This window comes from Asanoa hainanensis (assembly GCF_900188485.1).
Lineage (GTDB): Bacteria > Actinomycetota > Actinomycetes > Mycobacteriales > Micromonosporaceae > Asanoa > Asanoa hainanensis.
The window spans coordinates 169,500-284,842 of record NZ_FZPH01000008.1 but is presented as its reverse complement, the minus strand read 5'-3'; the positions used below and the strand labels follow the sequence as shown (position 1 = coordinate 284,842).

General features: G+C 72.6%; 104 protein-coding genes and 2 pseudogenes (2 of these 106 cut by a window edge). 35 read left to right on the top strand and 71 right to left on the bottom strand.

The annotated features are described in order from the left end of the window. Both CHC05_RS21400 and CHC05_RS21395 read left to right on the top strand, forming a co-directional pair. Positions 1-534: the 3' portion of a TetR/AcrR family transcriptional regulator gene (locus tag CHC05_RS21400; RefSeq protein WP_089251558.1), read on the top strand. The gene continues 99 nt to the left of window position 1, outside the view; the window shows 534 of its 633 coding nt (coding positions 100-633); its start codon lies beyond the left edge, outside the window; its stop codon occupies positions 532-534. Between the two features lie 10 nt (positions 535-544). Beyond that, positions 545-1,291 (top strand): class I SAM-dependent methyltransferase, encoded by a 747-nt coding sequence (locus CHC05_RS21395; RefSeq protein ID WP_089251556.1) that lies wholly within the window; start codon positions 545-547, stop codon positions 1,289-1,291. On the opposite strand, the gene CHC05_RS21390 is transcribed toward CHC05_RS21395, so the two are convergent. Beyond that, a complete protein-coding gene (locus CHC05_RS21390) occupies positions 1,288-3,102 on the bottom strand; it encodes an ABC transporter ATP-binding protein (RefSeq protein ID WP_089251554.1) in 1,815 nt (604 codons plus the stop codon). The genes CHC05_RS21395 and CHC05_RS21390 overlap by 4 nt on opposite strands. Continuing rightward, positions 3,099-4,967, bottom strand: coding sequence for an ABC transporter ATP-binding protein (locus CHC05_RS21385; protein WP_245871107.1), 1,869 nt, complete (start codon positions 4,965-4,967; stop codon positions 3,099-3,101). Before CHC05_RS21385 ends, CHC05_RS21390 begins: the two co-directional genes overlap by 4 nt. A gap of 164 nt (positions 4,968-5,131) precedes the next feature. Here CHC05_RS21385 and CHC05_RS21380 point away from each other — a divergent pair, with 164 nt between their 5' ends. The 3 genes from CHC05_RS21380 (at position 5,132) to CHC05_RS21370 (ending at position 8,742) form a co-directional block, all read left to right on the top strand. Continuing rightward, the gene (locus tag CHC05_RS21380; RefSeq protein ID WP_089251552.1) at positions 5,132-5,761 is read left to right on the top strand and encodes a TIGR03085 family metal-binding protein; all 630 of its coding nucleotides are present in this window, start codon (positions 5,132-5,134) and stop codon (positions 5,759-5,761) included. A 71-nt stretch (positions 5,762-5,832) separates the two neighbouring features. Beyond that, positions 5,833-6,780 (top strand): terpene synthase family protein, encoded by a 948-nt coding sequence (locus CHC05_RS21375; protein ID WP_089251550.1) that lies wholly within the window; start codon positions 5,833-5,835, stop codon positions 6,778-6,780. 141 nt (positions 6,781-6,921) lie between these two features. Then, complete coding sequence (locus CHC05_RS21370) at positions 6,922-8,742, top strand: AMP-dependent synthetase/ligase (RefSeq protein ID WP_089251548.1); 1,821 nt, start codon at positions 6,922-6,924, stop codon at positions 8,740-8,742. Positions 8,743-9,670: 928 nt separating this feature from the next. Here the strand turns inward: CHC05_RS21370 and yczR are convergent. Further along, a complete protein-coding gene (gene yczR / locus CHC05_RS21360; RefSeq protein ID WP_089251546.1) occupies positions 9,671-11,125 on the bottom strand; it encodes a MocR-like transcription factor YczR in 1,455 nt (484 codons plus the stop codon). 60 nt (positions 11,126-11,185) lie between these two features. On the opposite strand from yczR, the gene yczE reads away from it, so the two are divergent. Both yczE and CHC05_RS21350 read left to right on the top strand, forming a co-directional pair. Beyond that, positions 11,186-11,851 (top strand): membrane protein YczE, encoded by a 666-nt coding sequence (gene yczE, locus CHC05_RS21355; protein ID WP_245871105.1) that lies wholly within the window; start codon positions 11,186-11,188, stop codon positions 11,849-11,851. Between the two features lie 82 nt (positions 11,852-11,933). After that, entirely contained in the window at positions 11,934-12,356 is a 423-nt protein-coding gene (locus tag CHC05_RS21350) for a hypothetical protein (protein ID WP_089251544.1), read from the top strand. Here CHC05_RS21350 and CHC05_RS21345 read toward each other — a convergent pair. From CHC05_RS21345 to hisD, 11 genes are all read right to left on the bottom strand, one after another. Further along, positions 12,346-13,461, bottom strand: coding sequence for a hypothetical protein (locus CHC05_RS21345; protein WP_089251542.1), 1,116 nt, complete (start codon positions 13,459-13,461; stop codon positions 12,346-12,348). The genes CHC05_RS21350 and CHC05_RS21345 overlap by 11 nt on opposite strands. Beyond that, positions 13,458-14,000 carry a SigE family RNA polymerase sigma factor gene (locus CHC05_RS21340; protein WP_218824615.1) on the bottom strand — a complete coding sequence of 181 codons (543 nt, stop codon included), beginning with the start codon at positions 13,998-14,000 and terminating at the stop codon, positions 13,458-13,460. The genes CHC05_RS21345 and CHC05_RS21340 overlap by 4 nt, the downstream gene beginning before the upstream one ends. 75 nt (positions 14,001-14,075) lie before the next feature. Beyond that, complete coding sequence (locus CHC05_RS21335) at positions 14,076-15,317, bottom strand: MFS transporter (RefSeq protein WP_179266303.1); 1,242 nt, start codon at positions 15,315-15,317, stop codon at positions 14,076-14,078. A 49-nt stretch (positions 15,318-15,366) separates the two neighbouring features. Beyond that, the gene (gene hisF / locus CHC05_RS21330) at positions 15,367-16,122 is read right to left on the bottom strand and encodes an imidazole glycerol phosphate synthase subunit HisF (RefSeq protein WP_089251538.1); all 756 of its coding nucleotides are present in this window, start codon (positions 16,120-16,122) and stop codon (positions 15,367-15,369) included. Next, positions 16,119-16,841, bottom strand: coding sequence for a bifunctional 1-(5-phosphoribosyl)-5-((5-phosphoribosylamino)methylideneamino)imidazole-4-carboxamide isomerase/phosphoribosylanthranilate isomerase PriA (gene priA, locus CHC05_RS21325; protein ID WP_089251536.1), 723 nt, complete (start codon positions 16,839-16,841; stop codon positions 16,119-16,121). The genes hisF and priA overlap by 4 nt, the downstream gene beginning before the upstream one ends. Before the next feature lie 38 nt (positions 16,842-16,879). Then, complete coding sequence (locus tag CHC05_RS21320; RefSeq protein ID WP_089251534.1) at positions 16,880-17,203, bottom strand: hypothetical protein; 324 nt, start codon at positions 17,201-17,203, stop codon at positions 16,880-16,882. Beyond that, a complete protein-coding gene (hisH, locus tag CHC05_RS21315; RefSeq protein WP_089251532.1) occupies positions 17,196-17,804 on the bottom strand; it encodes an imidazole glycerol phosphate synthase subunit HisH in 609 nt (202 codons plus the stop codon). The genes CHC05_RS21320 and hisH overlap by 8 nt, the downstream gene beginning before the upstream one ends. Further along, positions 17,801-17,965 carry a hypothetical protein gene (locus CHC05_RS41590; RefSeq protein ID WP_179266302.1) on the bottom strand — a complete coding sequence of 55 codons (165 nt, stop codon included), beginning with the start codon at positions 17,963-17,965 and terminating at the stop codon, positions 17,801-17,803. The genes hisH and CHC05_RS41590 overlap by 4 nt, the downstream gene beginning before the upstream one ends. After that, complete coding sequence (gene hisB, locus CHC05_RS21310) at positions 17,962-18,576, bottom strand: imidazoleglycerol-phosphate dehydratase HisB (protein ID WP_089251530.1); 615 nt, start codon at positions 18,574-18,576, stop codon at positions 17,962-17,964. The genes CHC05_RS41590 and hisB overlap by 4 nt, the downstream gene beginning before the upstream one ends. Then, positions 18,573-19,643 carry a histidinol-phosphate transaminase gene (locus tag CHC05_RS21305; protein WP_089251528.1) on the bottom strand — a complete coding sequence of 357 codons (1,071 nt, stop codon included), beginning with the start codon at positions 19,641-19,643 and terminating at the stop codon, positions 18,573-18,575. The genes hisB and CHC05_RS21305 overlap by 4 nt, the downstream gene beginning before the upstream one ends. Then, positions 19,640-20,959 carry a histidinol dehydrogenase gene (hisD, locus tag CHC05_RS21300; protein WP_089251526.1) on the bottom strand — a complete coding sequence of 440 codons (1,320 nt, stop codon included), beginning with the start codon at positions 20,957-20,959 and terminating at the stop codon, positions 19,640-19,642. Before hisD ends, CHC05_RS21305 begins: the two co-directional genes overlap by 4 nt. A gap of 91 nt (positions 20,960-21,050) precedes the next feature. On the opposite strand from hisD, the gene CHC05_RS21295 reads away from it, so the two are divergent. Beyond that, positions 21,051-21,821, top strand: coding sequence for an LON peptidase substrate-binding domain-containing protein (locus CHC05_RS21295; protein ID WP_089251524.1), 771 nt, complete (start codon positions 21,051-21,053; stop codon positions 21,819-21,821). Here the strand turns inward: CHC05_RS21295 and CHC05_RS21290 are convergent. Together CHC05_RS21290 and CHC05_RS21285 are read right to left on the bottom strand one after the other, a co-directional pair. Next, positions 21,818-22,702: a phosphotransferase family protein gene (locus CHC05_RS21290; protein ID WP_089251522.1), complete on the bottom strand. Its 885-nt coding sequence runs from the start codon at positions 22,700-22,702 to the stop codon at positions 21,818-21,820. The genes CHC05_RS21295 and CHC05_RS21290 overlap by 4 nt on opposite strands. Positions 22,703-22,713: 11 nt before the next feature. Further along, positions 22,714-23,772, bottom strand: a complete 1,059-nt coding sequence (locus CHC05_RS21285; protein ID WP_089251520.1) for a DUF2567 domain-containing protein — start codon at positions 23,770-23,772, stop codon at positions 22,714-22,716. Between the two features lie 145 nt (positions 23,773-23,917). Here CHC05_RS21285 and CHC05_RS21280 point away from each other — a divergent pair, with 145 nt between their 5' ends. Then, on the top strand, positions 23,918-24,439 hold the full coding sequence (locus CHC05_RS21280; RefSeq protein WP_089251518.1) for a hypothetical protein: 522 nt from the start codon (positions 23,918-23,920) through the stop codon (positions 24,437-24,439). A gap of 153 nt (positions 24,440-24,592) precedes the next feature. Here CHC05_RS21280 and dnaE read toward each other — a convergent pair whose 3' ends face one another. The 8 genes from dnaE to CHC05_RS21240 form a co-directional block, all read right to left on the bottom strand. Beyond that, the gene (gene dnaE / locus CHC05_RS21275) at positions 24,593-28,132 is read right to left on the bottom strand and encodes a DNA polymerase III subunit alpha (protein ID WP_089251516.1); all 3,540 of its coding nucleotides are present in this window, start codon (positions 28,130-28,132) and stop codon (positions 24,593-24,595) included. Between the two features lie 300 nt (positions 28,133-28,432). Beyond that, complete coding sequence (locus tag CHC05_RS21270; RefSeq protein ID WP_089251514.1) at positions 28,433-29,794, bottom strand: Clp protease N-terminal domain-containing protein; 1,362 nt, start codon at positions 29,792-29,794, stop codon at positions 28,433-28,435. Between the two features lie 281 nt (positions 29,795-30,075). Next, positions 30,076-31,251: a Clp protease N-terminal domain-containing protein gene (locus CHC05_RS21265; protein WP_089251512.1), complete on the bottom strand. Its 1,176-nt coding sequence runs from the start codon at positions 31,249-31,251 to the stop codon at positions 30,076-30,078. Positions 31,252-31,294: 43 nt separating this feature from the next. Then, on the bottom strand, positions 31,295-32,740 hold the full coding sequence (locus CHC05_RS21260; protein ID WP_089251510.1) for a MinD/ParA family ATP-binding protein: 1,446 nt from the start codon (positions 32,738-32,740) through the stop codon (positions 31,295-31,297). 157 nt (positions 32,741-32,897) lie between these two features. Beyond that, positions 32,898-33,833 carry a hypothetical protein gene (locus CHC05_RS21255; protein WP_089251508.1) on the bottom strand — a complete coding sequence of 312 codons (936 nt, stop codon included), beginning with the start codon at positions 33,831-33,833 and terminating at the stop codon, positions 32,898-32,900. Positions 33,834-33,857: 24 nt separating this feature from the next. Next, on the bottom strand, positions 33,858-34,739 hold the full coding sequence (locus CHC05_RS21250; RefSeq protein WP_089251673.1) for an RluA family pseudouridine synthase: 882 nt from the start codon (positions 34,737-34,739) through the stop codon (positions 33,858-33,860). 38 nt (positions 34,740-34,777) lie between these two features. Then, positions 34,778-35,404, bottom strand: a complete 627-nt coding sequence (gene lspA, locus CHC05_RS21245) for a signal peptidase II (protein ID WP_425426819.1) — start codon at positions 35,402-35,404, stop codon at positions 34,778-34,780. Between the two features lie 121 nt (positions 35,405-35,525). Next, on the bottom strand, positions 35,526-35,945 hold the full coding sequence (locus CHC05_RS21240) for a TraR/DksA family transcriptional regulator (protein WP_089251504.1): 420 nt from the start codon (positions 35,943-35,945) through the stop codon (positions 35,526-35,528). Positions 35,946-36,075: 130 nt separating this feature from the next. On the opposite strand from CHC05_RS21240, the gene CHC05_RS41585 reads away from it, so the two are divergent. After that, positions 36,076-36,693: a hypothetical protein gene (locus CHC05_RS41585; RefSeq protein ID WP_218824614.1), complete on the top strand. Its 618-nt coding sequence runs from the start codon at positions 36,076-36,078 to the stop codon at positions 36,691-36,693. Between the two features lie 408 nt (positions 36,694-37,101). Here the strand turns inward: CHC05_RS41585 and CHC05_RS21230 are convergent, their stop codons facing one another. From CHC05_RS21230 to CHC05_RS42570, 20 genes and pseudogenes are all read right to left on the bottom strand, one after another. Further along, complete coding sequence (locus CHC05_RS21230; RefSeq protein WP_089251502.1) at positions 37,102-38,601, bottom strand: potassium/proton antiporter; 1,500 nt, start codon at positions 38,599-38,601, stop codon at positions 37,102-37,104. Continuing rightward, the gene (locus tag CHC05_RS21225; protein ID WP_089251500.1) at positions 38,598-38,912 is read right to left on the bottom strand and encodes a DUF167 domain-containing protein; all 315 of its coding nucleotides are present in this window, start codon (positions 38,910-38,912) and stop codon (positions 38,598-38,600) included. The genes CHC05_RS21230 and CHC05_RS21225 overlap by 4 nt, the downstream gene beginning before the upstream one ends. A gap of 669 nt (positions 38,913-39,581) precedes the next feature. Further along, positions 39,582-39,803: pseudogene (locus tag CHC05_RS43470) on the bottom strand (hypothetical protein); the annotation flags it as partial. A 149-nt stretch (positions 39,804-39,952) separates the two neighbouring features. After that, positions 39,953-40,765: a DivIVA domain-containing protein gene (locus tag CHC05_RS21215; RefSeq protein WP_089251496.1), complete on the bottom strand. Its 813-nt coding sequence runs from the start codon at positions 40,763-40,765 to the stop codon at positions 39,953-39,955. A gap of 51 nt (positions 40,766-40,816) precedes the next feature. Then, positions 40,817-41,110 (bottom strand): YggT family protein, encoded by a 294-nt coding sequence (locus CHC05_RS21210; protein WP_089251494.1) that lies wholly within the window; start codon positions 41,108-41,110, stop codon positions 40,817-40,819. Positions 41,111-41,155: 45 nt separating this feature from the next. After that, positions 41,156-41,902 (bottom strand): cell division protein SepF, encoded by a 747-nt coding sequence (locus tag CHC05_RS21205; protein ID WP_089251492.1) that lies wholly within the window; start codon positions 41,900-41,902, stop codon positions 41,156-41,158. A gap of 196 nt (positions 41,903-42,098) precedes the next feature. Then, positions 42,099-42,815 carry a YggS family pyridoxal phosphate-dependent enzyme gene (locus CHC05_RS21200; RefSeq protein ID WP_089251490.1) on the bottom strand — a complete coding sequence of 239 codons (717 nt, stop codon included), beginning with the start codon at positions 42,813-42,815 and terminating at the stop codon, positions 42,099-42,101. Positions 42,816-42,878: 63 nt separating this feature from the next. Beyond that, positions 42,879-43,994, bottom strand: a complete 1,116-nt coding sequence (gene ftsZ, locus CHC05_RS21195) for a cell division protein FtsZ (RefSeq protein WP_089251488.1) — start codon at positions 43,992-43,994, stop codon at positions 42,879-42,881. Positions 43,995-44,184: 190 nt separating this feature from the next. Then, complete coding sequence (locus tag CHC05_RS21190; protein ID WP_089251486.1) at positions 44,185-44,970, bottom strand: cell division protein FtsQ/DivIB; 786 nt, start codon at positions 44,968-44,970, stop codon at positions 44,185-44,187. Then, positions 44,970-46,448, bottom strand: a complete 1,479-nt coding sequence (gene murC, locus CHC05_RS21185) for a UDP-N-acetylmuramate--L-alanine ligase (RefSeq protein ID WP_089251483.1) — start codon at positions 46,446-46,448, stop codon at positions 44,970-44,972. Before murC ends, CHC05_RS21190 begins: the two co-directional genes overlap by 1 nt. Positions 46,449-46,471: 23 nt before the next feature. Beyond that, positions 46,472-47,584 (bottom strand): undecaprenyldiphospho-muramoylpentapeptide beta-N-acetylglucosaminyltransferase, encoded by a 1,113-nt coding sequence (gene murG / locus CHC05_RS21180; RefSeq protein WP_089251481.1) that lies wholly within the window; start codon positions 47,582-47,584, stop codon positions 46,472-46,474. After that, positions 47,584-48,963 (bottom strand): FtsW/RodA/SpoVE family cell cycle protein, encoded by a 1,380-nt coding sequence (locus CHC05_RS21175; protein ID WP_089251479.1) that lies wholly within the window; start codon positions 48,961-48,963, stop codon positions 47,584-47,586. The genes murG and CHC05_RS21175 overlap by 1 nt, the downstream gene beginning before the upstream one ends. Before the next feature lie 65 nt (positions 48,964-49,028). Further along, positions 49,029-50,165 carry a phospho-N-acetylmuramoyl-pentapeptide-transferase gene (gene mraY, locus CHC05_RS21170; RefSeq protein ID WP_089251477.1) on the bottom strand — a complete coding sequence of 379 codons (1,137 nt, stop codon included), beginning with the start codon at positions 50,163-50,165 and terminating at the stop codon, positions 49,029-49,031. Next, a complete protein-coding gene (locus CHC05_RS21165) occupies positions 50,162-51,550 on the bottom strand; it encodes a UDP-N-acetylmuramoyl-tripeptide--D-alanyl-D-alanine ligase (RefSeq protein ID WP_089251475.1) in 1,389 nt (462 codons plus the stop codon). Before CHC05_RS21165 ends, mraY begins: the two co-directional genes overlap by 4 nt. Further along, a complete protein-coding gene (locus tag CHC05_RS21160; protein ID WP_089251473.1) occupies positions 51,547-53,106 on the bottom strand; it encodes a UDP-N-acetylmuramoyl-L-alanyl-D-glutamate--2,6-diaminopimelate ligase in 1,560 nt (519 codons plus the stop codon). Before CHC05_RS21160 ends, CHC05_RS21165 begins: the two co-directional genes overlap by 4 nt. 12 nt (positions 53,107-53,118) lie before the next feature. Beyond that, positions 53,119-55,422: a peptidoglycan D,D-transpeptidase FtsI family protein gene (locus CHC05_RS21155; protein ID WP_425426816.1), complete on the bottom strand. Its 2,304-nt coding sequence runs from the start codon at positions 55,420-55,422 to the stop codon at positions 53,119-53,121. Next, positions 55,419-55,955: a cell division protein FtsL gene (gene ftsL / locus CHC05_RS21150; protein ID WP_089251469.1), complete on the bottom strand. Its 537-nt coding sequence runs from the start codon at positions 55,953-55,955 to the stop codon at positions 55,419-55,421. The genes CHC05_RS21155 and ftsL overlap by 4 nt, the downstream gene beginning before the upstream one ends. Continuing rightward, positions 55,952-57,061: a 16S rRNA (cytosine(1402)-N(4))-methyltransferase RsmH gene (rsmH, locus tag CHC05_RS21145; RefSeq protein ID WP_089251467.1), complete on the bottom strand. Its 1,110-nt coding sequence runs from the start codon at positions 57,059-57,061 to the stop codon at positions 55,952-55,954. Before rsmH ends, ftsL begins: the two co-directional genes overlap by 4 nt. A gap of 196 nt (positions 57,062-57,257) precedes the next feature. Continuing rightward, positions 57,258-57,689 (bottom strand): division/cell wall cluster transcriptional repressor MraZ, encoded by a 432-nt coding sequence (mraZ, locus tag CHC05_RS21140; RefSeq protein ID WP_089251465.1) that lies wholly within the window; start codon positions 57,687-57,689, stop codon positions 57,258-57,260. A 390-nt stretch (positions 57,690-58,079) separates the two neighbouring features. After that, complete coding sequence (locus CHC05_RS42570) at positions 58,080-58,880, bottom strand: C40 family peptidase (protein ID WP_245871103.1); 801 nt, start codon at positions 58,878-58,880, stop codon at positions 58,080-58,082. Between the two features lie 524 nt (positions 58,881-59,404). Between CHC05_RS42570 and CHC05_RS21130 the strand changes: the two genes are divergently transcribed. Genes CHC05_RS21130 through CHC05_RS21120 form a run of 3 tightly spaced genes read left to right on the top strand, consistent with a single transcriptional unit; the run spans position 59,405 to position 62,011 of the window. Then, positions 59,405-60,625 carry a MurT ligase domain-containing protein gene (locus CHC05_RS21130; protein ID WP_089251463.1) on the top strand — a complete coding sequence of 407 codons (1,221 nt, stop codon included), beginning with the start codon at positions 59,405-59,407 and terminating at the stop codon, positions 60,623-60,625. After that, entirely contained in the window at positions 60,615-61,325 is a 711-nt protein-coding gene (locus CHC05_RS21125) for a type 1 glutamine amidotransferase (protein WP_089251461.1), read from the top strand. Before CHC05_RS21130 ends, CHC05_RS21125 begins: the two co-directional genes overlap by 11 nt. Continuing rightward, positions 61,235-62,011, top strand: a complete 777-nt coding sequence (locus CHC05_RS21120; protein WP_089251667.1) for a TVP38/TMEM64 family protein — start codon at positions 61,235-61,237, stop codon at positions 62,009-62,011. The genes CHC05_RS21125 and CHC05_RS21120 overlap by 91 nt, the downstream gene beginning before the upstream one ends. On the opposite strand, the gene CHC05_RS21115 is transcribed toward CHC05_RS21120, so the two are convergent. Both CHC05_RS21115 and CHC05_RS21110 read right to left on the bottom strand, forming a co-directional pair. After that, the gene (locus CHC05_RS21115) at positions 61,944-62,378 is read right to left on the bottom strand and encodes a GNAT family N-acetyltransferase (protein WP_089251459.1); all 435 of its coding nucleotides are present in this window, start codon (positions 62,376-62,378) and stop codon (positions 61,944-61,946) included. The two genes, CHC05_RS21120 and CHC05_RS21115, sit on opposite strands and share 68 nt — an antisense overlap. Positions 62,379-62,383: 5 nt before the next feature. After that, positions 62,384-63,145: an SDR family NAD(P)-dependent oxidoreductase gene (locus CHC05_RS21110; protein WP_089251457.1), complete on the bottom strand. Its 762-nt coding sequence runs from the start codon at positions 63,143-63,145 to the stop codon at positions 62,384-62,386. Positions 63,146-63,253: 108 nt separating this feature from the next. Here CHC05_RS21110 and CHC05_RS21105 point away from each other — a divergent pair, with 108 nt between their 5' ends. Then, positions 63,254-63,916, top strand: coding sequence for a VOC family protein (locus CHC05_RS21105; RefSeq protein WP_089251455.1), 663 nt, complete (start codon positions 63,254-63,256; stop codon positions 63,914-63,916). A gap of 317 nt (positions 63,917-64,233) precedes the next feature. On the opposite strand, the gene leuS is transcribed toward CHC05_RS21105, so the two are convergent. The 4 genes from leuS to CHC05_RS21085 all read right to left on the bottom strand — a co-directional run bounded on the left by leuS (position 64,234) and on the right by CHC05_RS21085 (position 70,439). Beyond that, positions 64,234-67,095, bottom strand: coding sequence for a leucine--tRNA ligase (gene leuS / locus CHC05_RS21100; RefSeq protein WP_089251665.1), 2,862 nt, complete (start codon positions 67,093-67,095; stop codon positions 64,234-64,236). Positions 67,096-67,279: 184 nt separating this feature from the next. Next, entirely contained in the window at positions 67,280-67,906 is a 627-nt protein-coding gene (locus CHC05_RS21095; RefSeq protein ID WP_179266301.1) for a GOLPH3/VPS74 family protein, read from the bottom strand. A 28-nt stretch (positions 67,907-67,934) separates the two neighbouring features. Continuing rightward, positions 67,935-68,939: an acetamidase/formamidase family protein gene (locus CHC05_RS21090; protein WP_089251451.1), complete on the bottom strand. Its 1,005-nt coding sequence runs from the start codon at positions 68,937-68,939 to the stop codon at positions 67,935-67,937. A 36-nt stretch (positions 68,940-68,975) separates the two neighbouring features. Beyond that, positions 68,976-70,439 (bottom strand): APC family permease, encoded by a 1,464-nt coding sequence (locus CHC05_RS21085; RefSeq protein ID WP_089251449.1) that lies wholly within the window; start codon positions 70,437-70,439, stop codon positions 68,976-68,978. A 298-nt stretch (positions 70,440-70,737) separates the two neighbouring features. On the opposite strand from CHC05_RS21085, the gene CHC05_RS21080 reads away from it, so the two are divergent. Genes CHC05_RS21080 through CHC05_RS21070 form a run of 3 tightly spaced genes read left to right on the top strand, consistent with a single transcriptional unit; the run spans position 70,738 to position 75,522 of the window. Beyond that, positions 70,738-71,784, top strand: coding sequence for an AAA family ATPase (locus tag CHC05_RS21080; protein ID WP_089251447.1), 1,047 nt, complete (start codon positions 70,738-70,740; stop codon positions 71,782-71,784). 1 nt (position 71,785) lies between these two features. Next, the gene (locus tag CHC05_RS21075) at positions 71,786-73,093 is read left to right on the top strand and encodes a DUF58 domain-containing protein (protein ID WP_089251445.1); all 1,308 of its coding nucleotides are present in this window, start codon (positions 71,786-71,788) and stop codon (positions 73,091-73,093) included. Continuing rightward, the gene (locus tag CHC05_RS21070; RefSeq protein WP_089251443.1) at positions 73,090-75,522 is read left to right on the top strand and encodes a transglutaminase TgpA family protein; all 2,433 of its coding nucleotides are present in this window, start codon (positions 73,090-73,092) and stop codon (positions 75,520-75,522) included. Before CHC05_RS21075 ends, CHC05_RS21070 begins: the two co-directional genes overlap by 4 nt. On the opposite strand, the gene CHC05_RS43465 is transcribed toward CHC05_RS21070, so the two are convergent. The 5 genes from CHC05_RS43465 to CHC05_RS21040 all read right to left on the bottom strand — a co-directional run bounded on the left by CHC05_RS43465 (position 75,463) and on the right by CHC05_RS21040 (position 80,985). Next, entirely contained in the window at positions 75,463-76,410 is a 948-nt protein-coding gene (locus CHC05_RS43465; RefSeq protein WP_179266300.1) for a GNAT family N-acetyltransferase, read from the bottom strand. The two genes, CHC05_RS21070 and CHC05_RS43465, sit on opposite strands and share 60 nt — an antisense overlap. 790 nt (positions 76,411-77,200) lie before the next feature. Beyond that, a complete protein-coding gene (locus CHC05_RS21055) occupies positions 77,201-77,584 on the bottom strand; it encodes a DUF3040 domain-containing protein (protein ID WP_089251441.1) in 384 nt (127 codons plus the stop codon). Positions 77,585-77,662: 78 nt separating this feature from the next. After that, positions 77,663-78,949 carry a DNA polymerase IV gene (gene dinB, locus CHC05_RS21050; protein ID WP_089251439.1) on the bottom strand — a complete coding sequence of 429 codons (1,287 nt, stop codon included), beginning with the start codon at positions 78,947-78,949 and terminating at the stop codon, positions 77,663-77,665. Positions 78,950-79,099: 150 nt separating this feature from the next. Continuing rightward, on the bottom strand, positions 79,100-80,245 hold the full coding sequence (locus CHC05_RS21045) for an alkaline phosphatase family protein (RefSeq protein WP_089251437.1): 1,146 nt from the start codon (positions 80,243-80,245) through the stop codon (positions 79,100-79,102). Continuing rightward, positions 80,242-80,985, bottom strand: a complete 744-nt coding sequence (locus CHC05_RS21040) for a methyltransferase domain-containing protein (protein WP_089251435.1) — start codon at positions 80,983-80,985, stop codon at positions 80,242-80,244. The genes CHC05_RS21045 and CHC05_RS21040 overlap by 4 nt, the downstream gene beginning before the upstream one ends. A 170-nt stretch (positions 80,986-81,155) precedes the next feature. Between CHC05_RS21040 and CHC05_RS21035 the strand changes: the two genes are divergently transcribed. From CHC05_RS21035 to CHC05_RS41580, 3 genes are all read left to right on the top strand, one after another. Next, entirely contained in the window at positions 81,156-81,809 is a 654-nt protein-coding gene (locus CHC05_RS21035; protein ID WP_089251433.1) for a TetR/AcrR family transcriptional regulator, read from the top strand. 349 nt (positions 81,810-82,158) lie between these two features. Further along, positions 82,159-82,575 carry an alpha/beta fold hydrolase gene (locus CHC05_RS21030; protein ID WP_179266299.1) on the top strand — a complete coding sequence of 139 codons (417 nt, stop codon included), beginning with the start codon at positions 82,159-82,161 and terminating at the stop codon, positions 82,573-82,575. Beyond that, positions 82,464-82,919: an alpha/beta fold hydrolase gene (locus CHC05_RS41580; RefSeq protein WP_179266298.1), complete on the top strand. Its 456-nt coding sequence runs from the start codon at positions 82,464-82,466 to the stop codon at positions 82,917-82,919. The genes CHC05_RS21030 and CHC05_RS41580 overlap by 112 nt, the downstream gene beginning before the upstream one ends. On the opposite strand, the gene CHC05_RS21020 is transcribed toward CHC05_RS41580, so the two are convergent. From CHC05_RS21020 to CHC05_RS21005, 4 genes and pseudogenes are all read right to left on the bottom strand, one after another. Continuing rightward, positions 82,891-86,247 (bottom strand): error-prone DNA polymerase, encoded by a 3,357-nt coding sequence (locus CHC05_RS21020; protein ID WP_089251426.1) that lies wholly within the window; start codon positions 86,245-86,247, stop codon positions 82,891-82,893. The genes CHC05_RS41580 and CHC05_RS21020 overlap by 29 nt on opposite strands. Positions 86,248-86,396: 149 nt before the next feature. Beyond that, positions 86,397-88,112: a DNA polymerase Y family protein gene (locus CHC05_RS21015; protein WP_089251424.1), complete on the bottom strand. Its 1,716-nt coding sequence runs from the start codon at positions 88,110-88,112 to the stop codon at positions 86,397-86,399. A gap of 620 nt (positions 88,113-88,732) precedes the next feature. Then, a pseudogene (locus CHC05_RS21010) lies at positions 88,733-89,410 on the bottom strand (hypothetical protein); the annotation flags it as partial. A 63-nt stretch (positions 89,411-89,473) separates the two neighbouring features. Continuing rightward, positions 89,474-89,923, bottom strand: coding sequence for an SAV_6107 family HEPN domain-containing protein (locus tag CHC05_RS21005; RefSeq protein WP_089251422.1), 450 nt, complete (start codon positions 89,921-89,923; stop codon positions 89,474-89,476). A 472-nt stretch (positions 89,924-90,395) separates the two neighbouring features. On the opposite strand from CHC05_RS21005, the gene CHC05_RS21000 reads away from it, so the two are divergent. From CHC05_RS21000 to CHC05_RS20970, 7 genes are read left to right on the top strand one after another with little or no spacing between them, the layout of a single operon-like run. Continuing rightward, entirely contained in the window at positions 90,396-90,887 is a 492-nt protein-coding gene (locus CHC05_RS21000; RefSeq protein ID WP_089251420.1) for a YbaK/EbsC family protein, read from the top strand. Positions 90,888-90,921: 34 nt separating this feature from the next. Next, positions 90,922-91,617 carry a monooxygenase gene (locus CHC05_RS20995; protein WP_089251418.1) on the top strand — a complete coding sequence of 232 codons (696 nt, stop codon included), beginning with the start codon at positions 90,922-90,924 and terminating at the stop codon, positions 91,615-91,617. Further along, positions 91,614-92,168 (top strand): GNAT family N-acetyltransferase, encoded by a 555-nt coding sequence (locus CHC05_RS20990; RefSeq protein WP_089251416.1) that lies wholly within the window; start codon positions 91,614-91,616, stop codon positions 92,166-92,168. The genes CHC05_RS20995 and CHC05_RS20990 overlap by 4 nt, the downstream gene beginning before the upstream one ends. Then, positions 92,165-92,923, top strand: coding sequence for a carotenoid biosynthesis protein (locus CHC05_RS20985; RefSeq protein WP_089251414.1), 759 nt, complete (start codon positions 92,165-92,167; stop codon positions 92,921-92,923). Before CHC05_RS20990 ends, CHC05_RS20985 begins: the two co-directional genes overlap by 4 nt. After that, positions 92,920-94,041: a glycosyltransferase family 2 protein gene (locus tag CHC05_RS20980; RefSeq protein WP_089251412.1), complete on the top strand. Its 1,122-nt coding sequence runs from the start codon at positions 92,920-92,922 to the stop codon at positions 94,039-94,041. The genes CHC05_RS20985 and CHC05_RS20980 overlap by 4 nt, the downstream gene beginning before the upstream one ends. 15 nt (positions 94,042-94,056) lie before the next feature. Beyond that, positions 94,057-95,505 (top strand): phytoene desaturase family protein, encoded by a 1,449-nt coding sequence (locus CHC05_RS20975; RefSeq protein ID WP_089251410.1) that lies wholly within the window; start codon positions 94,057-94,059, stop codon positions 95,503-95,505. Between the two features lie 10 nt (positions 95,506-95,515). Beyond that, a complete protein-coding gene (locus tag CHC05_RS20970; protein WP_144022702.1) occupies positions 95,516-96,103 on the top strand; it encodes a GrpB family protein in 588 nt (195 codons plus the stop codon). A 91-nt stretch (positions 96,104-96,194) separates the two neighbouring features. Here the strand turns inward: CHC05_RS20970 and CHC05_RS20965 are convergent, their stop codons facing one another. Together CHC05_RS20965 and metF are read right to left on the bottom strand one after the other, a co-directional pair. After that, complete coding sequence (locus tag CHC05_RS20965; RefSeq protein ID WP_089251406.1) at positions 96,195-96,872, bottom strand: CDP-alcohol phosphatidyltransferase family protein; 678 nt, start codon at positions 96,870-96,872, stop codon at positions 96,195-96,197. A 30-nt stretch (positions 96,873-96,902) separates the two neighbouring features. Then, entirely contained in the window at positions 96,903-97,820 is a 918-nt protein-coding gene (gene metF, locus CHC05_RS20960) for a methylenetetrahydrofolate reductase [NAD(P)H] (RefSeq protein ID WP_089251404.1), read from the bottom strand. 238 nt (positions 97,821-98,058) lie between these two features. On the opposite strand from metF, the gene CHC05_RS20955 reads away from it, so the two are divergent. From CHC05_RS20955 to mptB, 3 genes are all read left to right on the top strand, one after another. Beyond that, positions 98,059-99,444 carry a helix-turn-helix domain-containing protein gene (locus CHC05_RS20955; protein ID WP_245871101.1) on the top strand — a complete coding sequence of 462 codons (1,386 nt, stop codon included), beginning with the start codon at positions 98,059-98,061 and terminating at the stop codon, positions 99,442-99,444. A 401-nt stretch (positions 99,445-99,845) separates the two neighbouring features. Beyond that, positions 99,846-100,829 carry a polyprenyl synthetase family protein gene (locus CHC05_RS20950; protein WP_245871131.1) on the top strand — a complete coding sequence of 328 codons (984 nt, stop codon included), beginning with the start codon at positions 99,846-99,848 and terminating at the stop codon, positions 100,827-100,829. Positions 100,830-101,178: 349 nt separating this feature from the next. Continuing rightward, a complete protein-coding gene (gene mptB / locus CHC05_RS20945) occupies positions 101,179-103,626 on the top strand; it encodes a polyprenol phosphomannose-dependent alpha 1,6 mannosyltransferase MptB (protein ID WP_144022701.1) in 2,448 nt (815 codons plus the stop codon). Here the strand turns inward: mptB and CHC05_RS20940 are convergent. The 3 genes from CHC05_RS20940 to CHC05_RS20930 are packed head-to-tail and all read right to left on the bottom strand — an operon-like array spanning position 103,560 to position 104,590. Continuing rightward, the gene (locus tag CHC05_RS20940; protein ID WP_089251400.1) at positions 103,560-103,919 is read right to left on the bottom strand and encodes a lycopene cyclase domain-containing protein; all 360 of its coding nucleotides are present in this window, start codon (positions 103,917-103,919) and stop codon (positions 103,560-103,562) included. The two genes, mptB and CHC05_RS20940, sit on opposite strands and share 67 nt — an antisense overlap. After that, positions 103,916-104,245, bottom strand: a complete 330-nt coding sequence (locus tag CHC05_RS20935) for a lycopene cyclase domain-containing protein (protein ID WP_089251398.1) — start codon at positions 104,243-104,245, stop codon at positions 103,916-103,918. Before CHC05_RS20935 ends, CHC05_RS20940 begins: the two co-directional genes overlap by 4 nt. Before the next feature lie 3 nt (positions 104,246-104,248). Continuing rightward, positions 104,249-104,590, bottom strand: a complete 342-nt coding sequence (locus CHC05_RS20930) for an Rv2175c family DNA-binding protein (RefSeq protein ID WP_245871100.1) — start codon at positions 104,588-104,590, stop codon at positions 104,249-104,251. Positions 104,591-104,684: 94 nt separating this feature from the next. On the opposite strand from CHC05_RS20930, the gene CHC05_RS20925 reads away from it, so the two are divergent. The 3 genes from CHC05_RS20925 to CHC05_RS20915 all read left to right on the top strand — a co-directional run bounded on the left by CHC05_RS20925 (position 104,685) and on the right by CHC05_RS20915 (position 108,263). Next, complete coding sequence (locus CHC05_RS20925; protein WP_089251396.1) at positions 104,685-105,371, top strand: hypothetical protein; 687 nt, start codon at positions 104,685-104,687, stop codon at positions 105,369-105,371. A 73-nt stretch (positions 105,372-105,444) separates the two neighbouring features. Then, positions 105,445-107,430: a Stk1 family PASTA domain-containing Ser/Thr kinase gene (pknB, locus tag CHC05_RS20920; protein WP_089251394.1), complete on the top strand. Its 1,986-nt coding sequence runs from the start codon at positions 105,445-105,447 to the stop codon at positions 107,428-107,430. After that, positions 107,430-108,263 carry a deoxyribonuclease IV gene (locus tag CHC05_RS20915; RefSeq protein ID WP_089251655.1) on the top strand — a complete coding sequence of 278 codons (834 nt, stop codon included), beginning with the start codon at positions 107,430-107,432 and terminating at the stop codon, positions 108,261-108,263. Before pknB ends, CHC05_RS20915 begins: the two co-directional genes overlap by 1 nt. Here CHC05_RS20915 and CHC05_RS20910 read toward each other — a convergent pair. Continuing rightward, entirely contained in the window at positions 108,252-109,433 is a 1,182-nt protein-coding gene (locus tag CHC05_RS20910; RefSeq protein ID WP_245871096.1) for an MFS transporter, read from the bottom strand. The two genes, CHC05_RS20915 and CHC05_RS20910, sit on opposite strands and share 12 nt — an antisense overlap. A 59-nt stretch (positions 109,434-109,492) precedes the next feature. Between CHC05_RS20910 and CHC05_RS20905 the strand changes: the two genes are divergently transcribed. After that, positions 109,493-110,467, top strand: coding sequence for an ArsR/SmtB family transcription factor (locus tag CHC05_RS20905; RefSeq protein WP_089251390.1), 975 nt, complete (start codon positions 109,493-109,495; stop codon positions 110,465-110,467). Here CHC05_RS20905 and CHC05_RS20900 read toward each other — a convergent pair. From CHC05_RS20900 to CHC05_RS20880, 6 genes are all read right to left on the bottom strand, one after another. Further along, the gene (locus tag CHC05_RS20900; protein ID WP_179266296.1) at positions 110,444-111,007 is read right to left on the bottom strand and encodes a GGDEF domain-containing protein; all 564 of its coding nucleotides are present in this window, start codon (positions 111,005-111,007) and stop codon (positions 110,444-110,446) included. The two genes, CHC05_RS20905 and CHC05_RS20900, sit on opposite strands and share 24 nt — an antisense overlap. Continuing rightward, positions 110,941-111,153, bottom strand: coding sequence for a hypothetical protein (locus tag CHC05_RS41575; RefSeq protein WP_179266295.1), 213 nt, complete (start codon positions 111,151-111,153; stop codon positions 110,941-110,943). Before CHC05_RS41575 ends, CHC05_RS20900 begins: the two co-directional genes overlap by 67 nt. Before the next feature lie 23 nt (positions 111,154-111,176). Then, positions 111,177-111,971 (bottom strand): hypothetical protein, encoded by a 795-nt coding sequence (locus CHC05_RS20895; protein ID WP_089251386.1) that lies wholly within the window; start codon positions 111,969-111,971, stop codon positions 111,177-111,179. Between the two features lie 69 nt (positions 111,972-112,040). Next, positions 112,041-113,069 carry a threonine aldolase family protein gene (locus tag CHC05_RS20890; RefSeq protein ID WP_089251384.1) on the bottom strand — a complete coding sequence of 343 codons (1,029 nt, stop codon included), beginning with the start codon at positions 113,067-113,069 and terminating at the stop codon, positions 112,041-112,043. Continuing rightward, positions 113,062-114,468: a class II 3-deoxy-7-phosphoheptulonate synthase gene (locus CHC05_RS20885; protein ID WP_089251382.1), complete on the bottom strand. Its 1,407-nt coding sequence runs from the start codon at positions 114,466-114,468 to the stop codon at positions 113,062-113,064. Before CHC05_RS20885 ends, CHC05_RS20890 begins: the two co-directional genes overlap by 8 nt. 24 nt (positions 114,469-114,492) lie before the next feature. Beyond that, positions 114,493-114,984: a hypothetical protein gene (locus CHC05_RS20880; protein ID WP_144022700.1), complete on the bottom strand. Its 492-nt coding sequence runs from the start codon at positions 114,982-114,984 to the stop codon at positions 114,493-114,495. Positions 114,985-115,069: 85 nt separating this feature from the next. Between CHC05_RS20880 and CHC05_RS20875 the strand changes: the two genes are divergently transcribed. Next, positions 115,070-115,343: the beginning of a DUF4389 domain-containing protein gene (locus tag CHC05_RS20875; protein WP_089251378.1), read on the top strand. The gene runs 374 nt beyond the window's last position; the window shows 274 of its 648 coding nt (coding positions 1-274); it begins with the start codon at positions 115,070-115,072; its stop codon lies beyond the right edge, outside the window.

Sequence of the window (115,343 nt, the reverse complement as noted above, 5' to 3'; positions counted from 1 at the left end):
GCCTCGATCCGCCACATCGCGACCGGCGCCGGCGTCGACCCGGCCCTGGTCCACCACTACTTCGGCACCAAGGACAAGCTGTTCCTGGCCGCGATGAACGCGCCGCTCGACCCCGGTGAGCTCATCCCGGAGGTCCTCGCCGGCGACCAGGACGCCATCGGCGAACGGCTGGTCCGGTTCTTCCTCTCGATCTGGGACTCGCCCGCGGGCAAGGCCGGCGTGGCCATGCTGCGCTCGGCGGTGAGCAGCGAGTGGACGGCCAAGCTGTTCCGTGAGTTCGTCGTCAGCCAGGTGCTGCGCCGGGTGCGCCAGCTCGTGCCCATGCCGCCCGCGGAAGCGCCGATGCGGGTCAGCCTGGTGGCCAGCCAGCTCGCCGGGCTGGCGATGGCCCGCTACGTGATCAAGATAGAGCCGCTGGCGTCGGCGTCGCCGGATGTGCTGGTAGCGGCCATCGGCCCGACCATCCAGCGCTACGTCTTCGGCGACCTGTCCGGCATCTGGCCCAGCCCGCCACCGCCCGACGCGGCGGGCTAGCCTGGCCCGCATGGCCGAGTCCCTGCCGTTCGACCGTGTCGCCGACTCCTACGACGAGACCCGGGGTGGCGAGCAGCGTGGTCGGCAGTTCGCCGCCGCGCTCGCACCGCACCTGCTGCCGGGCCGGGTGCTGGAGATCGGCGTCGGCACCGGTCTGGTCGCCGCCGCGCTCGCCCAGGTGCACGGCGTACCCGCCGTGGGTGTCGACCTCTCCCCCGCCATGCTCACGCACGCGCACACCCGGCTCGGCGCCCGGGTCGCGGTCGGCGACGCCCGTGGGCTGCCGGTGCGGGACGCGGCGGTGGACAACGCCTTCTTCGCCGGCGCACTGCACGTGATCGTCGACGTGGACGCGGCGTTCGCGGAGGCGGCGCGGGTGGTCCGCCCGGGCGGCCGGGTGCTGGCCCTGTCGGCGAGCAGCGACCGGGACCGCCACGATGTCTTCGCGCCGTTGCTGGAAGGGCTGCCCGGCCGCGACCGGGTCGACCTGCCTGACGCGGTGCTGGCCGCCGCCACCGAGGCCGGGCTGCGTACCCGCGAGAGCCGGGAGGTCACGGTCGGCGCCGCGGCCACGTCGCCCAACCAGATCGCCGAGACCATCGAGACCCGCGCCTGGTCGTACCTGTGGAACGTCGACGGCGCCGTCTGGGTCTCCACCGTCATGCCGATCGTGCAGGGCCTCCGCGACCTGCCCGACCCGGACGAGCCGCGCGACCGCCGCCTGACCTTCCAGCTCTCGGTGTTCGAGAAGCCTTAGCGGGTCTGTTCGAGCCAGCTCGCGTAGAGCTTGCCGTAGACCGAGCCCGAGTCCTGGACCAGCTTGTCGTGCGGGCCGCGCTGCACGACGCGGCCCTTGTCGACCACGATCACCTCGTCGGCGGCCTGCGCGGTCGAGAGCCGGTGCGCGATGGCGACCGTCGTGCGGCCGCGGGTGACCGCGTCGAGGGTGCGCTGCAGGCGGACCTCGGTGGCCGGGTCGACCGCGCTGGTCGCCTCGTCGAGCACCAGCAGGTCGGGATCCGCCACGTACGCGCGGGCCAGCGCGACCAACTGCCGCTCGCCGACGCTGAGCGCCTCGCCGCGCTCGCCCACCCGGGTCGCGAGCCCGTTCGGCAGGCTCTCCACCCAGTCGGTCAGGCCGAGCTCGGTGAACGCCAGCGCGAGGTCCGCGTCAGTCAGGTCCGGGCGGGCGAACCGCACGTTCTCGGCCACCGTCGCGTCGAACAGGAAGCCGTCCTGCGGCACCATCACCACGCGGGAGCGCAGCGAGTCGAAGCGGAGCTGGTCCAGGGGCACGCCGGAGAGCCGTACCGTGCCGGTCGTCGGGTCCATGAGACGGGTGAGCAGCTTGGCGAACGTCGTCTTGCCGCTGCCCGTCTCGCCGACCACGGCCACCCGGGTCTTCGCCGGGATGTCCAGGTCGACGTCGTCGAGCACGATCGGGCCGCCGTACGTGAAGGACACGTCCTCGAATCGCACGTCGATCGGCCCCTCGGGCAGCGAGACGCCCTGCTCGCCGGGGTCGGCCACGTCGGGCGCGACGTCGAGCACGTCGAGGACGCGGCGCCAGCCGGCCACCGCGTTCTGCGCCTCGTTGAGCACCTCGGCGGCGATCTGCACGGGCTGGATGAACAGCGTGACCAGGAAGAGGTACGCGGTGAGCTGGCCGATCGTCAGCGTGCCGCCGATGCCGAGCTGGACGCCGACCACGACCACGGCAGCGGTGGCCAGGCCGGCCGCGATCTCGCCGCTGGAGAAGCCGATCACGCTGGTGCGCAGGGCCCGCATCTGCGACGTCTTGTGCCCGTCGATCGCGGTGTTGAGCCGGGTCCGGGTGCGCTCGGAGACGCCGTACGCCCGGATCACCGGCGCGCCGACGACGCTCTCGGACACCGCCGCGAGCAGGGCGCCCATCCGCTGGCGGACCAGCCCGTACGCGCCGGCCAGGCGCTTCTGGAACGCCCGGATCACGAACACGGCGGGCGCGAACGCGACCAGCACCACGAGCGTGAGCTGCCACGAGTAGAAGGCCATCACGCCGGCGGTGACCAGGAGCTGGCCGGCGCTGATGATCAGGATCACGCCGCCCCACTGGAGGAACTGGGTGATCTGGTCGATGTCGCTGGTCACCCGCGAGACGAGCGAGCCGCGCCGCTCGGACTGCTGGTGCAGCATCGAGAGGTCGTGGATGTGCCGGAAGGTGCGCACCCGCACGTTGGCCAGCGCGGTCTCGCTGACCGTGAACAGCCGCCGCATCATCAGGTAGCCGCACAGCGTGGTCACCGCGAGCACGCCCGCGGTGATCGCGGCGACGGTGCCGACGAAGCCGACGTCGAGCCCGCCGGGACCGGCGATGCCCTTGTCGATCGCCTGCTGGATGGCGACCGGCACGGCGGCCCGGCCCACCATCGAGATGATCGCGAAGAACAGGGTGCCGGCCAGGCCGGTACGCAGCTCGGGCGAGAGCGACAGCCCGCGACGGATGGTGGCCCAGGTCGACTCGGGCCGCTCCTCCGCTGTTTCGTTGACGACTTTCGCTTTCGCCGGCGCGGTGGCGGTGGTCGTCACGCGGTCACCGCCCCTTCGTCCTCGTACGCGTGCTCGCGCTCCCGCTCGGCCTCGGCCCGCTCGTAGGCGGTGACCAGGTCGGCGTACCCCGGTGTGCTGGCCAGCAGCTCGCTGTGGGTGCCGGCGGCGACCACCCGCCCGTGCTCGATGTAGACGACCTCGTCGGCGAGCGCGATCGTGGCCCGCCGGTAGGCGACCACCATGATCGACGTGGGCTGCTCACCGCCGCGCAGGGCGGCCAGGATCGCCGCCTCGACCCGGGGGTCGACCGCGCTGGTGGCGTCGTCGAGCACCAGCAGCCTGGGCCGGCCGGCCAGGGCGCGGGCCAGCGTGAGGCGCTGCCGCTGGCCGCCGGAGAGCGAGGTGCCGCGCTCGCCGACCATCGTGTCGAGGCCCTCGGGCAGGCGCGCGATGAACTCGTCGGCCTGGGCGAGCCGCAGCGCGGCCCAGATCGCGTCGTCGTCGATGCCGGGCCGGTCGAGGGCGACGTTGGCGCGCACCGAGTCGTCGAAGATGAACGGGATCTGCGCGACGAGCGCGGCGTTGTCGGCCAGCGCGGCGGCGGTCAGGTCCGGCAGGTCGTGGCCGTCGATGCTGATCGTGCCGGTGGCCGGGTCGACCAGCCGCACCGCGAGCGAGGCGATCGTCGACTTGCCGGAACCGGTCGGGCCGACCAGGGCGACCGTGCGGCCCTCGGGGACGACGAGGCTGATGTCGTGCAGGACGGTCGGGCCGTGCTCGTCCTGCGTCGCGGCGGCGGCCATGTCGTCGGTGTCGGCGCCGGTGGGATAGGCGTAGTCGACGCCGTCGAAGGCGAGTCGGGCCGGGCTGTCCGACTTTTCCGGACTTATCGTGCCGTAACGCATCTCGCCGGTGGCCGTGAGCACGTGCTGGAGGCGGTCCCAACCCGCCACGCTGCGCGGCAGCTCGGCCAGCACCCAGCCGATCGCGCGCACCGGGAAGGCCAGCACGGTGAACAGGAACGCGATGCTGACCAGGTCGGTCACCGAGATGTCGCCGGCCCGCAGCCGGAACGTGCCGACGATCAGCACGGCCAGCGTGCCGAGGCTCGGCAGCGTCTCCATCAGCGGGTCGAACAGGCCCCGCAGCCGGCCGACCGAGATCAGCGCGTCGCGGAGCTCGCGGGCCTGGCCGGCGAAGCGGTCGGTCTCCTGACCCTCGCGGCCCATCGTCTTGACCACCAGCGCGCCGTCGAAGCTCTCGTGCGCGATCGCGCTGACCTCGCCCCGCATGAGCTGGGCGCGGGCCTGGCGCGGCGCCATCCGGCGCGAGTAGAAGACGTTGATCAGGAACAGCCCGGCGAAGGTGGCCAGGCCGACCAGGGCGAGCACCCAGTCGGTCAGGAACAGCGACCCGACGGCGCCGAGCAGCATCACCAGCGTGCCGACCGCGAACGGCAGGGGCGCGATCGGGAACCAGGCGGCCTCGACGTCGGAGTTGGCGTTGGAGAGCAGGGTGCCGGTCGCGTGCCGGTGGTGCCAGGAGAGCGGGAGGTCGAGGTAGCGGCCGGTGACCAGGCGCCGGTAGCGGGCCTGGAGGCGGAACTGCATGTAGCCGGCACCGAGCCGGCGGCCGAAGATGCCGACCACCCGGAGCACGCTGATCGCCAGCACCGCGAGCGCGCCGAGCCAGAGCAGCGCGTTGTCGACCGCACCGTCCTCGATGGCCGGCACGATGATCTTCCCGACGATGTGCCCGATCACGTACGCGCTGCCCACGACCAGGCCACCGAAGAGCACGCTGCCGCCGACCGCGAACGCGAAGATGCGGGGTTCGTCCTTGATGGCCCGGCCGAGCACGCGGAAGCCCCGGGCGAGCACGTCCCGACTGGTCACGCTCGCCACTATGTTTTGCCCCTCTGTCTGACCGCTCGGCTGCACCCAGGGGGTAAGCCGCGAAATTCCACCGTAATCCTTACCGGACCCAAGCCCTCCGGGCGAGCGGGTATTCCATGTGTCCACCGTCACAGCGGGGTGTGTCGTGGCACACCCTGGCTACGATTCTCGCCATGTCGCGGTTCGTACGGTCCGAACGTCGGAAACTTGCCGACCTTTTCAGCACTGTCGGCCCGGACGCGCCGACGATGTGCACCGGTTGGGTCGCCCGCGACCTGGCCGCGCACCTGGTCATCCGCGAGCGGCGGCCGGACGCCAGCCTCGGCATGTTCATCCCGCCGCTGCGGTCGCACGCGCGCAACATGCTGCGGTCGTTCGCCTCCCGCCCGTACCCGGATCTCGTCGAACTGGTCCGAAACCCGCCGTTGTGGAGCCCGGTCAGCAACCCGCTGGTCGAGGGCATGACGAACGGGCTCGAGTTCTTCGTGCACCACGAGGACGTGCGGCGGGCCCAGGCCGGCTGGCAGCCGCGCGACCTGCCCAAGGAGGACCAGGCGGCGCTCTGGAAGAGCGCGTCGCTGATCGCCCGGCTCCGGCTGCGCAAGTTCCCGGCCGCGCTGCTGGTGCAGGCGCCCGGGTTCGGCGAGGTCACCACGGGCGCCGGCGGCGAGCCGCTCCGGCTGGTCGGTGCGCCCGGCGAGCTCGCCTATTTCCTGTCCGGGCGGCAACGGGCCACCCGGGTTCAGATCGACGGTCCGCCCGAGCTGGCCGATCGGCTGCGGACGTCCCCGCTGAAGATCTGAGGCATCGACCGAACCACCCGTTCCCTCGCCGGCCGGTCGCCAGACATCATCGGGTACGGGCTGGGGGTGGGATGCGGACGTTCGCGGCGACGGCGTTGACCCCGCCGCCGTACGAGTCGCTGGTCCACCCAGCGGTCGCCGAGGTCGCCGCGCACTCCGCCGACTGGGCGGACGCGTTCGGCCTGGTGCCGTCGCCGGCCGCCAGGGAGCGGCTGGCCCGGGCCGACGCCGCCTCGCTCGCGGCGCGGGCCTGTCCCGAGGTGTCCCTGTCGGCGGTCAAGCTGCTGGCCGACCTGATCACCTGGCTGTTCGCGTTCGACGACCGGTGCGACGAGGACGAGCTCGGTGCCAACCCGGCCCGGCTCGCGCCCGCGCTGGCGCCGCTGCTCGAGGTGGTCGACCGGTTCGGCACGACCGCGCACGCGGGCTACCAGCCGGCCGGACCGACCGCGGCCGCGCTGCACGACCTGTGCCGCCGGGTGCGGGCTTTGGGCCGGCCGGGCGGCTTGCTCAAGTTCGCCGCGGCCTTCCGCGAGTACCTGTTCGCCCTGCTCTGGGAGGCGACCAACCGGCAGCTGCACCGGGTGCCGCGGTTCGCCGAGTACGTGCAGATGCGCCGGCACACCGGTGCCGTGCTGCCCAGCTTCGCGCTGACCGACCTGGCCACGGACGGGCTGGCCGCCACCGTCGACCGGGTCGACCCGCGGGTGGTCCGGCTCGACCTGCTGGCCGCCGATCTCGTGTGCTGGTGCAACGACGTCTTCTCGTACGGGAAGGAACGCCTGCGCGACGGGCACAACCTGGCCACGGTCATCGCGTACGAGCTGACCTGGCCGGAGCGGGCGGCCCTGACCGAGGCGGCGGCGCGGTACAACGCGGGGCTGGCCGCCTACGGCGCGTTGGAGGCCGAGGTGCTGGCCGACGCCGACGGTCGGTTGTCGCGCATGCTGCAGTCCCGGCGCCGCTGGTTGCGGGGCACGTACGACTGGTCGCTGGGCGCGCTGCGCTACCACCCCTGAGTCCAGGATAAAGACCCTGGTCAGCCCATGATCGACACGTACGCTCGGGGACTGGCATCGACGTACCGGTTAGCCATACTCTTCGGTAGCAATCGTGAGAGTGACCGCAATCACATGGCCGACTAAAGGTGGTTTCCGGATATGTCGCTCGATGTCCCTTACCGGTCGATCCCCGACATGTTCCTCCAGCGTGTCGCCGCTTCGCCCGACGCGCGGGCGTTCGGCTACCCGGGTGCGTCTGGTCCGCAGTGGATGACCTGGCAGCAGGTGGGCGAGCGCGCCCGGTCCCTGGCTGCCGGACTGCACGGCCTCGGCGTCGGCGCCGAGGAGCGCGTCGCCATCATCGCCAACACCCGCCTCGAGTGGGTCATCGCCGACCTCGGCATCATGTGCGCGGGGGCGGCGACCACCACGGTCTACCCGACCACCGAGCCGGAGGACGCGACCTTCATCATCGCCGACTCGGGCTCCAAGGTCGTCGTCGCGGAGAACGCGATGCAGGCCGGCAAGCTGGCCGGTGCGAACCTGCCCGCGGTCACCCACGTCGTGCTGATCGACGGTGACGCCGACCCGGCCGCGAGCCCGCCCCAGCTCACGATGGCCGACCTGGAGAAGCAGGGCGCCGCCGCGCTGGCCGGCGACCCGGAGCTGATCGAGCGGCTGGTCGCCGAGATCGCCCCCGACAGCCTGGCCACCCTGATCTACACCTCCGGCACCACCGGGCGCCCCAAGGGCGTCGAGCTGCTGCACGCGGGTTGGTGCTGGGAGGCCGTCGCGCAGGCGGACCTGGGCATCCTGCGCGCCGACGACCTGCAATATCTCTGGTTGCCGCTGTCGCACTCGTTCGGCAAGACGCTGCTGTGCGGCATCATCCACGTCGGCCTGCCGACCTACGTCGACGGCCGGATCGACGTGCTGGTCGACAACCTCGGCGTCGTGAAGCCCACCCTGATGTGCGGCGCGCCCCGGATCTTCGAGAAGGTCTACAACAAGGCGATCACCAACGCCACGTCCGAGGGCGGCGCCAAGGCCAAGATCTTCGGGTGGGCGGTGGCCACGGGCAAGCGCAAGGTCCAGCTGGAGCAGGCGGACCAGCCGGTCCCGGCGGGCCTTCGCATGCAGTACGCCATCGCCACCAAGCTGGTCTTCAGCAAGCTGCAGGCCCGGCTGGGCGGCAACATCCGCACGCTGGTCTCGGGCGCGGCGCCGCTGAGCGTCGACATCTCGGAGTTCTTCGCGGCGGCGGGCCTGCCGATCTCCGAGGGCTACGGCCTGACCGAGACGAGCGCGGGCAACTTCGTCAACCGCCCGGGCGGGTTGCGCATCGGCACGGTCGGCCAGCCGCTGGGCGACCTGGAGTGCAAGATCGACTCGGACGGCGAGGTGCTGCTGCGCGGCACACCGGTCATGCGCGGCTACCACAACCTGCCCGAGGAGACCGCGGCCGCGTTCACCGAGGACGGCTTCTTCCGCACCGGTGACATCGGCGAGATCAGCGAAGACCGCTTCCTGAAGATCACCGACCGCAAGAAGGACCTGGTGAAGACCTCGGGCGGAAAATACATCGCCCCGTCGCACATCGAGGGCCTCTTCAAGGCCATCTGCCCGTACACCTCCCAAGCGATCGTGGTCGGCCAGGCCCGCAACTTCTGCACGATGCTGATCACCCTGGACCCGGACGCGATCGCGGCGTGGGCAGCGAGCGGCGACCTGGCCGGCAAGCCGTACGCGGAGATCGTCGCGTCACCCCAGGCCCACGAGATGGTCGAGGGCTACGTGACGGAGCTCAACGCGAAACTCAACCGCTGGGAAACGATCAAGAAGTTCACCATCCTCCCCCGCGACCTGACGATCGAGGACGGCGAGGTCACGCCGTCAATGAAGGTCAAGCGCCGCGGCGTGGAGGCCAACTTCGCAGACGAGATCAACAAGATGTACGAGGGCACCCTCGCCGAGATCTAAGCGCCACCAGAAGGCCCGCCGGATTGGCACTCAGCCACCGGCGGGCCGCTCTGTCTCTGCCCACTCACCCGACCCGCACCCGGCGACCGCGGACGCGGGCCGGCACGGCGCGGCGCGAGCCGGCACGGCGCGGCGCGAGCCGGCACGGCGCGGCACGGCACGGCGCGGCACGGCACGGCACGGCACGGCACGGCACGGCACGGCACGGCGCGGCACGGCACGGCACGGCACGGCACGGCACGGCACGGCACGGCACGGCACGGCGCGGCGCGGCACGGCACGGCGCGGCACGGCGCGGCACGGCGCGGCACGGCGCGGCACGGCACGGCGCGAGCCGGCACGGCACGGCGCGGCGCGGCGCGAGCCGGCACGGCGCGGCGCGAGCCGGCACGGCGCGGCGCGAGCCGGCACGGCGCGGCGCGAGCCGGCGCAGGCCTTGGCGACGCGTCGGCGATCGCCGGGCCTTCGGCCAAGGCGTCGATCTACCGGCGGCCACGTCGCCCGAAGCACAGACGCGCGGCGTCGACCCGCCTGCCGCCGGATCTAGGTAAGAAATTGCTGCTCTCGCAGCATCGAATTACCTAGATCCGGCACCAGACGCGTCCGCGGCGGCGAGTCCGGGACGGACACGCCAGGAGCGCGACCCGGCGGGATCAGCCACTGACGTTTGGTGCCCGTTCGGCGCGAACACGCCGCCGCTCACGCGTTTATCGGCAGATCTAGGTAAATGATTGCTGCTGGAGCAGCAATCATTTACCTAGATCTCGGCCGTGTGGCTGGGGGGCGACCCGCCGCGGACCTGGCAGCGCAGCGCAGCGGAGCGGTCCCCGGCGGGAGCGACGGTCGCGCCCCAGGCGGACCCGGGACACGATCCTGGTCTTGCCGAATCTGGGTCTTGTCTTGGCGAATCTGGTCTTGGCGAATCTGGTCAGGCGATGACGACCGGCTTGCGCCAGCCTGGGTGCGGGGCGTGGTCCAGGTCGTAGCGGACCGTAGCGATGCGCTTGACCGCGTCGATCAGGTCGCCAGCCGGCAGTGTGTACGGCAGCCGCAGGAAACGTTCCAACGTCCCGTCCAGGCCGAAGCGCGGACCCGGCGCCAACCGCACCCCGACCTCCTCCGCGGCCCGCGCCAGCGCGCTGGAGATCGGGCCGTCCAGCTCCGCCCACAGGGTCACTCCGCCGTGGGGGATCTGGACCCGCCACTCCGGCAGATGCTCGGCCAACGCTTCCAGCAGCGCGTCGCGTTGGGTTGCGAGCTGCAAACGCCGGGCCGGGACGATCGTGTCCGCGCGGTCCAGGAGTTGGGCCGCCACGAGTTGGTCCAGCACCGGGCTCGACATGTCGACGCCGACCCGCAGCGCCGCCAGCCGTTGGACCGTCGGCGCCGAGGCGCGGACCCAGCCGATGCGCAGGCCGCCCCAGTACGGCTTGCTCATGCCGCCGATGGTGATCACGCGGGAGTGGCGGTCGAACATCGCCACCGGCGGTGGCACCTCCACACCATCCAGCGGGAGGTCCACGAACGACTCGTCGACGACCAGGTCGGTGCCGGTGCTGTGGGCCGCGGCGACGAGGCGCTCGCGCAGGTCGGCCGGCATCAGGTGGCCGGTCGGGTTGTGGAACTCCGGGATGACGTACGCCAGCCGGGGTGTGCTCTGGCGCAGCGCACCGAGCAGCAGCTCGCCGTCCCAGCCGGCCGCCGGGTCCAGGCCGTGCGTGGTGATCCGGGCCCGGCGGGCCGACAGCGCCGCGAGCGCGTTGGGGTAGGTGGGCGACTCCATGAGTACGCCGTTGCCGGCCTGGACCGTAAGCCGCAGCACCAGGTCGAGGGCCTGCTGGGTGCCGCTGGTGACCATGATCTGGTCGGGGCTGGTCGGCAGGCCGCGGTCGGTGAAGCCGCGGGCGACCGCCTCGCGCAGCTCGACCAGGCCGGTCGGGTGGTAGCCGGCGTCGCCCAGGTAGCGCGGCAGCTCGTCGGCCGCGGCGCGGGCGGCGGGGATCAGCTCGGGTGGCGCGGCGAGCGCGGCGCAACCCAGGTCGATCATGCCGAGGTCGTTGAGCGGGGTCCACAGGCCGGTGCTGGCCACCCGGTGGCCGCCGGGCAGGGTGGTCCAACTGCCCGCGCCGCGGCGGCTGGTCAGGTGGCCGCTGTCGCGCAGCTCCCGGTACGCGGCCGTCACGGTGGTCCGGCTGACCTTGAGCGCCTCGGCCAACTCGCGTTCGGCGGGCAGCCGGATGCCCAACGGCAGCCGGCCGTCGGCGAGCAGGCCCCGCACGGCGCCGGCCAGGGCGGCGTAGTCGGGGTTCCGCCGGCGGCCCGGCAGGGCGTGCCAGTGGCCGAGCAGGCGGGCGAGTTGGCTACCCCGGACCAGGCTTGTCATATCCACTCCTCGCGAATTGGCTCTTCAGTACCGAACCAATTGGCCTTCAGAGTTGCATGCATGGCGTCCGAGAGCAACCACCCCATGGCCCTGCGAGACCGGCTTCCCCGCCGGCTGACCCAGCTCTACCTGGGTCTTCTGCTGTACGGGGCGAGCATGGCCCTCCAGATCGAGGCCACCTTGGGATTGGACCCCTGGGACGTGTTCCACCAGGGCCTCGCGGAGAAGACCGGGCTCTCGTTCGGCACCATCGTGATCATCGTGGGCGCGGCGGTGCTGCTGCTCTGGATCCCGCTGCGGCAGAAGCCGGGCATCGGCACCGTCAGCAACATCGTCATCATCGGCCTCGCCGTCGACGCGAGTCTCGCCCTGCTGCCGACGCCGGACTCGTTGGCCGTGCGGATCCCGTTCTTAATCCTCGGCATCGTGCTCAACGGGGTCGCCGGCGGCCTGTACATCGGTGCGCGGCTCGGGCCGGGGCCCCGGGACGGGCTGATGACCGGGTGGGTGGGCCGCAAGCCGGGCCGCTCGATCCGGCTCACCCGCACGGTGATCGAGGTGGCCGTGCTGGGCGCCGGTGTGCTGCTCGGAGGCACTGTCGGCATCGGCACGGTGGCGTACGCGCTCCTGATCGGACCGTTGAACCACGTCTTCATTCCACTGTTCACGGTGCGCCCGTCACCGCCCCGGATCGGCGGCCAACCGATCGCCGAACCGGCTGCATGATGCATCGAACCTGGTGAAGGTTTCAGGTAAACGAAAGATCACACCAATGTTCATGGGTCGTTGACGTTGGCATCATTGCTCCATGGGGCAAGACGGCTGGCGGCGATCCGACGCTTGGATCTTCGTCGCGGTGGTGATGGCGAACGGCGCCGGGCGGCACATGCGCTCGGCGACCACTCGACGACCCGAGGGCGTGCGGCTCGCCGACGTCCTCTCGATGGCCGACCACCTGCGGCAACTGCTACCAGGCCGGCGTGAGGTCGAGGAAGCGGTCCGGCGGCTGACCGGCGCCGGCCTGATCACGGTGGTCGACGGGTGGTTCCGGGTCACGGCGGCCGGCGGCACGCTCTGGCGCAACCGCCGGTCCGGCGTGGGCGCGGTCGACACCGTCTACACCCAGTTGCTCCGGCGTCCGATCCCGGACGACAGCGACTGGACCCTGGACGACGCCGACCACGCCGCCGCGATCCTCGAGTACGCCGGGCGCGCGGAGACTACCGACTGACCGGCCAGTCGGCCGGGTCGGCGGGATCCTCGGCCACACGCAGGTCCTCGTAGGCGTACCTCGGGTTGACGTCCCAGTCGGAGTACGTGGTGTCGACCCGGATGCCGGACACGTTCCAGACGATCAGCTGCATGTCGACGATCCGGGCGTCATGACCGTCCACCGTCGCGTTCGGCTCGGGGTCGTCCGGGAGACGGGCACCCGTGCCCACGGCTTTGCTGGCGCCGAGACAGAGCTGCCGGGTGTCCCCGACGCTGCGTTCCACGTCGCGGGGTGACGGGGCGAGGCAGAGGTCGGCGTTCCAGACCTCGCCACCCTCCTGCTGGTACGCGGGTGCGAAGATCGAGACCTGCGTGCGCGCGGCGGGCAGCTCAGCCGTCGAGCCGCCGATCGTGAACGGCAGCCGGACGGGTTCGCCCGCGGTGAACCGCACCGACTCGGCTACCCGGCGGGCCACGGCGGCCGCCGCCTCCGGGGTGGGACCGGCGCTGCCGCTGTACCCGACGCGCGCCCAGGCACCCGGCGCGTACTCCCACTGCAGGGCGGCGCACGAGCCGCGTACCTCCGGGTCGCTCAGGCACACGGCCGGCTTGCCGTTGACGTCGTCGGTCTCGCTTTCCACGGATTCCCGGGGCATTCCCAGGCCACCCATGAAGTCGGTGGGCGGTCGGCCCTTCGCCAGCAGCATCACCGACAGGCCGTAGTCTCTCCCACCGTCGGCAAATTCCTTGTCCCGGCCGCCGAAGCTCTGTTGGGTGACGCTGATCTCCGCCCCCTGACCCGTGAGGCCGGCCGGGATCCAACCGACGTGCAACGTCCGCGTCAGCGGGTCGAACCGCTCGGGTGCCTCCGCCACAGCCGTCGTCGACGCCGTGACCAGGGCCGGGTCCGGCGCCGATCCGACCAGCACCGGGGGCGGGGCCGGCGTGCCGCCCAACGCGTTGACGGCAACGACCCCGGCGACGACCACGGCCAGCCCGCCGCCCACCGCGGCCCGGCGGACCACTCGTCGGCGCCGCCCGCGCGCGATGATGGCACGGGTGTCGGGCTTGGCAGGCGGGTCCGGGTAGTCGAGCGCGGCCCGCAGGTCCTCGATGGTGTTCACGACCGGTTCCCCTCCTGGAGTTCGGGCGAGACGCGCAGCTTGACCAGGGCCCGGGCGCAGGTGCTCTTGACCGTGCCGGGCGCGATGTCGAGCGTGCGGGCGATCTCGGCCTCGCTGAGGTCCTCGTAGAACCGCAGGACGACCACCGCCCGCTCCCGCCGGGTGAGCACCGCGAGCGCCCGCTGCACGGCATCCCGGCCGACCACCTGCTCGGAGGGGTCCGGGGCCAACACGCTGACCGGCACGGCCGCGGTCGGCCGCTCCCTGCCGAGGCCACGGCGCAGCCAGTCGGTGCGTGCGTTCGCGAGCCCGGTGCGCACGTACCCCAGCGGGTTGTCCTGCCTGACCCTCGACCACCGCAGATAGGTGCGGGTCAGGACGGTCTGGAGCAGCTCCTCTGCCCGCCCGGCGTCACCGATCAGCAGGTCGGCGACGTGCAGCAGCCGACCGTAGTTGGCGCTGACGAACGCGGTGAACTCCGCCTCGACCGACGGTGGGTCCGTGCTGACCGGCGCCTCCTGACGGCTGATGATCGACAAAGCCACTCCCCGTGCGCCGACGACGTCCTCTCGCCTCCAAGACGCAGGATCGCCCGGTCCGGTTCTGCGCGCGCGTCAGGTCAGTGCCGGCTCCGGTTCGGCGGGTGCCGCCGCGCGGTGCCGGCCGGCCCACCGGACCAGCGGCACGGCGGACAGGCCCGCAGCCAGGAAGACGCCGCCGATGAGCAGCCAGCCCCAGCCTCCGGTGGTCACGGCCAGCGCGATCAGCGACGCCGGTGCCACCATCTCGATCGCCGAGTTGCCCATCCGGAAGGCGCCGAAGTACTCGCCGCGGCGGCCCGGTGGCGGCAGCTCCGCCGCGAGCGTCCACGAGCCGGCGGACTGCCACATCTCGGAGAGCGTGAAAAGCACCGCCGCTACGACGAAGACGACCATCGTGACGACGCCCGAGGTGGCTCCGGCCAGGTAGAAGACCGGGCAGCCCAGCGCCGCCGCGAGCCCACCGAGCCGCAGGGCGCGGGCGGCGCCGTCGAGGGTGTGCGCGCCGCGGGTCATCGCCACCTGGAGCGTCGTCGCCATCACGGTGTTGACCAGGGTCAGCACGCCGATCCACCACTTCGGAGCGTCGGTGTGCGTGAGCAGCCACAACGGTGCGACCTGCAACTCGACGGTGCCGTAGGCGAGCAGCACCGCGCACAGCACGGTCACCGCGAGGAAGTGCCGGTCGGCGAACACGTGGCGCTCCCCCGGCGTGCGTGTGCGGGCCCGGCCGGCGGGCCCGGCGGGCAACCGCGCGATCAGCACGAGGTTGGCCAGCAGCACGGCGGCGTTGGCCAGTGGCAGGGCCAGGTACGCCGCGCGGGTGTCGATGGCCAGCGCCAGGGCGGCCAGGCCGGCTCCGACCGACCACCCGATGTTGAGCCAGGACCGGGCGAACGCCTGCGTACGCACGCGGGTCTCCGGGTCGACGGCCTCGATCAGGTAGACGTTGCGGCCGGCCTGCGCGACGCCGTTGACGAGCTCGAAGAACACGATCATCGCGAGGAACGTGAAGAACCCGCGCGCGAGTGGCCACAGCAGAAAGCCCGCGGCGCTGCCCGCCACGCCGAACAGCCAGGCCCGGCGCGGGCCGAACCGGTCGGCGAGCGAGCTCAGCGGCAGCGAGCAGACCAGCACGGCGCCGGCCGCCGCCGACAGGCCGATGCCGATCTCGTGCGGCTGGAGCCCGACGACGCGCGTGAAGAACACCGTGCTGCCGGTGATGAACGTGCCGACCCCGATCCCGAAGATCAAGCTGACCAGGGCGTACGCCCGGGGCAGGCCGGCCGGGGGCACCAGGTTCTCCCGCAGACGCATGACAGGCATCCCACCAGGCGCGGGGTTGATCTTGCGACCCCGTTTCGGGTCAGCGCACCGGGTTGCCGGCCTCGCGCAGGGCGGTCTTCACGTCGGCGATCCGCAGCTCTCCGAAGTGGAACACGCTGGCCGCGAGCACCGCGTCCGCGCCTGCCTCGACGGCCGGCGGGAAGTGGGCGGTCGTCCCCGCTCCTCCGCTGGCGATCACCGGGATGTCGACGGCCGCCCGGACGGCCCGGATCAGCTCCAGGTCGAAGCCGGCCTTCGTGCCGTCGGCGTCCATCGAGTTGAGCAGGATCTCCCCCGCACCGAGGTCAGCGACCCGCCTGGCCCACTCGACGGCGTCGAGGCCGGTGCCCTTGCGCCCGCCGTGCGTGGTCACCTCGAACCCACGACCGGGCTCGCGGCGCACGTCGAGCGAGAGCACGAGAACCTGGTTGCCGAAGCGCTGCGCGATCTCGCTCACCAGCTCAGGGCGGGCGATCGCCGCGGTGTTGACCCCCACCTTGTCGGCGCCGGCCCGCAGCAGGATGTCCACGTCGGACACCGAGCGGACCCCGCCGCCGACGGTCAGGGGGATGAACACCGACTCGGCGGTACGCCGTACCACGTCGAGCATCGTCCCCCGGTCGTCGGACGACGCGGTCACGTCGAGGAACGTCAGCTCGTCGGCGCCGGCCGCGTCGTAGGCGGCGGCGAGCTCCACCGGGTCGCCGGCGTCGCGCAGGTCGACGAAGTTGACGCCCTTGACCACCCGCCCCGCGTCGACGTCGAGGCAGGGGATCACCCGGACCGCGACGCTCACGACGCCAGCACCGCCAGGGCCTCGCGCACGGTGAACGCGCCCGCGTAGAGCGCCTTGCCGGCGATCACACCCTCGACACCGACCTCTTCGAGGGTGGCCAGCGCGCGCAGGTCGTCGAGCTTCGAAACGCCGCCAGAGGCGATCACGGGCGCGGGGGTACGGGCGCAGACGTCGCGCAGGAGGTCCAGGTTCGGCCCGCGCATCGTGCCGTCCTTGGTGATGTCGGTGACGACGTACCGCGCGGCGCCGGCCTTGTCGAGCCGTTCCAGGACCTCGAACAGGTCACCGCCGTCGCGGGTCCAGCCACGCGCCGACAGGGTACGGCCGCGCACGTCGAGCCCGATCGCCACGCGGTCCCCGTACTCGCCGACGACCCGGTCGCACCACACCGGGTCCTCCAGGGCGGCCGTGCCGATGTTGACCCGGGCCGCCCCGGTGGCCAGCGCGGCGCGCAGCGAGGCGTCGTCGCGGATGCCGCCGGACAGCTCGACCTTGACGTCGAGGCGACCGACCACGTCCGCGAGCAACGCCGCGTTGGAGCCCCGGCCGAACGCGGCGTCGAGGTCGACCAGATGCACCCACTCGGCCCCGTCGTGCTGCCAGGCCAGCGCCGCCTCCAGCGGGTCGCCGTAGCCGGTCTCGGTGCCTGCGGCGCCCTGCACGAGGCGGACGGCCTGGCCGTCGGCGACGTCGACGGCGGGCAGCAGGGTGAGCGTCACGGTTGGTCTCCTCGAATGCTGTGTCAGGAGGTGCGGCGTCAGGAGGTGCGGCGGCCCAGGGCGACGACGACCAGGGCGGGCAGGCAGAGCAGGCCGAGCAGGGTCAGCACCAGGCGCAGGGCCACGTCGTCGACCAGGAACCAGACGAGGGCCAGCAGGACCAGCGTGACCACGACGATGCCGGCGCGCTGGCCACGGGTGCGGCGGGCGAGCAGGCGGCCGGTGCGGCGGCGCTTGGGCGTCAGCCGGGCCACGAGGGCACGGCGGCGCTGCCGGCGCGCGACGGCCCGGGCCCGTCTCTCGCGCAGCTTGGCGGCCTCGGCCTCGCGGGCCGCCCGGCGCAGGGCGCGTTCCTTAGCCAAGGGTGGCCAGCCAGTTGCCGAGCAGGGTGGCGCCCGCGTCACCGGACTTCTCCGGGTGGAACTGGGTCGCCGACAGCGCGCCCCGCTCGACCGCGGCGACGAACGGGGCCTCGTGCGTGCACGTCGTCGCACCGTCCATGACGTCGTGCGCCGCGTACGAGTGGACGAAGTAGAACCGGGTGTCGGCCGGCAGCCCGGCGAACAGCACCGAGTCGGCGGGCGGCGTGACCGTGTTCCAGCCCATGTGCGGCACCCGCCGGGCGCCGAGCCGGGTGACCGCGCCGGGCAGCAGGCCCAGCCCCTTGGTCACCACGCCGTGCTCCTCGCCCGCCTCGAACAGCACCTGCATGCCGACGCAGATGCCGAGCACCGGGCGGTCGGCGGCGACCCGCTCCGCGATCACCCGGCCGGCGTTGCCGGGCAGCGCGTCGATGCCGGCCATGCACGCGGCGTACGCGCCGACGCCCGGGACGACCAGCCCGTCCGCCTCGGCCGCGGCTTCGAGGTCGGGCGTGACGGTGACCCGCGCGCCCACCCGCTCGAGCGCGCGCTGCGCCGAGCGGAGGTTGCCGGACCCGTAGTCGAGGACGACGACGTTCATGACGGCACCAGCCAGAGGATGCCGCCGAGCAGCGCGAGCGCGGCGAGCAGCCCGACGAAGACGACCCCGCCGCGCGCGGCGCCCTGCTTGTGCATCGAGTAGGCGCCGCCCGACAGGATGCCCGCGAGCGCCAGCAACAGGATCGGCAGGATCGCGCTCACAAGGCGCCCTTGGTGGACGGCACGGCGCCGGCGTTGCGCGGGTCGATCGCGACGGCCTCCCGCAGTGCCCGGCTCAGCGCCTTGAACTGGGCCTCGACCACGTGGTGGGCGTCGGGGTGGCCGCCGGGGCGGGCGGCCCGGAGCACGTCGACGTGCAGCGTGACCTTCGCGGCCAGGCCGAACGACTCGAAGATGTGCCGGGTCATGCTGGTCGGATAGACCGGCCCGATGTACGGCGCCAGCGGCGGCTCGTCGTGCACCACGTAGGCCCGGCCGGACAGGTCGACCGCGGCCCGCACCAGCACCTCGTCCATCGGGACGGTGGCACTGCCGTACCGCGTGATGCCGGCCTTGTCGCCCAACGCCTCCGCGAACGCCGTGCCCAGCGCGATCGCCGTGTCCTCCATCGTGTGGTGCGCGTCGATCTCCAGGTCGCCGACCGTCTGCACGGTCAGGTCGAACCCGCCGTGGCGGGCGATCTGGTTGAGCATGTGGTCGTAGAAGCCGACGCCGGTGGAGATCTCGGCGCGGCCGGTGCCGTCGAGGTCGATCTCGACGCTGACCTTGGTCTCGTTGGTGGTGCGCTCCACGCGGGCGCGGCGGCTGCTCACAGGGACTCCATGGCGGTGAGGAAGGCATCGGTCTCGGCGGGGGTGCCGGCGGTGACCCGCAGCCAGCCGGGCAGGCCGACGTCGCGGACCAGCACGCCGTGGTCGAGCAGCGCCTGCCAGGCGGCCCGCTGGTCGCCACCGACTTCGAACAGCACGAAGTTGGCGTCGCTGTCGGCCACGGTCAGCCCGCGTTGCCGCAGCGTCGCGACGATCCGGTCGCGCTGTTCCTTGATCGCCTCGACGGTGGCGAGGAGGCCGTCGCGGTGGGCCACGGCGGCGCGGGCGGCGGCCTGGGTCAGGGCGCTGAGGTGGTAGGGCAGGCGGACCAGTTGGACGGCGTCGACCACGGCCGGGTCGGCGACCAGGTAGCCCAGCCGGCCGCCGGCGAAGCCGAACGCCTTGCTCATCGTGCGGGTGACCACCAGCCGCGGGTGGCCGGGCAGCACCGTGAGCGCGCTGGGGGTGCCGGGCCGGGCGAACTCGGCGTAGGCCTCGTCGACCACCACCATGCCGGGCGCCACGTCGAGCACCGCGGTCACCACGTCCGGCGGCAGCGCCGTGCCGGTCGGGTTGTTGGGCGAGCAGAGGAAGACCAGGTCCGGTCCCGTTTCTTCGACCTGCGCCACCACGTCGGCCGCGGTCAGGGTGAAGTCGGCGCCGCGGTGGCCGTCGACCCATTCGGTGCCGGTGCCGACCGCGAGCAGCGGGTGCATCGAGTACGCCGGGGTGAAGCCGAGCGCCGTGCGGCCCGGGCCGCCGAACGCCTGGAGCAGCTGCTGCTGGACCTCGTTGGACCCGTTGGCCGCCCACACGTTGGCGACGGTCAGCCCGTGGCCGAGGTAGGCGGCGAGGTCGGCCCGCAGCGCCACCGCGTCGCGGTCGGGGTAGCGGTTGAGGTCGCGCAGCTCGTCCTGGAGCGCCTTGCCGATCGCCTCGACCACGTCGTCGGGCACGGGGTACGAGTTCTCGTTGGTGTTCAACCGCACCGGCACGTCGAGCTGCGGCGCGCCGTAGGCGGTCAACCCCCGCAGGTCGTCCCGCAGCGGGAGGTCGTCAAGGTGCGTCATACCGGGAACCTCGCCGTGACCGCTTCGCCGTGCGCCGGCAGGTCTTCCACGTTGGCCAGGGTCACCACGTGCGGGGCCGCGTCGCGCAGGGCGGCCTCGTCGTACTCGATGACGTGGATACCCCGCAGGAACGACTGCACCGACAGGCCGCTGGAGTGTCGGGCGCAGCCGCCGGTGGGCAGCACGTGGTTGGAGCCGGCGCAGTAGTCGCCCAGCGAGACCGGCGCGTACGGGCCGACGAAGATCGCGCCGGCGTTGCGTACCCGCATCGCGATCGTTCGGGCGTCTCTGGTCTGGATCTCCAGGTGCTCGGCGGCGTACGCGTCGACCACCCGCAGCCCCTGGTCGAGGTCGTCGACGAGGACGGTGCCGGACTGCTCACCGGTCAGGGCGGTCGCGACACGCCCGGAGTGCTTCGTGGCCTCGACGCGCGTGCGGAGCTCGGCGTCGACCGCGTCAGCCAGCGCTGTGGACGGGGTGACCAGCACACTGGCCGCCAACGGGTCGTGCTCGGCCTGGCTGATCAGGTCGGCGGCGACGTGGCCCGGGTCGGCGGTGTCGTCGGCCAGGATCGCGATCTCGGTGGGGCCGGCCTCGGCGTCGATGCCGACGGTGCCGCCCGAGCGCATGATCCGCTTGGCGGCGGTCACCCAGACGTTGCCGGGCCCCGTGATGATGTCGACGGGCCGGCAGTAGCCGGTGCCCGCGGCGTTGGTGGTGCTGCCGTGGCCGAGCACCGCGATCGCCTGCGCCCCGCCGACCGCGTAGACCTCGTCGACGCCGAGCAGCGCGCAGGCGGCGAGCACCCGCTGGTCCGGCAGGCCGCCGTTGTCCTTCTGGGGCGGGCTCACCACGACCAGCGCGTCGACGCCGGCGACCTGGGCCGGCACCACGTTCATCACGACGGTCGAGGGGTACATGGCCAGGCCGCCGGGCACGTACAGGCCGACTCGCTCGACCGGGACCCAGCGCTCGGTGACCGTGCCACCGGGCACGACCTGGGTGGTGGTGTCCTGCCGGCGCTGGTCCTCGTGGACCCGGCGGGCGCGGCTGATCGCCTCGAGCAGGGCGGCCCGGACGTCGGGGTCGAGGCTCCGCTCGGCCGCCTTGATCGTCTCGACCGGGACGCGGAGCTCGTCGAGCTCGACGCCGTCGAACCGCGCGGTCGCCTCCCGGACCGCGCTGAACCCATGCTCCCGGACCGCCTCGACGAGCGGGCGGATGGTCTCGACGGCCTGCGACACGTCGAGCCGGGCACGGGGCAGCAAACCGCGCGGGTCGGTGTCGACGCCGCGCAAGTCGATCCGGTTCAACACCCCACAAAGTCTAGGCGTACCAGCAATCGGGATTCCGGCGCCGTTCGCGCTGTTCGGTCCCCGGTGCCCGGTCAGGCGCTAGGCTCGGGCGGTGACGTCGCGGCTGCCCGTTTTCCCCCTCGGGACGGTGCTTTTTCCCGGCCTGGTGCTGCCGTTGCACATCTTCGAGGAGCGCTACCGCGACCTCGTGAAGCATCTGCTGAGCCGGCCCGATGGTGATCCACGCGAGTTCGGCGTGGTGGCGATCAAGCAGGGGTGGGAGACGTTGCCCACCGCGCCCGCCCCCGACCCGCCCGAATCCCAGCCGCCGCGGCTCGGCCCGGTGCCGACGACGCCGCTGCCACCGCCGCCCGCGGCGCAGGCCGACCCCGGCGACGTGGCGCTGCACGAGGTCGGCTGCACGGCCGAGCTGCGCCAGGTGACGGAGCTGCCGGACGGCCGCTACGACATCGTCACCGTGGGCCGGCGCCGGTTCCGGGTGGTGTCCGTCGACAAGACCTCCGAGCCGTACCTGATGGCCGAGGTCGAGTGGCTGCCCGAGCCGGAGGGCCAGGAGGAGCTCGCCGACCTGCTGGCGCCGCGGGTGCTCGCGGTCTTCCGGCAGTACCTGACGCTGATCCGCGCCGACGAGCGCGAGCTGACCGAGCAGCTGCCGGAGGACCCGACGGTGCTCAGCCACCTGGTCGCGGCGACCGCCGCGCTCACGTTGGAGGACCGCCAGCGCCTGCTGGCCACCCCCGACACAGCCGGGCGGCTGCGGGCCGAGCTGCGGTTGCTGAGCCGCGAGGCGGCGTTGCTGCGGCAGGTGCGGGCGGTGCCGGTGCCGCTGCGGGACCTGGCCGTGCCCGGGAGCCCGAACTAGCCGATCGCGGCCGCGACGTACTCGGTCAGCCGCCTGGTCAACACGTCCGGCGTCAGGTCGGTGCGACCGAGATCACGCCACGGCCCGGCGACCTTCTCGGCGTCCGGGGCGAAGCCGAGGGCGTCCAGGAGCCGCCAGTAGCGGTGCTCGTCACCGAGCACCCCACCGGCCTCCTGGTAGTGGCCGGCGAACTTCATGCCCTGCTCGGGTCCGTGCAGCAGGGCGATCGCGGTGGCGCAGTGGGCGACGTCGAGGTCGGCGGGGCCCCAGGAGGTCTCCACCCAGTCGACGACGCCCGTGATCGTGTTCTTGTCGAAAAGCACGTTGCCGGGGTGGAAGTCGCGGTGCAGGAACCGACCCTCCCAGGGCGGCGGCTCCCGCCGGATCAGGTCGACGGCGTGGCGCCAGAGGGCGGTGTCCCGGTCGGGGACGCGTACCCGGTCCGGGTCGGTCCAAGCCTGGTAGGTGCGCGGCTTGTGAGCGATCTTGTGGATCTCGACCAGTTGGCGGGCGAGGGCCGCGGACCGGTCGACGGTGAGGTCGACGCGGCCCTTCAGTAGGGACATCAGCAGGGAGGGGTACGCGGCGGTCTCGCCCGCCGGGTCCACAGCGAGCGGGCGGGGCGCCGGGATGCTGGTGCCGGCGAGGAGCCGCAGGATTGCGGCCTCGCGGGCGAGCAGCCCCGGGGCATGCCGGACGTAGAAGGGCTTCAGGAAGGACCGCAACACCAGGGGGTACGACGTGTCCGGGCCTTCGACGTCGAGCCGCGACATCCTGGAGGTCCAGCCGCCCCGCAGCGCCGTGACGGCGGTGATCTCGTGTCCGGGCGGCAGGGCCGCCTGCACCCATTCCGTGGTACGCGGCTCGAGGCCAACGTTCATCGTCGCGGGCGCTAGCGTCCCGGCGCTGCCGGGTCACCGGGTGCGGAAGCGTCGCCCGGCCTCGGGGCCCCTTGGCTCGGGTCGCCTGATGTGGCCGGGTCGCCCGGCTCGGTAGCCGGCTGGCCTGGCCAATCCGGTGCCGCCGATTCGTCGGACGCGGCCGGTGCGCTCGGTCCGGAGAGCGAGTAGTACGGGTTCGTCGGCACCGCCGGCTGCGGCAGTGCGGGCTCGGGCCGCAGCGTCGGGGTGCGCGACCAGCCCGCGAGCAGCGTGTAGATGATCACCGCGCCGAAGGTCGCGATCAGCAGGTCCCCGTGCACGAACGGGACGACGTCCCAGAGCTTGGTGAACCCGCCCGCGCGCAGGTCGGGCGGCCGGACGAGCAGGTCGCCGGGCTGTGCGGCGAGGACCTTGTCGTGGTAGTCGCCGTTGCCGATCCGCCGGCCCACCTGCCAGGCCAGGATGCTGGCCCCGATGGTGCCGACGACAAGCGCGGCCAACGTCCACGGACCGCGGTAGCGCTTGAACCAGATCCAGGTCACCAGCGCGGCCAGCACGCCGAGCGAGAACAGCAGGATCGTGAACCAGCCGTCGGAGGCGATGAACTCCTCGGGACTCGGCGTCGCGAACACGGCGCCGTCCTCGGTCTTGATGATGGGTACCCCGGGCGCGACCAGCGCCCACACCAACCCGAGCGGCGCGCCGATCACGGCGACGACGACAGCGGTCAACCCGGCAGCCCCGAGCCGCTTCCGAAGCGGCATCCGCGGCGTGGGCGGCGCGTAGGCGAGGCTAGCGGCCCCATGCTCGGACGAGTCGGCGGGAGCCGGTGGCGGTTCCCAACCCGCCGGCGGTGTGGACCACGGACCCGCACCCGACGTGCGCCCGCCGTCCGGCGGGTCGAGCTGCGCGAACGAGCCGAACGCCACGGACGACCCACCGCCGGCGGGGTCGGGCGACGGGGAAGCGAGCGGGTCGGCGGGGAGGGAGCCCGCCGTCGTCCAGGTGCCGTCCCCGGAAGCGGGGGTGGCGCCGGACCCGTCGGTCGGTTCGGGGCTGGCGGCGGTCACCGACCGATCCTCTCAGGCGAATCGCCCATCGCCTACCGCACCCCGCCACAAACGATCAAGACTTGCCGAGGTACGCCACTCGGACCCCACTCGCCCCATCCCCGCGCCCGAGAACGTATCGAGACCGGTGGCTAGGCTGCCGTGCGTGAAGCCGCCCCGGGTGCCGCCGGCCGTCGGAACCATCGCCACGGGCGTGGCCTGCGTCGCGATCGCGGGACGCGAATGGGCGATCCACCGCCTCAGCGCCGCCGCACCGCAGGCGGCCACGGTCGCGGACCTCGACGGCCTGTTCACCGAGACCAGAACCCTGTCCGCGGTGCTGCTGACCCTCACCGCCGCGGCCCTGGTGACGGCACTGGTCGTCGCCTGGTCGACCAGCCGCGGCGGTCCCACCCCGACAAGCCAGCACGCCCTGGGCTGGTGGGTGATCACGAGCGCCGGCCTGGTCACCTACGCGGCCGTGGTCGGCTGGCGAGCCTGGTCACGCGAACAACCGGGCGGCTCCTACTGGATCTCCGCGGACGCCGTGCCACCCCCGCACCTGGTCGAAGGAGCCCTCAACCCGCCGGACCTGCCGTCAGTCGGCCTACTGGGCATCGCCCTGGCAGCAGCATCCGCGGCAACCTACGCCTGGTACGTCAATCGACAGACCGCACCGCCGCGCTGAGTCGTCCGCTGCCAACCAGCGGCAGGCAACGGACTGCTCCCGACCCGCCACCCCCGACACGGCCGAGGAAGGACCTGGTCCTGCATCCGGCCGACCGCGAGCGATGGCTGGCGACGGCGCCGCCCGGGCCACGCGCGCGGGGGTCGAGGTCGGTCAGCGGGCCATCTCGACCGCCGACGGGCCGAGCAACGCCTTGAGGTCGGCCATCAGCGCCGTCGTGGGTGCGACCCGCAGCGGGCTCAGGCGCAGGACCGTCGCCTTGGAGCCGTTGACCAGGCGGACGTGCACCTCCGACGGCCCAGGGTGCGTGTTGAGGATCTCGCGCAACCGCTCGACCAGCGGCGGTGTCACGCGGTTGGTGGCGATGTTCATCACGACCGGCTGGTTGCCGTCGGCGCCGGCCATCGAGATGTCGGGGATGGACATGTCCATCGCCATGATGCGGGCCTGGTCGTCGCGGCGGTCGACGCGGCCCTTGACCACGACGATCGCGTCCTCGGCGATGTATTGGCCGACCAGCTCGTAGGTGTTCGGGAAGAACAGCACCTCGACGCCGCTGGTCATGTCTTCGATCGACGCCGACGCCCACGGGCGGCCCTGTTTGGTGATGCGGCGCTGGACGCCGGTCAGGATGCCGGCCAGCGTGATCACGGCGCCGTCGGCGATGGCGCCTTCCTCGCCCAGCGCCGCGATCGAGGTGTCGGCGGCCGAGGACAGCGCGCGGTCGAGGCCGGACAGCGGGTGGTCCGACACGTACAGGCCGAGCATCTCGCGTTCGAAGGAGAGCTTGTCGGGCTTGTCCCACTCGCCGTCGGGGATGGGCGGCGACACGATCATCGACGTTTCCGAGGTCTCGCCGAAGGCCGCGCCGAACAAATCGTATTGCCCGACCGCCTCGTTCTTCTTGACGCCCATGAAGGCGTCGATCGCGTCGGCGTGGATGGCGAGCAGGCCCTTGCGGGTGTGGCCGAGCGAGTCGAACGCGCCCGCCTTGATCAGGGACTCAATGGTGCGCTTGTTGCAGGCCACCGCGTCGACCTTGCGGAGGAAGTCGTAGAAGTCGGTGTAGGCGCCGTGCTGCTTGCGGGCCCGCACGATCGCCTCGACGACGTTGACGCCGACGTTGCGGACGGCCGCCATGCCGAAGCGGATGTCGGTGCCGACGGCGCCGAACCGGGCCACCGACTCGTTGACGTCGGGCGGCAGCACCTTGATGCCCATGCGGCGGCACTCGGCGAGGTAGACGGCGGCCTTGTCCTTGTCGTCGCCGACCGAGGTGAGCAGCGCGGCCATGTATTCGGCCGGGTAGTTGGCCTTCAGATACGCGGTCCAGAAGGAGACCAGCCCGTAGCCCGCCGTGTGGGCCTTGTTGAACGCGTAGTCGGAGAACGGGACCAGGATGTCCCACAGGGTCTTGATCGCCGCGTCGGAGTAGCCGTTGTCGCGCATGCCCTGAGAGAAGGGCACGTACTCCTTGTCGAGGATCTCCTTCTTCTTCTTGCCCATCGCGCGGCGGAGCAGGTCGGCGGCGCCGAGCGTGTAGCCGGCGAGCTGCTGCGCGATCGCCATGACCTGCTCCTGGTAGACGATCAGCCCGTAGGTGTCGCCCAGGATGTCTTCGAGCGCGTCGGCCAGCTCGGGGTGGATCGGCACCACCGGCTTGCGGCCGTTCTTGCGGTCGGCGTATTCGTTGTGCGCGTTGGCGCCCATCGGGCCGGGCCGGTAGAGCGCGAGCACCGCGGAGATGTCTTCGAAGTTGTCGGGGATCATCGAGCGCAGCAGCGAGCGCATCGGGCCACCGTCGAGCTGGAAGACGCCGAGCGTGTCGCCGCGGGCCAGCAGCTCGTAGGTCGGCTTGTCGGCCAGCGGCAACTGCTCCAGGACGACCGTCTCACCGCGGTTGTCGGTGATGCCGTCGAGGCAGTCGTCCATGATCGTGAGGTTGCGCAACCCCAGGAAGTCCATCTTGAGCAGGCCGATGGACTCGCAGGCGCCCATGTCCCACTGCGTGATGATGGCGCCGTCGTTGTCGCGCCGCCAGATCGGCAGGACGTCCATCAGCGGCTCGCCGGACAGGATCACGCCGGCCGCGTGCACGCCGGGCTGGCGGATCAGGCCCTCGATGCCCTTGGCCGTGTCGACGACCTTCTTGGTGTCGGGGTCGGTCTCGTAGAGGGTGCGGAACTCGGCGGCCTCGGCGTAGCGGTTGTGCGACGGGTCGAAGATGCCCGCGAGCGGGATGTCCTTGCCCATCACCGGCGGCGGCATCGCCTTGGTGATCTTGTCACCGACCGCGAACGGGTAACCCAGTACCCGGGCCGCGTCCTTGATCGCCGCCTTGGCCTTGATCTTGCCGTAGGTGACGATCTGGGCGACCCGCTCCTCGCCCCAGCGCTCGGTCGCGTAGCGGATCATGTCGCCGCGCCGGCGCTCGTCGAAGTCCATGTCGATGTCGGGCATCGAGATGCGGTCGGGGTTGAGGAACCGCTCGAACAGCAGGCCGTGGTCCATCGGGTCGAGCTCGGTGATCTTCAGTGCGTAGGCGATCAGCGCGCCCGCCGCCGAGCCACGACCGGGGCCGACGCGGATCTTCTCCTTGCGGGCATATTCGCAGAGGTCGGCGGTGACCAGGAAGTAGCCCGGGAAGCCCATCTTGCAGATGACGTCGAGCTCGTAGTCGGCCTGCTTGAGCCGGTCCTCCGGCACACCGGACGGGAACCGCTCGCGCAGCCCGCGGTGCACCTCGGCCCGCAGCCACGACTCCTCGGTGTAGCCGTCGGGCACCGGGAACGACGGCATCAGCTTGCGGTGCGCGAACACCGACGAGTAGTCGCCGATCTTCTCGGCGATCTCCAGCGTGTTGGCGCAGGCCCCGGGCACCTCGGCGTCCCACAGCGCCTTCATCTCGGCGGCGGACTTGAGATAGAAGTCGCGCGCGTCGAACTTGAAGCGCTTGGGGTCGGCCATCGTGGACCCCGACTGCACGCAGAGCAGCACCTCGTGCGAGTCGGCGTCTTTCTCGTAGGTGTAGTGCAGGTCGTTGGTGGCCACCGGCTTGAGCCCGAGGCGCTTGCCCAGGCGGATCAGGTCCTGCCGGACGCGGGTCTCGATGTCGAGCCCGTGGTCCATCAGCTCGAGATAGAAGTTGTCCTTGCCGAAGATGTCCTGGAACTCGGCGGCGGACGCGCAGGCCTTCTCGAAGTCACCGATCCGCAGCCAGGTCTGCACCTCGCCCGAGGGACACCCGGTGGTCGCGATGATCCCCTTGCCGTGCTCGTGCAGCAGCTCCCGGTCGGCGCGCGGCTTGAAGTAGTAGCCCTCCAGCGACGACCGCGACTGCAGCCGGAAGAGGTTCTGCAACCCCTCGGCGTCGGCGGCGAGCATCGTCATGTGGGTGTAGGCGCCACCACCGGAGACGTCGTTCTCGCCGCCGTCGGCCCACCGCACCCGCACCCGGTCACGCCGGGCCGTGTTGGGCGTGAGGTAGGACTCGACCCCGATGATCGGCTTGATCCCGGCCCCGGTGGCCTGCTTGAAGAAGTCGTAGGCGCCGTACATGTTGCCGTGGTCGGTCATCGCCAACGCGGGCATGCCAAGGCGATTGGCCTCGGCGAACAGCTCCTTGAGCCGGGCGGCACCGTCGAGCATCGAATACTCGGTGTGCACATGCAGATGAACGAACGAGTCGGACACCTGGGACCCCCTTCACTCAAGCGCCGCGACCACCCTAGTCGGGAGGTGTGACAGTCGGCATCAAGCCGTCCCCGGTGAGTTGAAGATCAAATTCTGGTGAAGATTCAAATGCCGGATTTCCCGGGTCCGCGGTGGGCACGACCGCACTCCCGGGGATCACTCCCCTGCGCTTCTCGATCCAGATCGTTTCCCGGGTCCGCGGTGGGCACGACCGTTGCTCCCGCCGGAGATCACTCCGCTTCGCTCCGTTTGCCAGGTCCGCGGCACACACCCGTTAGGGCATCCTAGGATGGACGGCTCTTACTGCCAGGCGCGCGGCACCGCGCCGAGCTGTGCCTCCGTCCGCGCGGACAGGTCCGCCGCGTCGACGCCGCACCGTTCGAGCGCCGGGCCGACCGACCTCGCTTCGAGTAGGGCCAGTAAGTAGTGGGTGGTCCCTGTTGACTCGTGTTGGTGACGCAGCGAGAGCTCACCGGCCCGCTTCCTGGCCTGGTCCAGTTCGTCGGCCAGGAAGGGGTCCCCCCGGCGCAGGTTCTTCACCTGTTCGGCGACGAGCTCCGGGCTCGGATGCGGCGGAGCCGCGGCGTCGGCCAGCGCGGCCGCCAGCGCGTGCGGGTCGACGCCGGCGGCACGGAGCAGCGCGGCACCCTGGTTGGGGGCGATCATCGGCGGAGGCAGCCGCATCCCGGTCGCGGCGATGGCGGCGTCCATCCGCAGCATGGCGAGCAACGCGTGCACGGCTCCGGCGACGCCATGGTCCAGTCGCACCGCCTGCGCCTTGATGTCGTGGGTCGCCGCCGCGAGCGGCGGGTCGAACCGGACGAAGCGGGCCATCGCCCGGCCGAGCCGGGCCAGCAACCCGCGCCCGTCGGTCAGGCCGATCTCCTCCGGCTCGGGGTAGGGCTTCGCCGTCCGGTCGACGCGTGGGTCACCGGCGACCGCCGCGATCATGGCCGCCCGGCTGGCCGCGTCCGGGGCGAGGTAGCGGGCACCGGCGCAATCCGGCAGGCGCAGCATCGCGAGGAGGAGATGGCTCCGGCCCGCGAAAGCGACGCCGCGGTCTCGGGCCTCGGCCAGCGTGCCGGCGACCACCGCCCGGGCCGCCGGAGTCCACAGCGGCCGCCGCGACCACGGTTCGACCTGGCTCTCGCGCACCGGCACCGCCGGCAGGCCGGCGACCCGGCGGACCTGCCACTCGGCTTCACGGAGGGTCGCGTCGACCTCGGCGTCGGCGACCGCCCGGTCCAGCTCGCGGCGACCGCGACCTCGCCGCGGGGCACCGACGGTGCGGCCCACCCCGACCGTCCGGTCGAGCTCACCGCCACCGCGACGCCGCGCCGCACCGCGGCGGCTCCTCGCGACTGTCCGGTCGAACTCGCCGCTACCGCCGGGCGGCGCGGCGTCGTGGCGGCCCACCGCGACCGTCCGGTCGAACTCACCCCGGCTGCGCCGCAGTGTCGCGGCGTGGCGGCCCGGCGCGGCCTCCCGCAGCCCGGCCATCAGGCGCTCGGGAACGTAGGCCGGCGGTGCCGGCACCACGGCGTGCGCGAGCAGGTCGATCGTGTCGGCCGGCGAGCCACCGCGCAGGATCGCCGTCTCGTACGAGCTCCGCAGCACCGACGCCAACCCGGCGCCGACACCGACCCATCGATCACTGGTCATGCCGCCTCCGCCGCACACGGTAGACGGTGATCACCAGCCGCCGCGGTCAGCGGGCGAAGGCCTCCAGCGGCCTTGAGCCAAGCGTCGCGGGTCGCGTGCTGGAGCAAAATGCCGCGATTCCCGCGTCCGCGGTGGGCGCGACCGCACTCCCGGGGACTCCGCTGCGCTTCTCGATCGGGATCATCTCCCGGGTCCGCCGTGCCCCCGTCCGTCGCCCCCGGGGATCACTCCTCCCCCGCACCATTTGCCAGGTCCGCGGCACACCCCCGCTAAAGCATTGATCATGTCCGGGCGCCGGAGAGCCTGCCGAGTTCGGCCTTCGTTCGCGTCCGCAGGGCGGCACCGTCGACCCGGCACGCCGCCAACAGCGGGCCCGTCGACGGAGCTTCCAGGAGGGCCAGCAGGAAGTGCGTCGTGCCGGTGCCGGTGTGACCGTGCTCCCGCGAGATCTCCCCCGCTCGTTCCTCCGCACGCACCAGTTCGTCGGACAGGAAGGGGTCGCCTCGGCGCAGCCACCTGAGTTGGGCGGCGAGCGACCCCGGGTCAGGGTCGGGCAGTGGCGGCAAGGCCGACAGCTTGGCCGCGAGACGGTAGGGGTTCATGCCTGCCGCGCGCAGCAGGTCCGCTCCGCGGCCGCGGGCCCGCACCCGTGGCGGCAGCCGCACCCGCTTCGCCCCGAGGCACTCGTCCGCCCGGAGCAGGGCCAGCAGGGCGTGGCCGGCGCCGGCGACGCCGTGGTCCAGCCGCACCGCCTGGGCCTTGATGTCCGCCCTCGCCTCGCCCAGCGGCATGTCGATCGGGCTCTGCCCGATCATGAACCGGGCGAACCAGGCGACGGGTCCGCGACGTTTCGCCGCGGGCTCCAGGTCGACCATGAACGCGTCCGGATACGGCGCCGACTCCTCGTCGAGGGCGACGAGCCGGGTCAACCCCGTGGAGTGACGCACCCCGGTGCGGGCTAGCTGTCGGGCACCGTCGCAGTCCCGCAGCCGCTGCATCGCGAGGAGGAGATGGCTCAGGCCGGCGAAGGTGACGCCCCGGACCCAGGCCTCGGCCAGCGTGTTGCCCAGCAGCACCCGGGTCGCCGGTGTCCACCGTGGCCGCGCGGACCACGGTTCGACCTGCGCCACGCTGACGCGCCCCAACCGGCCGGCGGTCCGCCGGACCAGCCATTCGATCTCCCGGAGCAAGGGGTCGACCTCGCTGTCCGGCTCGGCGACCACGTCGACCTCACCGGGGCCGTACCAGGGCCGCAGGTGGTTGGAACCCATCGCGACCCGCTCGAGCTCCTGCCGCCGCTCCGCGGAGAAGCGGACCGGCATCGCGGGCAGTCGCACGGCCTGCGCCAGCACGTCGAGGGTGCCGGCCGGCGAGCCGCGCCCGACCGCCGTGGCGTAGGCGCGCCGCAGCACCTCCGCCACCTGGTACCCGACCCCGACCCAGCGCGAACCGGCCATGTCGACCCCCGGCGCCCACGGTAATGGGCGGTCGCCACCAGGGTCAGCGGGCGAAGGGCTCCAGCATCACGCTGGCCGCCTTGAGCCAGGCGTCGCGGGTCGCCGGCTGGAGGAGCTGGTATTCGATGGACGAGCCCGTCTCCAGCGCCGGGTCGTAGGGCACGACCGCTACCGCGCGCGTACGCGTGGCGAAGTGTGCGGCCAGGTCGTCGAGCATCGGTGACTTGCCCGGCGTCGGGCACGACAGCAGGGTCACCGCGTTGGTCGCGAGGTCGCCCATGCCGACGTCGTATAGCAGGTCGAGCATCCAGTCGGCGGTGAACGCGGCGTCTTCCCGGGGCACCGTGGTGATCACCAGCTGGTCGGCCGCCTGCAGGACCGTCTGCCAGTTGGCGCTCTCGACGTTGTTGCCGGTGTCGACGCAGATCACGTCGTGCGTACGCCGGAGCAGCTCGAGCACCCGCCGCACCGTGTATTGGTCGAGCCGTTGCGCGAACCGCGGGCTCTCCTCGCCGGCCAGCACGTCGTACGTGCCGTCGGAGGCGTGCCGCAGGAACTCGTCGAGGGCCTCGGTCAGCCCGTAGCCGTGCTGGGCCTCGACCTCGGCCAGGTTCGTGATGAGGTGGCGGATCGTGCGCGCGTGCCGGGCGCTGCCGGCCCGCAGCCCGAGCGTGCCGCGCAGCTCGTTGTCGTCCCAGGCCAGCACGCCCTGCCCGCGCACGCTGCCGACGGTGGCGGCGGCCAGAACAGTGGCGGTGGTCTTGTGCACGCCGCCCTTCGGGTTGGCGAACGCGATCACCCGGGAGCTGCCGAACTCGCGGCGCAGCACGCCGACCGCGCGGTCGACCTCGGTCTCGGTCGGCGCGGGAGCGCGCCACTCGAGCCCGCCCGGGTCGGGCTGGCTGACCGGGGGCGGCGGCTCGACCAGGCGTGGTTCGGTGCGCGCGTAGCCGCCCTCGTATCCGCCACCCGTGTATTTCTCGGCGTAGTCGCCACCGTCGAACTGGTCGCCGGTGTAGCGGTCGGCGGTGTATCCGGTGGCGCCGGCGCCGTAGGAGTAGTCGGTGCCGGACCCGCCGTAGTAGCCGCCCGCCTGGTACGCGGTCGGCTCGTAGCTGTCCTGCGCCGGCGGACGCGGCACCGGCGCGGGCGCGTAGCTCTCCGGAACAGGCTCGTAGGTCTCCTGCGGCGGCACATAGCTCTCGCGGTAACCCGGCTGGTAGCCCGGCTGCTGGTAGCTCTCCCGCTCCGCCGGATAACGCCGCTCGGGCGGGTACGAGACCGGCGCGACGGCCCGGCCCTGGAAGCCGTTGACCGGCACGACCGGCGGCTCCTGGCGGTCGACGGGGGCCCGGGGCGCGGCCACCCTGGCCTCCCGGACCTCGCTGTTCTCCCCGGTGCGTCCGCCGAGCAACGCACGGTCGAGGAGTGCCCGCCACCGTGGGGCCGGCTCAGCCGGTCGACCCCACCCGGTTTCGGTGCCCTCCACGCCTCGCCCTCCCGACGCGTACGCCCGCTCGACAGATCCGGCTACGACGCAACCCTATGCGGCCCACACCAGCACGCATATCCCCACTGTGCACATGGCGCACCGTCAGACTGGTCCAACGTGCCGGACCGGTCACCGGATGTGGGCCACTCCACGATTACCCCGGCTCCGGTGAACCGCTGGCCACCGCCTCGGTCGGCGCGGTGCTCGGCGGCTCCGGTGTGGGGCCGGGTGGTTCGGCCGACGGCGTCGGCGCTGGTAGCGCGGTTGGTTCCGGTGGTGCGGCGGTCGGCCCGACGGGTGTCGGGCGCGGCGCCGGGTTCGGTTCCGGCAGGGGCGGCAGGAACACCGCCCGGTCCAGAGTACGCACCTCGGGGGCCGGGTCGACAGCCCGCACGCCGGGTCGATCGGCGAGCCGTTTCAGGTCGGGCGGCGCCGCGCGCAGGACAGCGGCGTACACACACGAACAATGCGTGCGGTACGCGGTCGCCTCGGCGATCGCCACCCGGGCCGCCGTCTCGTACTCGGCACGCAGTCGGCCCTCGTCGGGCGTGCCCGTGACCTCGGCGGCGCGGTCCTGGTAGTCGTGCGCCTCGCGCTCCTTGCGCTCCGCGAACAGCAGCATGCCGGCGACCACGTCGTCGGGCACCCGGTGCACGGGCATCCGCGCGATCTGGGTCTGCATGCCGGGCAGCGGCACCCTGGTGAACACTTCGGACACCGGGGCGCCGTCGAGGACGGTGGGCAACCGGTCGGGCGCGAGATAGGCGGAGAACATCACCAGGGCGTACGGGTCGCCCTTGCCGGACGCCTTCGCGGAGAGCTCGTCGAGCTCGCGCCGGGACTCCGCCAGGTAGCTCGGCACGGAGACACCGTCGGGGACGCCGACCCGGACCACCTCGCCGGTCGGCGCCTCCTCGCGCGGCCGCTCCGCGACCCACACGGCGGTCGCCAGGACCGCGGTGACCGAGACCAGTGAGACGACGGTCAGCAGGCCGGTGTGGCCGGTGGGCCGGCGCAACCGGTCGAGGAGCCGGCCGAGCGGCGGGACGACCGCGTCGTCGATCCGGCGGAGCAGGTCGTCGACGCGCACGATCCCCTCCCCCAGGCTCGGCTCTCAGTCGCGCAGGATGTCCAGCGCGCGCTGCAGGTCGTCAGGGTAGCTGCTCTCGAAGAACACTTCGTCGCCCGTGCCCGGGTGGACGAAGGAGAGCGCCCGGGCGTGCAGCCACTGCCGGCTCAGCCCGAGCCGGGCGGACAGCGTCGGGTCGGCGCCGTAGGTCAGGTCGCCGACGCACGGGTGCCGCAACGCCGAGAAGTGCACCCGGATCTGGTGCGTGCGCCCCGTCTCCAGGCGCACGTCGATCAGGCTGGCGGCCGGGAACGCTTCCAGCGTGTCGTAGTGGGTGATGCTCGGCTTGCCGCCGGAGACCACCGCCCACCGGTAGTCGTGGTGCGGGTGCCGGTCGATCGGCGCGTCGATGGTCCCGCGCAACGGATCGAGGTGGCCCTGGACGACGGCGCTGTACCGCTTCTCGACCTCGCGGACCTTGAACGCCCGCTTGAGTCCGGTGTACGCGCGCTCGCTCTTCGCCACCACCATCAGGCCGCTCGTGCCGACGTCGAGTCGGTGCACGACGCCCTGCCGTTCGGCGGCGCCGCTCGTGGAGATCCGGTGGCCGATCGCGGCCAGGCCGCCGACCACGGTGGGCCCGGTCCAGCCGGGGCTCGGGTGGGCGGCGACGCCGACCGGCTTGTCGACCACCACGATGTCGTCGTCGGCGTAGACCACCTTCAGGCCCGGCACCGCCTGCGGGACGACCTCGGTCAGCGCGGACTCCGGCTCCGGCAGTCGCACCTCGAGCCAGGCGCCCGCGGCGACCTTGTCGGACTTGGGTCGCGGCGTGCCGTCGACGACCGCGTCACCGGCCTCCACGATCGCCGCGGCGGCGGTGCGGGACAGGCCGAAGAGCCGGGAGATCGCCTGGTCGAGCCGCATGCCGTCGAGCCCGTCCGGCACCGGCAACGCACGGGAGGTCACTTGTCGCCCGACCCCGTGTCGTCGCCGGCCTTGGCCTTCACCTGCTTGCGGAAGGGTATCCGCGAGCCGTCCCGCTGCCGGCCACTGAACTCCAGGATGATCGCCAGGACGACACCACAGGTCAGGGCGCTGTCGGCGATGTTGAAGACCGCGAACTTCTCGCCGTACGGCGCGAACAGGCTGATCATGTCGATCACGTGACCCAGGAACGGGCCGGGCGCCCGGAACAGCCGGTCGGTGACGTTGCCGAGCGCGCCGCCGGCGACCAGGCCGAGGGCTATCGCCCAGGGCAGCGAGCGGAGCTTGAGCGCCATCCAGGTGATCCAGCTCAGCACCGCCAGCGAGACGAGCGGGAAGACCCAGGTGTAGTCGCTGCCCATGCTGAACGCGGCGCCGCTGTTGCGGATGAGGCTGAGGTAGACCAGCCCACCGAGGATCCGGACCGGGCCGCGGCCGGTGAGCTCTTCGAGGGCGAAGTGCTTGGTGAGCTGGTCGATCAGGATGATGAGGGCGGCGACGCCCACCAGCGTCCAGACGGCTGCGGCCCGGGCGCGCTTCGGCGGCGCCGGGGTCTCGTCCGCGGGCGTGGTCGCGGTCATCTGTCCCTCTTCGGCGGCGTTCAGCTCGGCCTGCTTCCTCGTCGGCTGGGTTCGCCGGGCTCCTGGTGCAAACGTGGTTGCCCGGTCGGGCCGCGGGTGACACGGCCCGGCCGGGCAACTCTACGCGAAGGAGCGGACGCCGGCCCTACCGGCGCTCCTCCAGCTGCTTGCAGGTGACGCAGAGGGTCGCGGAGGGGAACGCGGCCAGCCGCTCGACCGGGATCGGGTTGCCACAGCGCTCGCACCAGCCGTACCCGCCCTCGTCGAGCCGCTCCAGCGCGCGCTCCACCTGGCTGATCCGGTCGAGGATGCTGTTGGCGAGGGTGATCTCCTGCTCGCGCTCGAAGGTCTTGGTGCCGGTGTCGGCCTGGTCGTCGCCCGCCGAGTCCGTGAACCGGTCGCGCTGCAAGACGGTGATCTCGGTCAGCGTCTGGCTGTGCTCGATGGTCAGCTCATCCCGCCGGGCCGAGAGCGCCACACGGATCTTCTCCGTCTCCGCGGCGGTCCGAGTGCCCTTGGGCGCCTTGCGGCTGGCGGCGGTCTTCGTGTCGGCTGGCTTCACCATGGCTTCTCCCTCAGCCGCGGCCCCCGCGGCGGTTTGTGCTGTCGTCGCGGCGGAGGAACGCTTCCGCCGCGACGCGACCTGGTCGGCAGACCCGGTCTGAATCGAGGTGTCGGCTCCGGTTGGCGCGCTCGTGGCGCCCACCTCCGACCTGGTGGCGCGGGTCCGGGACCCTGCCTTCGAGCGCGCGGCTGGCCCCGCACCAGCACCGCGACCCGACGCCGACGCGGCCGGTCCGGAATCGGACCCGGCGCGCCTGGTGCTCTTCCGCGTGCCGGCGGCGGCCGAGTCGGCGCGCGCAGTCGCCGTCCCGTCCACGGGACCGCCAGCTCGAGCCGTCTGCTTCGCCGGCGCGGCCTTTCCGGCCTTCGTGGCCGCCTTCTTCGCCGGCGCGGCCTTCTTGGCGGCCTTCGCCGGAGCGGCCTTCTTGGCAGCCGCCTTCTTCGCGGCGGCCTTCGCGGGCGCCGCCTTGGCCGTGGTCTTCGCAGCGGCCTTGGCCGTGCTCTTCGCCGTGGCTCCGGCCGCCTTCTTACCGGCGGGGGCCTTCTTCACCGTGGCCTTCGCGGCAGCCGCCTCGTCGGCCGGGGGCGCCGCCTTGGCCGCGGCCTTCTTGGCGACCGCTTTCCGACCGTTGGCCCGCTCGGCCGGCGCGGCTTTCGCCGCGGCCTTCTTCGCGGGCGTCGCCCTGGCCGGACTCGCCTTCTTGGTGGTCGGGCCGGCCTTGGCCGCCTTGCGCCCGGACCCGGCCTGAGCGGCGACCACCGTCTTACGCCCGGAGCTGGTCCGGTCGCCGGACGCGGAAACCGGCTCGATCCGGGCGGTCGCGACAACTCGGTTCGACGTGGCCGCGGTCTTTCGCACGGGACTCGCGCCGGAGGCGGCGGCGCCGGTTTCGGTGCGCCGGGGTCGGCGGTCGGGGTGACGTCCGGCGGCGCGCGTGTCCGGCGCGCCGGCCGAGGCCGGTGCTTTCCGGACGATGCTCGCGCGGTCGGCCATCACGTTCCCCCACGTGCAAAACGGGCGCGCGACGGGCCGCCGCGCACTCCGGAGGTTGGCAAGAATACGGAACGTGAAGACGTCCGACAACATGCCGCACCGTTTCAACCAGTTCCGCCCCTGATTAGCCGGCAATCAGGACAAAAGGAACCTTAACCGATGGTTAGCCCCTTTCCTCCCCGTACTCGGCAAACCACCTGGCCAAACGTCCGCGGCGACTCACGGCGCGGAGGCGGCGTTCCGCGGCGTCGCGCACGGCGGCGGTCGCCACGATCAACAAGCTGTCGCCCACCTTGAGGCGGGTGTCGGGGCCCGGCACGAAGCCCTGGCCGTCCCGGAGCACCAGGGTCACCGCCGCACCGACCGGCAGCCGCAGCTCGTCGAGGTGCACCCCCGCCAGCATCGAACCGGGCGGCACCTCCATCTGGAGGAGATCGGCTCCCATCCGTTCCAGCGGCGCCGTCTCGACCCGGAGCTCCGCCGCCTCGGCGGGGGCGGTGACACCCAGCGCCCGCGCCACCGGCCCGATCGTCGTCGCCTGGAGCACCGTGAAGATCAGGACGAGCACGAACACCACGTCGAAGAGCCGGGCGGCACCCGGCGAACCGGCCGAGAGCGGGATGGTCGCCAGCACCACCGGCACCGCACCGCGCAGTCCGGCCCAGGCCAGGAACGCCTGGGCCCGCAGCGGCACCCCGAACGGGAGGGCCGACACCAGCACCGACAGCGGCCTGGCCAGGAACACCAGCGCGACGCCGACCACCAGGGCCGGCACCAGCACGTCGTCCAGCCGGCTGGGCGAGGCGAGCAGGCCGAGCAGCACGAACAGGCCGATCTGGGCGACCCAGGCCAACCCGTCGGCGAAGCCGAGGATCGTCTGCCGGTGCGGCAGCCGCGCGTTGCCGAGCACCACGCCTGCCGTGTAGACGGCCAGGAACCCGGACGCGTGGGCGACGGCGCCGGCCGCGTACGCCAGCGCGGTCAGCCCGACCACCGCGATCGGGTAGAGGCCCGACGACGGCAGTGCCGCGCGGCGGAGCACCCAGACCCCGCCGGCGCCGACCACGAGGCCGATCGCGCCGCCGATCACCAGCTCGTAGAAGATCACCAGGACCTCCCACCACCACGGGTGGGCGAACGGGCCGACGGTCGCCAGCAGCACGACCACCAGCACGACCGGCGCGTCGTTGATGCCGGACTCGGCCTCGACGGTGGCCACGAGCCGCGCCGGCAGCCGCATCTTGCGCAGGGTCGCGAACACCGCGGCCGCGTCCGTCGACGCGACCACCGCGCCGTACAGCAGCGCGAGCCGCCAGTCCAGGTCGAGCAGCAGGTGTACGGCCACCCCGACCACCGCGATGCTGACCGCGACGCCGACCGTGGCCAGGGTCAGCGAGACGCCGAGGACCGGGCGCAGCGTCGACCACCGGGCGGTCAGCCCGCCCTCGGCGATGATCACGATCAGGGCGGCGAACCCGAGGGTCCGGGTCAGCGAGGCGTTCTCGAACTGGATGCCCAGCCCGGACTCGCCGATGAGCAGGCCGAGCGCCAGGTAGACCAGGAGGCTGGGCAGGCCGAGCCGGGTGGACAGGCGCACGGCCGCGACCGCTACGAGCAGCACCCCCGCCCCGAGGAGCAGGGCGAGGTTGAGCTGCTCGCTCACCGACCCGGGCCGGCGCGCAGCACGGAGAACCGGTCGAGCGCGGCGTCGCCGGCCGCACCGCCCGGCAACTCCACGGTGAAGAGCTTGTCGCGGCTGGTCGCGCCCGTCTTGAGGGAGACCGCGCTCGCCCGCAGCCCGAACGCGTCGGCCACCGCGCGGCGGGCGGCCTCGGTGGCCTGGCCGTCGACGGCCCGGGCCGTGACGGCGACGACCAGCGCCGGACCGTGCGGACCGTCGTGCCGGCCCCCGGTCCGGGCACGCGAAGCACCCGGTTTCACCCGGACGGCTACCACGACGGACCTGCTGACCATGCCTCATTGTGCCAAGAAGGGCACCCATGGAACGGGTGCCCTTCTTGTAAACACTTAGACCCGGAGCTAGACCCGGCGTGCTCCCGCGAGTAGGGCGCTGTCCGGTTCGCAGAGGCTGCAGGGTGTGAACCCGAGCTCCGCGGCCTCGCTCACCGGCAACGGCTCGCTCTCGCGACCGAGCAGGTGCACGCAGCCCATGATGTGATAGCGCGGGCGTCCGTCGCAGACCAGGACCGGCGCGGACATCCGCGCCACCCGGGCCGCGTCGGCGGCCGAGACGAACTGGGCCGCCGGCTCGTCCGGCGGATCGTCGTCATCATCGTCATCGTCGTCGGCCGGGTCGGGCGCGGCGTAGGTCTGCCGCGGCGGGGCCTGTTGCTGGCCCGGCCAGCCCTGACCCGGCGGGGGACCATCGGCGCGCAGGTCCGCGAAGCCCTCGTCGTACTGACCCGTCCGGTCGTCGACAAGGCCCCCCGGCTCGTCGACGGTCGCGGCCGCCGCCCTGCGGCGGCCGTACTCCGTGCCCTCGCCCGACCGGTAGGCGCCCTGGTTGGGCACGCTCGGTGGAGCGACGGGATCAGCGACCGCGACAGACGTCTCGTCTGCCCCCCATGCGGTCGCCCGCCGGCGGCCGGGCTCGTTGCCCCGGACCGTCGAGCGGTGGTGGAACACTCTCGAGTCATCCTCGTCGCCGGCACGCCGGAAACGCTCGTCGGTGTAGCTGGCCTGAGCCCGCGCCGCGGCCGCCTGACGGGCGCCGACGACGAGCGCGACAGCGGCGAAAAGGCTCGCCGCGATCGACAGGACCAGCAACACGCTCGAACTGCTTGCGAGTCCGAGCACGAGCAGCGTGACAGCACCGAGGATGAGCACCAAACTTGCAACGATCACGGCTCACCCCCGCCGCTTTCTGGATAGATGTCGTGGGTCCGGCGCGCCCCCGGGGGGACCCGGGTACGCCGGAGACACACGGCACCGTCCGGGGGACGCATGCCCGCCCCCGGTTGGGCTTACGGAACCGTCGTCGGTTCGAGGAGCTCTTAGCGGCCGGCTTCGAGGGAGCCGGAGCGTCCCGCGCCGCCGTAGGAGCCCGCGAGACCGGCGGTGGCCAGACCCGGTGCACCGGATGTCACGGACCGATTGCCGTCGGTCCGGGTCATCTCGGCCTCGAGCCCCTGCCCGCGACCGTCGAGGTCACGAAGCTGGCTCTCCAGGTAAGCCTTGAGCCGGGTGCGGTACTCCCGTTCGAACTGCTTGAGCTCTTCGATGTGCTTCTGCAGTGCCGTGCGCTTGGCGTCGAGACCGCCCATGGCCTCCTGGTGCCGCTGCCGCGCGTCACGCTCGAGCGCGTCGGCCTTGGCCCGCGCCTCGCGGGTGACCTCTTCGGCCTTGGTGCGGGCGTCGGAGAGCAGCTTGTCGGCTTCGCGGCGGGCGTCGGACACGTGGTCGTCGGCCGTGCGCTGGGCCATCATCAGGACCCGGAGGGCCTGCTGCTCGCCGTCGCCGCCCACGACCGGGGCGCCCTGGGCGCGCATCTGCTCAAGCTCGCCCTGCATGGCGCGGGCGGCCTGCTCAGCGGCGGCCTTGTCACGCTGGATCCGGTCGAGCTGGGCCTTGAGGTCGTTGAGCTCAGCGGCCAGTCGAGGGTCGGCACCCGGGCCGGCTGGCGCGCCGCCTCGGGGTCCGCCACGCTCGACCTGAGCGCGCAGCTCGTTGTTCTCCTCGATCAGCCGGGCGAGTTCGCGCTCGACCTCATCGAGGAAAGCGTCGACCTCCTCCTCGTCGTACCCCCGTTTGCCGATCGGGGGTTTCTTGAAGGCGACGTTGTGCACGTCGGCCGGGGTAAGCGGCATCGAAACTCCTCGGGTCAGTTGCAGCCGCGTTGCTCCTGGTCAGACCGTGTGTCAGATCCAGGGCTGCACCACGAATCTCATCAGCACGAACAGGATAACCAAGAGCACAAGCGAAGCGAGGTCGATGCTGAGGTTACCGATCCGCAGTGGTGGGATCACACGCCTCAACGCCTTGAGGGGCGGATCGGTGACGCTCCACACCACTTCGAGTCCGGCGGCCGCACCGCGCCTCGGTTGCCAACGACGGCCGTATTGAAGCACGGCGCTCAATACGAATCGTGCGAGCAGAGTGATCAGGAAGAAGTAGATCAGCAGGTAGAGGACCTGGAACAGAATCGAAAGCACGACTCGCGCAACCCTCCGTCAGGCCGGCTCTTGCCCTGCTCAGGGCTACGGCAGTGTGAAGAAACCGCCTTCAGCGATCTTCGCCTTGTCCTCTGCCGTGACTTGGACGTTGGCCGGTGAAAGCAGGAACACCCGGTTGGTGACGCGCTCGATCGTACCCCGCAAACCAAACGCCAAGCCCGCCGCAAAATCCACCAGACGGCGGGCGTCGGACTCATCCATTTCGGTGAGGTTGATGATCACCGGAACACCGTCCCGGAAATGCTCACCGATGGTGCGGGCTTCGCGATAGGTGGTCGGATGCAGCGTCGTGATCTGGTAGCGCTGTTCGTCGTCGGCGACCACCGCACGCTCGCGCAACTGCACCTGCGGAGCCAGTGCGAGGTTGTCCCGGGTGGCGTAGCTCACCTGCGACGGGCTCTCCGGAGCGGGCGAACGAGTGATCGAACGCACGCTGGACCGCTCCAGGGCGCGTTCCGCGCGCGACTCACGGGCCTCACGCGCCTCAGCGAGCTCGGCCTCGGCGGCCTCCAGCCGGCTGGGGCGGTCGGTGTGCCGGTCGGTGTGGCGGGTCGACCGGGCGCGCGGCACCGCCGGCGCGTCCTCGGCCTCGTCGTCGTCCTCGGCGAACTCGTCGCTGTAGCGGCTGGACCGGTAACGCGATTCGCGGTAGCCCGCATCACCGGACCGGCTGCCGCCGGACCGGCCGTCATAGCCGTCGTCGTAGCCCCGGTCGTCGTCTTCCTCTTCGACCAACCCGAGCCAGACGCCCGCCTTTCGCAAAGCTCCCATGTGTCGCGCCCCTCCGTCCGCCGTGTGGCACGAGCCCCCCTGCCCGAGCCACTGTCACGCGCGTGGACTCCGTCTATGCATCGGCACCAAGCCGACCTTCCGGTGCCGTCACCCTCCCGGTTGACGGCGCGCCCCCCGGCGCTGCGAAGGTCTGCATGGAAAACAACACCGATGTAGTTTGGTGTCCGCCGTCAGGCTACCCCAGGTAGTGACGCTTACCGAGCAACGCGCTACCGATCCGCACATGTGTCGCGCCGTGTGAAACGGCGTTTTCCAGGTCATCGGACATTCCCGCCGACAGGACCGTGGCTGTCGGATGATCGACATGGAACGCGGCGGCGATCTCGGCCAGCCGGGCGAACGCCCGATCCGGCTCCACACCCAGCGGCGCGACCGCCATCAGGCCGGCCAACCGCAGCGCCGAAGCGCCCACGACCGCCTCCGCCGCGGGTGCCAGACCGCGGTCCGGGTCGGCCGAGCCGGGCAGCGCGCCGCCCCTGGCCGGGTCGCCGTCGAGGCTCACCTGGAGCAGCACCTCGATGACGCGGCCGTGCCCGTCGGCGGCCCGGTCCAGCGCCGCCGCCAGCCGGACGCTGTCGACCGACTGCACGACATCCGCGTACGCGGCCACAGATTTGGCTTTGTTGCGCTGGAGCTGGCCGACGAAGTGCCAACGCACCCGACGACCGATCTCGGCGGCCTTGGGCGCCGCCTCCTGGTCCTTGTTCTCACCGACGTCGCTGACGCCCAGGTCCGCCAGGAGCCCGACGTCGCTGGCCGGGTAGGTCTTGGTGACCGCGACCAGGGTGACCTCGTCGGTGCGCCCAGCGGCCGAGCGGGCGGCGTCGATCCGGGCCCGGACCCGGACCAGGTTGGCCGCCAGCTCGGCGCGCCGGACTTCGTCAGCACTCACCAGGGTGAGGCTATTACGACCCGTGCTCTGCTTCCCGGAGGCGCCTCCGGCGCAGATCAAGACCTAAGAGCCGTTTTTAAGGAAGTCGGGCACGTCCACGTCGTCGAACAGGACGCGGCGGGCCGGCTGGGCCGGAGCGACCGGCGGCGGCACCGTCTCGATCGGCGCGCTGGTCACGACCGGCTGGGGCTGCGTCGCCTTTCGCACCGGCTCCGAGGGCTTGTAGGCGGGCGTGCCGCCGTCGAAGCCCGCCGCGATGACGGTGACCCGCACCTCGTCGCCGAGGGCGTCGTCGATGACCGCGCCGAAGATGATGTTGGCGTCCGGGTGGGCCGCGTCGGTGACGAGCTGGGCCGCGTCGTTGATCTCGAAGAGGCCGAGGTCGGAGCCGCCGGCGATGGAGAGCAGCACGCCGCGCGCGCCGTCCATGCTCTGCTCCAGCAGCGGGCTGGAGATGGCGGCCTCGGCGGCCTCCACGGCGCGGTTGTCGCCGCGGGCGCTGCCGATGCCCATCAGGGCGCTGCCGGCGCCGCTCATGACGCTCTTGACGTCGGCGAAGTCGAGGTTGATCAGACCCGGCGTGGTGATCAGGTCGGTGATCCCCTGGACACCGGAGAGCAGCACCTGGTCGGCCTGGCGGAACGCGTCCATCATGCTGATGCCGCGGTCGCCGAGCGCCAGCAGCCGGTCGTTCGGGATCACGATCAGCGTGTCGCACTGGTTGCGGAGCTCGTCTATCCCCGCCTCGGCCTGCACCTGGCGGCGCTTGCCCTCGAACGAGAACGGCCGGGTGACCACGCCGATGGTGAGCGCGCCGAGCTTGCGGGCGATGTTCGCGACCACCGGCGCGCCGCCGGTGCCCGTGCCGCCGCCCTCGCCGCACGTCACGAAGACCATGTCGGCGCCCTTGAGCACCTCTTCGATCTCGTCGCGGTGGTCCTCGGCCGCGCTCTTGCCGACGTCGGGGTTGGCGCCGGCGCCGAGGCCCCGGGTCAGCTCGCGGCCGACGTCGAGCTTCACGTCGGCGTCGCTCATCAGCAGCGCCTGTGCGTCGGTGTTGATGGCGATGAACTCGACGCCCTTGAGGCCGACTTCGATCATTCGGTTGACGGCGTTGACGCCACCGCCACCGATGCCGACGACCTTGATGACCGCCAGGTAGTTGTGCGGAGGTGTCATCGGGGGTGCCTTCCCTTCCCGTGTGCGGCCGGACGCGGCATGCCGCCGCTACGCGAAGGGCAAGGGAGGAAACCCTCACCCTCTACTAGAGGCTTAGAGTTATGTCAACTGCTCGGCCTCTGGGGCAACGTAAGCGGGACACGACCGTGATCCAAGGACCAGGTACGGCGTGTCGCCACGCGGTATTTCTTCAGCGGATCGTGACGACCCCGGGATCGCTGACGTCGAACGTCGTTCCGTCCCTCTGCAACAGCCCCGCGGTCACCGTGGCCTTCTCGGTGTTGCGGCTCGCGTCGCCCCAGACAACCGTGCGGCCGCCGGACAGCTTGAGGGTGATCTGGGCCGGCCCGGCAACGGTCACGTCGACCAGCTGGCGGCGCAGGGACTGCGACAGCGCGGCGATCACGTCGACGGCGCCACGGGTGCCGTCGACGTTGCCGCGCGGGTCGGCGATCCGCACGAGCGGCAGGTGGGCCGGGCGGCGGTTGAGGTCCTGGAACACCACGCCGAACCGGTCGACCACCAGGAACCGCTTGCCCTGCGGCACCACCGCCTCGGGCGTGCGCTCCACGACGACGACCGTCAGCCCGTCGGGCCACTGCCGGGTGACGGTGGCCTTCTCCACGGCGGGCAGCGTGCCCACCCGGGCCGCGACCGCCTCGAGGTCGAGGCGGGCCAGCGGGGCACCGGCCGGCACCGCCGCGGCGGCCCGCACCTCGTCCGGGCTGAGCAGCGCCACACCGTCCACGGCGACCGTCCGCACCCCGAGCAGGCTGGAGCCCAGCACGATCCACGCCAGCAGGCCGAGCACCGCCAGCGAGCCGACGCCGACCGCCCAGGGCAGCGCCGCCCGCAGCCGCCGGCGGCGCGCCCGCCGCATGAACCGGCGCACCGACGACGGCATCGCGTCACTGCCCGCGCGCACCAGGGTCCAGCGGCGCCGCTCGGGCGCGCCGCCGCCGGGCCGGACGGTCATCAGCCGGCGACCGGCGACACCGAACCCGCCGCCGCGCCGCCCACGGCCGGGTCGGCCGCCGAAAGGGCGGCGAGCAGCTCGTCGCCGAGCAGCGAGCTCGGCGGGGCGCCCATCGTGACCACCAGGTCGCCGGGACGGGCCCGGCGGACCACCTCGGCCGCCACCGCGTCCCAGTCAGGCACGAACACCTTGTGGGCCGCGGGCAGGTCGATCGCCGCGGTCAGCGCGACACCGCCCTCGCCCGGGCCACGGGTCTCACCGGGGCCGAAGACCTCCAGCACGATCGCCTCGTCGGCGATCGCCAGCGCGGCGGCCAACTCGGCCTCCATGTCGCGGGTGCGGTAGACCCGGTACGGCTGGAAGACCACCACCAGGCGGCCACCGGCCGCGACCTCGCGCAGCGTCTCCAGCGCGGCCGTCACCGACACGGGGTGGTACGCGTACTCGTCGTAGACCACGACGCCGTTGGCGACACCCCGGCGCTCGAACCGGCGGCGCACGCCCGGGAACGCCGCCAGGGCCTCCACGGTGACCGGCAGCGAGACGCCCAGCTCGACGGCCGCGAGCACGGCGGCCGCGCTGTTGAGCCCGAAGTGCCCGCCCGGCACCGGCAGCCGGATCTCGCCGGCCTCCTCGCCGAGCAGCGTGGCCTGGTAGCGGACGCCGAGCACCGAGGAGGAGATGTCACTCAGCCGCAGGTCGGCGTCCTCGGCCACCCCGTAGGTCAGCACGCGCCGCCCCTGGGCCCGCAGCGTCTCGGCCAGCCGCCGGGTGCCCTCGTTGTCGGCACAGGTCACCACGAAGCCGGCCGGGTCGGTCAGCAGCGCGTACTCCAGGAACGCCGCCTCGAGCCCGGCCAGGTCGCCGTAGGTGTTGAGGTGGTCGGCGTCGATGTTCGTGATGATCGACACGTACGGCCGGTAGAGCAGGAACGACCGGTCGCTCTCGTCGGCCTCGGCGACGAACAGGTCGCCGCTGCCGTGGTGGGCGTTGGAGCCGACCTCGGAGATCTCGCCGCCGATCACGAACGACGGGTCGAGCCCGGCGTGCTGGAGGATCAGCGTGATCATCGAGGTGGTGGTGGTCTTGCCGTGCGTGCCGGCCACGGCGACGGTGCGCCGGCCGGTCATCGCGGCGGCGAGGGCCTCGGACCGGTGCATGATCCGCAGCCCGCGCCGGCGGGCCTCCTCGAGCTCGAGGTGGTCCTGCGGGATGGCCGTCGAGTAGACCACCGTGTCGACGCCGTCCAGGTTCTCCGGGACGTGCCGCATGTGGATCGTGCCGCCGAGCGCGCGCAGCCCGGCCAGCGCCGGCCACTCCCGCAGCTCACTGCCGGACGTCGGGATGCCCCGGGTCAGCAGCAGGCGGGCCAGCCCGCTCATGCCGACACCGCCCACACCGATCAGGTGCACCGTGCCCAGCTCCTCAGCCGCCACCGTGCCGGCGGGGGTGAAGTCCGCGATGTCGAGCCCTGCCACCGTGCCTCGCTCTCGTCAGTGTCCTATCGGGCCTGCGTGGCCGCTTCGTAAACGAAGTCGAGCAGCGCTTCGTCACCGTCGCGCCGGCCGTAGCCCGCGGCCGCGTAGCTCATCGCCGCCAGCCGGTGCGGGTCGCGCAGCAGCGGGATCACGGTGCGCTCGACCCACGCCGGCGTCATCTCGCCGTCGTCGACCAGCAGGCCGCCGCCGGCGTCGACCACGGGCTGGGCGTTGCGGCTCTGCTCCTGGTTGCTGTACGGGTACGGCACGTAGATCGTCGGCAGGCCGATCGCGGCCACCTCGGCGACCGTCATCGCGCCACCCCGGCTCAGCATCAGGTCGGCGGCCGCGTACCCGAGCTCCATCTGGCTCAGGTAGGGGATCGTCACGTAGGGCACCGGCAGGTCGTTGGGGATCGAGACCGGCTCGTTGCGGGCGCCGATCACGTGCAGCACCTGCACCCCGGCCCGGGACAGCTCCTTGGCGGCACCGGCGACGGCCAGGTTGATCGAGCGGGCGCCCTGCGAGCCGCCCGAGACGAACAGCACCGGCAGGTCGGGGCGCAGCCCGAAGCGCGCGCGGGCGGCCGCGGAGGCCGCACGGCGGTCGAGGTGGGCGATCGAGGAGCGCAGCGGCACGCCGACCACCCGGGCGTCGCGCAGCGACTCGGCCTGCTGCGGCTGGTGCGGGAAGCCGACCGCCACGTACTTGGTGAACCGCATGCCCATCCGGTTGGCCACGCCCGGCGGCACGTTGACCTCGTGGACCACGATCGGCACCTCGCGGCGCCAGGCCGCCAGGTAGCCGGGCACCGAGACGTAGCCGCCGAAGCCGACCACCACGTCGGCGTTGACCTCGTCGAGGATCTTGCCGGCCGCGCGGGTCGACGTCACCATCCGGTCGGGAGTACGCAGGAGCGCCATGTTGACCGACCGGGGCAGCTGGAACGCCGGGATCTGCCGCAGGTCGTACCCGTGGGGCGGGATCAGCTCGTTCTCCAGGCCCTTGGGCGTGCCGAGGCAGGTGATCCGGACCGATGGATCATGACGGCGGAGACAGTCGGCGAAGGCGAGCAACGGATAGATGTGCCCACCCGTCCCTCCACCAGCCAGCACGACCGACCGCAGCGGACCCATCACCGTCTCCTCTCGCCACCCACGCCGGCACGCTCGCGCGCGGCGCGCCCACCGGCGGACGCCGGCGGACGGCTGGCCTTCGGTGCCGAGGGCAACGGAGGCAGCGGGGCCCAGAGTAGTCGGACCCATCGGGCCGGCGGGCGGGCATGCAGGGCTCGGGCGGCATCGGGTTCGGCGCGGGCGAAGGATGCCAGCATGCCGATGGCGGCCATGGTCACCACGAGGGCGCTGCCGCCGTCGGAGATGAACGGCAGCGGCAGGCCCGTGATCGGGATGAGCCCGACCACGCCACCGATGTTGATCAGGGCCTGGGCGACCAGCCAGGTGGTCAGCGCGGCGGCGACCAGGCGGCGGAACGGGTCGTCGATGCGCCGGGCGATCCGCAGGCCGGTGTAGGCCAGCACCCCGAACAGCGCGAGCACCACGATGCAGCCGATCACGCCGAGCTCCTCGGCGATCACGGCGAAGATGAAGTCGTTGTCCGCGGCCGGCAGCCAGCCCCACTTGAGCTGGCCCTGACCCAGCCCGACGCCGAACCAGCCGCCGTTGTCGATCGCGTACCGGCCCTGGATGCCCTGGTAGCAGCCCTCCTGAGCGCAGTCCGTCGGCGGGTTGAAGAAGGTCAGGAGCCGGGCGAAGCGGTAGTACGCGGCCGCGATCAGCACGCCGATGCCGGCCAGCCCGGCCACGAACAGGCTCGCGAACACCTGCATCCGCACGCCGGCCGCCCAGAGCACGCCGACCACGATGGCCATCAGGATCAGCATCGTGCCGAGGTCCTTGTAGCCGACCAGGATGAAGAGCAGCGCGACCACCGGGAACAGCGGCATGGCCAGCTCGCGCCAGTAGGTCAGCGCGGGGCCCTTGCGGCTGACCACGTCGGCCGCCCAGAGGATCAGGCCGATCTTGACGAACTCCGAGGGCTGCAGCTGGAACGACCCGATGTGCAGCCAGAGCTCGTCGCTCTGGATCGGGCCGAGGTGCACCACCTCCTCCTCGCGGACCGCCGCCAGCGCGTTGAGCCCGTTGAGGAACAGCAGCAGCGCGATCGCGACGCCCAGGACCGGACGGGCCAGCGCCCGGAACGTGCGGGCCGGCAGCCGCTGGCACACCCAGAACGCGGCCAACCCGACGACGGCGAACAGCGCCTGCTTGGCCAACGCGGCGAACGCGTTGCCGTCGTCGGCGATGTCCCGCGGGCCGGTCGCCGAGAAGACCATGGTCAGGCCGATGACCAGCAGCAGGCCCGCGCTGGAGATCAGCAGGTAGTAGGACGCCAGCGGACGGCCGAGCAGCCCGCGCAGCGCCGAGATCCCGCCGTCGAACAGCGAGCGGCGGGCCTGTGCGGCGACCGAACCCTGTTTCGCTTCCTCCCCCACCGGCCCATCATGGGCGCTCGGCACGCCGGGACAGCGGAGAAATCTTCGGCGTGTCGGCCTGAGCCCTAACTGACGGACGCGAGGAAGTCGCTGTAGAAGAGGCCCAGGGCCATCGCGACGCCGATGCCGGCGATGATCCAGAAGCGGACCACGATGTTGACCTCGCTCCAGCCCGCCAACTCGAAGTGGTGTTGGAGCGGCGACATGCGGAACACCCGTTTGCCCGTGGTCCGGAACGAGATGATCTGGATGACCACCGACATCGTGATGATCACGTAGAGGCCGCCGATGATCGGCAGCAGCATGATCGTGCGGGTCGACATCGCCATGCCGGCGATCAGGCCGCCCAGGCCGAGCGCGCCGGTGTCACCCATGAAGATCCGGGCCGGCGAGGTGTTCCACCAGAGGAACCCGACGCAGGCCCCGGCACCGGCCCCGGCGATCAGGGCTATCTCCAGGGGATCGCGTACGGCGTAGCAGTAGGTGTCGGCGCCGGCCTTCACGTAGCTCGGGTCGGCGCACCAGTGCCGGTACTGCCAGAACGCGATCAACGCGTACGCGCCGAGGACCATCGTCGTCGCGCCGGTGGCCAGGCCGTCCAGCCCGTCGGTCAGGTTGACGCCGTTGGTCGCGGCGAGCACGACGAAGACGAACAGGATGACCGAGCCGACCTTGCCGATGTCGAGCCAGCTGACCTCGCGGATGAACGAGATGGCCGTGCTGCCGACGGTCTCGCTGTTGGTCCGGCTGCCGGTGGTGTCCAGCATCGTGCTCGGGAAGTAGAGCGCGATGATGCCGAACGTGGCGCCGACCAGGAGCTGGCCGGCCAGCTTGCCCCGCTTGTTGAGGCCGCCGCTGTGCCGCCGGCGGACCTTCAGGAAGTCGTCGATGAAGCCGACCGCGCCGCAGAACACCAGCAGGCCCAGCAGCACCAGCGCGGTGATCGTCGGGCCGACCTGGAAGATCTGCTGCGACGGCAGGGTGGTCAGCGCGATGTGCCCGGCCACGTAGGCGATCACCGTGGCCACGATGAAGACCACGCCGCCCATCGTCGGCGTGCCCTTCTTGCCCATGTGCATCTGGGGACCGTCGGCCCGGATCGGCTGGCCGGCCTTCAACCGGGTGAACACCTTGATCGCGAGCGGCGTGCCGAACAGCGAGACGAGGAACGCCACCGCCATCGCGACGATGACCGCCCTCACGCCGTGCTGCCGTTCTCCCGGAGGGAGTCCACCACGTCCCAGGTCCGGTACCGGGAGCCCTTCACCAGGACCACGTCGCCCGGCCGCAGATCGGCCCGCAGCGCCTCGATCGCCGCCGCCTGGTCGTCCACCACCTCGGACCTGCCTTCCCAGCCCGGGTGGGCCGTCGCGCCGTCGTGGATCGGCCCGGCCGCGTCGGACACGACCACCAACCGGTCGACGCCCAGCTCCGCGGCGAGCCGCCCGACCTCTTCGTGACCGGAGCGTTCGTACTCGCCCAGCTCGGCCATGTAGCCGAGGACCGCGACGGTACGCCGCCCGGCTCCGATGGTCGCCAGCGCCCGCAGGGCGGCGGCCATCGACGCCGGGTTCGCGTTGTACGAGTCGTCGATGACGGTCGACCCGTCGGTGCGCTCGAAGACGTCCATCCGGCGCGCGGAGCGCAGCGTCAGCTCACCCAGGGCCTCGCCCAGCTCGCGCAGCGGCATGCCCAGCTCGCGGGCGACCGCGGCGGCGGCGAGGCTGTTGCCAACCTGGTGCCGGCCGGGCACCCGCAGCCGCACGGGCACACTGCCCCGGGCCACCCGCAGCGTGTACGACGCGTGCCCGTTGGAGTCCATGGTCACCTCGTCGGCGCGCACGTCCGCGTCCGGCGACTCGCCGACCAGGACCACCCGGCCCCGCGTGCGCACCGCCATCTTGCGGACCCGCTCGTCGTCGGCGTTGAGGATCGCCACCCCGTCCACGGGTACGGCCTCCGCCAGCTCGCCCTTGGCCGCGGCGATGTTGTCGACCGAGCCGAACTCGCCGATGTGCGAGGTGCCGACGTTGAGCACCACACCGACCCGCGGCGTGGCGATGCCGGCGAGGTAGCTGATGTGGCCGGCTCCCCGGGCGCCCATCTCCAGCACCAGGTAGCGGGTCTGCTCGTCGGCCTTGAGCACGGTGTGCGGGAAGCCGAGCTCGTTGTTGAGCGAGCCGGCCGGCGCCACCGTCGGGCCGAGCTTCGCGGCGAGCTGGGCGACCAGGTCCTTGGTGGTGGTCTTGCCGGACGAGCCGGTCAGGCCGATCACGCACAGGTCGGGCAGCCGGGACAGCGACGCGCGGGCCAGCCCGGCCAGCGCGGCGAGCGGGTCGTCGACCAGCACCATCGGCACGCCCTCGACCGGCCGGGTGCCGAGCACCGCGACCGCGCCGTCGGCGACCGCCGCCGCCGCGAAGTCGTGGCCGTCGACCTTCGCACCGGGAAAGGCGACGAACAGGCCGCCGGCGGTGGGCTTGCGCGAGTCGTACTCGACGGGGCCGGACACCACGGCCGCCGGGTCAGCGCCGACCAGCCGGCCGCCGGCCGCCGCGGCCACCTCGTCGAGGCGCATCGTGATCATCGCTGACCCACCAGGTGGCCGAACCGCGCGCGCAGTGCCGCCGCGAGCTCGACCCGGTCGTCGAACGGGTGCGTCACGCCGGCCACCTCCTGCCCTCGTTCGTGCCCCTTGCCGAGCACCGCGATCACGTCGTCCTCGCCGGCCCGGCGGACCGCCTCGTCGATGGCCGCGCGCCGCCCGCCGGTGATCTCCTCGACCATCGCCGGACCCGTCGCGCCGGTGAGCACCTCGGCGCGGATCGCGGCCGGCTCCTCCGTGCGCGGGTTGTCGTCGGTGACCAGCACCAGGTCGGCGCCCTCGGCCGCGGCCGCGCCCATCAGCGGGCGCTTGCCCCGGTCGCGGTCGCCGCCCGCGCCGATCACGCAGATCAGCCGGCCGCCGCGGCTGGTGGCCCGGGCGCGCAGGGCGCGCAGGGCGGCGACGATCGCGTCGGGCTTGTGCGCGTAGTCGACGACGCCGAGCACCGGGCCGGGCGCGTCGACGACCTCGAGTCGCCCGGGCACGCCCGGGCACGCGGCGACGCCTTCCGCCGCGGTCGCGGGGTCGACCCCGACGGCGACCAGCGCGGAGATGGCCAGGAGCGCGTTGGCGACGTTGTGCAGGCCGGGGAGCGCCACACCGGCGTCGACGGCCCCGTCCGGGCCGTGAGCGGTGAACGCCTGGCCGTAGCCGGCGTCCACGACCCCGTCCGCCCACCACGTGGCCGCCTGGTCGCCGGCGGCCGAGTAGGTCACCGTGGCCGGCTTGCGCAGCGGCGCCAGGGCCGGCTCGTCCAGGTTGAGGATCTCGACCCGGCAGCGCCCGTCGAACAGCTTGGCCTTGGCGGCGAAGTAGTCGTCGCGGTCGGCGTGGAAGTCCAGGTGGTCCTGGCCGAAGTTGGTGTAGCCGCCGACCGCGAAGCGCACCCCGCCGACGCGGCCCATCGCCAGCGCGTGGCTGGACACCTCCATCACCACCGCGGTCACCCCGCGCTCGCGGGCCACGGCCAGCAGCGCGTGCAGGTCGGTGGCCTCGGGCGTGGTCCGCACGCTGTCGACGACGAGGTCGCCGAGGCGAGTCTCCACGGTGCCGATCAGGCCGGTCACGTGGCCGGCCGCGCGCAGGCCGGACTCGACCAGGTAGGCGGTCGAGGTCTTGCCCGCGGTGCCGGTCAGGCCGATGACCACCAGGTCGGCCGTGGGGTCGCCGTAGACGGCGGCCGCGACCGCGCCGAGCGCCTCGCGCGGGTCGTCGACCACGATCGCCGGCAGGCCCGCCGCGGCGGCGGCCGGTGCCCCGGCCGCGTCGGTCAGCACCGCGACCACACCGGCGGCGGCGACGGCCGGCACGAACTCGGCACCGTGCCGGCGGGCGCCGGGCAGGGCCGCGTAGAGGTCGCCCGGGCGCACCTCGCCGCTGGCATGGGTGATCCCGGTCACGTCGACGTCGGTCGCGTTCTCGAGGTCCGCTCCCACCAGGGCCGCCAGATCGGCGAGCCGGACGGGAGCGACGGCGCGGGGGCGCGGATTGCCGGGCACGGCGTCAGACCCTACCCGGTCCCGGCCCGGCATCCGCATACCCACGCTGATCTACGGAAACGCGGTGTACTTGGGGGCGGACTTCGTGCTCGGCGGGACGCGGTAGTGCTGCAGGGTGTACTGCATCATCTCGCGGAACGCCGGACCGGCGACGTCGCCGCCACCACCGCCCGGGGTGTACGCGAAGACCGCGACCACGTACCGGGGTGCCTCGGCCGGCGCCATGCCGATGAACGACGCCACGTCACCCGGTGCGTACTCACCGTCGACCACGCGCTTGCCCGTGCCCGTCTTGCCCGCCACCCGGTAGCCCTTGATCCGGCCCGAGACGCCGGTCGCGTCCGGGATCGTGGTCACCGCCTCCATCAGGTTGCGCAGCTCGGCCGCGTGCTGCGGGCTGATCACCTGCCGCGTCTCCGGCGCGGGCGGCGCGACGTGCCGGCCGTCGCCCGTGACCGTGTCCTTGATCAGGTGCGGCTGGATCCACTTGCCGTCGTTGGCGATCGCCGCGTAGACCGCGGCCATCTGCAGCGGCGTCACGTCGACGCTGTGCCCGATCGGGATCGAGCCCGGCGAGGACCCGTTCCACTCGTCCGGCGGCAGCACGTGCCCGGCCGCCTCGCCCGGCATGCCCTCGCCGGTCGGCTTGCCGAGGCCGAACTTGAGCTGGTAGTCGTACACCTTCTGCGGTCCGAGCTTGTCCGCGATCTTGATCGTCGTGACGTTCGAGGAGTACGCGAGCGCGCCGGCCATCGACATCTTCTTGCCGCCGGCTGGGTGGGTGTCCTCGTACGTCACGTCCGCCTTGGTGATCGTCGACGGGATCTTCCAGACCGTCTTCGGGGTGATCACCCCTTCCTCGAGGCCGGCGCCGAAGATGATCGCCTTGTGCACCGAGCCCGGGTCGACGACGAACGAGGTCGCCGCGTCCTCCCGGTCGGCGGCGTCGTACTTCTGCCAGTCGGCCGCGTTGTAGGTCGGCTGGCTGGCCTGGGCGAGCACCTCGCCGGTCTTGATGTCCATCGCGATGGCCGCGCCGATCGTGCCCTTGCGGGCCAGCACGTTCTCACTGAGCGAGCGCTGGAACTCGTACTGCAGGTCGCGGTCGATGGTCAGCGTCAACGAGCCGCCCGGCTTGGCCTGCACCACCTCGTCGAAGCCACCGGAGATCGGGATGTCCAGGTCCCCGGCGCCCGCCTCGAAGCGGTGCTTGCCGTTGGTGCCGCGCAGCAACTCGTCGTAGCGCATCTCCAGGCCCTCGAGCCCGTTCATGTCCTCGCCGGTGAAGCCGATCAGGTTGGCCGCCAGGTCCGTGCCCGGGATCTCCCGGCGCTCGTCGCGGCCGATGCCGATGCCGGCGATGTTGAGCGCCATCACCTGCTGGGCCTTCTCGATCGGCACGCCGCGCGCCAGCCAGGCGAAGGTCGACGGGGTCCCGCCCGGCAGCTTGCGCTTGGCCATCCGCTTCTCGAGCTCGGAGCGGGAGATCCCCAGCAGCGGCGACAGCTTGGCCGCCGCGTCCGGGGCGTTCTCGACCATCTCCGGGTCGGCGTAGACGTGCCGCGCCTCGACGCTGTGGGTCAACGGCACGCCGGAGCGGTCGTAGATGCCGCCGCGGGACGCGAACAGGGTGACCGAGCGGAGCCGGTCCTGGATGCCGCCGTTGGCGTACGCGGGCGTCGGCAGGACCTGGAGCGTCACCAGCCGGATGCCGATGCAGGCGAACATGGCCAGCGCGAGGAAGGCGCCGAGCCGGAGCCGCCGGTTCGGGTCGGCCAGCTTCGGCCGCGTGCGCGGCTTGCGGCGCAGCGGCGGCCGCGGCGGGGTGCCGCCGCCGGCGGTGGTGCGGGTCCTCGGGCGCGGCGTCGCGGCGCCGTCACCGCGGGATGCCTTCGCCTGGGTGGTGCGGACAGAGCCCGCCCCGCGGGCGCCGGACCGGCTTCCAGCGCCCGTGCCTGACCGCGTGCCGGCGGTGCTGCCCGAGCGGGTCCCGGCGGCCGCGCCGGACCGTGTCCCGGATCGCGCGGCCGTGCCGGTGCGCGCTGTCGGGGCGGCCGCCTTGCGCGGGGCGCGCGGCTCGTCGGCCCGGCCGCCGTCGACCACCCGCAGCGTCGGCTGCCCGGTCTTCTCCTGCTTTTCCGGCTTCTCGGGGGTGGCCCGGGGCGTACGCGTCCGGGCCTGCTCCCGCACCGTGCGCCCGCGCGGCGTGTAGGCCTGTGCCTCGAAGATCCCGCCCCGGCCACTGCGGGCCGGGGCGGGTCCGTCGTCGTCGGCCGGCCGGCCCGCGCGGGGCGGGTTCCGGCGCGCCCCGGACGGATCGCGCCGCGGGTCCGGCGTCCGCGGCGGCACGCTCACCGCCCCTGGTCGCTGGTCACCGACGGCGCGCCCGCGCCCGGCTTCGGAATACCGATGATCTTGCCGTCCTGGAGCCGGATGTACGCCGGGTCACCGCCGCCGACCATGCCCAGCTTGCGGGCCTGGGCGGTCAGGTTGCCCGGCGCCTGCGCCTGCGCGATCTCCCGCCGCAGCTCCTGCTCCTGCAGATCGAGTGCGCTACCGGTCTCCTTGAGCTTCTCCACCCGGAACGCGTTCTCGGCGATCTTCGTGTTGACCACGAGGATGCCGAGCACGCCACCGACCACCAGCAGCAGGATCAGCGCGACGAACGGCACGCGCGGACCCGTCACGGGCGGCGGCGGTGCGACCTTCAGCCGCGGCACCCCCGCCGCGGGAGCGGTCGTCCGCTCCTTCGGACGCAGGGCGGCAGTGCCCTCCGTCGGGAACTGCCGCGCGGCGCGCGGGTCCGTCCGGTGGGCGCGGATGCCCCGCCCGACCTGGCGCTCCGTGGTCCGGCCCCCCGACCGCGGTGCGCGCTTCTGATCTGTCATGTTCCCTCCCCCTGGTTCTCGTCGTCCTCGTGGGACTCCGCGGCCGCAGCACGGCGGTCGCCGCCTCCGGTCCGACCCGCCGTTCGCGCGGCGGGCTGGTGCAATGCCTTGACCCGGCGTGGCCGGTCTGGTGTGACCGCGTCGGGATCGATCCGTTCCGCCGCCCGCAGCCGCACCGACGCGGCCCGCGGGTTGGTCGTCACCTCGTGGTCGTCGGGCAGCTCGACGCCCCGGGTGAGCAGGCGCAGCGTCGGCCCGGTGCCGGGCAGCTCGACCGGCAGGTCGATCGGCCCGGTGGACCGGGCCCGGGCGGCCATCGCCCGCTTGGTGATCCGGTCCTCGAGCGAGTGGTAGGACAGCACGACGATCCGGCCGCCCAGGTCGAGCGCGTCCAGTGCCGCCGGCACCGCCCGTTCCAGCGTGTCGAGCTCGCCGTTGACCTCGATCCGCAACGCCTGGAAGCTGCGCTTGGCCGGGTGCCCGCCGGTCCGCTTGCCGGCCTGCGGTATCGCGTCGCGGACGAGCTCGGCCAGCCGCGCCGACGACGTGATCGGCTCCTTGGCCCGCTCGCGCACGATCGCGTCCACGATCCGGTTGGCGAACTTCTCCTCGCCGTACACCCGCAGCACCCGGATCAGGTCCCCCGGGCTGTAGGTGTTGACGACGGTCTCGGCCGTGATGCCCCGGGTCTGGTCCATCCGCATGTCCAACGGCGCGTCCTGGGCGTACGCGAAGCCCCGGTCGGGCACGTCGAGCTGGAGCGAGGAGACGCCGAGGTCCATCAGCACCCCGTCGACCGCCGCGATGCCGAGGTCGTCGAGCACCTCGGGCAGGTCGTCGTAGACGGCGTGCACCAGCCGGACGCGGTCGTCGAAGCGGGCCAGCCGCTGCCGGGACGCCGCCAGCGCCTCGGTGTCGCGGTCGAGCCCGATCAGCAGGACGTCGGGGTGCGCGGAAAGGATCGCCTCGGCGTGCCCGCCGAGACCGAGGGTGGCGTCGACGTGGACGCGCGGGCCCTGCCGGGTCGGACGGCCGAGCGCCGGAGCGAGTAGCTCGAGCGTCCGCTCGAGCAGCACCGGCACGTGCGTGCCGCGTGGCTCCTGCATCGGTTGTCCCCCCAGTGACCCGCCGTCTTCCGTCGTGCCAGACGGCTGCATCGCTCGCCGTACCGCCAGATCCCCATCCGCCCCCATGCCTGGCACCGGGGAAGGGACGCCAGGGACGGAGCGGGTGGAGATCTCGCGGTACGGCGGGCGAACGGCGGCGGTACCGGGTTTTCGCGGAACCCGGTGCGACGTCGCCCTACAGTCCGCCGGGCAGCACCCCCTCCTCGATGTCGGCGAAGTCGTCTTCGCTCTCCGCGAGGTAGGTGTCCCAGGCCTGCTTGTCCCAGATCTCGACCCTCGTGCTGGCGCCGATCACGACCAGCTCTCGGGACAGACCCGCGTATTCCCGCAGGTGTGCCGGGATGGTGACCCGACCTTGCTTGTCGGGCACCTCGTCATGCGCGCTGGCGAAGAAGACCCGGCTGTAGGCCCGTGCGGCCTTGTGGGTCATCGGCTGCTCGCGCAACTGACCCGCGATCCGCTGGAACTCGGGCGTCGGGAAGACGTAGAGACAGCGCTCCTGCCCTTTGGTGATCACGACACCTCCCGCCAACTCGTCCCGGAACTTCGCCGGCAGGATCAACCGGCCCTTTTCGTCCAGGCGTGGGGTATGCGTGCCGAGAAACATTCGGCCCACCCCCTCGCGCGGCGGGCGGATTCGCGGTCCACCCGAGGCCGGCGGACCCTCCCGGCCCCGCCATTGATCCCCACTCTACTCCACTTCCCTCCACCCGCAACCAGAATCCGCCTTCACATCCCGCCGCCCCGCGCGTAAAACCGCAGGTCGAAGGCGGTGGGGCGGAGTGGAGGGCCGAGCCGGGCCACCGCTTGTCCAAATGCCGACAAGCTCCATTGCGGGCGTAACGATTTGCGCAATCGCCTCGTTAGCCACACCCGTTACCGACTTTCGGGGGCTTCTCGGGGCTTGGTGGAGGGCTTTCTTCCACCGCGGTGGAGCGAAGTGGGGGCACGACGGCCTGGCCGTCGTGCCCCCACGGGAAATCGCTACGGAGATACGTCAGACGAGCCGGCGCACCACGTAGTTCCGCGACCAGATCTTGTGCTTGCCCACCCGGCTGCCGGCGTGCGGCGAGTCGTACATATAGCCGCCGCCCGCGTAGACGCCGGCGTGCGTACCGTACGAGCCGCTGCGGATGACGATCAGGTCACCGGGGCGGGCGGCCGACTTCGACACGGCCCGGCCGTACCGCTGCTGGCTGTTCGCCTTGTGCGGCAGCTTCTTGCCCGCCGCCTTGCGGTAGACGTACATCGTGTAGCCGGAGCAGTCGAAGGCCGACGGCCCGGAGGCCGCGTACCGGTACGGCTTGCCGACGTGGCGCTTGGCTTCCGCGAGCACCTTCGCGCCGCTCGGCGTGACGGTGACCCGCATGGTCGGCGACCAGTACCTGGCATACCCACCACCACCCTTGAACACGATGCGGTACGAGGTGGTGGCGAGCGGCTTGACGGAGAACCAGTTGTAGCCGTTGGCGTACAACGTCTTGGTTCCCCGGGCCCGCCAGCTCCCCGAGGAGGCGGACCACTGCTCGAGGGCGACCGCCGTCCCGGCGCCCGCGGGCTTGCCGGTCTTCGGGTCGGTCACGGTGATCCGCAAGGTGGCGGCACTGCCCCAGGGGAGTTTCGGCCGCGAGTTGCTCGCGGCGATCGCCGGCCGCGAAACGGCCTCGGCCGCTGCGGCCCGGGCCGGCGACGTGGCGATCAGTTGGCCGGCGCACAGGCACGCGGCGGCGGTGGTAGCGACGATCCTGCTGGCCCGGGCGGTCGACCGCCCCGGACGGCGTGAACGGAGCTCTAGCACGTACGAGTTCCCTCCGGCACGCGTACGGAAGGCGCCGCCGGGCGTGCAGGCGCGGCTGGTGCCGCACCGGTCGACCCCCGGCGTCCGCCCCGTCCGCTGGCGGCGGAGTGGCGACGCTGGTTCCCCCCATCCCCGCTCTGGTATGCCGTGGGCTAGACGTCAACGACTGCACCGCGGGGATGAGCGGGGTGAGGCGTGTCCCCATGCGGCACGGTGGTCACGCGGTTAACGTGACCGGCCCTCAGTTTGTAGCCGATCGGGCGTTATACGCTTTGGAGTCGACTAACTACACGGTGAAGTTGGCACGCTTTGACTTGCCCTTCTGGACGGGGAGTGCCCGATTCGTCACCGACAGTGGGTCACTGTCCGATCCGCTGTCCGTGATAACGATCAGTGACGATGAGCACACGACTCGTTCGGGTACCCGGGTTGAATTCGGACATTTTGCCCGACCCGACGTCTGCGCGCGACCAGCCGCGTGCTATGTCCTGTCCGGTAACCTCGCTCGCGTGACGGACGCGAAAATGCCCCTGCGGGCGAAGGTGGCCAGCTCGGTGTCGCGCACCGCGGCGGCGCTCTCCCGCGCCGCCGGGCGCGGCGACGGTTCCGTGATCGGCGGCTGGATCGGCCTCAAGATCGACCCTGAGCTGCTCAAGCACCTCGCCGCGGGTCGGTCGGTGGCGCTGATCTCCGGCACCAACGGCAAGACCACGACCACCAAGCTCACCGTGGCGGCCCTCGAGAGCGCCGGCCGGGTGGCCACCAACGCGTTCGGTGCCAACATGCCGACGGGCCACACCTCGGCGCTGGCCAAGGCCGGCGCCACGCCGTACGCGGTGCTCGAGGTCGACGAGCACTACCTGGCCCGGGTCCTCGACGAGACCAGGCCGCGGGCCGTCGCGCTGCTCAACCTCTCCCGCGACCAGCTCGACCGCGCGAAGGAGGTGGCGATGATGGCGCAGATGTGGCGCGAGGCGCTGGCCCACCACCCCGACGTGCACGTCGTCGCCAACGCCGACGACCCGATGGTGACCTGGGCGGCGTACCACTGCGCCTCGGTGACCTGGTTCAGCGCCGGCCAGCGCTGGCACGACGACTCCTGGGTCTGCCCCGAGTGCGGCGGCGCGATCGAGCGGGCCGGCGGCGACTGGCGGTGCACCACCTGCCCGCTGCGCCGGCCCCGGCCGCAGTGGGTGGTCGAGGAGGACGGCGTCGTCGACCCGACCGGCGCCTGGCACCAGGTCAAGCTCTCCCTGCCCGGCACGGTCAACATCGGCAACGCGGCCACCGCGCTCGCCGTCGCGGCCCAGTTCGGCGTCCGTCCCGCCGACGCGGTCCTGCGGCTGGGCTCGGTCACCTCGGTCGCCGGCCGCTACGCCCAGGTCGAGCGCGACGGCCGGCTCATCCGGCTGCTGCTCGCCAAGAACCCGGCGAGCTGGCTCGAGGCCTTCGACATGGCCGAGGCCGCGCCGACCCTGCTGTCCATCAACGCCCGGGACCCCGACGGCCTCGACACGTCGTGGCTGTTCGACGTGGACTTCGCCCCGTTGTACGGCCGGCGCGTGCTGATCACCGGCGACCGCGCGTACGACCTGGCGGTGCGCCTCCAGGTCAACGGCATCCCGTTCGAGCACGTCACCTCGTTCGCCGACGCGCTCGCGGCGGTGCCGCCAGGACGCCTCGAGGTCATCGCCAACTACACCGCCTTCCAGGACATCCGAGCGGAGCTGGACCGTGTCAACTGAAGACCTGCGGATCGTCTGGATCTACCCCGACCTGCTGTCCACCTACGGCGACCGCGGCAACATGCTGATCCTCGCCGCCCGCGCCCGGGCCCGCGGCATCCCGGTGGAGACCATCGAGATCCGCTCCGACCAGGCGCTCCCCGACTCCGCCGACCTCTACCTGCTCGGCGGCGGCGAGGACGGCCCGCAGGCGCTGGCCGCCCAGCGACTCAACGCCGACGGCGGCCTGCACCGGGCGGTGGCGCGGGGTTCGGTGGTGTTCGCGGTCTGCGCCGGCTACCAGCTGCTCGGCACGTCCTTCTTCGCCAAGGGCGCCGCCTACCCCGGCCTGTCGCTGCTGGACCTCCAGTCCGACCGCGGCCCCGCCCGGGCCGTCGGTGAGCTGCACGGGGTGATCGACCCGCGGTTGGGCCTGCCGCCGCTGTCGGGGTTCGAGAACCACGGCGGGCGTACGCACCTCGGCCCGGGCGTCTCGCCGCTGGCGCAGGTGACCACGGGGATCGGCAACGACGGCACCAGCGAGGGGGCGTGGCGGGGCAACCTGATCGGCACGTACTCCCACGGCCCTGCCCTGTCCCGCAACCCCGCGCTCGCGGACCTGCTGCTGCGCTGGGCGACCGGAGCGGGCTACCTGCCGCCGCTCGACGACACCTGGACCGACCGCCTGCGCCACGAGCGCCAGGTCGCCGTCGCACCGTGACCGAACCGCGGCGCTGGCATCGCCATCCGGCGCTCCGGTTCGCCGCTCTGATTACCCTGCTCGGCGTCTTCGGTCTGCTGTTGCTGGTGGCGCCGCCAGACCTGCGGGCTATTCCGGACGCGGTCGACCGGCTCGGGCCGTTCGCGCCGGTGGCCGCGGTCGGCGTGGGCGCCGCGCTGCTGATCGCGTTGGTGCCGCGCACGCTGATCACCGTGGCCTGGGGTGCGTTGTTCGGTCCGTTGGGCGGTGCCGGCTACACCCTGGCCGCCGCGTTCCTGGCCGCGCTGCTGGGTTTCGCGGTCGGGCGCTGGCTAGGGCGCGACTTCGTCCTTCTTCGGGTGCGCGGTCGGCTGGCCCGGCTCGACGGCTGGTTCACGCGGCAGTCGGTGTTCGGGGTGATCACCGTTCGGCTGTTGCCGATCGGCGGGTTCGGGCTGGTCAGCTACGGCTATGGGACGACCGGGGCACGGCTGCTTCCGTACCTGGTCGGCAGTGTGATCGCCTCGACTCCGTCGGCCTTCGGCTATGCGGCCATCGGGTCGGCGGTGGTGTCGCCGGGTTCCGTCAACTGGTTCGCGGTGGCGCCGGCGTCGTTCGGGCTGTTCGCCACGGCGGTCATCATCTGGCGGTGGCGGCGCTCCGCCGGATCATCCACACGTCGATCGGATCCTCCCGCTCGACCGTGAAGCCGTGGCGCTCGTAGAGCCGGCGGGCCCTGCTGCCCTGGAGCACGTTCAGGCGGATCGGGTCCTCGTCCAGCACGCTCCGCAGGACGGCTTCGCCCAGGCCTTGGCCCTGCCGGGCGGGCCCGATGTAGAAGTGCTCCAGCCATCGGCCGTCGTCCGCGGGGCGCAGGGCGATGCTGCCGGCGAAGGCGCCGTCGACCACGATGATCTTTGTGTGCCGCGGCTCGAAGCCGTCCCTGAACCGCTGGCGTACGCGGTGCTCGTCGAACCGGCCCAGGCGTTCCAGGTCCGGGCGCAGCACGATCGCCCGCAGCTCGGCGATCTTTTCGACGTCGGCCGCGGTCGCGGTTCTCAGTGACCAGTCCATCGTGGTCAGGCGGTGGTGCCGCCGTCGACGACCACGTCGTGGCCGACGACGAAGCTGGACTCGTCGGACGCCAGCCAGAGCACGGCCTGCGCGACCTCCCGGGGCTCGCTGACCCGGCCCGCGGGGACGGTGGCCCGGATGCGGGCATCGCGGTCCTCCCGGCTCTCGCCGGGGCGGAAGGACATCGGGGTGTCGCTGGCGCCCGGGCTGACCGCGTTGATCCTGACGCCGTCACCGATGTGGTCCCGGGCGGCGGTGCGGGTCAGCACGCTGACGGCGGCCTTGGTCGCCGCGTAGGCCGCGATGCCCGGCCGCCGGCCGTGCGCCCCGATGTTGGAGGCCATGTTGACGATCACGCCGCCACCGTTGGCCCGCATGTGCCTGATCTCGTGCTTCATCGCGAGGAACACCCCGGTCAGGTTGACGTCGACGTGCCGCTGCCAGTCCTGCTCGTCCACATCGGCCAACGGCGCGGGCGGAGTGAAGACGCCGGCGCTGTTGAACGCGACATGCAACCCACCGTGCCGCCTCGCAACCTCGGCGACCAAGGCAGCAACCTGCCCGCTGTCGGTGACGTCGGCCACGACCCAGTCGATCTCGCCGTCACCCTCCTCCAGCCGCGCGGCCGCCGCGGCAAGCTTCTTGCCGTCGCGCCCCGCCAGCACGACGGTCGCTCCCCGCTCGGCGAACGCCTGCGCCGTAGCCCCGGCGATCACACCAGCGCCACCGGTGATCAGCACAACCCGCCCGTCAAATCGCGCACTCATGGCGCTATTCCTACTGGCTCCGGTTTCGCCGCCCGTCGGTGATCACCGCCGCGGTGAGCCGCGTCTCCCCGCACGGAATTGTCAGAGGTCCATGCGACGATCCCGGGCATGGAAGAGACGTTGCGCCGCCAAGACGCGTCGGCTGCGGTGACCCACCTGGGCTGGCGGTTCCTGCTCGGCACGCTACGCACGGGTGTCGCGGTCGGTTCGCTGTCACAGGCGGCCGAGGTGGCGACGCTCGCGGTCACGACCTGCGGCGCCGAGGCCGACGACCACCTACGCGTCGACCTACGCCCGTCGCGGGTCACCCTCACACTGCAGTCGCCGAAGCAGGCAACGGTGACGTCCCACGACGTCGATCTAGCGAGACGTCTCACAGCCGCGCTGTCAGACGTGGGCCGACAAACCGACCCATGGTCGACCCAACTCCTGGAGATCGCGATCGACGCGCTGGACATCGCGGCGATCCGCCCGTTCTGGGCAGCGCTACTGGGCTACACCCCGGAAGCCGACACAGACGTCGTCCTGATCGACCCGCAGGGCCAGGGCCCGACGATCTGGTTCCAACAGATGGACCAACCACGCCCACAACGCAACCGCATCCACTTCGACCTCTGCGTCCCCCACGACGAAGCCGAACACCGCCTATCCACGGCCCTGTCAGCCGGCGGCCGCCTGGTCTCGGCCAAAGACGCCCCCGCGTTCTGGATCCTGGCCGACCCAGAGGGCAACGAAGCATGCATCACGACCTGGCAGGGCCGAGACGACTAACCACCAGCCGCCGCGTCGCACAACGGGGTCGGCCCAGCAGCACGCGACCGGGTCGCCGAGCGGCAGCAGCTGACCACAAACACCGAAGCGCGCGATGTGGCGAGCGACCACGCAGCCCAACCACAACGCGACAGCAAGGCACGCGACCGGTCGTGGGACGGGGGTCGAGCGACCAACCACGAACGCCCCCGTCAACGCGGATCGGAACCGGTCGCGGGACGGGTTTGCGCGACCAACGACGAAGGCCGGGTCCGGCGGGAGCGACGGTGGCGCCTCCGACGGACCCGGGACATCAATCTTCAGATCTTGACTTTGCCTTAGACGACGACGCTGACCATTCGGCCCTTGATGACGATGACCTTCTTCGGCGCCTTGCCGCTCAGTGCGTCGTCGACCGCGGCCAGAGCCGCAACCCTGACCTCGTCCTCGGCGGCGTCGGCGGCCACCGACACGCGCCCGCGGACCTTGCCGTTGACCTGGACCGGATAGGTGACCTCCTCGGCCACCAGCAGCGCCGGGTCGGCCACCGGGAAGTCGCTGTAGGCCAGCGACTCCGTGTGCCCCAGCCGCTGCCACAGCTCTTCGGCCACGTGCGGGGCGAAGGGCGCGGTCATCAGCACCAGCGGCTCGACGGCCTCGCGCGGGGCCGGGCCGCCCAGGGCGGTCAGGGCGTTGGTCAGCTCGATCAGCTTGGCCACGCCGGTGTTGAAGCGCAGGTCGTCCAGGTCGACGCGGACGCCGTCGATGATCCGGTGCAGCACGCGCCGGGTCGGCTCGTCGGCCGGCTCGTCGCTGATCCGGGTGACACCGCTCTCCTCGTCGACGACCAGGCGCCAGACCCGCTGCAGGAATCGTTGCGCACCGACCACGGCGCGGGTCTCCCAGGGGCGGGAGACGTCCAGCGGGCCCATCGCCATCTCGTAGACCCGGAACGTGTCGGCGCCGTAGGCCTCACACATCTCGTCCGGCGTGACCACGTTCTTCAGCGACTTGCCCATCTTGCCGTACTCGCGGCGCACCTCGACGCCCTCGTGGAACCAGTGGCCGTCGCGGTCCTCGACCTCTTCGGCCGGCACGACCATGCCGCGCTCGTCGCGGAACGCGTACGCCTGGATGTAGCCCTGGTTGAACAGGCGGCGGTACGGCTCGAACGACGAGACGTGACCCAGGTCGAACAGGATCTTGTGCCAGAACCGGGCGTACAGCAGGTGCAGGACGGCATGCTCGACACCGCCGACGTACAGGTCGACACCGCCGCAGTCGCCCTCGTGCCGCGGGCCCATCCAGTAGGCCTCGTTCTCGGGATCGACGGCCTGCTTGTCGTTGTGCGGGTCCAGATAGCGCAGCGAGTACCAGCACGAGCCGGCCCAGTTGGGCATCGTGTTGGTGTCGCGGACGTAGCGCTTGGGTCCGTCGCCCAGGTCCAGCTCGACGTCGACCCACTCGCGGGCCCGGGACAGCGGCGTCTCCGGGTTGCTGGCCGCGTCGTCCGGGTCGAAGGTGCGCGGCGCGAAGTCGTCGACCTCGGGCAGCGAGACCGGCAGCATCGAGTCGGGCAGGGCGACCGGCAGCCCGGTCTCGTCGTACACGATCGGGAACGGCTCGCCCCAGTAACGCTGGCGGCTGAACAGCCAGTCGCGCAGCCGGTACGTGGTCGCGCCGACGCCGGCGCCGTGCGACTCCAGCCAGGCGATCATCGTCGCCTTGGCCTCGGTGACGCCCAGGCCGTCCAGCACCAGGCCGCGGTCGGGTGCGGCCGAGTTGATGGCCGGGCCGTCGCCGGTGTACGCCTTGCCGTCGAAGCCGTCGGCCGGCCGCACCGTGCGGATGATCGGCAGCTCGAAGACCTCCGCGAACTCCCAGTCGCGCTCGTCCTGGCCGGGCACCGCCATGATCGCGCCGGTGCCGTAGCCCGCCAGCACGTAGTCGGCGATGAACACCGGGACCCGTGCGCCGTTGACCGGGTTGACCGCGTAGGTGCCCGTGAAGACGCCGGTCTTGTCGCGCGCCTCGGCGGCCCGCTCGACCTCGGTCTTGCGGGCGGCGGCCCGCCGGTACTCCGCGACGGCCTGCACCGGCGTCTCGTGCCCGCCGGTCCACGGCGCGTGGGTGCCCGAGGGCCAGTGCGCCGCGGTCAGCGTGTCGACGATCGGGTGCTCCGGCGCGACGACCATGTAGGTCGCCCCGAACAGGGTGTCCGGCCGCGTCGTGAAGACCGTGATCTCACCCGAGGCGCCGGCCGCGGTCTCGAACGGGAAGTCGACGTGGGCGCCGGTCGAGCGGCCGATCCAGTTGCGCTGCATCATCTTGACCGGCTCGGGCCAGTCCAGCGTCTCCAGGTCGTCGACCAGCCGGTCGGCGTACGCGGTGATCCGCATCATCCACTGCTTCAGCCGGCGCTTGAAGACGGGATAGTTGCCCCGCTCGCTGCGGCCGTCGGGGGTGACCTCCTCGTTGGCCAGCACGGTGCCCAGCCCCGGGCACCAGTTGACCGGCGCCTCCGAGACGTACGCCAGCCGGTGCTCGTCCAGCAGCGCGCGCCGCTCCACCCCCGACAGGTCGGCCCAGGCCTTGTCGCCGGGGACCGGCCGGGTGCCCGACGCGTACTCCGCGATCAGGTCGTCGATGGGCCGGGCCTTACCGGCCGCGGCGTCGTACCACGAGTTGAAGATCTGCAGGAAGATCCACTGGGTCCAGCGGAAGAACTCCGGCTCGCTGGTCGCGATCTTCCGGCGCTCGTCGTAGCCCATGCCCAGCCGGCGCAGCTGCGCCCAGAACCGGACCATGTTGCGCTCGGTGGTGATCCGCGGGTGGGTGCCGGTCTGCACCGCGTACTGCTCGGCGGGCAGCCCGAAGGCGTCGAAGCCCATCGGGTGCAGCACGTTGAAGCCGGTCATCCGCTTGTAGCGGGTGTAGACGTCCGTGCCGATGTAGCCCAGCGGGTGACCGACGTGCAGGCCGTCACCGGACGGGTACGGGAACATGTCGTGCACGTACATCTTGGGCGCGCCGGCCCGCGGGTGCTCGGGGTCGGCCAGCTCGCCGACCGGGTTCGGCGCCCGGAACGTGCCCCGCGCCTCCCAGTAGTCCTGCCACCGCTGCTCGATGTCGCCGGCCAGCGCCGCCGTGTACCGGAACGGCGGGACGTCCTGGTCGGGACGCTCGGCTGCCTCGCTCATGTTCGCCACCTCGGTATTTTCGTCGTCAGGGCCAGCACCGCGTCGCGCGGGGGTGAACGGGGCCAAATTCTGGGCATAAAAAAGCCCCTCACGCAGGAGGGGTAGCCGTGCCGGTCGCGTCAGCGCGTCAGCACGGCTCGATAAGGAGCAGGAAGGCCCTGGCCATGGGGGCATGATACCCCGGTCAGCGATAGATCGCGAACGCCGCGCTCGCCACCGTCCGGCCGACCGCATCGACGATCTCCCGCACCGGGTCCGACAGCTTGCCCCGGATCTCCCGCAGCCGCTGGTCGAGCCCGGCCAGCGGCATCGCGACGAAGACGTGGTCGTGCAGCAGCACGGCGTGCACCAGGCCGCACAGGGCGGCGGTCGGCTCGTCGGGCTGCGAGCGGCCGTGTGCCGCGTACCACATCCGCACCGTGATCGACCGGACCACCGTCTCGTCGACCGGGTAACGGGTCACCGGCACCAGGCCGAGCCGGCGCTGGGCGACCTTGGTGAGGACGCCCTCGGCGAGCAGGTCGGCCCGCACGGCGTCGCCCGCACCGGTGCGGAGCTGGCTGAGCGCGCCGGCCAGCGGCGGCGGCTTGGGCGCCCGGACGATCGCCGCCAGCAGAGCGTCGTTCTGCGCGTCGCCGGTCGGCACCGCCTCGATCACGCCGAGCCGACCGCCGGAGACGCCCACCCGGCCGGCGAGCACGAGCTCGACCAGCCGGGCACCGGCGACTCCGATGTCGAGGCTCTCGGGGTGGACGGCCGGCTTGCCTCCACTGTCGAAGCCGAGCACGAACAGCTCTTCGCGCAGCCGCACCGAATCCGTCCCTCCCCCTCGACGGCGTTCAGCGGTAGCTGTCGGCGAGGGCGCGCAGTCGGGCGTGGGCGCCCTGATACATGTCGACGGAGGGAAGATAGCGCTTGGCCACCTTGGCGACCATCGTGTAGTTGGCGTCACACACATTGCCCACGGGTGCCTCGCCCGCCTGGCTGATCAGTTGATACGAGTCGAGGACGTCCAGCTTGCCGGCGTCGGCGACCCAGGTCACCAGGTCGTGCTGGCTCATCCGGAACGCGTCCTCCAGCGGCCGCGCCGAACCCGCCGACATCAGGTGGTCGTCCGTCTCCAGCCGCGGGGTCGGCGTGGCCACGCCCTTGATCAGCTCGACCGCGACGACGGTGTTCATGGCCGCCTCGACCGCGACACCGCTGACCTCGCCCTGGCCCTGGCGGGCGTGCCCGTCACCGAGCGCGAACAGCGCGCCCGGCACATTGACGCCGAAGTAGACGGTGCTGCCGGCCCGGAGCTCCGGGGTGTCCATGTTGCCGCCGTGCACGTCCGGGACGATGGTCATCCGGGCCTCGAACGCGCCCGGCGCCAGCCCGACCGTGCCGTGCATCGGGTCCAACGGCAGGTCGACGGTGAAGTCGCTGTTGCGGGCCGTGTAGCGGACCAGCCCGTTGGTCTTGTCGATCTCGTAGACCCAGACGCGCTCCTCCAGCGGCTCGTGCAGCATCGCCGTGGTGTGCGTGGCCGTAAGCGCCCCGAAGTGCGGGAACGTCGACGAGACGGCCCAGTCCCGGGCCGGGGTGATCGAGACGAAGTGCAGCGCGAGCGTGTCGCCCGGCTCCGCACTCTCCACATAGAACGGTCCGGTGACCGGGTTGAGGTAGGGGAACTCGCAGACCTGCGAGGGCAGGTCGCCGACGCCCCGGACGACACCACCGAAACAGTCCTCGGTGTACGTGTCCAGGATGTCCCCGGACTTGATGCGGGCCACCGGCTCACGGCCGCCGAACGTGTAGCTCAGTTCGGCGGCCGTCGGCCGGTAGCGGAGAACGTCGGTCACGCTTCCGCCTTCCGTGTGCGTGCAGTGCTGGTGATCTTAGGGAGCGGGCGTCAGGTTGTCGTCGGGGTCCACCGTGGTCTCCTCCGACATGCCCGACAGCATCGGCGTGCGCTTGGTGGCGACAAGGAAGGCGACCACGGCGATGCCGAGCAGGACCCAGATCCCGCCGATCAGCTGGGCGAAGATCTTCTGGTTGACCACGACGTAGACGAGCATCGCCAGGCCGACCGCGGGCAGGACCGCGTGCCGCAGCCAGTCGCGGCTGCCGTTGCGGACCACGTACCACCAGAAGACCGTCAGGTGCAGCACGATGAACGCGATCAGGGCGCCGAAGTTGACCAGGCGACCGAGGTCGGCGATCGCATCAGCCTCGCGGGTGAACCAGAGCGTCAGGCCGAGTACCAGCGACAGGCCGGCGACCAGGAACACCGCGTTGGTCGGCACCGCGTGCTTCGGCGAGACCCGGGCCAGGAACGACGGGAGCTGCTTGTCCCGGGCCATCGCGAAGAGCAGCCGGGAGGTGGCGCCCTGCGCGACCATGGCGTTCGCGATGCCCCACGCCAGCGCGGTGGCCAGCGAGGTCAGCACGTACATCCAGTGCCCGCTGGCCGTCTCGGCGGCCGCGGCGAACTCGTCGCCCGCCACCGGTCCGCCGTTGAGCAGGCCGTCCGGGTTCGGCACCAGCATCGAGCCGAGCCAGGTCTGGAGGACGAACAGCACGCCGGCGACGATCAGCGCGCCGGCCATCGCGCGACCGATCTTGCTGGCCTCCTCGCGGTTCTCCTCCGCCAGCATCGAGATGCCGTCGAAGCCCAGGAAGGAGAGCATCGCGACGCCGACCGCGGCGAAGATCAGCGACCAGCCGAACAGGTCACCGTTGAACAGCGCCGTGCCGGCGGACAGGCCGTTGCCCTTGCCCTGGCCGAGCGCGATCAGGAAGACGACGACCACCAGGGCCAGCACGACGAGCTGGGCGATCAGGAACCAGCGGGTCACGGTCGCGGTGATTTTGATGCCGAGGTAGTTGACGACGGTGTTGACGACGACGAAGGCGACCAGCCAGACCGCGGTCGGAATCGCGGTGACGATCGCGTTCATCGAGAATGCCGCGACAACGTAGAGAAGGCTGGGTACGAGGATGTAGTCGAGCAGAATCGCCCAACCCGCGACGAATCCCACCGGTGGCGCGATTCCACGGCTCGCGTAGTTGTAGACGGATCCGGCCATCGGGAAGGCCTTCACCATCTGCGCGTACGAGTTCGCCGTGAAGAGCATCGCCACGAGCGCGACCAGGTAGGTGAGGGCGACCATGCCGCCCGAGACCTGGAAGACGGCACCGAAGATCGCGAAGGGTGCGATCGGCACCATGAACACGAGGCCATACGCCAGCATGTCGATGAACCGGAGCTCACGCCGAAGCTCCTGGCGGTAACCGAAGTTCTCGAGGGATGCGGATCCCTCTGCCGGTTGCGGACTCACGCCCGCCTGAGGGGAAGCCATGGCGAATCACGATAGTGGTCGATGATCGTTTGTGAAAGGTATCGATCCGCCATTTCATCGCGTGGTTTGTCGTTGTTTCCGATTATCCGACCAAGGCCCTCTCGCGCGGTCAAACCCCCCATCCTGGACAGCGGGGGCGGCCGGGTCGGCGCCGCCGAAAAATCCAGATAGCCTGATGGGACGGGTGGGGCCGGCGGTGTTGCGGCGGCCTGCCGATTTCTGCCCGCACCTGGTGAACCAAACCACGGGCCCGAACGCTCTTGTGTATGTAGCCGCGACACCCCCGAGGAGGAGGCCCGTGACACAGCAGACCTGGGACGATCTGGGCGCACCACTGCCCGGTCCCGAGTTCCGAGCTGCCAGCGATGCCATCGTGACCAACATCGAGCAGGTCATCGAAGGCAAGACGGCGACGGTGCGGCTAGCACTGGCCGTCCTCCTGGCCGAGGGCCACCTGCTGATCGAAGACGTCCCCGGCGTCGGCAAGACCAAGCTGGCCAAGGCGCTGGCCCGGTCGATCGACTGTTCCGTGCGACGCATCCAGTTCACCCCGGACCTGCTGCCCAGCGACGTCACGGGGGTCAGCGTCTACAACCAGGAGAACCACGACTTCGAGTTCAAGCCGGGCGCGGTCTTCGCCAACCTGGTGGTCGGCGACGAGATCAACCGGGCCTCGCCGAAGACCCAGTCGGCACTGCTCGAGTGCATGGAAGAGCACCAGGTCACCGTCGACGGCACCACGTACGAGCTGCAGACGCCGTTCATGGTGATCGCGACGCAGAACCCGATCGAGATGGAAGGGACCTACCCGCTGCCCGAGGCGCAGCGCGACCGGTTCACCGCCCGGATCGCGATGGGTTACCCCGACCCGGCCGCCGAGCTCGCGATGCTCGACGCACACGGCGCGCACGACCCGCTGCAGGCGCTGCGGCCCGTCGCCGACGCTGCCACCGTGCGCCGCCTGATCGCCACGGTGCGCGACGTGCACGTGGCCGACGCGGTCAAGCAGTACGCGGTCGACCTGGTCACTGCCACCCGCGAGGCGCCGGACCTGCGGCTCGGCTCGTCGCCCCGCGCGGCCCTGCACCTGATCCGCACCGCCCGGGCCGTCGCCGCCCTCGAGAGCCGCGACTACGTCCTCCCCGACGACCTGCAGGCGCTGGCCGTGCCGGTGCTCGCGCACCGGATCATCCCGACCGCCGACGCCCAGCTCGCCCGCCGCACGACCGACGCGATCGTCGCCGACATCGTGCACCGGCTGCCGCTCCCCCACCACCGCAGCCAGTCCCCATACGACACGCGCCCACAGTCCACCGACGGACGCGGCGACTACCGGAGGATGTGACGTGCGCGAAGCGCTGCGCGGGCTGACCACGCGCGGTCGCTCGTTCCTCGCCGCCGGCGGCGCGGCCGCCCTCTCGGCGCTGATCCTCGGTGAGAAGGACCTGCTCCGGGTGGCCGTCCTGCTGGCGATCCTGCCGCTGCTCGCGGCGGCCTACGTCGGCCGCAGCCGCTACAAGCTGGCCTGCAGCCGGTCGCTGGAGCCGCACCGCGTGCAGGTCGGCGCCAGCTCCCGGGTGATCCTGCGGCTGCAGAACCTGTCCCGGCTGCCCACCGGCACGCTGCTGCTGGAGGACCGGCTGCCGTACGCGTTGGGCAGCCGGCCCCGGGTCGTGCTGGAACGGCTCGGCGCGCACCAGGCCAGCTCCGTGGCCTACACGGTGCGGGCCGACGTCCGCGGCCGATACGAGGTCGGGCCGCTGGTGGTCCGGCTGACCGACCCGTTCGGGCTGTGTGAGCTGTCCCGGTCGTTCCCGTCGGTCGACCGGCTCACCGTGATCCCGCAGGTGGTGCCCCTGCCGCCGGTCCGCCTCGTCGGCGAGTTCGCCGGCACGGGCGACAGTCGGGCCCGCTCGGTCGCGGTGCACGGCGAGGACGACGCCGCGACCCGCGAGTACCGGCGGGGCGACGACCTGCGCCGGGTCCACTGGAAGTCGACCGCCCGGGTCGGCGAGCTGATGGTGCGTCGCGAGGAACAGCCCTGGGAGAGCCGGGCCACCGTGGTGCTCGACACCCGGCAGCACGGGCACCGCGGCGAAGGACCGACGTCCAGCTTCGAGTGGGCGGTCTCGGCCGCCGCCTCGATCGCCGTCCACCTGCGCGCGGCGGGCTACAAGCTGCGGCTCGTCACCGACGGCAACGTCGACGTCGACGCGTCCGAGGTCGGCGGCGAGGGAGCGCTCCTCGACCACCTGGCCGAGGTCAAGCTGTCGCCGCGCGGTGACGTCTCGCTGCTGGTCGAGCGGGTCCGGCGCCGCTCCGACGGCGGTCTCGTGATCGCCGTGCTGGGCGGGCTGGAGCCCGGCGAGACCGAGCTGCTGGCCGCCCTGCGCGGCAACAACGCGACCTGCATCGCGGTCCTGGTCGACACGTCGACCTGGCTCAACCTCGCCCCCGAGGCCCGCGTCGAGGCCGACGCCGCCCGCGAGGCGGCCGCGCTCGGCCTGCTCAGCAGCGGCTGGCGGGTCGTCGGCGCGGCACACGGCGACAAGCTGCCGGCGCTCTGGCCGCAGGCGGCACGCGGTTCGCAGGGCTTCGCCTACCGGGCCACCATGGCCGAAACGGTCGCCGGCACGTTGGGAGTGGCGCGATGAGGAGCCGGCGGCACATGGGGCTCGTGGCGGCGGTCGCCACGCTGATGGCCTCCGCACCCCTGAGCACGATCTTCGAGCAGTGGACCTGGATCTTCCAGTGCACGATCGCCGTCGCCCTGATCGCCGGCGCGGCCACCCTCGCCCGCACCGCGCGGGCGCCGGTGTGGGCGCAGTTCGTCGTCATGGTGGTGACCCTGCTGCTGGCGTTGACCTGGCTGTTCCCGAGCGGCGAGGAGATCGCCGGCCTCCTGCCCTGGAGCGGGACGCTGGAGCACTTCGGCGACCTGCTCACCCAGTCCGGCGACGACATGCGCACCTTCGCCGTCCCGGTGCCCGACCGCGACCCGCTGCTGTTCGTCACCGTGCTGGGCATCGGCGCGGTCGCCGTGATGGTCGACCTGGCCGTCGTCGGGCTGCGCCGGCCGGCGCTGGCCGGGCTGCCGATGCTGGCCATCTACTCGGTGCCCGTCGCCGTCTACCCGACGAGCGTCTCGTTCCTGCCGTTCGTCGTCGGCGCGATGGGCTTCCTGTGGCTGCTGGTCGCCGACAAGGTCGACGGCGTGCGCCGGTTCGGCCGCCGTTTCACCGGCGACGGCCGCGACGTCGACGTCTGGGAGCCGTCGCCGCTGGCCGCCGCCGGGCGCCGCCTCGCGATCGTCGGTGTGCTGGCGGCGGTCGCGCTGCCGGTGGCCGTACCCGGGATGACCTCTGGTCTGTTGACCCGCTTCAACGGCGGCTCCGGTGACGGCGTCGGGCTCGGCGACGGCTCCGGCCGGCCCGGCCGGGTCAACCTGTTCGCCGCGCTCAGCGGCCAGCTCCGCAAGACCGACGTGGTCACCTTCGCGCGCGTGACGACCACCGACCCCGACCCGTTCTACCTGCGGTTCGCGGTCGCCGACGACATCAGCTCCGAGGGTTTCCGCAGCCGTTCGCCGCAGGGCCGCAGCCTGCTGCAGCTCGAGGACCCGCGCGAGGAGCCCCGCGAGGGGGTCAGCTACGAGCAGTACTCGGCGGAGGTCGAGATCTCGTCCGACTTCCAGATGTCGTACGCGCCGACCTACGGCATCCCGATCGGCACCGACGGGCTCGACAACCAGTGGCTGTACGACACGAACCAGCAGGTCGTCTTCTCCAACAAGGCGAAGGTCAACGGCAAGGACTACCGGTTCGACTTCATCCACAGCACGTTCACCGAGGCGGCCCTGCGCGCCGCACCCCCGCCCGACCCGGACAGCCTCGAGGTCAAGCGGTTCACCCAGGTGCCGTCGGTCCAGCTCGTGCAGAACAGGGTCGACTCGCTGGTCGGCGGCGAGACCAACACCTACGACCAGGTGATGGCGATCTACCGCTACTTCTCGTCGACCAACGGCTTCCGCTACGAGCTCCAGACCGAGGGCGGCACCGCTGGTGAGGACATCGTCAACTTCCTGACCAACAAGAAGGGCTACTGCCAGCAGTACGCGGCGACGATGGCCTGGATGGTCCGGGCGGCCGGCATCCCGGCCCGGGTGGCGTTCGGCTTCACCAACGGCACCTCCCGCGACGGCGACGCGATGGTGCTGACGAACCTCAACCTGCACGCCTGGACCGAGGTCTACTTCGGCCCGGAGTACGGCTGGGTGCCGTTCGACGCGACGCCCCGCACCGGCGTACCGGGCGCGGTCCGCCCCGACTACGCCCCCGACCCGGACGCGCCACGGATCACCCCGTCGGCGGTCCCGTCGTCGTCACCGGGCGCCGGATCCGACAGCTCGAGCGACCTGCCGGGCAAGGAAGACCCGGGCGGCAACGAGTCGCTGCCCAGCGGCCCGGCCCCGACGATCCCGAAGTGGCCATTCTACACCGCCGGCGCCATCCTGCTGGCTGTGCTGGTCTTGGGCATGCCGGCGTTCCGCCGGGGCACCCTCCGCCGCCGACGCCGCGCCGCGACCGCAGCGGCGGTTTCGTCGGAGCCGGGCACCGCGACGGTACTGCCGACGACGGAGGCGGCTCGCCGCAGCCGCGCCCACGCGCACGCGGCGTGGGACGAGCTGATGGACACCATGGTCGACTTCCGGATCCCGATCGACCGCACCGAGACACCCCGGGCCACCGCCGAACGCCTGGCGACGGCCGAACTACGCGGCGACCCGACCGGCGGCGACGGGGCTCGGTTGTTGGGCCAGGCCGAGGAGCGGGCGCGCTACGCCCGCAGCCCGCTGGCGGGTCCGGGCCTGCCGGATGCGGTCCGCTCGGTCCGCCGCGGTCTGGTCAACCGGGCAAGCCGCCGCACCCGCCTGGTCGCGGCGGTCTTCCCACCATCGGTGTTGGGCCGTTGGCGGGGGGCGGTGGTCGATGCCTCGACCGCGGTCGTGACGGCGATGTCCCGGCTACGCGAGCGGGCCGGCCGACTCAGCCCACGCCGCCTGCTGACCAACCGGGCCCGCTGAGGGTTGTCTTTTGGGGCCGCGCCGCCGACACGTTGTCGGCGGCGCGGCCTTTCCCGTTGATTCCGGTCCCGCAGGCCCCGCCGAACGGCATCGGGGCCTCGCGTTGGACCTAACGCTGCGCCGTGCTGCCGGCCGGTCCGTGGGTGACGAGGTCGCTCTGGACAGCGCGGGACCGAGCCACGTCACCGCCAGCCCGTACCACCGCGTCCACCGAAGAAGCCAGCCACCCGGGCCAGCCCGGGACCGACCACACGACCAACAACCGCAACCATCGGTCCGCCGGAAGAGCAACCGCCCTTGGGCCAGCGCGGATCGGTGCGGCGTTGCTGTTCGGCACGCCGTCAGGTCTGGCGGGCGACCAGACTCGCGTCGGGCCAGGCCACACGGAGTTTCATGGGGTTGCCGTTGAGGCGGCCGGGTACGCCGCCAGGGTCCGGGATGCGGGCACGTTCCGTCACGTGGCCGCCGTGGGGCCTGCGCGGCCGTGTTCTGTTCCTGCACCCACAGATAGAACGCCCGGCCGGTGCCGCGTTCGATGGCCTGTCGGGCCGCCCGAAGAAGCAGAGCCGACCCTAGGCCGCCGCGACGGCGGGCGTTGGTGATGTGGAGTTTGTCGACCAGCGAACCCCAGCATGGGTCGGCGTCGACGACGAGATGGACGAAGCCGGCTAGTTCGTGTCGGATTCCGGACGCTTCCGCCGCGCCGACGCGCGGCGCGCGGGTGGAGCCCTCTTCCGGGTGTGCGGCGAGGCTCGCGGGTCCGGATCCGGGCCCAGGCCCACCCTCTGGTCCAGGTCCGGATCCGAGACCACACGCGGGTCCAGGTTCGGCTCTGGGCCTACCGCTGGGTCGAGGTCCAGGTCCAGGTCCGGATCCGGGACCACACACGGGTCCAGGTTCGGGTCCGGGTCCACCCCTGGGTCGGGGTCCAGGTCCAGGTCCGGATCCGGGTCCAGGCCCGGGTCCAGGCCCGGGTCCAAGCCCGGGTCCAAGCCCCCGTCCAAGCCCCGGTCCAGGCCCGTCCAAGCCCGGGTCCGGGTCCGGGTCCAGGTCCGGGTCCGGGTCCGGGTCCGGGTCCGGGTCCGGGTCCGGGTCTAGGCCGGGGTCCAGGTCCAAGCCCGGGTCCAAGCCCGGGTCCGGGCCCGGGTCCGGGCCCGAGTCCGGGCCCGAGTCCGGGCCCGAGTCCAGACGCAGGCCCGAGTCCAGACCCAGATCCCGGTCCGAGTACAGGTCCGAGTCCAGATCCAGGTTCGAGCCCGGATCCAGGTCCGAGTCCGCGTCCAGGTCCGGATCTAGGTCCGAATCCGGGGCTGGGTCCGGGTCCAGGTCCGGGCCTAGCCCCGGCTTCGGCCCCGGCTTCGGCTTCGGCTTCGGCTTCGGCTTCGGCCAGGATCGTCACGTGCCGCGGGTTTGGGTCGGTGAGCCGGACCGACCAAGCGGGCCAGGCGCTCGGCGAGCAGGTCGCCGTCGAGGTACTCGTCACGGTAGGCGCCCCGGTAGAAACGCCGCCAACTGTCGGCGTGCAGGGCCGCGATGGCAGGGGCATCGGCGCTCGCGGCGAAGCGGAAGCGCATCGGGGAGTGCCTTCCGGAGACCGGAAAAAGGCGTCGGACGCATGGTCCGACGCCACCAGAGATGTGCCCCGGTGTGGCGGCCCGAACGCCGCCTCAGCGGGTCGTCAGCGGTGTCCCTCCGGGCGCTGCCGCCAGCGCTCTTCGAGACGGTCGATCAAGCCTGAACGCCGGACGCGCGTGCGGCGGCTGGCGGTGCCGCCCACGACGTGCAGGTCAGGCTGCTGCGCCTTGCGGTGCGACTGCATGGCGAACGCCGCGGCACCCAGCATGATGACGAAACCCGCCACGCCGAGCAGCGGTGTCTTGTTCACCGTGCCGAAGACAACCAGGGCCAGGCCAGCGATGATCACGACGGCGGCCAACAGCAGACGACGCCGCGCGTGGAAACGCGGGTCGCTGGCGCGCACGGCCGAGGCGAACTTTGGGTCCTCGGCAAGCGACCGCTCGATTTGCTCGAACAGCCGCTGCTCGTGCTCAGAGAGCGGCACGGCACTCCTCCCCGGTCGCGAGGTCGACCCGGGCGGGCCGACAGACCGTGACAGTCAAGCGACTGCTTACCCGCAAGTCTACGAGGGGCTTCGCGGGTCGGAAAGCGGGACGACCGACGGCCGGGGTCGAATTTCCATCCGTTCGCCCGTGAGGAGGCTGGCCGGCCGGACGACAGACCGCCCGAATCGGGCAGCTGCCGCATCAGCGGCCGCTTCCGCCTCTCGCCAACCGCGCTCCGGCGCACCGAGCTCCGGCTGCCGCGCGGCACCCGAGGCGACCGCCAGCCCCTCCACCCGCACCCCCACCAACCGGACCCGGTCACCGGGCCGAAGCGCCTGGTAGAGCGCCCAAGCCGTAGCGAAGATCTCCCGCGCCACGTCAGTCGGGGTGCCCATGGTGCGAGAGCGGTTGACGGTGCGGAAGTCAGCCAGTCGGACCTTGATGGACACCGTGCGACCGGCCTGGTCGGCCTCCCGCAGTCGCACACCGACCTTCGTCGACAATTCCAGCAGCGCGCGCTTGATCACTTCAGGGTCGGCGACGTCAGTGTCGAAAGTAACTTCGGCCCCAATCGATTTTTCGACATGCTCGGTCGAGACCCGCCGCGGATCGCGCGCCCAGGACAGCTCGTGCAGGTGCGCCGCGGCGGCGTCACCGAGCGCGGACCGCAGGAGCCCGACCGGCGCCTCGGCCACCGCGCCGACGGTCGTGAGACCGAGCCGGCGGAGCGTTTCCGCCGCCTTCTCCCCCACCCCCCACAGCGCGTCGACGGGAAGCGGATGCAGAAAGTCGAGCACCTGGTCACGGGGCACGACCACCACACCGTCGGGCTTGGCCCGGGCCGAGCCCAGCTTGGCCACGAACTTCGTCGAGGCCACCCCCACGGAGCAGCTCAGCCCCAGCTCGTCGGACACCCGCCGCCGGATCAACGCCGCGATCGCCGCCGGCGACCCCAGTAGTCGCGCCGCTCCCGCCACGTCGAGGAACGCCTCGTCGACGGAGAGCGGCTCGACCAGCGGCGTGACGTCGTGGAAGATCGCCATGACCGCTCGCGAGGCCTCGCCGTAAGCGGCAAAGTCGACCGGCAGGAACACCGCACCCGGACAGAGCGCCCGCGCCCGCGCGGTCGGCATCGCGCTACGCACGCCATAGGCCCGCGCTTCATAGCTGGCCGAGCTCACCACCCCACGCACCCCGACACCGCCCACGACGACGGGCCGCCCGGCCAGATCGGGCCGTTTGCGCACCTCGACCGACGCGTAGAACGCGTCCATGTCGACGTGCAGGATCACGCACCCGGTGTCATCGGCACCGGCCCCGAACCGCGGGTCACCCCCGCGCGGCACCACCTGACTGCGTCCCACGAGAAGAGGCTAACCAGGGGGTACGACGAAATTCCGGAGGCCACCTCGCATGATCAATTAGCGCATCCGGCATTCGCGCATTCGGACATCAACCGCTGGCCACCGGCGCGTGCCTGGGAAAGCGGGTGAGAGCTAGATGGGGGTGGTGTGTCAGGGACGGGCGACCAGCAGCGGAATCTCCATCTCCACCGCCGAATAGGCGCCGTGATAGGCGATCAGCATCGCCTTGATCGCGTGCTCCGACGTGGGCGCGACGACCGCATGGGTGCCGTGGCAGATGGCGACCACGTCGCCGATGCGTTCGAGGTTGCGGGCCGGCACCGGGCCGAACCAGCCCTGGGCGATGACGTCCTCGCGGTGGGCCACCCAGGCGGCGTCGCCGAGGACCTCGGTCCAGGTGGCCAGGACGTCGTCCGTGGCGCCGGGCAGCGTGTGCAGGTAGCGCACCCGCGGCTCGCCTGCCACGACGCGGACTCCGGCCTGGAGGCGCGGGTCGGCGTCGAAGTCGAAGCGGTGGTGTGCCGGCACGTCGAGCTGGCCGTGGTCGGCGGTGACCAGCAGCGCGGCGTCCGGGGGCAGGCCGTGCAGCACCCGGTCGAGCAGGCGGTCGACCTGGACCGCCGCCTCGCGCCACGGTTCCGAGTCGACGCCGAAGACGTGGCCGTAGCGGTCCAGGTCCGGGTAGTAGCCGTACGACAGCGCCGGGGGCGACCCCGCGTCGCCGAGCCCCAGCAGGACCGCCGCGGCGAGCTCGTCGACGTCTGACGCGGGCCGGTAGGCGGCACCCCGGTTGGCCGCGACCGTCAGGCCGCTGTCCGCGAACTCGGGACGGTTCGCGACGCTGACGGCCAAGCCGGTGGCCTCGGCGCGCTCGAACAGCGTGGGCACCGGCTGCCAGGCGGCGGGATTCGGGTCGGTGCGCCAGTGGGTGTGGGTGAGAACCGTGTCCGTGCCGGGGATCGCGACGCGGAAGCCGAGCACGCCGTGCGTGCCCGGGCTGACACCGGTGCCCAGCGAGACCAGGCTGGTGGGCGTCGTCGACGGGAAGCCCGTCGTGATCATCCGTGGGGAGCGGGCGGCGAGGTCGGCGAGGGTCGGCGCGAACGGGGCGGCCGTCGGGATCTGGTGCCAGCCGAGGCCGTCGACCAGCAGGACGGCGATCCGGCGTACGCCGGCGAGCTCCAACCCCAGGATGTCCTGGAAGCCCGGCACGCCGAGGTGCGCGAGCGCGCTCGGCAGCACGTCCATCAGGCTGTCGGCGCCGTACCTCGGAACGACCTGGTCGAACTCGCTCATACCGGTTCGGCGGGGCGGCGGGCGAGCAGGTGGAGCTGGGCGGCGATGTCCCGGTACGGCGACCGGGCCGCGGCCGCCAGCTCGAGGTCGAGCAAGGTCCGCGGGTCTTCGTCGGCAGCGGAGGCGGGCACCAGGTCGGCGACCACGCGTACGCCGTGGATGTCCTCGATCGCGAGCCCGGCACCGCGGAGCAGGTCCGCCGCACCGTCCGCGTCGTAGCGGCGGCGCAGCGTGTCGCGGGGCCCGGTGCGGCCGTCCGGGTCGGCGAGCAGCGCGGCGGCGGCCGCCAGGTGCCCGCCGGTCGCGCGGGCCAGCACGGCGGCGGCCCGGGACGCGACCAGCACCGACGCGGCACCACCGGGCCGCAACGCGGCGGCGATCGCGGCGACCACCCCGCGCGGGTCGTCGACCACCTCGAGCACGGCGTGGCAGAGCACCAGGTCGACGGAGCCCGGCGAGACCAGGCCGGTCAGCGCGTCCCCGTCACCCTGCACGGCGCGCACCCGGGGCGCGACGCCGGCCTCGACGGCACGCCGGTTGAGCGCCGCGAGCGCGTCCGGGCTCGCGTCGACGACGGTGACCCGGTGGCCGGCCTCGGCCAGCGGCACCGCGAAGCCGCCGGTGCCGCCACCGACGTCGAGGATGGTGAGGCCGCCCTCAGGTGCACGGTCGAGCTCGCGGCGCAGCACCTGCCAGACGACCGCGGTGCGGGGGCCGGGACGGACCGTTGTTCGCTCCACGCGCCGAGCCTAACGGTCGCGTGCTCGGCCGGCGTGACGTGCCGATCCGGGTCTGCCGGAACCCCCTCACGGATCACTCCCGTTTCATCGGTCGACAGCCCGTGTTCGGTGGATCGACGCTCCAGTCATTTCCGCTGAAAGGTCGGCGCGGCCGCTGGGAGACTGGTGGGGTGGCCACCCGGCGCTACCGGAGTGAGGTCCGGGCCGAGCAGGCCCGCGCCACCAGGCAGCGGGTGCTCGACGCGGCCCGGGGGTTGTTCGTCCGCCGCGGCTACGCGGGCACGACGGTCGAGGCGATCGCGGCCCGGGCCGAGGTGAGCGTGCAGACCGTCTACAACACGGTGGGTGGCAAGGCGGCGGTGCTCAAGGCCGTGTACGACGTGACCATCGCGGGCGACGCCGACCCGATCCCGATGATCGACCGGGCGACGGGGCGGGCCCTGCGCGCCGCCACCGACGGGCGTGAATGCCTGGCCTTGTACGCCCGGATGTGCCGCGAGATCTACGAACGGATCGGCCCGCTGGTGCCGATCCTGCTGACCGAGGGCGCGGCCGGCGACCGCGAGGTCCGCACGTTCATCGACACGATCGAAAGCGAGCGCGCACTCGGCACCACCAACATCGCCCGGCACGTGGCCAGCCGGTTCGGCCTGCGCGCCGGGCTGTCGGTCGACGACGCCGCCGACATCCTGTGGACCCTGACCTCCCCGGACGTTCTTTACCGCCTGATCCGCCGGCGCCGCTGGTCACTCGACCGCTTCGAGCGCTGGCTCGGCGAGACGATGGCCGACGCCCTGCTCGGCCAGCGCGGGGCCCCTGGCTAGGTCGCGTCCAGCCGATCAACGCGAGCCAACATCACAGCCAGATCGGAGCCGCCAGGTCGGACGCCTGCGGCCAGACACCGCCAGGCCGGGCCCAGACGCGTCTTAGCCCGCCAAGTGGACTCGGCAGGCCGACCCCATTAGGCCGGATGCCACCACGTCGGGCGTCGCCACCTCGGACCCCGCCAGTCCGAACCGCGCCACCTCGGGCGCCACCAGCCCGGACGCCACCAGGCCGGCCCCACGAGGTCAGAGCCCAGCGGGCAGCAGTCGCCAGATCGACCCCGCCGGGTGGCGGGCTCGGCCGGTCGCCGGCCGCGTTGATCGGCAATATCCACCTAGGCTGTCCGCCGTGGAGCGCTTCCTCGACGTCGGCGCCGACTCGGTCTGGGTCTCCGATCCCGGTGGCGCTGGCACGCCCGTTGTCCTCGTCCATCCCGGATGGGGCGACGCGAGCATCTGGGACGGTGTCCTGGCCCGGCTTCCGACGTCGATCCGACCGATCCGCTACGACAACCGCGGGTACGGACGCTCGCCCGCCCCCACCCAACCGTTCAGCTGGCACGACGACCTGGTCGCGGTCACCGACGGCCTCGCCGACGCCGTCATCGTCGGCCACAGCGGTGGCGGGGCCGCCGCCATCGGGTTGGCTCTCTCGTGCCCCGAGCGGGTCGGGTCGCTGCTGCTGGTCACTCCTGTCCCTGGCCTGTCGACGACTTCTTCACCCGGTTCGACGCCCTGTTCACCGCCGACGACCGGGACGGGCTGATCGACCTCGGCCTGCGGACGTGGGCGCGGGCCGATCCCGGGCCCGCTGCCCGGGCCCAGATCGCTGGGGCCGTCGCGGCCATGGCCGCCTGCGGCGACCTCCAGCAGCCCGACCCACCCGCCTTCGACCGCCTGCACACGATCACCGCACCCAGCCGCGTCCTGATCGCCGGGCTGGACCATCCGGGCGTTGTCGCCTGCGGTCACGCGGTGGCCGCCCGGCTCCCCCACTGCGAGCCATCGGTGATCCCGGAGGCCGACCACCTGCTCCCCCTCCACCACCCGGATCTCATCGCGGACGCGATCGCCGACCGTGTCAGCGGAAGTCGCGGGAGGCTGGTGTGACCGGGGGTGTGATGGCGTCGAGGCGGTCCGCGCGCAGGTTGACCACTCCCTCCGCCATCTCCAGCCGGCCGCGGACGACCAGGGCCGCGCTCCGCCGGGCCACCCGCTGGTAGCGCAGCCACAAACCCGGTGAGCAGGTGACGTTGAGCATCCCGGTCTCGTCTTCGAGGTTGATGAAGGTGACCCCGCCGGCGGTGGCCGGGCGTTGGCGGTGGGTGACGATGCCGCCGACGCGTACGCGTTGGCCGTGTTCGTAGCGGCCCAGGCGGGCGATCGGGATCGCGCCGATCGCCGCCAGCTGCGGGCGGATGAACTGGGCCGGGTGGCTGTCGGGTGACAGGCCGGTGGCCCAGACGTCGGCGACCAGGCGGTCGACCTCGCTCATGCCCGGCAGGACCGGTGCCTGGGTCGCGGCGGTCGTACCCGGTAGTCGGCCGGGGCGTTCCTGGGCCGCGGCGCCGGCGGCCCACAGCGCCTCGCGACGGGTCAGGCCGAAGCAGGCGAAGGCGTCGGCGGTGGCCAGGGCCTCCATGTTGGCGGTGGTGAGGCCGATCCGGCGGGCCAGGTCGGACATGTCGCGGTAAGGCCCGGCCGCCACCCGTTCCCGCTCGATCTTCTCGGCCAGTTCCGCGCCGATCGTGCGTACACCGGCCAGACCCACCCGGACCGCGGGACCTCCCAGGCCCCACTGGTGTGGCGGCTCGTTCGGGCCGCTGCCCCAGCGGGTGTCCTTCGTCGACTCCAGGATCGCCTGGGCGTTGCTGGCGTTGATGTCGGGGCGGCGCACCTCGACACCGTGCCGGCGGGCGTCGTCGGTCAGGGTCTGCGGCGAGTAGAAGCCCATCGGCTGGGCGTTGAGCAGCGCGGCGAGGAAGGCGGCCGGGTGGTAGCGCTTGAGCCAGGAGCTCGCGTAGACGAGGTAGGCGAAGCTCATCGCGTGGCTTTCGGGGAAGCCGTAGCTCGCGAACGCCGACAGCTTGAGGAAGATGTCGTCGGCCAGCGCGCCGGTGATGCCCCGCTCGGCCATGCCCGCGTAGAGCCGGTCGCGGATCTCGGCCATCCGCTCGGCGGACCGCTTGGAGCCCATGGCCCGGCGCAGCTGGTCGGCGCCGGACGCGTCGAAGCCGGCGACGTCGATGGCGAGCTGCATCAGCTGCTCCTGGAACAGCGGCACGCCGAGCGTCTTGTCGAGCGCCTTCGCCATCAGCGGATGGTCGTGCTCCCACTTCTCCTGGCCGTTCTTGCGGCGGATGTACGGGTGCACCGAGCCGCCCTGGATCGGGCCCGGCCGGATCAGCGCGACCTCGACCACCAGGTCGTAGAACACGCGGGGCTTCAGCCGGGGCAGCGTCGCCATCTGGGCCCGGCTCTCCACCTGGAACACCCCGATCGAGTCGGCGCGGCACAGCATGTCGTAGATCTCGGGGTCGTCGAGCGGCATCGTGCTGATGTCGAGCTCGTCCTCGATCATGTCGTACGCGTAGCGCAACGCGGAGAGCATGCCCAGCCCGAGCAGGTCGAACTTGACCAGGTCGACGGCGGCGCAGTCGTCCTTGTCCCACTGGAGCACGGTGCGGCCCGGCATCCGGCCCCACTCGACCGGGCAGACCTCGATGATCGGCCGGTCGCAGATCACCATGCCGCCGGAGTGGATGCCCAGGTGGCGGGGGAAGGTCTGCAGCTCGTTGGCGAAGTCGACGACGTGCTCCGGGATGTCGTCGACGTCGACCTTGGCCACCGAGCCCCACCGGTCGATCTGCTTGCTCCACGCGTCCTGCTGGCCGGGCGAGAATCCGAACGCCTTGGCGATGTCGCGCACCGCCGACCGCGGCCGGTAGGAGATCACGTTGGCGACCTGGGCCGTGTGCCGCCGGCCGTATTTCTGGTAGACGTGCTGGATGACCAGCTCCCGCTGGTCGGACTCGATGTCGACGTCGATGTCGGGCGGCCCGTCGCGCTCCGGCGCGAGGAAGCGCTCGAACAGCAGCCCGTGCTGGACGGCGTCGACATTGGTGATCCACAACGCGTAGCAGACCGCGGAGTTGGCGGCTGACCCCCGCCCCTGGCAGTAGATCTTGTTGTCGCGGCAGAACTTGACGATGTCGTAGACGACCAGGAAGTAGCCCGCGAAGCCGAGCTGCTCGATCATCGCGAGCTCGTAGTCGAGCTGGCGGTAGGCATCCGGATGGGCCGCCCGCGGCCCGTAGCGCACCAGCGCGCCCTCCATGGTCAGCTTGCGCAGGTGGTCCATCTCGGACTCGCCGGGGTCGACCGGGTAGTCCGGCAGCTTCGGCGCCACGAGCTGGATGTCGAAGGCCAGGTCACGCCCGTATTCCGCGGCCCGCGCCACGGCACCCGGATAGGCCGCGAACCGCTGCGCCATCTCGGCGCCCGTGCGCAGGTGGGCGGTCGCCGCGGCGGGCAGCCACGGGTCGATCTCGTCGAGGCTGCGCCGCGCCCGCACCGCGGCCACCGCGGTCGCCAGCCGCCGCCGCGCCGGCGTCGCGTAGTGGACGTTGTTGGTGGCGACGGTCGGCAGCCCCCGCTGGGCGGCGAGCGCGGCCAGCGCGTCGTTGCGGTCGCCGTCGGTCGGATCGCCGTGGTCGGTCAGCTCGACCGCGACGTTGTCGGCGCCGAACAGCCGCGCCAGCCGGTCTAGCTCCCGCGCCGCCGCGTCGACCCCCTCCGTGAGCAGCGCCGCCGGCACCGTCCCCTTGCGACACCCGGTCAGCACCAGCACGTGGTCCCGGAGCTGCTCGGCGACGTCTTCCAGCCGACCGTAGGACGGCCGGCCCTTCTCACCACCGTCGAGCTGGGCCTGCCCGATGACCGACGACAGCCGCGCGTAGCCCTCGTGGCCGTGCGCCAGCGCCAGCAGGTGCCGCCCGTGCGGGTCGGGCTCGCCCGACCTGATCACGGTGTCCCGGCCGCCTATCCCCTCGGACAGCGACAGCTCCGCACCGAAGATGGTCGGCAGCCCGAGCGCCCGCGCCGCCTCGGAGAACCGCACCACACCGTAGAAGCCGTCGTGGTCGGTCATGGCGAGCGCGGTCAGCCCGAGCCGCCGCGCCTCCTCGGCCAGCTCCTCGGGATGGCTGGCCCCGTCGAGGAAGCTGAAGTTGGAGTGGCAGTGCAGCTCGGCGTAGGGCACCGTGCCCTGCTCGGGCGGCGGCTCCGGCGGCGGCTCGTAGCGGGGGCGCTTGCGGGTCCACGCCGGCGAGTCACCGCCGTCGGCGTCGACCGCCAGCGGGTCGACGACGTGCAGGCGCCGCCCGGAGAGCGTCCCTTCCAGCTGCGACCACGAGATGCCCGGATTATTGAAGCCCATCGGCCACCGGCCACAAGAGATCAAGAGCCTGTCCCGGGCCCGCGGTGGGCACGACCGTCGCTCCCGCCGGGGACCGCTCGCTCCGCTTCGCTGCCAGGTCCGCGTCTCCATAACCATTACATCGAAATGACCTTGAAAAACGGTTCACGCTAGTCATAGATGGCCTCCACCGACCATTGACCGGCGGCCAGGGAGAGCAGGAAGGCGCTGCCGTCGGCCAGGGCGACCTGGAACCGGGCCCGGCGGCGGGCCTCGGTGGGCGCCCACCAGCGCTCGTCGACCGGCCAGGGGCCGGCCCAGCCGACGATCTCGGCCGGCGGCCCGCTGCCGATCGTGAGGCGGGCCGGCGCGGCGGTGACCAGCAACCGGGCGGAAACGCCGACCGGCTCGCCGGCCGCGTCACGGACGGTGGCCGGCAGCGGCGCGGGCAGCACCAGCGCGGGCGCCGGCGGCGGCAGCCGGCCCGGCCAGGGCGCGGCGGGCCGGGTGGGGGTCAGCTCGTCGCCCCAAGGCACCAGGCGCACCTGGTCGGCCGGCGAACGACCGCCGCCGAGCACGGCGGTGACCACCGACTCGGGGCCGAGGATGCCCTGGATCCGGTTGAACGAACGGTGCGCCCGCTCCTTCTCCTCCCCCGTCTCGCCCCATAGCCCCGGCTGGAGCCCGGCGTGCGGCAGCACCCCCTCGGGCACGAGGCGCAGCCGGATGATGCCGGCGGTCGGCCGGGCCGGCGCGGTCCGGGCACCGGCGCCGCGCCGGGTGGTGCCCGACAGCCAGCCGTCGAGCTGCCAGCGCACCCGGTCGGCGATCGCGGCCGTGGTCAGCAGCCCGTCGTGCCGCCAGACCCGGTGCAGCTCCTGGCCGTGCGCGGTGACCGCGCCGATGGCCAGCCGGGTGCAGGCCAGCCCGTAGCCGGCCAGCCGCTCGTGCAACCGCTCGGCGAGCACCCGCGCGGCGAACGCGGCCACGTCGACCCGTTCCAGCGGGTCGTCGCCGTAGTCCTCGCTGACCTCCAGGTCCGGCGGCGGACGCCGGACCGCGAGGGGCCGCTCGTCACCGCCCGCGGCCAGCCGGTGCGCCAGCGCAGCGTCGAAGCCGAACCGCGCCAGCACGTCGCCCCGCCCCAGCCCCGCGAACGCGCCGAGGGTGGTGATGCCGAGCCGGCGGAGCAACTCGGTGAGGGCGGGGCGGGCGAGCGCCTCGACCGGCCGGGCCGCCAGGAACGCCACGGTCTCCCCGCTCGCGACGATCAGCCCCTCCCGGGCCGCGAGCCCGGCCGCGAACCCACCGTCGGCGACCCCGATCTGGCTCTCTACCCCGCACGCCTGCGCGACGTACTCGACGATCCGCTCGGCGGCGGGTTCCTCGCCACCGAAGTAGCGGGCCGGCCCCCGCGCCGCGAACCCGCACACCCCGGGCCGGACCACCTCGACCCCCGCGACCATCTCCTCGACAGCGGCGACAACGGGCTCGAACGCCCGCGCGTCCCGCGCCGGGTCGTGGTCGACCACCACCAGGCCGGGGCATCGGCTCTGCGCCTCCCGCTTGCGCAGCCCCCGCCGCACGCCATCGGCCCGCGCCACCTCGGACGCCGCCACCACCCGGTTGGCATGCAGCACCGCGACCGCCCCGGTCGCCGGAACCCCGTCGACGATCTCGGCCGCGATGACGGGCCAGTCCGGACACCAGAGCACCGCGGTACGCGCCACCGCACCGCCGTCACCCACCGCCCGCCCGGCGCCGACGCTCTTCTTCGCGCCCGACGTGCCCGCGGCACCCGACCCACCCGCAGCGTCCGAACGACCCGCAGCACCCGGGCGACCCACGGCACCTGGGCGACCAGCAGCGGCGGCCCGCCTGGTCATCGGACCCCGCCCGCGACCAACTTGAGCCGCGGTCGTTGCCCCGGCTCGGCCGAATCGGTGGCGGCCGGATCGGCGTCCGCGGCCTGCGACGGCGTCTCACCGGTCGTGACAGCCGGCCCCCGGCCGCCCACCGGTCCGTCGTCGGCCGAAGCCGGTGCCGCACGCGTCGTGTCATCCGACGATCCGGCAGGCTCACCGTCCGCGACGAGGTCGAACAACGACGTGCCCCGCACCGCGCGGTGGTCTCCCAGAAGGCGCCTCGCGCCGCCGGCGTCGCCGTGACCGCGCCGGGTAACCGGCCCGTCGGCGTCGGGACCAGGCAGATCGCTTCCGGACGACCGGCTCGTGCCGCCTGCCGGACCCGGCCCGGCGCCGTCGACGGCCCAAGACCCTGACGACCGCGACGACGGCTCCGCCTCTGCCGGAGCGGGCGGCCCGAACCCCGACGACGCCGGCTCCTGGACAAGCGCCGCCTCACCCCGGCCACCCGCCTCCGGCGCCCGGCCCGCGACCCGGTCACGCGCCGTCGTGGCCTGGTCGTCGGTGGGCGGCGGCTCGGCGGTGGTGGGTGGGGTCGGGTCGGGGACCGCGTGTAGGGGCGGCAGGGTGATGGGTTCGAGCGGTGCGATCGCGACCGTGCCGGTCAGGGGTCGGAAGCCCGGCATCCAGACGGTGATCTCGCGCGGTTGGGTGGCGGCGCCCCGGCCGCGGGCGACGATGGTGACCTCGCGGCGGCGGAGTCGGCCGCGGCCGGCGGACAGGCCCTCCCAGCGGCCGCGGGTGACGCGGAGGGTGAGGTCGGCGCCGTCCCAGTGGCCGTAGGGCACCAGGACGCTGCCCCGTTGCCGGGCACGGGCGGCCAGCCGGGCGGTGACCGAGCTCGCGACGGCGCTCTGGGTCGGGACGGCGAGCACCACGACGTCGACGCCGTCGATCAGGGCGGCCACCACCGTGGCCCATTCGGGGCCGGGGTTGGGCACCAGCGCCAACCGCTCGAGGGCGACGCCGCCGTCGGCGGCCGCGACCGCGCCGAACGCCGGCACGCCCACCACCGCGCACCAGGAACCGGCCCGGGACGCCTCGGCGATCAGCGCGTGGACCAGTGAGGTGCCACCGCTGGGTGAGCGCGGGCCGGTGCCCACGGCCACGGTGCTGCCCCGGCGCAGGCCGCGCCCGGGCAGCAGCCCGCGCAGCTCGGCCGGCACCGGCAACGTCCGGTGCGCGTCGTCGGCCGGGGCGCTGGCGGGCCGTACCAGACCCGACAACGCCGCTGATCCCAGCGTCATCTGCCCCGCCATGCGTTCACCCCCGTCGTGCTGGTTGTGCTGGTTGTGCGGTGTTGCGATGGTCAGGCCGGCGCGTCAGGCGGCCAGGCCGTCGAGTGCGGGCTGGTGTGCGATGCCGAGCGCGACCTCGACCACGGCCACGAACTGCTCGGCGGCGCGTAGTAGGTCGTCGGCCTCGCGGGCCGTCACCACCCGGGGGATGCCGGCCTCGGCGGCGGCGCGCTTGGTCGCGCCGGCGGCGAAGTAGGTCGCCCACTCGTCGAGCTCGGGCGCGACCAGCACGAGCAGCGCCCAGACGCTGGTGATCCGGTTGCGCCGGGTCGGCGAGGGGCGGGCCCGGGCCGCGAGCATCGCGGCGGCCGCGCGTAGGGCGGCCAGGTGTGCGGCGGCGTAGCGCAGGCCGTCGGGACGGGTCTGCGCGGCCTCGGCGAGGCCGTGGCGGGCGATCGCGAGCAGCTGGGCCGGCGTGCGGTGTGGCAGCACGTGTGCCGGCACGGTCGGCGCCTGGGCCGGGCTGGTCGTCATGAACCTGTCTCCTCCGCGTATGCAGCCTGTGCACGGGCCCCGGAAGGACCCGCGGACGTGCCCCGCGGCGGAGGAAGGCGCAGCGGTAGTGCTAGTTGCCGGTCGGGCGTGACGCTTCCCCACACCACACCCGACCGGCAGGTCGGCTGGTCCGTCGCCCACCGCCCGGGGGTCGAGGGCGGCGGGCGACGGTCCTGCCTGATGTGCGGCCCGCGAAGCCGCACGTTCCGGAAGCCGCGCCGCGAATCGCGCCTCCCGGACCGCCAGAACGAGTGTGCGAGCTAATCGAACACGCGTTCTAACTACAAGAAGAGTACACCTTGGGTCCGACAAAAAAGCAACGCGCCGCGCGCTCATGTCGGCTGATGTTCCCCGGCACCCGCCGCCGACCCCCAACACGTCGCCGACCAGCGCGAACGCCACCACGTGGAAACGAGAAGCGAACTGCCGCACGGCGTGAGAACGTGTCCCGATGCAACCGCATCCCAACGTCCGCGCCGTCCAGGACGCGCTCGACGCCGCCGGTGCCCGCGACGCCGCCGGCCAGCCCAGCCAGGTCCGGATGCTGCCGGCCGCCGCGCCCACCGCCGCGGCGGCCGCGGAACAGCTCGGCGTCGAAGTCGGCCAGATCGCCAACTCGCTCGTCTTCGACGCCGACGGCGCGCCGCTGCTGGTGCTCACCAGCGGCGCGCACCGGGTCGACACCGCCCGGGTGGCCAAGGAGCACGGCATCGAGAAGGTCCGCCGCGCCAACCCCGACTTCGTCCGCGAACACAGCGGCCAGGTGATCGGCGGCGTCGCGCCCGTCCACCCGGGCCGCCCCGCCATGCGTACCCTCGTCGACACCGCCCTGTTCTCGTTCGAAGAGGTCTGGGCCGCCGGCGGCATCGCGCACGCCGTCTTCCCGATCACCCCGGCCGAGCTCGAGCGACTAACCGGGGGCACCGTCACCGACGTCGCCTGACCACCCCGAAACGAGACGGTGGAGACTGGGCGCGATGGACACGGTCGTCACCCTGCACGTCTGGCGGGTCCCCACGCGGAAGATCCCGCACGTGCTCGCCCGGATGGCGACCGACCGCGCCCGCCTCCGCCGCCACCCCGGCGTCCGCTTCGCGAAGCTGCTCGGCACGGGCACCGGCACCGGCTTCGGCCCCGGCGACGTCGACGCCACCCGCTGGGCGGCCCTGCTCGTACACGAAAAAGACAAAACGCCACGAGCCATCGAGAGCTGGACCGACCTCAGCACGGCGCACGCGAGAGTCGACCTGGAACCCATCGCCAGCCGCGGCACCTGGAGCGGCCACCAACCCTTCCAAAAAACACAAACCACCCGTACCGACGGAATGGTCCTCGCCCTGACCCGGGCCCGCCTGAAGCCGTCGCGGGCCGCGACCTTCTGGCGCGCCATCCCCCCGGTGGCCGCATCCCTGCGCGACGCGCCGGGACTGCTCGCCCGGTTCGGCGTCGGCGAGGCACCGATCGGCTGGCAGGGCACGGTCACCGTGTGGCGGAGCACAACGGATCTGGTCGGCTTCGCGTACCGTCAGCCGGAGCATCGTGCCGCCATCGCGCGCACGGCACAGGTCGACTGGTACGCCGAGGAGCTTTTCGCCCGGTTCGCGGTATGCGGCATCATGGGTGACCGCGGGGTGCTCGGCTGGCAACAGATGACAAGGAGCGATCCGGCATGAGGCTGGTGCCGTGGAAGCCGGACGACCTGGCACGTCGGCTCGACGACGTGGTGGCCGTCTACGGAGAGGCGATGGGTTACCGGCCGGAGCTGATGGAGGCCCGGCGCGGGATCATCGCCACGCACGTGCGCCGTTCCGGTTTCCGCGCGGTCGCCACGCTGACCACCGACGGACACCTGGCCGGTTTCGGCTACGGCTATGTCTCCGGGGCCGGTCAGTGGTGGCACGACCAGGTCCGCTCCGCGCTCAGCGAGGAGCACCGGAAGCGCTGGCTGACCGACTGCTTCGAGGTCGTCGAGCTGCACGTCCGCCCGGCCGCGCAGGGTCACGGCGTCGGGGCCCGCCAGCTGCGCGCGCTGCTCGGCATGGCGCCCGGCGCGACCACGTTGCTGTCCACACCGGAGGCCGACGAGCAGAAGTCCCGCGCCTGGCGGCTCTACCGCAGCTTCGAGTTCGTCGACGTGCTGCGCGACTTCCGCTTTCCCGGCGACGAGCGGGCCTTCGCGGTGCTCGGCCGGGACCTGCCGGTGCGCGCGCCGTCCGGGGAATGACCCGCAAGCTGCCCTGGTACGGGCTGGGTCTGCTGATCCTCGCCCAGATCTGCTATCCACTGACCGATGACGGCGCCCGCACCGCGGTCACCGTCACGACGGTCGTCCTCGGCTACGTGCTGTCGGTCGGCCACGCCGCACTGACCCGCGGCCCACGGGTCGCGGCCGTGCTGGTGGTGGTCACCACGGGAGGCGGGCTCTTCGTCGAGGCGGCGGGGGTGGCGAGCGGCGCGCCGTTCGGCGAATACGCGTACTCCGGGGCGCTCGGTCCGAAGATCGCCGGTGTGCCGTGGGTGATCCCGCTGGCCTGGACCTGGATGGCGTGGCCGGCCTGGCTCGCGGCCGTGCGGCTGGTCCGGCCCACCGCGCTGCGGGTCGGGGTGGCCGGCGTCGGCCTCGCCGCGTGGGACCTGTTCCTCGACCCGCAGATGGTCGCCGAGGGCTACTGGACCTGGTCGAACCCGTCGCCGAGCCTGCCCGGGGTGCCGGACGTGCCGCTGGGCAACTACGCCGGCTGGCTGGTCGTCGCGATCCTGATGATGACCGTGTTCAGCGGGCTGGCCGGCCCCGCCGCGCTGGTCATCGGGCCGGACGCGCCGATGTACGCGCTGTACCTGTGGACCTATTTCTCCAGCATCCTGGCCCACGCCGCTTTCCTCGGGCTGTCCGCGTCGGCTGGCTGGGGTGCCCTGGGCATGGGGCTGGTCGCGTTGCCGCTCGCCGTCACCCTGATCTTGCATCGGGTACGGACGTGAGCGCGCTCGCCTGGCTGCCAGCCCTGTTGGCCGGCGCCCTGGCCGTGCACGCCGCGATCAACGCCAGGCTGCTGCGCCGCCCCTCGGACGCGGCCTTTCCCGAGCCGGTGGCGGTGCTGTTGCCGGTGCGCGACGAGGCCGCCCGGGTGGAGCCGTGCCTGCGGTCGTTGCTGGGCCAGCGTGGCGTGCCCTTGTCCATCCTGGTCCTCGACGACGGGTCGACCGACGGGACCGCAGACGTGGTACGTGCGGTGGCCGGCGACGACCCGCGCGTGCGGCTGCTCACCGGGGCGCCGCTGCCGCCGGGCTGGCTCGGCAAGCCGCACGCCTGCCAGCAGCTCGCCGACGCGGCCGACCCGGCGGCCCGGGTGCTGGCGTTCGTCGACGCGGACGTGGTGCTGTCGCCTTCGGCCGTCGCGGGTGCGGCGGCCCTGCTGCGCTCGGCGGGCGTCGGGCTGCTGTCGCCGTACCCCCGCATCGTCGTGGGGTCGTGGGGTGAGCGGCTCGTGCAGCCGCTGTTGCAGTGGTCGTGGCTGACGTTCCTGCCGCTGCGGGCGCTGGAGCGCTCGGCGCGGCCGTCGCTGGCGGCGGCCGGTGGGCAGTTCCTGGTGGTGGATCGTTCGGCTTACCTGGCGGCCGGTGGGCATGCGGCGGTGCGGTCGTCGGTGCTGGAGGACATCTCGCTGGCCCGGGCGGTCAAACGGTCGGGTGGGCGGATCGCGCTGGCCGACGGGTCGCGGGTCGCGGAGTGCCGGATGTACTCGTCGTGGGACTCGCTCGTCGCCGGCTACACGAAGTCGCTGTGGGCGTCGTTCGGGTCCGCTCTTGGCGCTGCGGCCGTGGTGGGGCTGCTGCTGCTCGTTTATGTCGTACCCGTGTTGTTGACTGTCTTCGGGTTGGTGACGTGGTCGCTGCCGGTGGTGCTGGCCGGGTGTGTGGCCTATGCCCTGGGGGTGCTCGGCCGCGTGGCGAGCGCGGCGGCGACGGGCGGGAGGTGGTGGCCGGACGCGCTGGCTCAGCCGGTGTCGGTGCTCTTGTTCGGCTGGTTGGTGGTCCGTTCCTACCGGCTGCGGCGCGCCGGCGCGCTGCGGTGGCGGGACCGGCCGGTGGTGCTGTGATCCTCGGAGGCGGGCGTGGCTGAGGTCGTCGTGGTCGGGGCCGGCGTGGGTGGGCTGGCGTGCGCGGCGCGGCTCGCGGCAACCGGACACCACGTCACCGTGTACGAGCGGTCCACGGTGGTCGGCGGCAAGCTCGGCCGCCGGGTGGTCGCACGGCCCGAGGGTGTTTTTCGATTCGACACCGGGCCGAGCCTGCTCACGCTGCCGCAGGTGTTCGACGAGCTGTTCGCCGACCTCGGCGGTGTGGCCCCGCCGCTGGTGCCACTGAACCCGGTGGTCCGGCACGTGTTCGCCGACGGCACGGTGCTCGACTCGTGCGCCGATCCGGCCGAGTTCGCTGAGCGGATCGGCGCCGCGCTCGGTGCCGAGGCGGCTTTGGACTGGCAGGGCCTGTGGCGGCGGGCCGGGCGGGTCTGGGACGCGTCGTGGCGTGACATCCTGCGCCGCCCGGTCGACTCGCCGGCCGCGCTGGCCGGGCTGGCCTGGCGGCTCGGTGACCTGGCCGCGGTGGCCCCGGGCCAGTCGCTGCGCGGCCTGGGCCTGCGGCGGCTGCGGGATCCCCGGCTGCGGATGCTGCTCGACCGCTACGCGACCTACACCGGCGCCGACCCCCGACGGGCGCCGGCCGCGCTGGCGGCGGTGCCGTACGCGGAACTGTCGTTCGGGGGTTGGTACGTGCCCGGCGGGTTGGGGACGCTGGCCGACGCGCTGCTTTCGCGGTGTGTCGACCTGGGCGTGTCGGTGCGCACGGGGGCGACGGTGACCTCGATCTCGGTGGCCGGCGGTCGGGTCGACGGCGTACGGGTCGACGGGTCGTTCGTGCCGGCCGACGTGGTGGTGTCCAACGTGGATGCGCTGACCCTGTACCGGGACCTGCTGCCGACGCCGCGCCGGCTGTCCCGGCTGTCCGACCGGAGCCTGGCGGGTTTCGTGCTGCTGCTCGGGGTCGCCGGCCGCACGCCTGGGTTGGCGCACCACACGGTGTTCTTCCCGTCCGACTACGACGCGGAGTTCGACGCGGTGTTCGGTGGGCGGCTCGCGGCCGACCCCGCGGTGTTCGTCACCGTCGCCGACGACGCGGCGGTCCGCCCGGCGGGCCACGAGGCGTGGTTCGTGCTGGTCAACGCGCCGCGGCACGGTGTCGGGCCGGGTGCGGTCGACTGGAACAGGCCGGGGCTGGCGGCGGCGTACGCGGACCGCGTGTTGGCGGTGCTCGCCGCGCGCGGCGTCGACGTCCGCGACCGGGTGCTGTTCCGGGAGGTGCTGACGCCGGCGTCGCTGGAGGCGTCGGCCGCGGCGCCGGGTGGGGCGATCTACGGGACCGCCGGCGGGTTGCTGCGGCCGGCCAACCGCGGGCCGCTTCCGGGGCTGTTCCTGGTCGGCGGCTCGACCCATCCGGGCGGCGGGCTGCCGATGGTGGCGCTGTCGGCGCGGATCGTCGCGGGGCAGATCGGCCCGGCGTAGGCTCTTGTCGATGCGCATGCCGCCGCTGCCCGCACCCGCACCGCCGGTCACGGAGGAGTGGCTGCGCGCACGGAACGTGGGCGACCCACCCCGGTTGACGGCGCCGATTATGATCTCGGCGTACGACCCGGTCTGGCCCCTGTTGTATGCCCGGCACGCCACCCGGATCCGCGCCGCGCTGGGCCTGGTGGCGTTGGCGGTCGACCATGTCGGGTCGACCGCGGTGCCGGGGATGGCGGCGAAGTTCCGGATCGACATCGACGTGGTCGTCACAGACCCGCGCGACGAGGACGCCTATCTGCCGGCACTGTCGTCGGCGGGCTATGTGCTGCGCCTCCGGGAGCCGGACTGGTACGAACGCCGGGCGCTGCACGGCTTCGACCCGCCGTGCAACGTACACGTCTTCCCGCCGGACTGCGACGAACACCTACGCCACCTGATCCTGCGCGACTGGCTGCGCACGCACCCGGAAGACCGATCGCGCTACGCGGCGGAGAAACGCCGAATAGCCCAATCGGGCGTGACCTACATGGCCGAGTACGCGAACCAGAAGTCAACCGTCATCATCGACATCCTGAAACGCGCCGGCCTGACCTGACCGGCTCGCTCCCTCGCACGAGGGATGTCGTCGTTGTTCGCGCCTTGTCGGTTGTGTGGCGCGGGCCCGGTAGTGGAGCGGTCGTCGGGTGTCAGCGCAGGAGGCGGCGGACCGCTCGCAGAAGTTGGGCCAGGCCGAAGGTGGCCAGGAGGATCCAGATCGCCAGAAAGACGGTCAGGGTGCCCGGCGTCAGGTCGCGGTTGACGGCGCCGGCACCGGCCGCGGCGAGGAAGGCGACCGTCGTGACGCTGACGCGGCTCGGGCGTTCGCCGACGGTGACCGTGCCGATCTCGGTCATGCCGGCGGCGGTGGCCCGGGCGCGGATGTACTCGTGCAGCCAGGACAGCGCGCCCGCGGTGAAGACCAGCGGTGCGGGGGCGCCGGCTACCCAGAAGGCGGTCAGCCAGCAGATCTCGCCCAGGCGGTCGGCGACCGAGTCGTAGACGTAGCCCAGGCGGGTCGTGCGGTCGGTGGCCACGGCAACCGCGCCGTCGACGCTGTCGGCCACGGCGGCCAGGATGACCAGGATCGCGGCCGTGACCAGGCCCTCCGGGGCCCGGGTGGCGGCGATCGGCGTGGCCGCGCACAGGCCCAGGCCGACCGTGGTGACCGCCGTCGGCGAGATCCTTAGGCGGCCGAGGCGGGAACCGATCTCGTAGGAGAGACGGACCCAGCCTCGGACGACCGTGCCCGCCTGTCTCGGGTCGAAGCCGCCGTGCAGTGCCGCCCATCGGGACGCGTAGTCGTGCCAACCCAGCCGTGTGCCCACGTCAGCTCAACCGTCCATCGGCGGTCGAGGTCACACGCCGGCGTCGACCCGTAGGTGCTGCCATACCTCGCGGGTCGCCGTTGACCGGTTGAGGGTGATGAAGTGGATGCCCGGCACGCCCTCGGCGAGCAGGCGGGCGCACATCTCGCTGGCCTGCTCGATGCCGAGCTTGCGCACCGCGTCGGCGTCGTCGGCGACCCGGGCGAACTGCTCGGCCAGCGCGGGCGGGAACGGCGCACCGGACAGCTGCTCGGAGCGGGCGATGGTGCTCATCCGGGTCACCGGCATCACGCCGGGCAGGATCGGGGTGTCGCAGCCTGCGGCGGCCACGCGGTCGCGCAGGCGTAGGTAGTCGTCTCCGTCGAAGAACATCTGGGTGATCGCGAAGTCGGCGCCGGCGCGGCACTTCTGGATGAAGAAGTCGGTGTCGCTGGCGATGTCAGCCGAGCGCGGGTGCTTGTACGGGAACGCCGCGACGCCTACGCAGAAGTCACCCGACTCGCGAATGATCTTGACCAGGTCTTCGGCGTAGTCGACGCCCTCCGGGTGGCGCACCCACTCGCCGTTGGGGTTGCCGGGCGGGTCGCCGCGCACCGCGAGGATGTTGCGGATGCCGGCCGCGGCCAGCCGGCCGATCACGTTGCGTAGCTCGGCGACCGAGTGGTTGACGGCGGTCAGGTGGGCCATCGGAAGCAGCGTCGTCTCGGTCGCGACCCGCTCGGTGACCGACACCGTGGTGTCGCGGGTGGTGCCGCCCGCGCCGTAGGTGATCGAGACGAAGGACGGGTGTAGCGGCTCGAGCTCGCGGATCGCCCGCCACAGCTGCACCTCGCCTTCGGGTGTCTTGGGCGGGAAGAACTCGAACGAGAACGTCGGGCCTGCCTCGCGGATCAGGTCACCGATCGATGGTTGCGATCCCGGAAGGATCGAGGGGAGTCCGAGCGCCACGGGTCGAGCGTACCGGCTGGGTGGTCTTGCTGGTCGCCGCACCGGGCGCCTGTGGATAACGCGCGTTCGCGCTGGTGACGGCGTTGCCGACGGGATGGGGACGGGAAAACGTCGCACCCGAGGGGTACATATGTTCTACGCGCCGCGGGCCGACACCACGGTCCGTTGGTCGGCGCGTGGGGTGCCGTTCGCGGCATCCGGGGGCCACAGGCGTGCACCGCTGCTTCGGGGAGGGTCCATGATGTCCGCGTCGCCACCGCACCCGTTCGACGCGGCCGGTCCGCGTCCGCCGTTCGGTCCCTACCTGGCTCAGCTGCGGTTACGCCGGGGCTGGAGCCAGCTCCGGCTGGCCGAGCAGCTCTGCGCCGCCTCCGGCAGCCCGACCGTGACCCGCCACGAGGTCAGCCGCTGGGAGCGCGAGGATCGACTGCCGGCCGACTTCTGGCTCGGTTGGCTCGCCGCTGTGCTCGACACGCCGGTCGACGGCCTCGCGGCCGCGGCCGAGCGCAGCCGGTTGCGCCACCGCCTGGCCGCGCCCGGGCAGGCCGGCCCCGGGCGGCCGGAGAGCCGTGACCGGGTCGGGCTCGACCTGCTCGGGCTCGCGCACACGTGGCTCGCCGGCGACCCACCGCCGCTGATCGGGCCGCCGCGAGCCGCTCCTCCGGCGACCGCCTGGTGCGAACGGCCGACCGTCGCCGAGGTGACCGCCCGGTTGGTCGCGGCCCGCCGCCTCGACGACGTGCTCGGCGGGGCCGACCTGGCCAGCGCGGTGCAGCGGCTCGGGGCAGCCACCGCCCAGGCGACGACGCCGCCGGCCGGCGCCACCCTGACCCGCAGAGCGGCCCGGCTGCGGGCCGAGGTCGCCCAGCTCCGCGGCTGGACGCTGGCCGACGCGGGCGATCCGCTCGGCGCGCTGTCCGCTTATCGGGCGGCGCTGGGCGCGGCGGCGGCCGCGGGTGACCGGCCGCTCGCCGGCCACGTACTAGGCTCGGCCAGTCACCTGTTGGCCGGTTCGGGCGACCCGGCGCCGGCGTTGTTGTTGGCCCGCACCGCCTACGCGGGGTCACGCCGGGCCCTGTCGGCGTCGGGGCGGGCGCTGCTGCTGCACCGGATCGCGTTCGCGGCGGCGGCGGCCGGGTTACGCGGTGCCGCCGAGGCGGCGCTGGTCGCCGCGCAGCGGGCCACCGAGCGACGGGCCGCGGAGCACGATCCGCCCTGGCTCTACTGGCTCGACGAGGGTGAGCTCGACGCGCTGGCCGGTCGCTGCCTGGTCGTGCTCGGCCGACCCAACCGCGCGCTCCCGCTGCTGACGCGGGCCGCGGCCCGCTCCGGTCAGCCGCGCACCGGCGCGCTCGACAAGGCCTGGCTGGCCCGGGCCCGGCTCGACACCGGCGAGGCCGAGGGCGCGTTGCTGGTCGCCGGCGCGGCGGTGCTCGACACGATCCGCTCGGGTTCGACGCGGGCGCTCGACCTGCTCACCGCCTTCGGCGACCGAATCGCCCCGCATGCCCGGCTGCCCGCCGCACGTGACTACGCCGACCTGTTGGTGGCGGCGCGGCCCTACCTGCCACGGCCGCTGCGTGACGAGCCGGTCGGAGGTCATCGGGTGGCCGGCGATGACTGACGGGTCCTGGGGTCCGGCCTCGGCGCGGCGTGACCTGGGCTCCGGCCCGGGGCCGGGCCGGGCTCGGGTGGGCGTCGCACCGCGCCTGGCTTGGGTGGGCGCTGGCGCGAGGCCTGGCCCGGCTCGGGTGGGCGCTGGGTGGGGGCCCGGTCGCGGTCCGCCGGCGGGCCACGACGGTGATCCGCAGCCCGGCGGTGAGCGCTCCGGTTGTCGTTCCGGCGGATTGACCCTAGCGTCGTGGCGTGACCGAGCCGACGAGCCCTTCCGACGCCGCCGGCGCGGTTCCCGCCGATCCAGGCTGGCCGATTGCCGCCCCGAACCTGCCCGCGACCGACCGGACCGGCCTGCGGCAGCGGGTCGACAAATCGTTGGCGTGGTTCCTGGCCGACCGGCGGGCGTGGATGGCCGAGGTCGACAGCGCCCTGGCGCCCGTCGCCGACGCGATCGAGGGTTTCGTGCTGCGGGGTGGCAAGCGGCTGCGGCCGGCCTTCGGCTACTGGGGGTTCCGCGGTGCCGGCGGCAACGACTCCGACCAGGTCGTGAAAGCCCTCGCCGCGTTGGAGCTGGTCCAGGCCAGCGCGTTGATCCACGACGACCTGATCGACCGCTCCGACACCCGGCGGGGCGAGCCCGCGGTGCACCGCAGGTTCGCGACCCGGCACCGGGCCCACGGCTGGACAGGCGACGCCGACGGCTTCGGCGACTCCGCTGCCGTGCTGCTCGGTGACCTCTGCCTGGTCTGGTCCGACGAGCTGTTGCACGCGGGCGGCCTTGACCCGGCGGCGCTCTCCCGCGCCCGCCCGGTCTTCGACGCGATGCGCACGGAGGTGACGATCGGCCAGTACCTGGACGTCCTGACCCAGGCGACCGGCGACACATCCGTCGAGCGCGCCGGCAAGGTCGCACGCCTGAAGTCGGCGAAGTACACGGTCGAGCGCCCGCTGCTGCTCGGCGCCGCACTGGCCGCCGCACCGGCTGAGGTCGAGGCCGCGTACTCGGGCTACGGGTTGCCGCTCGGCGAGGCCTTCCAGCTGCGCGACGACCTCCTGGGCGTGTTCGGCGACCCGGCGCAGACCGGCAAACCGGCCGGCGACGACCTCCGCGAGGGCAAGCGCACCTTTCTGGTGGCGGCCACCCTCGAGGCGGCCGACGAGTCCGGTCGCCGCGACCTGCAGCGCCTGCTCGGCTCGCCCGACCTCGACGCGGCCGGCATCGCCCACCTCCGCGAGGTCATCGTGGCCAGCGGCGCCGCCGAACGGACGGAACGCCGGATCGGCGTGTTGCTGGACGCGGCGCTGGCCGCGATCGAGTCGGCACCGATCGACGGCGAGGCCCGGGCGGCCTTGATCGACCTCGCCCACGCCGCCACCACCCGCACCGACTGACCCGGCCGCCCCGCCGGCCCCAGGCCCAGGACGCCAGCCGCCCGTCGTGCGGGAAGGTCAACCGCCCCACCGGCGCCGGGTCCGTGACGCCAGCCGCCCAGCCGGCCCCGTCCGAGGGCCAACCGCCCCACCGGCCCCAGGTCCGACGCCAGCCGCCCAGCCGGCCCCGTCCGAGAGGCCAACCACCCAGCCGGGCCCCGTCCGAGAGGCCAACCGCCGCATCGGTCCCAGGTCTGGGACGCCAGCCGTCCCGCCCGGCCCGTCCGGGGAGGCCAACCGCCCCGGCGGCCCGGCGCCCGGGGAGGCCAGCGTCGTTGCGGTCCGCGACCGGCGTGGGATCATCGATGGCGTGCGTGGCCTGGACAGCCCGTGGGGTCTGCGCGTCACCGGGCTTGTCGGGGTCGCCGTTGTCGCCGCCGGGGCATATGAAGCGGGGGCCTTGCCGGGGCGGGACCCCGGACTCGGCCTGCGTGGCCCCGGCACGCCCGGCGCCGGCTTCTGGTGGGGCCTCGCCGCGTGGGTGGTCGGGCTGGCGATCGTGTCCGGTGCGTGGTGGCGGATCGGTTCGCGGTTGGGCGGCCTCGGCAGCCGCTGGTTGATCACCACGGGCGCGCTCTGGGCCCTGCCGCTGCTGCTCGCACCGCCGCTGGCCAGCCGCGACGTCTACTCCTATGCCTGCCAGGGCGAGATCTGGCGATCCGGGCTGGACCCGTACGCGATCGGTGCGGCCGACGGCGGATGCCTCTGGTCGAACGCGGTGCCGGACCTCTGGCAGCACACGCCGGCGCCTTACGGCCCGGTTGGCATCGCCCTGTCCGGTGCGGCCGCCGCCGTCGCCCGCGCGGTTGGCGGGCCCGCCGACCACCGACTGCTGGTGGCGGTCACCGTGCTCCGGCTCGTCGCGCTGGTCGGTGGTGTGTTGATCGCCGTGTACGCGGGTCGGCTGGCCAACGCCGTGGGCGTCCGCCCGGAATCCGCGCGGTGGCTCGGGCTGCTCTCGCCGCTCGTCGCGGTCCACCTCGTCTCCGGCGCCCACAACGACGCCCTCACGGCCGGCCTGCTCGTCGCCGCCCTGGCGGTCGCCGTACCGGCCGTCGCGTCTCGCGGTCCGGCCACGGTGGTCCTCGCCACACCCGCGCGCGATGTGCCCGCGGCGGTCTCCGGACCCGCGACCACCAGGTCGAACGATCCCGGTAGGGAAACCGGAGAACAGTCCCCACACGCGGCGCGCGTGTCGACAGGGGATGCGGTCACGCCCGGCTCTGTCTCCAGGCACGGCGCCCTCGCGGCTGAAACGAGGAGCAGGTTCGGACCGGCAATCGAGGCCGGAAGCCCGACCGACATCGAGACCGAGACCGGGTACCCGGCCGGGACCAGCAACGCGACCTGGAGCGGCGAGCCGACCGGGACCAGCAACGCCACCTGGACCAGCAACCCGACCGAGACCAGCCACGCGACCTGGAACGGCGAGCCGACCGGGACCAGCAACGCCACCTGGACCAGCAACCCGACCGAGACCAGCGACGCGACCTGGAACGGCAAGCCGGTGCGGGCCCCATCTCAGGCCTACCGGGGCATGTCGTGGGGATCCGCGGTAGGTGCCGGGGCCTTCCTTGGGCTCGCGGTCGGGGTCAAGGTGACCGCGATCCTGGCCCTCCCGTTCGTTGTCCTGCTGGTCGCTGGTTGGCGGCTGCGCCGCGGCACACCACCGTGGGTCACCATCGCGCTCGCCGGGCTCACCGTGACCGGGACCGGTGCGCTGGTGTTCGCCGCCGCCGGTCTGGCCACCGGGCTCGACCTCGGCTGGGTCGGCGCCCTCTCCGACACCGGCAGCCTCGTGCAGTGGACGTCGCTGCCGACCGGCATCGGAATGGCGATCGGCTACGTGTTCCGCGCGGCCGGCCACCCCGGCGCCGTCGACGCGACGGTCGACGTCGCCCGCGCCTGCGGCATCGCTGCGCTCGCCGTCATCGGGCTCGGCCTCTGCTGGCGCGCGCTGCGCGCCACGCTCGCCCTCCACCCGGCCTACGCACTCCCGGCCCCGCGCCGCGCCAGCACGGAAGCCGACGCGAGCCCTGCGCCCAGGCAACCGGGCCGACCCAGCGCCGCCACCTCCGACGTCCAGCCAGCAACCAGCCGCGTCACCTCACACACAGAACACCAACCCAACACCGCCAGCGCCGACGCCCAGCCAGCAACCAACCGCGTCGCCTCACACACAGAACACCAACCCAACGCCACCAGCGCTGAAGCCCAGCCAGCAACCAACCGGCTCACCTCACACACCGAACACGAACCCAGCGGCGCCGCCGCGCAGGCCCAACAAGAAACCAGCCGTGTCACCCCGGACTCCGAGCCACACACCAGCCGTGTCGCCGCGCACTCCGGACCACCGACCGGGCGCGACCCCAGGGACGCCGAACTCGAACCCAATGACGCCGCCACGCGAGGTCGAGCAGGAACTGCGACCCGTCGGGAGGTTGTCGCGGCTTGTGGGTGGGCGCTCGTCGCCGCCGCTGTCCTGCTGCCGGTTTTCTACCCCTGGTATGCCCTCGTTCCGCTGGCCGTCCTCGCCTGCGCCACCCCACCAGGAAAGACCAGAACCGCCCTCGCGACCGCCGCGATCGTGGTCACGGCGTTGGCCCTTCCCAACGGCCTCGGGCTGCCGGTGCTGACCAAACTCCCCGGAGCCATCGTCGACGTGGCGATCCTCGTCGGTGGCGCCCTGGCCTACTTCCGCTTCCGCAACCGCCGGAGCAACCAGGACGACCCCGTCCCCGCCGCCGGCTCCCGCTGAACTCCCTGCCGCCCCCACCACACCCACAGCGACAACGTCGACAACACCAGCGCGAAGCCGAAGACCAGATCCTCGACGGGCGCGTACACGAGCCGCACCCCGACGATCGCCGACGGGTCGTAGCGGACGATGTCGCGGCCCGTCAGCACCCCGTTGGACAAGAGCTGGAAGAACACGATGATCGGGTACGTGGCCCAGAACACCCGCCGCCGTACCAACCCCGTCCGCAGCACCGCCAGGTCGAGGACCAGCGCCAGGAGGGCTCCGACCAGGGCCGCCGTCGTGTAGGTCACGGGCGCTCGTCGCCCGCCGGCAGCCGCAGCACCGCTCGGACGGCCTCGAACCCCAGGATGCTGCACAGCGGCACCACCAGGAAGAACAGCAGCTCGTCGAGCGGCAGCCCACCGGGCAGCACCACGCCCGTCGTCTGGCGCGGGTCGAACGACCAGTGGCCGGCCGCGATCGCCAAGATGTCCCAGGCCGCGAACACCGCCATCACCGGCACCAGGGTCAACAGCAGGCGGCGCCAGCGGCGCAGGACGTTGACCCGCAGGGCCGGTTCCAGCCAGAGTGCACCGGCCAGGCAGCCCACCAGGACCGCCAGGTAGACGAAGCGCAACTCCTAGAAGCCCAACGCCTGGGCTCGGCGCTTCACCTCGGTCGCCTTGTCACCGCCGAGAGCGGCCGCGGGGTAGCCCGGCAACGTCTCGTCGGTCGCGTAGAGCCACCGCAGGCACTCTTCGTCGTTGTACCCAGCGTCGTGCAGCAACGTGATGACGCCTGGCAGGTGCTTGAGCACGGTGCGGTTGGCCACCAGCTCGGCCGGCACCCGCAGGACGCCGTCGCGCCGGACCGCGAGCAGCGAGCCGTCGCGGACCATCTGGTGCACCTTGCTGATCGACACGTCGAGGCGCTCCGCCACGTCGGGCAAAGGCAGCCACTGAGCGGGAACGGTTTCGGTCACCCGCTCACATTGCCACGCCGACAGGGCGTGACACCACCGAACCACCCGGTACGGGGTATCGCCGTACCGGCCGAACATCTCGGAGGGAACTCCCGTGACGACCTGGCGGGGCGTGCGCAAGGAGCTCGAGGGCGCGTGGCGGTCGATCCAGTACGACCTCAGCAGGGCGAAGACGCGCCGCACCGACGGCGAGGAGACCACCGAGCTGATCTTCCCTGAACAGAACCGGCCGCCGAGAAGGCTGCGGGCCACCGGCGGGTTCGTCCTCGTCAGCCTGGTCGGCGCGATCGGCACGTACTTCGCGGTCGTCAACGGCCTCGGCGCGCTGCTGGAGCCAGGCCAGAAGGCCGAGGGCGAGAAGCCGGCGTCCGTCGTCGCCGGCGCCGCCGGCACCGGCCAACGCACGGACGCGGACGCGAGGCCGGACCAGAGCGTGCGGATCGCCCGGCAGGGTGGCCCGCTCACCGTCGCCGGCCGCCAGGCCTCGGCCGGTGGCGCCGGTTCATCGGATACGCACGACGGTGTCCCGGGCGGCGCAGGACCCGCCCCGAAACCGGAGCTGCCGCGCGGAGCCCCGGTGCCGGAAGACTCCGACGACGCCCCACCACAGACAGAAACGCCGACGCCGACCCCCAGCCCGACGCCGACCCCCGCCGCGACCGACGAGCCGTCCGCGACCCCCAGCCCGACGCCCAGCGCCTCCGAACCGGGCGACGAACCCACCGACGAGGGGCGGAAACGGCACCGGCACCACCGCCATGACCAGGACGAAAACCCCTGATTGCGGGGTTAGCGGTGACTTTGCCGGCACGGCTGTGTCGCGCCGCCCGGGCGGGCACATAGACTGCCTGCCGATGGACATCCAGGTCGCTGACTCGCTGCTGGGCACACTGGTCGACGGGCGTTACCGCATCCGTGGCCGGGTGGCCCGTGGCGGCATGGCGACCGTCTACACCGCGACCGACGAGCGCCTCGAGCGCACGGTCGCCCTGAAGATCATTCATCCGGCGCAGGCGCGCGATCCGGAGTTCCTCGAACGGTTCACCGACGAGGCCAAGACGATCGCGCGACTGACTCACCCGAACGTGGTCGCCGTCTACGACCAGGGCCGCCACGCCGGGCTGCCCTACCTGGTCATGGAGTACGTGCGCGGCCACACCCTGCGTGACGTGCTGGCCCAGCGGCGCCGGCTCAACCCGGGCGAGGCGCTGGCGATCCTCGAGCAGATGCTCGCGGCGATCTCCGCCGCCCACCGCGCCGGCCTCGTGCACCGCGACGTCAAGCCGGAGAACGTGCTCGTCGCCGAGGCGCCCAGCGGCGGGCCGGGCAACCTGGTCGACAGCGTGGTCAAGGTGGCCGACTTCGGTCTGGCTCGCGCCGTCGAGGCCAGCGCCACCGACGGCGACGGTGGCCAGCTGATGGCCACGGTCGCCTACGTCGCGCCGGAGCTCGTCACCGACGGCCGCGCCGACCCGCGCAGCGACGTCTACTCCGCCGGCATCGTGCTGTTCGAGATGCTCACCGGCCGGGTCCCCTACGACGGCGCCCAGCCGGTCGAGGTCGCCTGGCAGCACGTTGACCGGGACGTCCCGGCGCCCTCGACGCTGGTGCCCGGCATCCCGCCGGTCGTCGACGAGCTGGTCTCCCGCGCCACTCGGCGCGACCCGCAGGCCCGGCCGACCGACGCCGGCGCGTTCCTCTCCGCGGTCCAGGTCGCCCGCGACGACCTCGGTGCGGCCAACGCCAACACCGCCCTGCTGCGGCAGGTCTCCGACCGCACCGTGACGATCCCCCGGGTCACCGGACCCACCGCGGAGCCCGCCCGGCCGACCTGGGCGCGCCTGCCCGGCCAGGCCGAGCCGCCGCCCAGCGGCCGGCGCCGGGCGCCGGAGCCCGCGTACGACGACTATGACGACGACCCGGGCGGGAAGGGCAAGCTCGCCGAGCGCTACCGCATGGTCATGGCGAACCCGCGTGGCCGGATGGCGGTGGCCGCCTCGATCGTGCTGGTCGGCCTGATCTTCGCGATCAGCGGCTGGTGGTGGGGCATGGGCCGCTACACGGTCGCCCCGCAGCTCGCCGCGATGACCAAGGCCGCCGCCGAGCAGCAGGCGACGCGGGGCGGCTTCACGATCGCCTACGGCGAGCCCCAGTTCGACGAGACGGTCGAGAAGGACGTCGTGCTCAGCCAGCAGCCCGCGGCGGCCGGCCGGATCCTCAAGGGCGGCACGATCACGCTGGTGCTCTCGCTGGGCGCCGAGCGCTACACCGTCCCGGACGTGGCCGGCATGACGCTCCAGCTGGCCACCACCGAGCTCCAGGAGCGCAAGCTCCAGATCGTCAAGGGCGCCGACCGCTACGACGACAACCTGCCCAAGGGCACCGTGGTCGCGACCGACCCGCCGGTGGACACCGAGACCAAGCCCGGCGACAAGGTCACCGTGTTCGTCAGCAAGGGCAAGGCGCCGCTGTCGGTGCCGCGCGTGGTCGGCAAGAACGTCAACGAGGCCCGCAACGAGCTGATCGCGCTCGGGCTGGAGCCGCTGATCTCGTACAAGAAGTCCGACCAGCCCCGCGACACCGTCACCAAGCAGACGCCGAGCGACGGGGCCGGGGTCGAGCCGGGCGCGAAGATCGAGCTCGAGGTCAGCGAGGGCCCGCCGCAGGTGGTCGTGCCCCGGCTGATCGGCCTGCCCTGCCAGCAGGCGGTGCAGCAGGTGCAGGGGATGGGCCTGACGCCCAACCCGCAGCTCAACCCGAACGGCACGGTGTTCGCGCAGCAGCCCAACGAGAACACGCCGGTCGAGCCGCAGAGCCAGGTCGTCCTGTTTTGCAACTGATCGGCTCGCACACACCGTCGGGTGGGGGCATCGCGAAGACCGCGCTGCCCTACCTCGACGCGGCCGGCTCCCGGGCCGCGCAGGTCTACGTGTCCAACTCGCGCGGCTGGGCGCTGCCGCCCGGCAACCCGGACCAGGACGCGCTGTTCCGCGCCGGGTGTGAAGAGCGGGACGTGCCGGTCTACGTGCACGCGTCGCTGCTGGTCAACCTCGGCTCGCCGACGCCGGAGACGGTCGAGCGGTCCACGGCGACGCTGGCGCACGCGCTGACCCGGGGCACGGCGATCGGAGCCCGCGCGGTGGTCTTCCACGCCGGCAGCTCGGTCGACCCGGAGCACTACGACGCCGCGCTCAAGCAGGTCCGCGAGGCGTTGCTGCCGCTGCTCGACCAGGACGGGCCGCTGCTGCTCGTCGAGCCGAGCGCGGGCGGAGGCCGGTCGCTGGCGTCGCGGGTCGAGCACCTGACGGAGTACTTCGACGCCGTCGACCACCACCCCCGCCTCGGGGTGTGCTTCGACACCTGCCACGCCTGGGCCGCGGGCCACGACCTGGCGGGGCCCGGCGGGATGACGGCGACCCTGGACCTGCTGACCGCGACGGTCGGTGCGGGCCGGCTCAAGCTGGTGCACGCCAACGACTCGAAGGACACCTGCGGCTCGCTGCGGGACCGGCACGAGACGATCGGCAAGGGCACGATCGGCACGGCCGCCTTCGCCGAGCTGCTCCGGCACCCGTCGACCCAGGGCCTGCCGATCATCGTCGAGACCCCGTCCGGCAAGGCCCACGAAGGCCACGCCGCGGACATCGCGACGCTACGCGGGTTACTGGCCTAGGCCACGGACCGCCCGCACGCCGAGCGGGGCCAGCGCCGCCACCGCGAATACGACCCCGCAGGCCAGCGCCACCCGCGCGCCGCCCCAGGCGGCCGCGGCCGGGCCGACCAGGAGCTGGCCGGCCGGGATCGCCGCGAACGACAGCAGGTCGTCGATCGACGAGACGCGGCCGAGGTGGGCCGACGGGACGTGCTGCTGCACCGCGCTCTCCCAGGTGATCCCCGACGCCGCGAAGCCCACCCCGCCGAGGAACGCGCACGCCGCCAGCGCGACCGGGTGCAGGCCGAGCCCGAGCGCCAGCAGTGAGCAGGCGCCGAGCGCGCCGGCCAGCCGGCCGAAGCGCAGCGGGCGGCGCAGCGTCAGCTTGTACATCACGGCGCTCATCGCCAGCAGCCCGACGGCCCGCACGCTGAGCACCATGCCCCAGGCGGCCTCGCCCGAGCGCTGCTGGGTCAGGGCGGGCCCGAGGATCTGCCAGGGACCGACGTTCACGAGATTGATCACCGCGTACGCGACCGCGACCGGCCACACCCACGGGATCGCGACGAACACCCGCCAGCCGTCCCGGATGTCGTGCAGCAGACGCGCCCCGGCGGCCGGAGCCGGAGCGACCCGGGGCAGCCGCGACAGGAAGGCCGCCGCCGCGACGAAGCTGACCGCGTCGACGGCGATCGCCCAGCCGCCCCCGGCGGCGACCACGACCAGCCCGGACACGGTCGGTCCGACGATCAGCACCGCGCTGCGGGTCGCCGACAGCAACGAGTTGGCCCGCTGCAGGTGGTCCGTCGAGACGATCTCCGGCACGATGCCGCGCAGCGCGGGCGAGGTGAACGCCTCCCAGGCCCCGGCCAGCAGCGCGAGCCCGGTCACCAGCCACAGGCGATACGCGCCGCTGATCAGCACCAGCGCGATCCCGCCCTGGGTCAGGCCCGCGCCCAGGTTGGCCGCGACCAGCACCGCGAGGCGCGGGAGCCGGTCCGCGACGACGCCTCCGACCAGCAGCAGGGCCAGGTGCGGCACGATTTGGCAGGCCAGCACGATGCCGAGGTCGGAGGGCCGGCCGCTGGCGTCGAGCACGGCGAAGGCGAGCGCGATCGGGGTCATCGCGCTGCCGGCGAGCGACACCAGCCGACCGAGATAGAAGGCGCGGAATCCAGGGGTGAACAGCACCACGGGAGCATTCCGGCCACGCCCGCCCGGCCGCTAACCTTGCGGCGAAAGGCGTAAACATGACCCTCCTGAGGCTCTCCCCCACCGCGCTGGCCCGTTGCCGCTTCGCGCTGTCCCCGCTCGCCGAGACGCTGGGCTCGCTGATCGCGTTGCACCGACCGGCGCCGGAGCCATGGCTGAAAAGCTGGCACACCGCGAACCAGCCCGGCTTCCAGAAATGGCTGGCCGGCGACCCGTTCGCGGCCGGCCTGCTCGCGCTGGTCTCGGCCACCAAGTGGCTGCCGGACATGGTCGCCGTCCCACCCACCGGCGGCACCAGGACCCGGCTACGCGACGAGCTCAAAGAAGTAGCGACCTTCACCGACGACGAGATCCGCGCGACCGTTGCCACCGCGGTCACAAAGAGCTGGGAGCCACAGGACACCCGCTGGCTGAGCGGAGCGGACCTCGGGCCCAGGACGGCAGAAGTGCTGGCCGAGGGCTGGCGGCGGCACGTCGCCAAGGACTGGCCGCGCCGCCGGGCGCTGCTCGAACGCGACATCATGCACCGCGCGGGCCTGCTCGCCGCGTACGGCTGGAAGGAAGCGGTCAAGAACATGACCCGGCACTCCGTCTGGGTCGGCGACGACGCGATCCGGTTCAGCGAGCAGGACTACCCCGACCGCTGGATCACCGACGAGGGTCTGGTGTTCGTGCCGAAGACGGCCGGCGTCGGCTCGTGGACCTGCGAGCGCCCGCCGCTCTACGCGCTGGTCTACCCGGCCCGCGGCCCGGCGGCGGAGGTGGCCGGCCCGGCCGGGGACCCGCTCGGCTCGCTGCTGGGACCGGGCCGGGCGCGGGTGGTCCGCGAGCTGCGCCGGGCGGCGACCAGCACGCAGCTCGCGTACACCCTGGACGTCTCGTTGGGCACGGTGAGCACGCACCTGGCCGTGCTCCGCGACGCGGGCGTGGTGGCCGGCGCCCGAGTCGGCCGCGCGGTCGTCTACCGCCTCACCGAGCGCGGCACAGACCTACTGTCGACCTTGGACACCTAGACCCGGTGGGGCCAGGTCAGGCCGGTACGCCGCGGCTCGGTCCTTGCCCGCCGCCTTGGCCGCGTACAGCGCCAGGTCGGCCTCGCGCAGCAGGTCGGCCGGGGAGCGCGCGGCCAGCGGCCCGGCCGTCACCCCGACGCTGGCGCTGACGGCCAGCTCGCCGTGGGTGGACGGGTACGGCACCCGCAGCCGGGCGCAGATCGTCCCGCCGACGGCCAGCCCGCCGGCCTCCGCCGTGCTCGGCAGCAGCAGGGCGAACTCGTCGCCGCCCAGCCGGACGAGCGTGCTGCCCGGCGGCGCCAGCGAGGTCAGCCGGCGGCCGAGGGAGACCAGCAGCTCGTCGCCGGTGGGATGGCCGAGCGAGTCGTTGATCTCCTTGAACCCGTCGAGGTCGACCAGCAGCAACGCGTGTGACCGCCGGGGCGGGAGGGCGGTCAGCCGTTCCATGAGCACCGACCGGTTGGACAGGCCGGTCAGCGGGTCGTGCGACGCGCGGTAGGCGAGCTCCGCCTGGAGCCCGCGCAGCTCACCGACCACCACCCCGAGCTCCTCGGCGCGTCCGCCACGCGGGCCAGCAGCGACAGCCGCCACAGGAGCAGCAGCGCGATCAACGCGGCGGCCAGCACCGGCGGCCCGAAGTCTTCCGGAGAACCGGGGTTGAACTGCCCGAAGGCCACTGCGGTCACCCAGGCCAGCGGGCCGAGCAGCGTCAGCGCGACGAACAGCGCGGCCGCCCGCGGCTGAGCCGGGCGGCCGGGAGGCCCTCGCCCCGGCGCGCCGGCACCTCGGCCGAGGAGGGACGCAGCAGCGCGACGGCGATCAGGACGGCGAACCCGACGGCGAAGATCCCACCGCCGAAGAGCCGGCCGTCGACGTCGTAGCCGGCCTGCCGGGCCACCAGCCCGATCGCGCCGACCAGGGCCAGGACGACCCCGACCGCCACGAACCTGATGGTCGGAGCGCGGGGACGCACGACGAACAACAGCCGGACCAGCGCGCCGAGGACGACCGAGATCCCGACGGGCCGCAGCCCGGACACCACCAGCCGGGCGCCGGTCGGAACGATCTGGCCGTGCAGCAGGAACAGCCACAGCAGCACGAACACCCCGAGGGTGACGACCGAGGCGTCGAGGCTGTCCGTCAGGTCGGCGGCGGCTCCGGTGCCACCCAGCAGGACCAGTCCGACCGCGAGCGCCGGATAGAGCACCAGGGCCCGGATGTCCCCACCGGCCAGCCCGCCGCTGCGGCCGCCCACCATCACCGGACCGGTCACCGCGGCGTAGATCCGGAACACCACCGATCCCGACGCCACCGTCAGCGAGCCCCAGGCCGCCACGCGGGGCGGTCGGCGGACGACCAGGGTCACTCCGGCCACCAGGAACGCCGCCGCGGCGGCGACCGCGCTCAGCACCGGCGCAGCGCCCGCCAGCGTCGCGAGCACCAAAGCGCCCGCGACCGCCAGAAAGGCCCAGGCGGACCACCGCCACAGGCCCGCGTTGGCCATGCCAACCCCCGCGCAGCCGAGCCGGCCCGGTGCGGACCGGTCAACTACTCAGCAAAGCACGCGAACCTGTCAATCGCGAAAGATCTTTGGGAGGACGTCGACGGCGTGGTCGATCGCGGCGTCGTCGACGTCCATGTGGGTGACGAGTCGGGCCACCTGCGGCCCGAGCACCGAGACCAGCACGCCGCGCTCACGGGCGGCCGCCGCCAAGGCGTGCGCGTCGAGCGGCGACTTGCGCAGGTCGAGCGGGACGAGGTTGGTGCGCACGGCACCGGCCACCACGCCGAACGGGGCCAGGGCCTCCGCCAGCCGGGCCGCCTTCGCGTGGTCGTCGGCCAGCCGGGCGATGTTGTGTTCCAAGGCGTACGCGCCGGCCGCCGCCAGCACCCCCGCCTGGCGCATGCCACCGCCCATCCGCTTGCGGATCACCCGGGCCCGCTCGATGTTGGCCGCCGTCGAGACGACCAGCGAGCCGACCGGGGCACCGAGGCCCTTGGAGAGGCAGACGGAAAGGGTGTCGAAGAGCCCGCCGTAGGTCCGCAGCGGCACCCCGTCGGCGACGTGGGCGTGCCAGATCCGCGCGCCGTCGCAGTGCAGTGCCACTCCGGCCGCGGTGGACGCGGCCCGCAGGGCCTCCAACGTGGACAACGGGATGACCCCGCCGCCACCCCGGTTGTGGGTCTGCTCGACGGCGATGGCCCGCGTCGGCACCGCGTGGTAGCCGGCGGGACGGATCATGTCGATCACCACGTCGGGGTCGATGTCACCGCCGACGGGCGTCCAGGTGCGGGTGGACACGCCGCCGATCGCCGCCGCCGCGCCGATCTCGTAGGTCACCACGTGCGCGTCGCCGTCGCAGAGCAGCTCCTCGCCCGGCGGCACGGATAGCTGGATGGCGATCTGGTTGGCCATCGAGCCGGTCGGCGCGAACAGCGCCGCCTCGTGCCCGAACAGCGCGGCGACCGACGCCTCCAAGGCGTTGACCGTCGGGTCCTCGCCGTAGACGTCGTCGCCGACGACCGCGGACGCCATCGCGGCCCGCATGCCTTCGGACGGTTGGGTGACGGTGTCGGACCGCAGGTCCACGAGCTCAGCCACGCAGCATCTCCGCAACGAGGAAGGCCAACTCCAGCGACTGCTGGGTGTTCAGCCGGGGGTCACATGCCGTTTCGTACCGGTCGGGCAGGTCAAGGTCTTCGATGCCCTGGGCGCCGCCGAGGCATTCGGTCACGTCTTCGCCGGTCAGCTCGACGTGCAGGCCACCGGGGTGGGTGCCCAGCCCGCGATGCACCTCGAAGTAGCCCAGCACCTCGTCGACGATCCGGTCGAAGTGCCGGGTCTTGTAGCCGTTGGACGACTCGTGGGTGTTGCCGTGCATCGGGTCGCACTGCCAGACCACCTTGGCCCCGGCGGCGGTGACCTTCTCGACGATCGGGGCCAGCGCGTCGCGTACCCGGTGATTGCCCATCCGGGCGACCAGGGTGAGCCGCCCCGGCACGTTGCCCGGGTTGAGCTTCTCGCACAGCTCGATCGCCTGCTCGGGGGTGGTGGTCGGGCCGAGCTTCACGCCGATCGGGTTGACGAGCCGCGACAGGAAGTCGACGTGCGCGCCGTCGATGCGCCGGGTCCGCTCACCGATCCACAGGAAGTGCCCCGACAGCCCGTACGCCTTGCTGTCGGAGACCCGGGTCAACGCCCGGTCGTATTCCAGGGCCAGCGCCTCGTGCGAGCAGTAGAGGGTGACCGTGCGCAGCGCCTCGTCGTCGGTCATGCCGCAGGCCCGGATGAACGCCAGCGCCCGGTCGATCTCGCGGGCGATCGCCTCGTAGCGCTCGCCGGCGGGCGACTCACGGACGAAACCCTTGTTCCAGTCGTGTACGGCGTGCAGGTCGGCGAGCCCGCCGGACAGGTACGCGCGCAGCATGTTCATCGCGGCGGCCGAGTTCGCGTACGCCCGGATCATCCGCTGCGGATCGGCCACCCGCGCGCCCGGCGTCGTCTCCAGCGAGTTGATCATGTCGCCGCGGTAGGCGGGCAGGCCCAGCGCGTCGGTCGCCGACGAGCGGGGCTTCGTATATTGCCCGGCGACCCGGGCCACCTTGACCACCGGCAGGGAGGCGCCGTAGGTCAGCACGACCGCCATCTGCAGCAGCGTGCGGGCGTTGGCCAGCAGGTGGCTCTCGGTGTTGGCGTCGAAGGTCTCGGCGCAGTCGCCGCCCTGGAGCAGGAACGCCTGGCCCTCGCAGACCTGGGCGAGCCGCTCGCGGAGCTGGTCGACCTCGTAGGGGGCCACCACCGACGGCACGTTGTCGAGGACCTGGCAGACCTCGGCGACGACCTTGGGATCGGGCCACGGCGGCATCTGGTCGCGGGGTAGGTCACGCCAGCGGTCGAGGCCGAGCGCCTGGTCTTCCGCGGAGTCGGCCGTGGGCCGGGAGGTCTGGGGACCGAGGCTGGCCACCCCGGGGTAGCTCAGCTGATGCCACTCTTGGCGCATGCCAGCAAGACTACGGCTGCCCGCTCACTGGGAAGGCGTTGGGCCGGGCGGCGAGGGCATCGACGGAAGCACTACGGCCGGGTCCTCGCGCGCGATGCACCAGCCCGTATCGATGTTGGTCACGAGGAAGACGACCCCGACCGGGGTGGCCTTGCCGCCGGCCGGGGTGACGAGCATCGCGGTCGTCACCTGCTGCCCGTTGCCCTCGGCCCGCACGTCGGTCACGAACCCGCCGGAGACCTTGACCTTCTTGCTGAAGTCGCCGCCCTCGCCCTGGGCGGTCTTGTCGAACGTGCCGGCCAGGGTCGGGCAGAGCTGCTTGCGGCCGGCGGCCAGGTCCCGCTTGCCCATCGCGAGCAGGTAGGCCTCGACCTTCTCGCGGGCCTTCTGCGGGCTCTCGTCGATCGGCTTCGGATCAGCGCCGACGATCTGTTTGGCGACCGAGCAGCCGCTGAGCGGTGCGGCGAGGGCTACAGCCAGGCTCGCCACGGCCAGGGCACGACGTGGGGACAGCACGGTTCGTGAGTCTGGCACATATTCCTGTGGCGTAGCGGTACGGGATTCCGGCCCTAAATCGGGCCAAACCCCGCAAGATGCACATATGGAACCGACCGCTCAGGCGTACCCGGTGAACTTCTCCGTCGCCTATCCGGACCGGCCGCTGAACCGGCTCACGAGCTTCTTCCGGCTGTTCATGGTCATCCCGATCGTGATCCTGCTCGGCACCGTCTACAGCGGCGGCGCCGAGTGGGGCCAGTGGGGCGGCGACGACGGCAACAGCGCCGAGACGGTCGCGTACGGCTTCGGTGGTGTGCTGTTCTTCGGGCCGCTGCTGATGATCCTGTTCCGCAAGAAGTACCCGCGCTGGTGGTTCG

What these genes read in the sequence shown, in the direction of transcription:
- CHC05_RS21395 (WP_089251556.1), top strand. Translation starts at nt 545, where the DNA reads ATGGCCGAGTCCCTGCCGTTCGACCGTGTCGCCGACTCCTACGACGAG.
- CHC05_RS21380 (WP_089251552.1), top strand. Translation starts at nt 5,132, where the DNA reads ATGTCGCGGTTCGTACGGTCCGAACGTCGGAAACTTGCCGACCTTTTC.
- CHC05_RS21375 (WP_089251550.1), top strand. Translation starts at nt 5,833, where the DNA reads ATGCGGACGTTCGCGGCGACGGCGTTGACCCCGCCGCCGTACGAGTCG.
- CHC05_RS21370 (WP_089251548.1), top strand. Translation starts at nt 6,922, where the DNA reads ATGTCGCTCGATGTCCCTTACCGGTCGATCCCCGACATGTTCCTCCAG.
- yczR (WP_089251546.1), bottom strand. Translation starts at nt 11,125, where the DNA reads ATGACAAGCCTGGTCCGGGGTAGCCAACTCGCCCGCCTGCTCGGCCAC.
- yczE (WP_245871105.1), top strand. Translation starts at nt 11,186, where the DNA reads ATGGCGTCCGAGAGCAACCACCCCATGGCCCTGCGAGACCGGCTTCCC.
- CHC05_RS21350 (WP_089251544.1), top strand. Translation starts at nt 11,934, where the DNA reads ATGGGGCAAGACGGCTGGCGGCGATCCGACGCTTGGATCTTCGTCGCG.
- CHC05_RS21335 (WP_179266303.1), bottom strand. Translation starts at nt 15,317, where the DNA reads ATGCGTCTGCGGGAGAACCTGGTGCCCCCGGCCGGCCTGCCCCGGGCG.
- hisH (WP_089251532.1), bottom strand. Translation starts at nt 17,804, where the DNA reads ATGAACGTCGTCGTCCTCGACTACGGGTCCGGCAACCTCCGCTCGGCG.
- CHC05_RS21305 (WP_089251528.1), bottom strand. Translation starts at nt 19,643, where the DNA reads ATGACGCACCTTGACGACCTCCCGCTGCGGGACGACCTGCGGGGGTTG.
- CHC05_RS21290 (WP_089251522.1), bottom strand. Translation starts at nt 22,702, where the DNA reads ATGAACGTTGGCCTCGAGCCGCGTACCACGGAATGGGTGCAGGCGGCC.
- CHC05_RS21270 (WP_089251514.1), bottom strand. Translation starts at nt 29,794, where the DNA reads ATGACCAGTGATCGATGGGTCGGTGTCGGCGCCGGGTTGGCGTCGGTG.
- CHC05_RS21265 (WP_089251512.1), bottom strand. Translation starts at nt 31,251, where the DNA reads ATGGCCGGTTCGCGCTGGGTCGGGGTCGGGTACCAGGTGGCGGAGGTG.
- CHC05_RS21250 (WP_089251673.1), bottom strand. Translation starts at nt 34,739, where the DNA reads ATGCGGCTCGACCAGGCGATCTCCCGGCTCTTCGGCCTGTCCCGCACC.
- CHC05_RS21240 (WP_089251504.1), bottom strand. Translation starts at nt 35,945, where the DNA reads ATGGTGAAGCCAGCCGACACGAAGACCGCCGCCAGCCGCAAGGCGCCC.
- CHC05_RS21225 (WP_089251500.1), bottom strand. Translation starts at nt 38,912, where the DNA reads ATGGTCAGCAGGTCCGTCGTGGTAGCCGTCCGGGTGAAACCGGGTGCT.
- CHC05_RS21215 (WP_089251496.1), bottom strand. Translation starts at nt 40,765, where the DNA reads ATGCCGCTTACCCCGGCCGACGTGCACAACGTCGCCTTCAAGAAACCC.
- CHC05_RS21205 (WP_089251492.1), bottom strand. Translation starts at nt 41,902, where the DNA reads ATGGGAGCTTTGCGAAAGGCGGGCGTCTGGCTCGGGTTGGTCGAAGAG.
- ftsZ (WP_089251488.1), bottom strand. Translation starts at nt 43,994, where the DNA reads ATGACACCTCCGCACAACTACCTGGCGGTCATCAAGGTCGTCGGCATC.
- CHC05_RS21190 (WP_089251486.1), bottom strand. Translation starts at nt 44,970, where the DNA reads ATGACCGTCCGGCCCGGCGGCGGCGCGCCCGAGCGGCGCCGCTGGACC.
- murG (WP_089251481.1), bottom strand. Translation starts at nt 47,584, where the DNA reads ATGGGTCCGCTGCGGTCGGTCGTGCTGGCTGGTGGAGGGACGGGTGGG.
- CHC05_RS21165 (WP_089251475.1), bottom strand. Translation starts at nt 51,550, where the DNA reads ATGATCACGATGCGCCTCGACGAGGTGGCCGCGGCGGCCGGCGGCCGG.
- CHC05_RS21160 (WP_089251473.1), bottom strand. Translation starts at nt 53,106, where the DNA reads ATGCGGATGCCGGGCCGGGACCGGGTAGGGTCTGACGCCGTGCCCGGC.
- ftsL (WP_089251469.1), bottom strand. Translation starts at nt 55,955, where the DNA reads ATGACAGATCAGAAGCGCGCACCGCGGTCGGGGGGCCGGACCACGGAG.
- rsmH (WP_089251467.1), bottom strand. Translation starts at nt 57,061, where the DNA reads ATGCAGGAGCCACGCGGCACGCACGTGCCGGTGCTGCTCGAGCGGACG.
- mraZ (WP_089251465.1), bottom strand. Translation starts at nt 57,689, where the DNA reads ATGTTTCTCGGCACGCATACCCCACGCCTGGACGAAAAGGGCCGGTTG.
- CHC05_RS21130 (WP_089251463.1), top strand. Translation starts at nt 59,405, where the DNA reads ATGCCCCTGCGGGCGAAGGTGGCCAGCTCGGTGTCGCGCACCGCGGCG.
- CHC05_RS21115 (WP_089251459.1), bottom strand. Translation starts at nt 62,378, where the DNA reads ATGGACTGGTCACTGAGAACCGCGACCGCGGCCGACGTCGAAAAGATC.
- CHC05_RS21110 (WP_089251457.1), bottom strand. Translation starts at nt 63,145, where the DNA reads ATGAGTGCGCGATTTGACGGGCGGGTTGTGCTGATCACCGGTGGCGCT.
- CHC05_RS21105 (WP_089251455.1), top strand. Translation starts at nt 63,254, where the DNA reads ATGGAAGAGACGTTGCGCCGCCAAGACGCGTCGGCTGCGGTGACCCAC.
- leuS (WP_089251665.1), bottom strand. Translation starts at nt 67,095, where the DNA reads ATGAGCGAGGCAGCCGAGCGTCCCGACCAGGACGTCCCGCCGTTCCGG.
- CHC05_RS21085 (WP_089251449.1), bottom strand. Translation starts at nt 70,439, where the DNA reads ATGGCTTCCCCTCAGGCGGGCGTGAGTCCGCAACCGGCAGAGGGATCC.
- CHC05_RS21070 (WP_089251443.1), top strand. Translation starts at nt 73,090, where the DNA reads ATGAGGAGCCGGCGGCACATGGGGCTCGTGGCGGCGGTCGCCACGCTG.
- CHC05_RS21045 (WP_089251437.1), bottom strand. Translation starts at nt 80,245, where the DNA reads ATGAGCGAGTTCGACCAGGTCGTTCCGAGGTACGGCGCCGACAGCCTG.
- CHC05_RS21020 (WP_089251426.1), bottom strand. Translation starts at nt 86,247, where the DNA reads ATGGGCTTCAATAATCCGGGCATCTCGTGGTCGCAGCTGGAAGGGACG.
- CHC05_RS21015 (WP_089251424.1), bottom strand. Translation starts at nt 88,112, where the DNA reads ATGACCAGGCGGGCCGCCGCTGCTGGTCGCCCAGGTGCCGTGGGTCGC.
- CHC05_RS21005 (WP_089251422.1), bottom strand. Translation starts at nt 89,923, where the DNA reads ATGACGACCAGCCCGGCCCAGGCGCCGACCGTGCCGGCACACGTGCTG.
- CHC05_RS21000 (WP_089251420.1), top strand. Translation starts at nt 90,396, where the DNA reads ATGCAACCGCATCCCAACGTCCGCGCCGTCCAGGACGCGCTCGACGCC.
- CHC05_RS20995 (WP_089251418.1), top strand. Translation starts at nt 90,922, where the DNA reads ATGGACACGGTCGTCACCCTGCACGTCTGGCGGGTCCCCACGCGGAAG.
- CHC05_RS20990 (WP_089251416.1), top strand. Translation starts at nt 91,614, where the DNA reads ATGAGGCTGGTGCCGTGGAAGCCGGACGACCTGGCACGTCGGCTCGAC.
- CHC05_RS20985 (WP_089251414.1), top strand. Translation starts at nt 92,165, where the DNA reads ATGACCCGCAAGCTGCCCTGGTACGGGCTGGGTCTGCTGATCCTCGCC.
- CHC05_RS20970 (WP_144022702.1), top strand. Translation starts at nt 95,516, where the DNA reads ATGCGCATGCCGCCGCTGCCCGCACCCGCACCGCCGGTCACGGAGGAG.
- CHC05_RS20955 (WP_245871101.1), top strand. Translation starts at nt 98,059, where the DNA reads ATGATGTCCGCGTCGCCACCGCACCCGTTCGACGCGGCCGGTCCGCGT.
- CHC05_RS20950 (WP_245871131.1), top strand. Translation starts at nt 99,846, where the DNA reads ATGGCCGAGGTCGACAGCGCCCTGGCGCCCGTCGCCGACGCGATCGAG.
- pknB (WP_089251394.1), top strand. Translation starts at nt 105,445, where the DNA reads ATGGACATCCAGGTCGCTGACTCGCTGCTGGGCACACTGGTCGACGGG.
- CHC05_RS20905 (WP_089251390.1), top strand. Translation starts at nt 109,493, where the DNA reads ATGACCCTCCTGAGGCTCTCCCCCACCGCGCTGGCCCGTTGCCGCTTC.
- CHC05_RS20895 (WP_089251386.1), bottom strand. Translation starts at nt 111,971, where the DNA reads ATGGCCAACGCGGGCCTGTGGCGGTGGTCCGCCTGGGCCTTTCTGGCG.
- CHC05_RS20885 (WP_089251382.1), bottom strand. Translation starts at nt 114,468, where the DNA reads ATGCGCCAAGAGTGGCATCAGCTGAGCTACCCCGGGGTGGCCAGCCTC.